Source organism: Streptomyces sp. NPDC111520 (genome assembly GCF_055635295.1).
This window is the reverse complement of record NZ_JBVKBW010000009.1, coordinates 1-115343: the sequence shown is the minus strand read 5'-3', so window position 1 is coordinate 115343 and position 115343 is coordinate 1. Positions and strand designations below refer to the sequence as shown.

Here is a 115343-nt window from a genome sequence, read left to right as displayed (position 1 = left end):
GTGGCGTCGAGGAAGGCGAGCCCCTGTCCGGCGCGCTGGTCGGTGACGACGAACCAGTGGCGGACGATGCCGCGCCCGGAGACGGCCTTGAGGCCGCAGGCGAGGGTGCGGAAGTGCTCCTCGCCGGTGGTCTCGTCGCGCCGTCCGAACTCGATCCAGGTGTAGCCGAGCCGCTCGGGGTGCGGGTGCTCGCCGCCGAGCAGCAGGTTCCACTCCATGCGCTTGCCGGGGTCGGCGTCGGGTTCGACGCGGCGGGCGGACAGGTCGCCGTCGAGGAGGAAGGGCAGGGTGAGGGCGAGGACCTTGGACTTGCCGGTGCCGTTGTTGCCGCGCAGCAGCAGGCGGCCGTCCTTGAAGTGGAACTCCTCGGTGTCGTAGAGGAAGAGGTCCACCAGTCCCGTGCGCAGCGGCTGCCAGCGGGACCGGCCGGGGCGGGGCAGACCGGGCCCGGCGCCGACGGCGGCCGGCGACGGATGGCGGGGGGCGGGGAGAGCGGCGGTCATCGCTGCGTGGTCCTTGGCTGGGTGGTTCTGGGCTGGGCGGTCCTTGGCCGGGCGGTCTTTCCGGGTTCGAGCACGACGGTCTCGCCGACGGCGTAGCGCGCGAGGGCGGGGCGGGGCGCGACCCCGTCCGGGGTGCGGACGGCGAGGGAGAGGGCGGTGAGTTTGGTGACGGCCTGCTCGACGAGTTCGCCTTCTGCGCCGGGCTCACGGGCGGTCCTGGCCCAGAACCCGCCGTGCTCGTCGGCGAGTTCGCGCACCTTGCGTTTCAGCTCCTCAGTGGTGACCGGCCCCTGGCGGGCGGCGAGGTGTTCGGCGAGGAGGAGGGTGACGTGGCCGTGTGTGCCCTGTTCGGGCATGCGGACGTCGGTGAGGTCGTCGTCGGGGTCGATCATGGCGATGCCTTCGGCCCGGACTTCGGGGACAAGACCGGTGAGTTCGGTGATGCGGGCGGTGAGGAAGCCGCGCTGGCGGGTGAGGTAGGCGAGTTCGGTGTCGGTGAGGGTGTCGTAGTAGAGGACGGGGTCGTCCAGCAGGCGGCGGGTGAGGGAGCGGCGCAGGGCGCGGAAGCGCAGTTCGTCGCTGTCGAGCGCGGTCTCGGCGGTCAGCGCTGCGAGCCGCTGCTCGAAGCCGCGCTCCTGGATCAGGGACGGGCCGTGCCGGGCGGCGAGCAGTCCGGCCAGCACGCGCCGCTCGACGTCGTAGAGCGCGTCGCCCGCTCCGCTGACGTACGCGTCCTCGTCGCCCGCGACCCGGCGCAGCACGCCGAGGGCGAGGAGCAGCCGGACGACGGCGGCGAGGTCGAGGCGTTCGTCGCGTCGGTCGAGGGTGAACTCGATCCCTGCGGCGACCAGTTGGGCGTCGGCGGCGTCCAGGACGACCTGTTCGGCGAGGCGGCCGAGCGCGATCTGCTTCTCGCCGCGCTCCAGCGCCGCGAGCGCCAGGCACAGCAGGACGTAGCGGCGGCGGGTGAAGGGGGCGCCGGCGCGGCTGGCCTCGCGTGCGGGGTGGGTGGGGTCGGTGAGGGCACCGGGGGCTTTGCGCAGCCGGGCGGCTTCCGCGTCGACGACGAGGGCCCAGCCCGTGTTGCGCTCGAACCAGTCCCGCAGTTCGGACGCGTGCTGCCGGACCAGCCGGAAGGCGTCGGCGTGCGTTCCGTGGGCGAGGAGCAGCGGGTGGGCGAGCAGGGCGCGGGCGGCCTTGCGGAGTTCGGCGGCGCGCTGCCCGTAAAGGACCTCCGCGAGAGGGGTGCTCACAGCGCCTCCTGGGTGAGGTCGACGATGTGGATCAGGTGGTCGGGACCGCGGAACACCCCGCCGGGGGTGCGGATCTCGGCGGTCGTGCCGTCGCCGAGGGCGCTGAGGCGGATCTCCATCGAGCCGTCGTTGCTGGTCGCGGTGGTGCGGGTCATGCCGGGCCGCCAGGTGGCGAGGGCGTCGCCGAGCAGTTGGAGGAAGAGGCCGAAGGCGAGTGGGTCGAGTTCGCCGAGCGCGGAGAGCCGGGTGGTGCCGTTGGTGGTGAGCCGGGCGCGGGCCGCGGCGGTCTCGGCGGTCTGCTTGGCCGCGATCTCCGCCAGGCGGCGCCGGGCCTGCGTACGGTCCTCGACCTTGCGGGGCTTGCCGCGCCGCTCGTAGCTGCCGGTGCGGCGCAGTTGGGGGCTGACCGCAGGGGCTCGGCCTCGGCCCAGGGGTGGCGGCGGGCAGCGGCCGGGCGGTGCGGGCGGCGAGGGTGTCCGCGTCGACGGTGAGGTGGCGGGCGGGGTAGAGGCCGAAGGCGGAGCGCCACAGCCGGTGCCGGGCGTCGTCGTCGGGGGCCTCGGCGAACCAGCGGGCGAGGGTGCGGAAGTCGGCGGAGCGGTCGGATCGTCCGGCGCGCCGTTCGTTCAGTGCGCGGACGACGGCCAGCAGCTGGGGAATCGCCCCGAGTGCCCGCCCGCGCAGCAGCCGGGCCTGCGAGTCGCGTCCGTCGCGGCTGATGAACCACGCCCCGAGCCCGCTCCACCGCGCCTGCCAGCGCTCGTACGCCTCGCGCTGGGCGCTCTCGGCGGCATCCGGGGAGGCGTCGGCGGCCTCGCGGGCGGCGGCGGTGACCAGGAGTGCGTCGATGCGGTCCTCGAGTTCGAGGATGAGCTGGGCGATGCGGCCGCCGAGCGTGATCAGGTCCTGGATGAACCGCTCGAGGTACTGGATGAGCTGGTCCTTGTAGGCGAGGAAGGCCTCTTGTGAGACGTCGTGGAGGTCGATGGTGCGCTGCAGTGAGCCCATGAAGGCGCGGGCGTTGTCGGCGAGGGCGGCGAACCGGCTGGCGAGCCCGTCCAGCGCGAGGTGGGTCTTGGCGGGGTCGGGCGTGTCCTCGGCGGCGAGCACGAGCAGGGCCCGCAGCTGGGTGACGATGTCGTGCAGGGCCACGGCCTGCAGTGAGCCGCGCCGCCCGAGCGCCTGGTCGTACGCGGCCAGGGCCTCTTCCGCGGCTTCGCCGGCCTGGGTGAGCTGGTACACGTAGCGCTTGCGGTAGAAGTCCTCGACCGCGGTGACCCGGGCGGTGTCGGGATCGGCCCGCAGATTGCCCCACGCCGGCTGGCTCAGGCTGTGCAGCGCCTTCGCCACGGTCTCCGCCTCGGCGGGCCGCACGGCGACGGGCAGCGCCGCGTGCACGTCCTCGGGGCGGAGGTGGACCGCGTACCGCTCCTTGGCCTGCAGGAACACCCGCATGATCTCCCGGTAGAGGGCGGCGGTGGGGGTGCTGAGGTGCGCGAAGGGGCCGTAGGCGGGGGCTGGGTGTGGCTGGGGCGGCGGCGAATGGGTCATCGCAGGTCATTGTGGCCGACGAACCTCGGGGAGTGCACACGTTGATCGGGATTGATCAACGTGGGACCGGCGCGGCCCGTGCGGAGCGTCGGTAAGCGCGGGCCCTGCCGCCGTTGCCGCTCGAAGGGCGGCGGCAGTCCGGTCCTCGGAATGGGGTCGGAACCCTGGCCGAAGGGCCGGCCGCTTGCCATGATCCGGTCATGAGCGACAGTGAGGACGCCGTCTACGAAGCACGCCACGGATTCGACCGCCGCACCTCGGGGGTCCTGGCCCTGGCGGTGCTGTTCAGCGCGGTGCTGCTGATGCCCGGGACCGGCACTCCCCTGGTCCTGCGCATCGCCGGCACGGTCCTGTTCTCGGGAGGAGGTCTGGTGATGGCCGCGGGCGCTCTGACGCGCAAAGTGGCGTTCCGCGTCGACGGAACGGGCGTACTTCTCGGTGGATCCCCCCTCCGCTACCGGGCCACCACCGTCCACATCCCGTGGGAGGACATCACGGAGGTGGTCCTGTGGCGGCAGCGCGTGCCGAACGCCTCGATTCCGTGGGTGGGCGTCTACCGCCGGGAGGGCGCACCGCCGCTGCCCGGACCCGGTCAGGGTTCCACCGCCCGGGCCGTGGGCGGAGCGCTGGTGCCTGTGCCGTTCGAGGTCCTGCAGTCGTCCCGTGCGGTCAGCGGCTGGCGGCTTGACAGGCAGCGCCTCGCCAACGCTGTCGCGCACTTCGCGCCGGGCCTGCGGATCGTCGACGGCCATTGAGGCAGGGATCGATCTTGCAGGGGGTTCGACGGCGACGGGGTCGTCGCCGGTGGATCCTTCCGGCGCACGCGCGTGGGTCTTGGCCAGGCGGGACCGTCGTCCAGATCGCGCACTTGGACCCGGATGACGTCGTCACTGCCGTCGCCCAAGGGCACTTCCACGATGCGCACAGGGCGTTCGGTCATGGCGGTCCTCCTTCGCTCCGGGGCGGCGTGCGGCGATCTTAGTCGCCACAAAGGGACTTGCAGCAGGGCGAGTTGACGGTACGTGGGATGCGTGCGGCGGCCGGGCGGGGACAGCCTGCGGACCCCGATATCCCGCCGAGGAGGCACGGCGGAACTTTCTTCACGCCTTTCTTCACGCCTTTTTTCATGTCTTGACAGAACGCGGACAAGGCTGTTTCGATCTGCTCGCGTCCCGAGGAGGGAGAGGGGGCGGATCCGTCCGAGGGATCGGGACCATGTACGACCACCCGCGCATCCCACCAGAAAGGAAGGACACCGTGAGACGTTCCCTCATCGGGGCAGCCGCAGCTCTCACCTTGGTCGTTCTCGCCGGCACGGAGTCAGCGGCCCCGGCCGCCGTACCGCACCACCACGGCTCGTCGGTGGTGGGCACCTACTCCACGGGGGCCGGCCACGCGTGGCAGCCGGCGCCGGCCGTGAGCCCGGACGCCCCCGCCGACACGACCGTCGTCGTCGACCCGAGCAGCCCGCGTCAGAAGTACTCGGGCATCGGGTTCTCCCTGGACGAGACGAGCGTGTCCAACCTCTGGAAGCTCACCCCCGCCAAGCGCGCGGAGGCCGTCCGGCTGCTCGTCGACCCGAAGACCGGGGCGGGCCTGAACCGGTTCCGCCTCACGATCGGCAGCCCCGACCTCATCGAGCACCTGCCCTTCTGGTCGGAGGACGACCTTCCCGCCGGCGTGACCGACGACTTCCAGCTGAAGCACTTCTCCATCCAGCGCGACATCGACCTGCACATCGTCGACACGATCAAGCTGATCCAGCGCTACAACCCGAAGGCCACGTTCTTCGCGTCCGCGTGGAGCGCTCCGGCGTGGATGAAGACCAACAACCGGTTCACGGGCGAGGTCGCGCTCAAGCCCGGAAGCACGACGGAGTACTACCAGGTCGGCAAGCTCCGGGACGACTGCATCGACGTCTTCGCCCGCTACTACGTCAAGTTCGTCCAGGCGTACGCACGGCACGGTATCCGCGTCGACGCGCTGACCCTGCTGAACGAGCCCGGCATGGACGTGGTCTACCCGGCGATGGACATCGATGTCGCGCAGCAGCAGAAGCTCGCCCTCGCGATCAAGAAGGCCCTGCACCAGGCCGACCTCAACACCGGGCTGTACGTGCACGACTTCAACTTCTGGGACTGGCGTGACCCGAACAGCACGGCGACGAAGAACTACCACCGCATCTTCGATGATGCGCCGGACGGCTCCGTGACCGGCCGGCAGGTTCTGAACGCGACGGACGCCGTGGCCTTCCACCCCTACTGGGGCGACCCGAAGGTCATGCGCGACGCGTTCGAGCAGACGGGCAAGCCGGTCCACATGACCGAGACCAGCGACCTATCCGCGGCAACGATCCTGAACTACTTCCGCCTCGACGCGAGCTCCTACGTGCTGTGGGCGCAGGCCACCGACCAGGACGGCGGCACACTGCACTGGACGCCGGCACGGGACAACAACGTCGACTGGGACGAGGTCGCCGCGACCACCAAGTGGCCCGACCGCCTGGTCAAGGTGAACACCGCGACCAGGGACTTCACGGTCCGCGACGAGCTCTACTCCATGGGGCAGTTCGCGAAGTACCTGACGCCCGGCGACGTCCGGCTCGAGTCAAGTGCCACGGCGGACGGTGTGAGCAACGTCGTGTACCGGCACGGCGCGGACAGGTTCGTCGCGGTCCTCGGCAACGCCAACAGCATGGACACCTCGGTGCGGGTCGTGCTCGCCGGCAGGTCGTTCGTGGTGAAGGTCCCGGCGAACTCTTACGCCACGTACCGCTGGCAGCAGCGCATCCCACGGGACACGCACAACAGAGCGCCCATGGTGGCTGCGGTGCCCGACGTGGTGGGGGACCAGTACGGCACGACGCAGGTCCCAATCAAGGCGACCGACCGCGACGGCGACCGGCTCGCGTTCTACGCGACGGACCTCCCGGACGGCGTCACCGTCGATGCCGCCACGGGGGTGGTGACACTCAAGCCGACGGTGGCCGGCGAGCAAGACGTGACGGTGGTCGTCACCGATGGCACGGCCCACGCGCAGGTGACCCTGCACGTGACGGTGCGCCCGCACAGCGCACCGGTCGGGGTGCGGGTGGAGGCGGAGTCGTACGCGGCCCAGCACGGCTGGACGGCGGGCGGAGCCAACTTCATCGAGGCCAACCCCGCAGCGAGCGGCGGCGCGAACGTGGGGTGGACGGCGGCCGGCAACTGGCTCGACTACGCCGTCGACGTCCCGAAGCCCGGGACGTACAACCTGGAGCTGCGCGTGGCCACGGGAGCGGGTGCGGCGGTCCCGGACGCACTGTCCTTCCGTGACGCGAGCGGCACGACGCTGGCCACGGCGTCCGTCCCGAACACGGGCGGCTGGGCCACCTACCAGTCCGTGCACGTACCGGTCCCGCTGGCCGCGGGCGACCAGGTGGTCAGGCTCTTCTGCGAGACCGGCGGCTTCAACATCGACTACCTGCAGTTGTCGTAGCGCTCCCGGCCACGTAGCGCCGGTGGGAGCGTGGCTACACCTGACAGTTGAGGAAAGGCCCAGGTCGGGGGATGGATTCCCGACCTGGGTCTTGTGCCGTCCAGAGCAGTACAGCCGTCCGTATCCGTCCGCAGCGTCCTCGTCGTCCTTCGCGGTCAGCCGGTTACGGCGCTGGGGGCTGCTCGGCCTTCCCGTTCACCGCGTCTGGCGGTGCGGTGAACGGGCCGACCTGCCCGGGCTGGTACTCGCCATCAGGCCATGCAGCGGGCGAACGCCTGCACAGTGCCTGAGGTCTTCGCCTCGTTCTGGAAAGTGATCTGCCACTGCGTGGCGCTCATCGCACGGTTGTCCGTCACGTCGATGCTGGCGGAGGACACCTTCCAGCCACCGCTGATGGCACTCGTGCCCGCAGGGCAGTTGACAGTGACGGTCTTGCTTTGGTTGGCCTCGATCGACCCCACCGGACTGTTCACGGTGTCGGGGGAAGCGGCGGTCACTTCCACAGCCAGCGCAGGGGACGCCAGGCTGAGAGCCAGCGCGGGGGCGGCGGCCAGGGCGAGGAGCTTGGTGCGGATCATGGTTCGACCTCCCTTGAGTGGCTCGCGCATTCGGACGAACCGAACGCACGAGCCCAGACTGGGCGAGGCGGAAGGGACCCGCCATTCGATACACCCATCGGAGTGACGGAATGCGTGCCATTGTTTATTGATCATGGTCGAGTGGGCTTGACGACCGCCGTAGGCCCTGCACATCGGCGCAGGCCGCGAAGCCCGCGGCTTCGGGGCAACGACCCCGGGGTGGGGATCGAAGGGGCCGTCCATGAGGACCCGCGGTTCGACCTCCTGGCGCCCCTCGTGCCGTACAGGATCCACTCGGAGGGATGGAGCCGAGACGTCGCGGCGTACAGCGCCGGACCTACGGTACGAAGTAACCTCAAGGTCGCCAGGGTGGCCGTTGGCTGTGTTCGCTGCGGTTCGCCCAGTTCGAAGGAGGAGCACTGGCGGGCGCTGGATCACGCGTGAGACGGCGTGTACGCAGGGGTGCGCTGCCCGAAATGCGGCTGGGAAGTGGGTGGCGAGATCCCGTGGTCGACGAGCCTTACTGTCAGTCGCCGGAGGGTCACGTTCAGCGCCGAGCCGCTCCCCGATGACGAGGCATTCGCCGTCGACCAGCTCCAGGACGTCGGGGCAGTTGTTGGATGCGGTCGACCCGCGCTCGGTGGGCGTCGATCCGATACGGCACAGGGGACTCCTTGCAGTGACAGGATCGGTGCTATGGGCACCGAGACGGATTGGGTGTACCGGGTCTTCGAGCCGCACGGCTCGGAGGGATGGCGCCCTTATGGCAGGGATTCCGAGCGGTGGCGGGGCACGATCACCGCCGATGACTCGAGCGAGGGCCCCCACTACGCCGTCGCCCTCGTCGTCGCCGACCTGATGACCGAGTGGAAGGTGCGCGGCCTTTCCAGGGCGAGGCACGTGCGCGTCCTCCTCTGGCGTGAGGAGGAGGGCGACCAGGCGGACGCGGACATCATCATGGAGGTCCGGCCGGACATTCACGCCGAGTAACCGGCGTGCCGGATTCACGGCGTCCGGACCGATCAAGGTCCATGGCGAACCTGCCCCCGGGGCCGCGTCAGCGCGGACAGGTCGACCGGCTGGTTCTTGAGGGACATCGCGAGGTCGGAGGGGGAAGGCATCGCCGGCGCCCAGGTAGGCCAGATCTGTCGAGGCGGGTATGCCGAGGCGGACGCAGGTGGTCACGATGCGATGGGTGCGGGCCGCGATCAGATCGTGGGTGCGCCGGGCAGAGCGCGAGAGATCCACACGATCTCCCCTTACGGGTCGGTGATGACCTGGAGATTCACGGCGTGGCGGCGGTGCGTGCCGGAGTAGTCAGCGCGGCCGTCACCGGCCCGGTCGCACTCGGCGAGGGTGCCGTCCACCAGCACATACTCCGCACGGCTGCGGGGAGGGCATGGCCCAGGCCGGGAGCACGGCGGGCACGGAAACTGGTGACGGATCGGACGTAGGCGTGGGCGGTGCCGACGCCGATCCGGAAGCCGGCAGCGATCTGCGCGATGGTTGCGTGCTTGCGCAGGTACACCATCACGACCAGGGCCCGCCGTGAGGGCCGGAGCCTGCAGCGGTGCCGCAAGGCGAGCCGGGTGTCGCAGTCGAAGGTGATCGCGTGGAGCTTCCTGCAGGATTTACCGAAAATCTATTGACACCCCACATAAGTGGTGCATCGTGGTTTATAGGCCATAACACCGAAAGAGTTGCAAAGTCGATGAGGACGTCCAGTCGGCGGAGTGACTTGGACAGGATGTGGTTCAGGCCCCCGGCAAGCCGGCGCGATACCGAGGCGACAGTGACGACTGAAGCTTCAGGACACGCGCAGATCTACCGGGGACTGTTTTGCCCTCGGAGCCTTCGCACGGGCCGAGCGCCAGTGCGAAGGCTCTGGCACGTCCACTCTCCCAGCGGAATCGAAGAGCAGCAGACGTAGCCCGTTCCTGCAGGCGAGACCTGTTTCATTGGAAGTCTGCCTACTCGATCAAGGCGCTCCCGCCACGCACAGCGCGGCGGCGCGCGGCGCGACGCCTCGGGCCGACGCTCCTCATGGGGACGTAAGCGTTGGGGATGGCCGACCCACGGTGAGCCGTATCCGCTCCTGAGGCACCGACCTCTTAAGACAAGGCCGAGCCCGTGTGTCGGTCGTGCCCGGCATTCGCCGGAGACGCGTGGCCTGGCGGGGCCCGGGCCACGCTCCAGCCTTCGTCCCGCTCGCCCGGCCCCTCCGGGCCACGCCGCCAGGAACGTCGAAGTCGTTAGCGTCGTGAACCAGGCCGCTGGGAGGGATCACCTCTCACCGCATCGGGAACCACAGGGTTCCCCCGCAGACCGAGGGCCCCACCGGTCGCCGGGGATCGCGAACGGCTGATCGGATGACGGGCCGCATGAGCCCTTCCATGAGGGAGCCGTGGATCCCTGCAAGGCGGAACCCCGATAGTCAAACTCCGCATCAACGACAACGCCGCCGGCCTGACCCAGCTATTGGATCTGCTGGCCGACCACGGCGACACCCCCGAGTTCCCGATCCCGGTGGCCATCGAGACCTTCCACGGACTGCTGGTCACCTGCCTGTGCACAACCGGCCGACCCGTCTACGCCATCAACCCGCTCACCGCCGCCCGCTACCGCGGCCGATACGCCCTGACCCGAAAGAAGTCCGACCACCTTACGAAGGCAATCGACATGCCGTCCCGGTCGGCACGGGCTGCCGCGTCAGTGGTCGCTGATTCCTTTGCGCGGAGTGACCTGTGACGCCGGAGGAGCGGGCCCGAGTAGCCCGGACCCTGCAACGCCGCTGGGCCTGCCCCAGGGCAACGCCGCTCGATGTCCCGCATGCGTCCGGGTGTTGGCGCGGCGGTGGCCTGGCCGACAGCGTCGAGCTGACCCTCGCCCTCGCCCTCGCCCTCGCCCTCGCCCTCGCCCTCGCCCTCGCCCTCGCCCTCGCCCTCGCCCTCGAGAGGCTCGACGCGGCGCGCCTGAAGGACGTCGCCCCGGCGTACTCAATCAGAAACGCACCCTCTGACGGATGAACCCTCCCCCACGGCCCGGCGCCGGACACCCGCGTCGTCCACGGCCCGACACCGAGCAACCTGCAGCTCGGCACGTGAAGGCGAGCCTCGTGCCGGGCGATCACCCTTGCACCAGATGGGCCGGTCAGGAACTGGGGATGCCCATGCCGTCGAAGCGCTGCATGAGGGAGGGCTTACCGCGGTGCGCGGCCCGCAGCTCCCCGGCCCGCAGGTCAAAGTCGGCGGTGCCACCGGTGCGGGCCTCCAAGGTACGCAGGTCTCCCAGGATCACGACGGCGGCGTCGTAGGCGCCGGCCTTCTTCTGGGCGATCAGGTCGTCGATCTCACGCCACGCCTGTTCGGTGTTCAGGGCGAGCTTGTCGAAGCGCGCCTCCTGTGCCTCGGCGGCGGCGCGTGCGCGGGCCTGCTCGGCAGGGGTCCGGGCGTCCTGCTCTTGCTGCCTGCGGCCGGTGCGACGGCGGTAGGCCGCGTCGAGCAGGTCGGCCGCGGTGCGCCGGCCGGCTTCGTCACGTGGACCGGGGACGGTGGCGGCCGCTCGGTAGCGGGCCATGAGTCGGGGCCCCGGGGACGCCGTGCCCAGCGCGGCCTCGACCAGCAGGGCGTCCTTGTCGGCGGCGGGGAGCCCTGCAATGAATGCCGCCAGCGCTTTGTGGTCCACCGTGTCCGCGGTGGCGGGCCGGCTGCCCTCGGCGGCGGCAGCCAGCAGATCCGCGTCGACCCCCAGGAAGTCCACCAGAGCCCGCTGCGCGCCGGTGAGCGAGGCCAGTCCCGCGGGGACGAGCGGTTCGACCTCGCGGGCGTAGTTCTCCTCGTCGTCCTCCGCGAGCTCCCAGGCGGTGAGCCCGGCAAGCCATGCCAGGTACAGCGGCCGCAGGTCTCCCGCTGCGAGTTCGGCGCGCAGGCCCACGAATGCGGAGAGCGTGTAGGACGTCTCGAATTCCCACTCGCCGCCGTCCTCCGAGGAGACGGAGAAGTCCAGCAGCGTGTGCCCGGACCGGGTCCAGACACTGAGCGCATCGTCCATCGCGTACTTGGTGGCCTCCTTGGCCGTGAGCGACCCTGCGGGCAGGCGCAGGAGGAGGCGGCGGCTTCCCCAGTTCGCGTAGTACAGATGAGCGTCGTAGAGCTCCTCGACCAGTTTCGTCGGATCGCCCTTGAAGTCGCCCCAGTGGTACTCGTTGACGAAACGCGTCGCGGTGATGTCGGCGCGAGTGGACAGCGCCCGTACCTGCCTGACGTCGTCCTCGTCCAACGGCCGGTCAAGCGCGAGGAACTCGTAGTACTGATACTCGCTCACGACCCTGCAGCCTACCGACCGCACTTACAGGGTTCGGGTCAACCACGAAGCCAGTCAAGCAGCCCCCTTCGGCGGTCACGTTCCCGCGGACGACGCCGCTGACGGCATTTTTGCCTAACGAGATCACTAGGCCCATCGGAGGTGGGGCTCCGGAAGGGCGCAGGGGCCCATGGGTGTTCGGGCAACCCCACACCCCTCACCGAGTGAGTGAGCGCCTACGCCACTGCGGCCAGCGCAGGGAACACGACCACCGAGCCGTCCTTGTCGCGGGCAATCTCAATCGCCACGTCTGTCGCGCGGCTGTGGACCATGACGCCGTCGCCAAGCTTGCGAATCCGGCTTGCCGTGCGCATCAGGCGATCGACTTCACCGGTCGTCAGGACGGGCCGGAAACCGTTCGTACGCGCCAACTCCAACGCCGACAGGCGCTCCAGGACACCGGCGATGCTCGACTCCAGTTGGTCGAGGCGCTGATGGTCGGCCTTGATTGCGCGGGCGAAGTTCTCGAACAGGTTGCCGGGGTCGCTCTGGGCGTGATCGACGGCCTGCAGAACGATGACCCGACGTTTGAGCGCGATGGCCAAGTCAGCGAGTTCCAGGTGGGTGCGGAATATGCCACCGTCGTCGTCAACGCCGGGGAACGACTTGGTCACGGTGTCGATTTCGACGGCCTTACCGTCGGGCAGTTCGTCAAGTGTGTTCTTCCACTTGGTGAGGCGCCGGTCGGTGGCGGCCAGCGCCTTGCCGATGGCATGCACTGCCGAGTCCAGTCCCAGCGAGACACCGAGTTTGCCCTGGTCGAGCAGGATCGCGGTGGCCTTGTCGATGGCATCGCGGCAGCCGTCGAGTTCGCTGCGCTCGTCATCGAGCTTCTGGTCGTACAGCTGCTCGAGCAGTTCCGTGATGCGTGCGATGGCCTGCTGGCGCTGGTGGTCGGCGTGCGCGCTCACCCCCACCGCTACGGTCATGAGCACGAGCGGCGCGGCTACGGTCAGTGCCGCGCTGCCAGCGGCCGCGACGCCGGCTGTTGCACCGGCTCCACCGACTGCGCCTGCTGCTACCGCTTTACCGACAGGCACGAAGGTCGCGTTGGCGGCGATGCCCGTTGAGTTCATGAGCGCACCGTGGATGCCACCGGCGGCCGCCTTCGACGGCATCGAGCGAATGATGCCCTGACCGAACTGTGCGGCAACCTTCGCCGGAACCACCATGCGATACAGGCCGTCGCCAGCAGCGGTCGCCGTCGCCGCCGCAGAGGAACTCTTCGCTGATTGCGTGATGAGCTGCGACAGGTGCTGTGCCAAGGGACTGGCGGCGTCGAGCGGTATGCCTCGGCTACGGTCGAGCTTGTCGGGCAGCGGATGCACCTCAAGTGTGGCGATCGGCTTGTCGGCCAGGGCGGCCAGCACACCGCGCAGTTCGGCCAGGCGCTCACCGGTCATCGGCCCGTCTGCGCCCAGTGCGGGTACCCGGACGTCACCGGTCGCCAGCGTCCAGACCGGAACGATCGCCTCGCGGTCGTCAGTCATCGTCTCCCCCTTGTTTCCAGCACCAGCCTGCGGCTGATGTTCGACAAAAACACCATGAACCTTGTGTATTCAACTACGGGCACCGTCCACCGGTGAACTGACCATCGGGCAACGGACGGGGGCCCCTCAGGCGATCTGGGTCGTCCAAATCGGGCACACCGCGAAGCGAGGGAAACCCAGAAACCGACGAGCAGGCCCTCGCCCGCCTGCCCACAGCGCGTGGACCTGCGGCCTTACGTCAGGACGGCAACCACACGAGATGAGCGGCCCCAACGGCGAGCGGCCGTCCTGAGCACCGCCAGCTCGAGCGGGCGGCGGTGATCAGGCGGCTTGAGGCATACGGGCCGCTTTCGCCGATCACGCCCCTCTCCTTTGCCTGCAATCTGCCGGTGTCGTCGAGACCCGGGCCCCCACTCGACCGACACGTGCGCGGCGAGCTGACCGGAGGCATGGCAGGGCAGACGGCTTATCAGCCTGTCGTGGGCGACCACGCGGCCGTCCTGGTCGACCTCGATGGAGCTGCGGCACTTCAAACATGTGCGGATGGGCCTTCCGCCGCCCACAGGCACCCCCCTTGATTCCGCTGATCTCACTGAACCCCCTGCAACAACAGGTGATCTGTGTGGGGTCGGCTCGACTGGTAGGGCAACGCGCTCACCTGCCCAGCAGGCCGGCGCCGCGCACCGTCAGTCGAGGGGCACCGCGCTACCGTCCAAGTGAACGCCGCGTGCCGACTGTAAAGCGGGGCCCTCAGTTCGTCTCCGCCACGTCCGTGACCTTGCCGATGATCCTGACGCCGGAACCCGCGGTGGACAGCGACGAGGGGTAGTACTCCATCGACGTTCCGTCGGTCAAACTGATCGTTTCGATGACCGGCCCGCTCTCGTCACCGTTGACCTGGTAGGTGATCTCGTACGTCTTGTCCGGGTCGATGGGCAAGATGCCCTCGTAGGCCAGGTCCGGTTCGACGGTCACGTTGCACCCGGCCGAGCCGAAGCAGTGCTTCCGCTTGACCTTGATCTTCATCGTGAAGTCGGAGGGCCGGGGGTCGGCGTACACCGGCGCCTCTGTGGTCGGGGTCGACGTCGGCTCCGATGAGGTCGTTGCCGCCGGGGCGGACGGTGACGGTGACGGGGCAGAGACCTGTGGAGCGGCGGTGCAGGCAGTACCGAGGGGGATGACTATCAGGGCCATGGTGGCGAGCAGCCTACGAGTGGTCACGTGCGATCCTCTCTAGGTGCGCGGCGTATGCCGGCGTCTGTTTAGGCAGTGCGGGTTTCCGATGTAGCTCTGACTCGATCCGTGCACCCCCGGGTTCGGCGGGGCGTGAGCGAGACCGGCCCGCGCCCGACCCGGGTTCACCGGCGGTCTGCGGGGGAAACACGGTGGGACGTGCCCTTGGCGATGTTTCGCGCAGCAATGCCTCGGTCATCGCCGCGCGTGTCGTGACGGTGGCCAGTCCGTCGAAGCCCACCCCGTCAGTGCAATGGCTCGGCTTCGCCACGGCGGCGTAACCTGTGCCGAGGAGTCGGCACTCCGGGGCGCCCAAGCAAGGGACGCTCTTCCTGACAAGGGAGCCGGCAGCCTCGTCGGGAGGGGCCGCGCACAGCGTTCCTCGTCCGCTGCTTTGGCAGGTTGGCGTCAAGCGCCTCCGGTCAGGGCGCGGGATCGGCCTTCGCGGTGTCGTTGACATTGGTCAGGCAGGCCTTCATGAAGGCCTCGCGGTGGATGGTGCCGCCGTTGGGCTGCTGCGAAATCCGGGTGTACTGCTGCGAGCATGTGCTGTCGTTCGCGGTGTAGGTGACGTTGCCGTCGTCGGCGTACACGCCCCCTGCTATGACGCCAGACGCGTAGGCGCCAAGGAGCGTTGAGCGACCAAAGACAGGCTTGTCCACGGTCTTGGTGACCGTATGGGTGACGACCTTGGGCGGGCGAGACTCGGCCTGATGGGCGCGGTGGTCGGCAGCAGCCGCCTGGCGACGGGCGGCGGCGAGCGCAGAGTGGGTACGGACGTGGTCCACCGTGGCCGCTGTGACGGACAGAGCGGTCAACCCGCAGGCGGCAATGGCGATGACATGGGCTCGGTTCACGGTTGTCCTTCAGGTAGAGATCGGGGCGTGTTGACCTGCTTGAACAGCCAGTCAGCCGGGTGTCGGTCCGCTGCCGGTGATGAACGAGCCGCCGACACGCCACCGTCACTTCCCTAGGCCGAAGGCAGGGATCTCAGACGGTGCTGGAGCCCAAGGCCGACGAGTCCGCGCCGCGCACAGCTGCGAGCGGGGCCTCGGCGTGTCCGGGCAGAACCGACCAAGGCCCCCGTCTCGGGTCGGCGAGGCCTTGGCCCAAGAGATCAGTAGTTGGCGTTGGCCATGACGTCACCATCCTGGCCGTAGACGGTCACGAGCCCGTTCTTGGACTCGTAGCAGGACGTGAACGCAGATGCGATGAGCTTCGCGTCACCCTGGTTGTCGCTCATGAGCCCGCCAGTGAAGTCGGTGTAGACCTCAGCCGAGTCCAGGATGTCGTTCCGCTTGTCCGCGCCGGTCACCTTCGTCACGTGCCGAACGGCCTTCTTCTCCGTGGCCGTACCGGTCTTGGCGACGCAGGCCTTGAACTGCTCGGCCTGGCTCTTCGTCTTCTGCGGGGGCTTCGCCTCGGCCTTGTCGGACTTCGGCGTGCGGCTGGCAGTGACGGCCTTGTCCTTGGAGCTGGTGTCGGTGGAGTCGCCGTTTCCGCCGCCGGCCGCGGCGGCGATGCCGATCAGAACGAAGAGGGCTACGACGCCGAGGCAGCCGAAGCCGACGATCTTCCCAGCCTTCGACTTCTTCGGCGGCTGCGGCTGGAACGGCGGAGTGCCGTAGCCCTGCTGCCGCGGGCCACCCCAACCGTGCTGGGGCTGCTGCGGGTACTGCTGCTGGCTCATGGTCCCTCCAGGGGATGTAGATGCACCATGCGGGTGCGTGTGACTTTTGAGGCCGGGATGTGCGTCAGGCGGTCTGGAAACGCCGGTAGTCGGCGAGGGCTCCGGTGGCCCACATCGGGACCAGGCGCGGGAGCTCGGTGGGCGGGACGGCGCCGCGTACACAGCGCAGGCCGAGCTTGGCGAGGGAGTCGGCTGCCTCGTTGAGGGGGTGTCCGACGTGGGCCTTCTCGTGGACGAACGTCAGGTGCGGCGTGTACTCGGCGAGCAACTGCAGCTTGAGCAGGCTGGGCTTGCGGCCCTGGGAGCGCAGGTGGGTGTCGTAGCCCTCGGGCATCTCCGTCCCGCCCTGCTGCCAGCTGTGCAGGTGCCGCAGCGCCTGCAGGTTGTCCACGCGGACCTCAAGGGGCCGGCCGGGGTGCGTGTGGAGGACCGCCTTGAGGCCCCAGTACACGGCGCGCAGTTCGGTGACGACCACGCGGGAGCGGGGGCGCACGAGGTACTTCGAGTAGAGGTGGGCGCGCAGACCGGTGTGGCCGGTGGTGGCGAGGTAGCCGGAGGCCACCCGGTCGGGGCCGACCGAGGCGTCGGTGGCCAGCACGATCGGCCCGGCGACGGCTTTGACCTTGTCGTTCACGCACACCTGGCGGCGAGTGGAGGTGATGGGGCGGGGTGCGTGGGCGAGGGGAGAACGACGGCCCATGACAGGAGTACCTCCTTGTTTTGGCATCGGAGTAGCGGGAGAGAGGGCGGGGGCGCATGACGCCCGCCAAGGGTCATGCGGGTCATGCGGGTCAGGCGCCGGCAGCGGTCGGCGGGTGGACCTGGCCGTCGACGGTGAGCAACAGCTCCAGGTCGGCGCGCTCGTCGGGTGTGGCGTGACCGGACGCGAGGCGGGCGCGGGCGTCACGGTGGGCGCGGCGCAGGTAGCCGCTCGTAGGGGGTGGTCTCGTAGGACGTGCCGGTGATGTGGCGGGCCTGGACCAGGAGGGCCCGGAAGTTCTCCCCGGCGTCGCGTTTCAGCAACTGCGCCAGGTGGCGGCGGTACACGGTCAGTTCGGGCTCGCCCGTCTCGGTCAAGCAGGTTTCTCCACTCTTGAGGCGTCGTCTGCTGTCCCAGGGCAGGCCGAAGCGGCCATGAACGGCCCTGGGGTGCTTCCGCCGACCGCGGCCGACCGGAACCGTCTACAGATAAGCATCGCAGTGAAAGCACTGTCAAACCTGATTACAAATTTGGGTGGGGGTATAGGGTGATCGCTGTCCCCGATGAGAGGTGAGAACACGTCATGGCCCAGCCGTCAGCCCAGGTGACAGCCGCGGAGATCTCCCGCATCGCAGGGGTCACGCGCGCCACCGTCAGCAACTGGCGCCGCCGGCACGACGACTTCCCAGCACCAGTCGGCGGCACCGAGACCAGCCCGCCCTAGGTGCTTGTGCGGTCGGCTCGGGGCGCGGTGACGACGTTGCCGTCGCTCCGTTTCCCCGAGCCGCCGGGCCGAGCCGGACATGCATGTCTGGTTGCGTCGTTGGAAGTGGTGTAACAGGTTGGACCTGATGCGGGGGTTTGCTTTGGCGTCCGGGTTGGCGCCCACTTCGGACCCTTGCGGCAGTTCACCCTGGCCAACCCCCACCACCGCAACCGCGCAGTCCAGACCCGGGCCCTGCACGCCTAGCTGCGCTGGCGCAACACCAACGCCCGCCACCCCGACGTCCTGGCCGCCTAACGCCGAGAACGCGCCCGCATCCGAAAAGGCATCCGCTGGGGCGGACGCGCAGGAGCAACCGCAACCTGACGACCACGGCGAACCTATGCGGTCACAGCACTAGGATGGCCCCATGGCTATGGACGGCACGCAGACGACCCCGGACGTGGTGGAGGACGTGTTCGACGGACACGCCACGGGCATCGAGGTCGAGGACCCAGGCGAGGACACCACCCGGATTCAGCGGCCGTGGAATCCGGACCAGATCCGGGTGAACACCAGCCAGTTCTCCCTGCGCAACATCCTCGACCAAATCGACGAAGGCTCCATCGAGCTCGCCCCCGACTTCCAGCGGTTGCAGGTCTGGCGGACCGACCAGAAATCCCTGCTGGTCGAGTCGCTGCTGCTGCAGATTCCGTTGCCAGCCTTCTACTTCGCCGAGGACGCGGACGGATCCTTCCGGGTCGTCGACGGCCTTCAACGGTTGTCCACGCTGCACGCATTCGTCCGGGGAGGAGAGAACGGCTTCGCCCTCGGGAAGCTGGAGCACCTGAACGATCTGAAGGACCTGCGTTTCAGTGATCTCCCCGTGCCGTCCCAGCGGCGGATCAACAACACCCAGCTGATCGTCAACGTGATCGACCCGGCGACACCGCGCGGGGTCACGTACGAGATCTTCAAGCGGATCAACACAGGCGGGACCCCGCTCAACGCCCAAGAGATCCGACACTGCATGAGCAGCCCGCGCAGCCGAGACATCCTGCACCGGATGACTCACACGGACGCCTTCGCCAAGGCCACTGGGGGCCGCCTCACCGACCACATCCGGATGAACGACCGGGAGATGGCCCTGCGGTTCGCCGCGTTCTGGCTGAAGGGGATCGAGGCCTACCAAGAGCGTCCCATCATGGAGCAGTTCCTGATGGACGCCACCGAACTGCTGGACGATCCGAAGCAGGTGCCGGACGAGCGGGTGGCGGCGCTGGAGGCCGTCTTCGAGCGGGCGATGACTCACGCGTACCTCGTCTTCGGCGAGCATGCTTTCCGCAAGTGGCCGGAGGGCGACGACTACCGCCGCCCGATCAACCGCGCCATGTTCGAGAGCTGGTCCATGGCTTTGGCCGACCCCGACTGCACGACCGCCAGCCTACGTAAGCGTCGCACGGCCATTGTGAAGGCGGCCCGTGAGCGGATGACCCTCGACGTCTCCTACCTCAACGCCATCACCTCCTCCACCGCCGACCGGTTCCGGGTGGACTACCGCTTCAAGGCCGCCGTGGCGGACGCGGGAGCCGGCCTGTGATCACTTCCCTGGAGATCCGGGGCTTCAAGCGGTTCGAGTCGGAGTCGTTCGGCCTGCGTCCTTTCACCGTCCTGACCGGAGTCAACGGCGGCGGCAAGAGCACCGTTGTCCAGTCGCTGCTGCTGGCGAGGCTGGCAGGCACGTCGGGCGCAGCGGCAGGCGGCACGGTCCGACTGAACGGCCCGCTCGGGCTGGCCCTCGGTGAGGCCCGGGACGTGCTGAACTGGACGACCGCCGCGCGGGAGATCACCGTACGGCTGGGCGGCCCGGACGGTGAGTCATGGGTGTACGGCTTCGGGCTGCCCGACGCTGAGCTGGCGCTGCACCTCGACGTGCGGCGGCTGCCGGTGGCACACGTGCCCGGCATCGGGTCGCACGTTGTTGACCCCGCTTTCACCTACCTGTGCGCCGAACGCCTTGGCCCCCGCGACACGCTGTCAGTGTCCGCCGAAGAACCCGACCGGATCGGAGTCGGGGTGCGAGGCGAGTTCACCGCACAGGTCCTGGCCCTCCGCGAGTCACGCGTGGTGAGTACTCGCAGGGCGGTCCGGGGTGCGTTGCACCACTCAGAGGCCGCCGGACCGCAGCTGAGGATCCAGACCGAGTCGTGGGCCTCGGAGATCATCCGTCCGCTGCGGATCACCGCACGGGTGGCCGTGGGAATCATGGCCACAACGATCCGGTTCGGCGAGACGAGCCTGAGCGGCGAGGAGATCCGCCCCGCCAACACCGGTTTCGGTATCTCCTACGCCTTGCCGGTCATCGTCGCGGGGTTGCTCACCGAGCCGGGCGACCTGCTGATCGTGGAGAACCCCGAGGCGCATCTACACCCGGCGGGACAGTCGCGGCTGGGCCGGTTCCTTGCGCGAGTGGCGGGCAGCGGGGTGCAGGTCGTGGTGGAGACGCACAGCGACCACGTCCTCAACGGAGCCCGGCTCGCCGTCGCGCAGGATCGCTCTCTCCCGGCAGCGGACATGATCACCCACTACTTCGATCACGACCGGGCCGTGCCCATCGAAATCAACGACAAGGGTGAGCTCAGCCACTGGCCCAGCGGTTTCTTCGACCAGATCGAGACCGACCTCGGGAGGCTGGCCCGTGCCCAACGCGGCAGGTGAGAACGGAAAGGGAAACAAGCAGGACTTATCGAGGGTCTCCGTCGCCCTTGATGCCGACGACGATTACCGCGTCGTCGTTGCTGAGGAGTGCTTCGACTGGAGAGAGCTGACGAGCTCCGGCCTGCGGGACGCCCTCGACACGCTCGCGAACATGCTTCAGCCGTTGGCCGATGGCCGTAAAGCCGCGATCATGGAGCCCGCGTACGACATCGAGTGCCGACCTTCAGTCACGCTGATCGACGCCCTGTACTCTCCGGACGGCGGACTGCCCCGTGACCAGCGAGCTCTTCTACAGCAACTGGTGAGCAAATGCCGGCGAGTGGAACCGGACGAGGCGGATCTGCCCCAGCCGGTCCGCGTGGCCGACGGCCCCTGGCAGGAACCGTCCTGGGGCATAGCTCACGCTCTGGCACGGGCAGCGCTGGGCCGCGCTATGTCCTGTCTTCTGGTGCCGTATGCCACACCAGACTGGTCGTCCGGATGGCTCACCGTCACGCGGACGACGGAGACCGGCCAAGACGAGGTGAAGGTGCACGTCCTACGGCTCCCCGACGATATGCCTGTCTTTTGGCGCGGCCTCCTTACCCATGAGAACGTTCCGGCCGAACGCTTCTTCACCTTCACCCAGGATGCCTTCCCCCAGCTGCTCTTCGCCGACTCCCTGCGCCTGCACCGCTTCAAGGGCGCCTACGCCGAAGTCCTGCCCTGGCTGGTGAAGCTGCTGGGCGCGCTCGACGACCACTTCACCCGAACACTGGCCGAATGCGGCGGCGACCAGACACAGGTTGTCCGTAGGTTCGGTGCGCTGGGCCTGGACATCTCGCCCGAGAGCACAAACACGAAGAAGAACGCGAAAGCGTGGGAACAGCGCAACGTCGGCTACGGCGATGGCACCTACCGATGTGAGTGGCACGGCAAGCGGCTCTGGGACCGTGACAGGGTCCACTTCTCATTGCCGATCGCCGCGTACGACGATCGGATCCTCATCGGGATCTTCGTGGGGCATCTGGCAACCTGAACCAACGGGACCGGGGGTGACGGGCCATGCTTTCTCGCGTGTGAAAGACCAGGTGAGACTGTGATGCGTGAGCGAGGCCTGACTGAGCTCACGGGACCACCGTGGCTGCGACTCCCCCGACCGCGCCAGCGTCGCATCCCGTACGCTGACTGAGCGTACGGCTTCGGCTCGTCGGGGTGAACTTCGGTGATGTGCCTGATGGCCCCGGTGCGGTGGCTGCAACCCGGGGTGTGTGAGATGTGCGGATGCGGGCGGACCGACCGCTGCAGGTCGGCAGCGTCGTGAGTCGGTGCGGATGCAGGCGGCTGAGCTGTTCGAGCAGGGCATGAAGCCGCTGGAGGTGGCACGGCGCCTGCGGGTGAGCCGGAAGTCGGCTTATCAGTGGCACCAGTTGTGGCGGTATGACGGTGAAGGGGCTCTGGTCTCTCGTGGCCCGAGCGGTTCGCGGTGCCGTCTGTCTCCGCGGTCTCTGGAGAAGCTGGTACCTGGAGGAGGGTCCGGCCGCGCATGACTCAGTGGAGGACCAGGTGTGGACGGCGGCGAGGTGGCCACGCTGATCGGCCGGAAGTTCCACGTTTCCTACAGCGTCTCGGGTGCGACGCGGCTGATGCACCGGCTCGGCTTCAGCCCGCAGGTCCCCGCTCGGCGGGTCGCCTAGCGCGACAAGCAGGCTGTCACCGTGTGGAAGGAGGCGACATGGGACGAGGTAATAGAGCCCGGGCGGCCTGCGGGGGCTACATCTGCTTCGAGGATGAGGCAGGCTTCACCCGCCGACCGCCCAGGGGACGCACCTGGGGCCGGCCCGGGCACACCCCGGTCGTGACCGTCAGCGGACGTCGCTCGGGACGGCTGTCGGTGGTCGGGCTGATCGCCGTGCGACCCGGCTCCCGCACCAGACTGTGCCACCGCCTGCCCACCCACCCCGCCGGCCGCGGCAAACGCCGCAGCATGAGCGAATGCGACTTCATCGCGCTGATCGACGGCACCCACCACCTCGTCAAGGCACCCATCGTGCTGGTCTGGGACCGCCTGAACATCCACGTCTCCCACGCCATACGCCAGTTGATCGCCGAGTGCGCCTGGCTGAGGTGTTCCTGCTACCTGCCTACTCGCCCGACCTCAACCCCGTCGAGTGGGTCAGGGCGCACGTCAAACGCAGCCTGGCCAACCTCGCCGTCGTCGCCCTCGACCGACTCGAGACCCTCGTCCGCAACCGCCGCAAACGCCTGCAGTACCGGCCCCACACCCTCGACGGCTCATCGCCGGCACCGGCCTGACCCTCGACGATCCAGCATCACCCCGACAAGCCGAAGTCAGTACCTGTCCGAATCCAGAGGCCGGTCAAAGTCCCCCCGTCACCACCTCCTGCGGCTCGCCGTTGACGGTCACGGCAGGATCGGACTCCACCACGCGCACGGACATATCAATCGGTGCGGGGCGGGCATTGGCCGCCTCGGCTGCCGAGAGGTGTTGGACGCTGGAGGAGGCGTCGGCGAACGGGCGGACAGTGTGGGCCAAAAGGCGGGTCAGCGCATCGTCGAGGCCGTGCTGCAGTGGAGTGCCGTCAGGGCCGAATGAGTCGATCTCGCGCTCGACTAGCACCACGCCGGTCTCCACGTGGGTGGCGGTGAAGCGCAGGATGCCGCTCTCGTTGTAGCGAAACCTGATCTCGATCTTATTCCGGCGGATGTCCTGCTCGCGGGTCGGAAGTGCCACCTCAATGTTGGCCAGAGGGAAGGCACGGCCGCTATCGGCCGGGTAGCCGACCTCGCCCTCGATCACCGGCACGCGCACGAAGGAAGCGCCCGGCGTGTCCGGGTAGAAGCTACTCGAACCCTCTGCGGGGAGCGTGGCATTGCGTTGGATGATGACGCGGAAGCCCTTCTGTTCGCCCGCGCTCACGGCCGTTCCCAGGTCGTAGCTGGTCACGAGTGAAAAGTCGCTGTCGTCGCCGAGCTCGCCGTCGAGGGAGGCTCCGTAGATGGCTGCGCCTCGGGCGACAGCAGTCATGGGCCGGCACAGTCCGCTGTCGACGATGCGGTCGTGGCCTAGGAGCTCGCCCAAAGCCTGACGCACCTGGGGGATCTGCGAGGTGCCGCCGATCATCAGAACCGAGTCGATGTCGTCCGCGGTGAGGGCCAGATCTTCCAGTGCCTCTTGAACCGGCACCATGGCGCGCGTAATGAGCGGGGCAATCGCCTCGGTGTACTCAGCCGCGGTGATCCTGACCTCACGCCTCGAGATCGAGGGGGCGAGGCCGACCGGGAGGTCGAAGTAGAGCGCGCCGTCCATCGGCACGGAGGATAGGGCGATCTTCGTCAACTCAACCGACCGGCGCCACCGGCGTCGTTCGGCCTTTGTGAGCTGGTCCGCGGTCAGGCCGATCCTCTCCTGGATCAGCTGGGCCAGCGCGTTGTCGAACTCCAAGCCTCCCAGGGCGGTGATGCCGCGGGAGGTCTGCTCCTCGAAGAGGCCGTCGTCGTATTCGAGGACGGTAACGTCGATGGTGCCGCCGCCCCAATCGAAGACGAGGAAGCGGCCGGGGATCGGTACGTCGTGGGCGTAGGAGATCGCAGCTGCGGTGGGCTCGTTGAGTAGGGCACGGACCTTCACTCCGCCGAGAGCTGCCGCGGCACGAGTGCGGTAGCGAGCGCCGCCCGTGGCATTCGCGGGGACGGTAACAACTGCGTCGGAGAGGTCGAGCAGCTGGGTTGAGACGCCTTCTTTCATCCGGCTGAACAGGGAGGCGGCCGCGACTGTGCTGTGGAACTTCTCCGAGCCGACCCAGACGTGGTGTTCCTCGAGCTGAGCTGCGACCTCGAGGCCGTCGATGCCGCCGTCCTTCTCAGCACCGGAGCGTGTGCCGAGCATGCGCTTCACGGCGTCGAGCGGCTCGCTGGTACCGGTCTTCGCCTCCCAGCCGAAGCACAGGGTGCGCTGGAGGTCCCGGACGGACAGCACGGAGGGGAAGAGCTGCTCGAACTCCGACATCTGCCACTGGGCGGGCACGTTGTCGCCGTCGACCGGCAGCACTTCGGTGCTGTGCCCGTTCCAATGAGCCACCACGGAGTTGCTGGTGCCGAAGTCGATACCGAAAGTCATCGCGGTTCCCTCCAAGTCATTCCGATTCGCCAGCCGACTGCAGCGCGCAGCGTCTGCCTGTAGGTCAGCGCCGGAGCCGTGCCTTCTGTGCTTGACGAGGCACCGGGATTCTCGGCTTGCTTCGTACCCGGATCGCTGATTCCCGCTGCAGGAACCGGTTGCTCGCCCGTGACCGCCCTCAGCCAGCCGCGTTCGACCAGCTTCCCTGACTCCTTGTCGACATAGGCCGGCACCAGGAGCTCGAAAGTCACCGGGGCCCGCTGCACCGTGCCGGACTGATCTTCCAGGACATTGAACAGAGACAGATCACTCGTGTCGCCGACGATCTGCAGACCTGCCTTCGCCACCTCGTGATCTATGCGGGTCAGCACTGCCTTCATGGTTTTCGCGTCCAACGCCTGTCGGTGCAGGACGGCCATCTGGGCCAGGTGCATCTGACGCGTGCGGATGCTCTCCAGCACACCCTTGCGCACTGCTTCGGTGAACTGGGGAAGCACTCGGCGCATCAGCTCGGCCCGGAAGGCGGTGACGAGCTCGGCCTCGGTCTTCTTGTCGGCCAGAGCTGCCTCCAGTCTCTCCGCCGCCTCCTCCAACTCCTTCTCCACCACCGGCAGGAGCGTCTCGTTGACCGACTTCAGGATCGCGGCGGCGTCCAGGGTCCCCGGGGTGAGCTCGGGCAGGTGACTTTCGGTAAACCGCCAGGGAGCAGCCTCCGCCGCCCTGAGCTCCCCACGATTCCGCACGCTTCCACTGTTCGGCCCGCGTCCCCGGTGCGGCCGGGGTTCGTCACGGGGGCCAGAACCACTGTCGCCTCTACCGGCTCCGTTGCTCACGATGCGCTGCTCTCTGGGTCTTCAAGGGCTGCGGGGTCTTCAGCAGCCGGGGAAAGGTGTTCTGTCGCCCTGGCGATTATTTCTCGGGCCGCCTCGGTACGAGACCACTCGCGGTCGCTGTCCGTGGGCGGCTCAGTGAGTCTCTGCAGAGGCTCGGGCAAGAGTTCCAGCCGGTGGCTCGTACCGGTGGGGTCCTTCCAGCGGTGCGGGGCGATCGGGACAGCGAACCAGGGTACTTCCTGCTGCTCCCGCTCGGCCTTCTCGATCATGTCCTTGGCGCGGTTGATCCGGACGCGGCCGCCGTCATCGAGATCCTTCCTCAGGGCTCGCCAGACCTTCTTCCAGTCGTCCGCCCTGTCGGGAACGCCGAGTACCAGATAGGGGTTGAGCGGCTGATCGCGTTCTCCGAGGGTCCGGTCCTCCAGGAAGCCCCAATTCTTCCGCAGCGTGGCCACGGCACCTCCGCCGAGCTGCTCCCGCACCGGAGGACGGCCTTCGGCGTCCTGCTCCAGGAGTTTGAGGGACTCCGTCATCTCCTGGCCAGCGCGCAGGTAGGCTTGGATGTTCTGGGCCTCCCATCGCACCGGCTGCGAGTGGTGCCGGAGCCTTGCGGCCACGGTCATCGCCGCCTTCCGCCGCTGCTCCACCGTCTCGTCGTCCCCGACGAGGAGGGCACGGTGCATCTGCCGCACAGCCCTGATCAGGGTCCGGACGCCGATCCAGCCGTTGAATTTCCTGTTGCTCGCGCTGAGTACTCGAGGGTGGATCCGCTCAAGGAGAACCCACAGCCGCTCGTCGGCGACGAGGTCGTCCAGGACCTCTCCGGTTCGCCGCACCTCGCGTAGGGCGTCGAGGAGCTTCTGCGTCGGGGGCAGGAGGTCGGTCCACTCCTCGGCGATGACCTTGGCGTCATTGGCCTGCAGTCTCACCAGCAGCCGCCAGTCCTGCGGCCAGTCACGGCCGGGTTCCGTTTCCGGGCCGGCTTCCCGGCGCTCCCGTTCCAGGGGCCAGGCCAACAGGTCCATCTCCTCGTCAGTGAGGGACGCCGGGTCCAGGCGCGCGCGGAAGTAGGCGGCACGGGAGGTGCCGTCCCGCTCGGGAACCGCGCCGATCCATTCCTCGTCGATGTAGTCGTCGAGAAGCGGCCGGGGAAGCTTCGCCAGGAGCGCCCTCTGCCGAGGGGCCGGCAGATTGGTCTCCATCAGGCGACGGTCGTCCTGGTAGATCTGCCACATGCTGCCCGGCTCCCCCAGGAGCGGCAGAGGCTTGTCCTCCAGCAGGGCGTGGGCGCGGTCGTTGAGCCGTCCGTTGAAGACGTCCAGCCCGTGATCCTGTGCCATGACGAGCAGGGAGACGCCATTGACCGGGTCGTCGTGCCGGGACGCTGCATCGGCCGCGGCCAGCGCCAGCATCTGCGCGGAGAGCGTTCCGGTCTCCGCCTCTAGCGCGTCGGGCAGCATGAGTTCGGCGAAGGAGCGGGCGCGCTCCCAGGCTTGCCGGTCGGCGAATCCTTCGGGAATCGGCTGCGGCATGGCCGGTTCCGGCTCAGGCTGCTTCTGCTGCGGAACGACCGGGGCAGGGCTGTCGGCGGCGTCCGCGGCCTGCAACGCTTCCCCAGCGGTCCGGCCCTGGGTGCGGGCCTGGCGGAGGGCGAGGCGGCGGGCGATCTCGCGCTGCCGCAACTCCTCCATGCGGGCCTGCTCGTCCTGGCCCGCCCCCAGTGGGTTTCCTGCCGTCATCAGAGCTCCTCCGCGAAGATGTGCACCTGCTCGATCAGCGCGGCAGGAGTCCGGTCCAGGCTGTAGGAGTCGGCGAAGGCGATCCTGATGGCGAGACCACTGGTGCGGACTTCGTTACGCAAGGCTCGGAGCCGCTCGTTCCCGCACTCCTCGCTGGCGGACTCCAGCGGATGTTTGACGGCGACCGCGACGGGCTCGCCGGTGAAGTCCGATGTGAAGAGCGCCACCGGTCCGGCAGCGGTCTCCTTCAGGCTGACGTTGGGCTCCTCGTCCGCCCAACCCTTCAGCAGGACGGCGTGTTCGTCCGGGTCGATCTGCAGTTTCCGGCCGCGCAGGGCGTCGGTCAGGTCGCGGGCGAGCCGCCAGTCGTACAGCGGGTGGAGGCGCATGTTGGAGTAGTCGCGCAGGCAGGCGTAGCAAGAGCTGCGGCAGTTCTGCGCGTGATGGTCGGTCTCGAGGTCGTGCAGGTACCGGTCGACCGCCTTGAGGAACTCTTCGATGTGTTCCTCCGAACCGAGGTGGGTGCTGAAGCCCGCGCCGTTGTCGAGGCTGTCCGCCAGGTAGGCCATGACGGGAGCAGCCACCGGGGCGTCCGAGCCGTGGATGCCGCTGAGGAGTTCCTCTGGCTGCACGTCCAGGTGCGGGGCGGCGGCACGGCGCAGCAGGGCCGCCAGCGAGTACCAGGCGGCGCGCCGGCCGTGGTAGGCCTCGGGGAAACCGTCGATCTGCTGGGACTTCGAGATGTCGAAGCGGAGGCCCCGGCTCGCGTCGAAGGCGCCCTTGGCGCCGATGAAGAGCATGTCGGTGTGCTGGGTGGCGCCGAGGGCGATCTCCAGGTCGGCTTCCGCCTTGGGGCTGTCCAGAGCAACGTATCCACGCCAGGGGCCGCCATTTTTGACGAACCGGAAGAGCTTTCCGGCGTTGGTGTTGACGATGTAGCGGTCGCCGCTGCCGGTGTGGACGACCATCCAGTCGTCGGCGGCACGGTGGATGCGTGGGGCGGTCTTCTCCAGGTCGGTGGCGGTCCGTGCGCTGGTGGCGTTGGAGCCGAGCTCCCGGTAGCCGTCGTAGTCCCGTGCTTCGTGGGCAGCCCGGAAGCCTGCGGGCTCCCGGAAGGGAACGGCCTTGTAGTACTTGCTCTCCGCACCGCAGGCAGGGCAGGTGCCGGCGCTATCGGTTTCCAGGTCGACAGCGGCCTGCGGGTCCACGTGGGAGCAGATCCGGCACATGGCGACCAGTTGTTCCGGTCCGAACGGGTCCTCAGCGGCCTGCACTCCGCGACCACTCGGGACAAGGGAGACCACTCCCCGGGAGCGGAGCAGACGGCCGTCCTGCGGGGTTTCGCTGCCCGGAGCGAACTTGCTGAGTGCGACCGCCAAATCGCGGTTGACGGAGTCGGCCGGCGGCCAGGGGAAGGTCTTCTGGGGGATGCTCCGGTAGAGGAGGCGGGAGCGGGTCGGGAAGCCGAACATGGGCAGGAGACCCGCCTCTGCCAGACGCTGGCTGAGGTCGGAGTGGCCGACCGTCCGGGCTGCCACCTCGTCGACTTGGCCGAGGAGTTCGTCGGTGGCGGCCACCGGATCGATGGCGGCGATGCTCTCCGGTGTCCCGGCCCGGAGGGCGGCGGCAGCGGCTCTGATGCGGTCCGGGTGCTCGGCGATAAAGCGGCGGACGGCACCGCGATGCGTCGGCCAGTCGGCGGCGAGACCGAACTGTCCGTGGACGTTGGTCGTCATGTCCGGCCCCTTCCGTCGCTCCTCCGGCTGCAGGGGTTCGAATGCCTGGCGCAGGACCTCTCCCAGCAGGACCCGCCGGAAGACGGAGACCATGCCGAGGACCAGGTAGGGCGGCGGAGTCGGGTCGTTGGTGATGGCTTCCGGGCGGGCGAAGTAGTGCTCGTCGTGGCTGCGGCCGCGGCAGACCGTGAGGGCCACGGCGACCGGGCTGTTGCGTCGGCCTGCGCGCCCCACCCGCTGCTGGTAGTTGAAGCGGGTGGGCGGCATGTTGGCCATGATCACGGTGTTGAGGGGGCCGATGTCGACACCGGCCTCCATGGTCGTGGTCACGGAGAGCAGTTCCAGGCCGTCCGCCTGCGGGACGTCGTTGTCGCCGAGGAAGACGTCCTGGAAGAGGCTCTGCCGACGCTGGGCCTCCAACCGGTCCGTCTGGCCGGTCAGCTCTGCGGTGCGCAGGGGGAAGTCACCGGTGCGGTGGGCGGCCTTCCACGCGTAGTAGTCGTCTTCAAGGACTCCGCTGTACTGCTGGGGCACGGCTGGCAGCGGGGTCAGGCATTTGGTGCACACCCCCGCGCCCGGGTGAAGGTGTGGCCGGTGGCAGGACCGGCACGTCCAGGTCTTGTTCTCGCCGGGGCGGAGCGCCACCTTCTCCGGCTTGATGACGTAGTCGACCACGGCGTCCTTCCAGACGCCGAGCACCCGGTCCTCAACCGTCTGCAATTCGGTGCCCTGGCGTTCGGCGACCTGCTTCCAGAAACGCTTCAGAGGCGCAGGCGGCCTCTGCAGAGAGGCACGTATCCGGGTGAAGCGCCGCATCAAGCCGAGAATCCGCAGACTGGCACGGGCCACGGCCTGATCACTGTCCGGACCGATCTCCACAGGCGAGCGGTCGTCGCGCAGGCAGAGCCAGCCGAGTCCGAGCGATTCGAAGTCACGGCCACCGCCGGAGAAGAGGCTTCCGATGGTCTCGAGGCGGAGGCGGGAGCGGATGCGATTGAGCAGTTCCTCCTGTGCCTGGGTCTCCGCCACCGCCTCCTGGTCCCGCTCCCAGTTGTAGAGCGCGGTCCAGGGCTGTCCGGCCGAGGTCTGCTGGAGCGAGGCCGCGGGACCGGCGGGGTTGGTACCGTACTTCAGCAGCATGCCTTCGAGGTCGGAGGCGAGGTCGTCCAGCGAGGGCAGTTCGGAGAACTTCCGCTCCAGGTCGGGCAGGAGTTCCGGTTCGGCGTCGAGGTCGTCGGCAAGGATCGCCTTCAGGCGCCCCCAGTCCGCCGGGTTGCGGTCCCGCAACCGTTCCATGGCGGCACGGGCACCGTTACGGTCGACGGCTTGCCCGGCGTAGTGGCCCTTCACCAACTGAAGGTCTCCGAACGGATCCCCCTGGTTCTCGACGGCCTGGGCGCTGAGCAGGCGGAGGAGGTCTTGGTGGTGGCGGAGGGCAAGGCCGCTGGCGAGCTCGGAGGCGTCGTCACGGCTGTCGGAGAAGGCGATCGCCTTGCGCCGGCCGTCGGGAAGATGGCCGAGGGCTTCGGTCACCAGCACCTGGTTGATCTTGTAGAAGCCGGTGCGCATCCGACGGACCGGCGCGTTGCGTAGCCGGTCAGGAGATTCCAGTGGGATGAAACGGCCGTCCCTGTCGTACTTGATCTCCCAGTCGTCGCCGCAGGCGGGGCAGCGGGTGGGGAATGCCTGCAGCCGGGCCGGGTCGTAGGCCGGCTTCTTGCCCTCCATGTCCAGGGGCACGGAGATGTGGAACGACCATCCGGTGTGCTGGACGTCCCGATTCTCCAGGCGGCCGGTGGCAGGCTGATAGGCGCTGCGGCGGAACTCGAACTCCACCTGTGGCCCGCCGTCGGACAGGCCCGCGTGCCAGCCGGGTTCGTCAAGGCCGAGGCCTTTGGTGCGGGGCCAGTACACGACGTAGTTCGCCGCGGTGGGTGCGCCGCTGGCCTCGTCGGGGAGCAGGTCCAGGTCCGGGAAGTCGGTGTGGAGAGCACCGGTGAACTTACGCCGCTGAGTGTCCTTGGGGCTGGCGTACCCGCCGAGCATGAGGTCGCCGCAGGCCTGGCAGGAGAGAAGCTCCAGTACGCGGGCTCCGCAGGCGCAGCGCGAGGTGGGCTCGGCGAAGAGCCGGCCGACCCGCCGGTCGGGGCCGTGCTCTACGGGGATGTCGGGGCACTGCGGGTCGGAGCAGGCCCAGATGCCCTCGATGTTCCGGAAGAAGAAGTGGGCACGGAGCTGGGGAAGTTCGGGGTGCTGGGCGGAGCCGAGTATGCGCAGAACGCCGTGCAGAGCGTCCTGGCGCTGTTCCTCGGGAACGTCCGGGAAGAGGTTCTTTGCCAATTCGGGGGCGGGTAGAGCACGAGGTTTGCCGCCGGGAGTGAGGGCGCGCTGGAGCGCCGGGCCGAGGCCGGTCTCCCGGGCCAGGGCGACGGCTTGGTCCTGGGCGATGGGGGCCTTCACGGCTTGCACGAGGCGTTCGGTGTGTGCGGCCAGGTCGCCCTCGCCGCGGATCTCCTTCGCCTTTCCAGGAATGATCACGCGCCGGGAGCCGGGCAGGGCAAAGAACCCGTCGAGGAACTCGTCGTCCCGGCCGGCCTCCAGGGAGGCGGAGGCAGCGAGCACACGCAGCTTCTCCGGGTTCTTGTCGAGGCCGAGGCGGTGGCGGAGGTTGCGCAGCAGGTAGGCCACCTCGGTGCCGGCCGTGCCGCGGTACATGTGGAGCTCGTCGAGGATCAGGGTGACGCGGGCGTCCGGGGTCTCCTCCAGCCATTTCCTCGTGGCGCGGAAGATGTGCTCCTCCTGCTTGCGGAGCAGCATGATGTTCAGCATCGAGTAGTTGGTGACCATGATGTCTGGCGGCGCCGCTTGCATGTCCCAGCGGGCGTGCATCTCCGCTCCGCCGAGGCGCGGGATGAAGGGCTGCAGCTCCTCGGTGAGCTTCTCATCGGCCTTGCGCTGCCGCTCCTGGACTTCCCGCAGGTACTGCCGGAGACGGGAGTTCGCAGGCTCGGAATCGCGGCTGCCGGAGACGGGGGTGGCTCCGGTGTAGCGGCCGAAGTAGAAGCGGTGTCCGTTGCGCTTCCGGTCCAGCCATGCGTGGGCCTCGCGGCTGTCCAGCGACTTCCGGAGCCGGACCAGCTGGTCGTCGGCGAGTGCGTTGGTGGGGTAGAGAATGAGCACGCGCATAGCGGCAGGGTGCCCGTGCTCGCTCTGTCGGCTGGGCACGTAGTCGCCGTCTTCCTGCCACCATTCCCGTTGCACCGCGCGGGTCCCTTGCCAGTGGGCGGACTCGGCGACCAGGTCGGCGAGGACCGGCAGCAGGAAGGACTCCGTCTTGCCGGAGCCGGTGCCTGCGGTGACCACGAAGTCCTTGCCCTCGCAGGCTGCGACCAGCGCGTCGTGCTGATGCTGGTAGAGGCTGGTCACGCCGCCAGGGAGCGTGAAGCGGGCGAACTCGGCCGCGTCAGGATGCGCCCCTGCTTCGGCGAAGGACTCCGCGATGCTGACGCCCTGGGAGGCATACTGCGGGCGCAGCTCGATCAGCGGGTCGCGCCAGGCCCCGTTGTCCCGGTCCAGCAGGTTGCGCCGTTCCTCCATGACGGAACGATCATCGACGCTGAACGGGGTGTCGTAATAGCGGAAGAGCGCGCTGCGCAGGTCGTCGAAAGTGCCCATGGCGTCCTGGACGTCGGTGTTCGTAACCGCCGCTGTCTGCTGTTCGACGCTCACTTGATCCTCCTGCCGGTGGCAGCCACCGGTCGCGGCATGGTCTCCAGGTTCTGCTGCAGCGAGGCCGCGATCGCTTCGGCGAGCGCCCTCGGCACGTTGTCATACGCGCGGGTCTGCGCCTGCTTGCCCATCGAGGGCGGGAAGCCGCTGCACAGGGCGGCCGCACGCTCGTGCAGGGCGGGCAGGGGCGCGTACCGATCGACGAAGAGTCGGCCGATGCCGGCGCGGCCCTTGCCGGATTCCGGCCGCCAGCGCATCGCGCCGGTGCGGTTGCGGGCGAGCTCCAGGTAGATGCCCGTCTCGCGTTCCACTGCATGGAAGACGCCGTTGCGGCGGACCCGGGTCAGGCGTGCGTAGTCTGCTCCGCGCCACCGGTACAGGCCGTCCTCGTCGTCCCTTGCCACGGGGACGAACCGCTGGAGGCGCAGTTCGTACTTCTCCAGCGTGTTGGCGGTGCTCCCACCGGGCGGTGCGGACTCGGGGCCCGGCACCGCCTGCGGAAGCAACGCCATCAACTGCAGGGCGGCGCAGGGAACGTAGCGAGCCCCGAGGAGCATTGCGGCTTCCTGCAGGGTCCGCGGGTCCTCGTACTGGCACAGGAGGGTGTCGGGCAGCGGGGCCTCACCGGCCTCCGGCCGGTGAGGGACGGTGATCAGTTCCATCCACTCCTGTGCCGCCTCCTCGACGCGCGTGCTGATCTGCGCGGTGCGCGCACCGGTCAGCAAGGCGAGGCCGTCGGCGTGGGGCAGCCGGGTCAGTACCGGCGGGGCCACCGACCAGCGGTCGGCGCGCAGGTCCACGTCGATGAAGCCGAGGGCGGCGGCCTTGCGCATCCAGTCCCAGTCGGCGTACTCCTTCAGCTCCAGGCCCCATGCGTGAGCCTGGCTGCGGACCCCGTCGCGCAGTGCGGACGCCTTTCCGCTGCGGCTCTCGCTCAGCCAGCGCAGGAGGATCCCACCGACCTCGTTGCTGCTCATCGGTCCCGTCATCGGTCGAGCTCCTTCGCTGCCTGCACGTACGCGGCCCACGAGAGTTCTACGGAGGCCTGCTGGGCGTTGATGACGGCGCGGGCCCAGGCCCGCGGGTTGCCGGCGCTCTTCGGCCTCGGGGTTCCGGGGTTCACCGGGCGGCCCTTCCAGCGTCCGCTCCGGCGCTCCAAGAGCCAGCCGCCGATGCCGTGGAAGTCGGCCTCGAAGCGTAGCGGGGCGGGGGTGTCGGGGAGACGTTCCGTCCACCAGTCCGGTTGCTCCGGGGCCTCCAACGTCCACAGCCGTCCGTCGGCCGCCGCGAACAGCACCTCGTCCGCGTCTCGACGGCACAGCTCCAAGACGGCTGCCGCGTCCTGGGTAGTGGCGCTCGTACAGTCGGCGCCGGTGACGCCGGTCGGCAGGGTCTGCTCGACGAGGAGGGAGGGTGACTCCGAGGCCTTGCCGTCCATGACGGCGAAGCCGCAGACCTTGGTCATCTTCGGTTCGACGACGGCCTGGTCCGCGGTGGCGAAGTCGATCTCCACGCCTGCGTAGCTCGCTGTGTGGCGGCCCGGCTCCAGCCGGAGCACGGCCAGGGGGACGGGGCGGCCCGCGGCGATCGCCTTCCTGAGCTCGGGTCGCTCCTTTCCGTCGATCAGAAGCGTGCCCGTGCCCTCCGTGGCGTCCGGGAGGACCACCTGGGGCTCGCCTCTCCGCAGGTACAACTGGGGATCGAGTGAAGGCGCGAGCTTCAGTCCGCCCTCGAGACGGAGCTTGAACTGGGCCGGGGGCTGCAGGAGGCCGACCGCGCCCTGGACCTCCTGGAGCGCCCGGCGCAGGGTGACCGCGTCGTCGAAGGTGACGGGCTTGTGCAGGGTCCAGCCCTGGGGCACCCAGGCCAGCTTGCTGGTGTCGGCGCTCCGGCCCGTGGTCGCGGCCTTGTCCAGCAGTCGCTGCACGTCCCGCTGCGCGGTCGGGGCGGCGAGCACCACGTGTGCCTCTCCCGGGCGGAAGCCGTCGGTGCCGGCCCAGACGCCGAGCACGTCGTCCCGTGCGAGCACCAGGACGGAGCAGGAGGGGCGGCTGAGCACCAGGTTGTCCCCGTCGCGGCGGATTCCCCTGGCGAGGGTGTCCGCGCTCGGGGCGGGCAGGCCCGTCACTTCGTAGTAGGCGGTGTCGCCAAGCTGCTCAAGGCCGACGCCGCCCTTGAGCTCGATGCGCTTCTTCTGCTCCGCGGACCGCAGGCGCGCCACCCAGCTGAGACGGCCCGCGTCCAGTCGCACCAGGAGTTCGGCTCGGGTGACACCGGTAGGCACCAGCTCGTCCGAACCGTCCCAGGCAGCGGCGTAGTTGGCGATCAGCTTGGCGAGGAGGGGGCGGAACTCCTCCTCGTGCAGAGCGTTGCGGAAGCCCTTGGAGAAGTGCCGCTCCATGCCCCGGATCTCGATCTGGGCCAGCAGCGTCTCCCCCGGCAGCGGCCATGTGGTGCCGTGCTCCCGCAACGACCGGAAGAACTTCGGCATGAAGGACCGGTCCGCGCCGCTGAGGAGCGCCTGGGACTGGGCGAACCCAATCATGCTGCGGTTGGAGGGCAGGTCGGCGGGAGCGGGAATGGTGCAGAGGCCCCGCGCGCCCTTCTGACTGTGCTGCCAGGAGGCCAGCACCTGCCACATGCGGGATAGGGGCTCGTAGTGGTGGCTGCCCAATTGCTTCTCGTCGCCGGTCAGCAGTTCAGAGAAGCGGGCGTGGTAGGCGGTGGCCCGGTGGTTCCGGTCGTTCACCATCCGGGACGCGGCCATCACCGAGCAGGCAAGAAGCGGCAGGAAGGCGGGCACGCCATCCTTGTCCTGCTGCCGCTTGCGCCAGCGGTAGTCCTCCAGCGCGCTGTACGGTTCCGCGGTCCCCAGCCGCAGGAACTTGCCCACGCACTGGGCGAGGGGCTCCGCTATGCCGTATCCGTGCCTGAGCTCCTGTTCCACGTCGTCGTCGACGTAGAACAGCGTCGGGTGGCCGGCGTGCTGCCGTCCGAAGAACTCTTCGGCAAGCACTTCCTGCCACACCTGATAGGAATGATCCACTCTGTCCCCAAAAGAGAGGTTCCGATGCCCCACTTGTGAAGTCCCCCGGGCATGGAACGGTCTTACGCATCACCCGAACCCGCCACAGACAACGAGCCGCTGCCGAAAGCCCCTGGCGCGCCGCCGCCTTCGGCGTGGCAGCCCTCGACCATCATCGCCCCGCCCAACTTAACGCCGCGCGACAAACGAAGGCGTATCCACTCATCCCCCACCACTTTTCACAACCGGCCCATCGCAGTGCCTGCACAGCAGGCCGGAAGCCAGACATCAACTGCAAATCCCCTGCAACCAAAGGCTACCTGTGAAGGTTCTGTGTGCGAACCGGTGGGATTACCAACTGCTCTGCTGTCGGGGCGGTGAGGTCGGGAAGACAAGGCGAACCACTCTGACGCTTGTCGCCCGCTCCTGTGACTGCTGTCCCACCCCTTCCCCCTTCGATCCTCTCGGGAGGCGACGCTTTCTACGCCGCCTCCTTCGACACGGCGGCCCCCGCCTTCCTGCGCGGCTCCCTACCGAAGAAGGCTCGGTACTTCTCCACCGTCCCGATCTCCTTGACGATCTTCTTTGCCCATGCCTGGGTGTAGACGTATTCGTTGAAGGCTTCGTTGTATGTGCAGTACCTGGCATCGGTGGCATACGGGTCGCCGGAACCCTTGACCGGACGCACCTTCAGCCGCTTCCACATCTCCACGTGCTCGGTGTACACGCTGAACCGGAACGGCAACTGCTCCTCGACCCGGGCAGCGACCTGCGCCGGGCGCATCCTGTTCAGGTCCGCCACTTCGACATGACGGTCCCTGGTGATGACGGAACCATCCCGCCCAGCCTCCACCATGGTGCGTCGCTCGTCCTCGCTCAGGTCATCGAGCTTGACGAAGTTGACCGCCAAGTCGGCGTCCGTCTTGGAGCCGGTGATCGGCACCAGCCGTACGCGGAAGTCGTACCTGGGGTCGTCGAGGACAGACGGATCGATGCCCGCCTCGTACCTGGCCACCAGGTCACGGGTCTTCCTGGGCAGCTCCCTGGCGGCCTTCCGCATCTCCTCGTATCCGTCAGCGGTCAGCGCCTGGACGGAGAGCGGAAAGCGAAGCCGGTCGGCGAGGCCATAGCCGGCGCCGAAATGACCTGCCATCTCCTGCTCGTAGTTGATCACGTAGGCGTGCGCCCTGCCGCCCGTGGCGATCCTCAGGTTGTGCTCGTAGCGGTGTTCCACCTTGTTGCGCAGGGCGACGAAGAGCTCCGCGTTGAGGCGCACTATGTCGCTGCTGTTGGGAAACCGCTCCTTCAAGCACTTCTCGAGGTCCCAGGCCTTGGGTTCGCCGTCGATCATCCGGTGGCGGCCGGTCTTGGCGTCCCGGTAGTGGTAGTCGATCTTGGCCTTGTGGAACTCCGCGTGGAGCAGGTAGTGCCAGGCCTTGTGCATGTGGGTGAGGAAGTCGCTGTAGTCGCCGCTGGAACTGTTCCATTCGTCGAGCGCCTTGAGGGCGTGACGCTGGGACTCCATGAGGATGTGGTGCCACCGGGGATGGGCCATGAAGAGCGTCGCTCGCTTTCGTCCGGGGGTGGGGAGATCGGTTCGCAGGGTGGTTCGCTGTCCGCAGACGACGTGACGTGGGCTGCCTCGCGTCTCCTGCAGCTGTCCGCCTCAGACCATGGGCTCAGGCTGCGACCGAGAGGGGACCACCCCCGGAGCCGAGCGAGCGCAGGATCCGCGCCTCCTCCTTCCGCGCGGCGGAGGAAGGGATTCGGCCGTTGGCACGGCGGAGGGCGAGGCCGGCGAAGGCATCGGCGGTTTCGTTGAGGTCGTGTCCGATGTGGCCTTTGAGCCAGCGGACTTGGACGCGGTGGCGGTGGCGCAGCAGGCGGTCCATCAGCTGCCGGCTCTCCGGGAAAAGGAGGGTTCGGTGGGCGGCTGTCGGGTCGGCGGAGTGCAGGGCCGTGTTGACCGCCTCTACTGCCTGGGCGCTATCGCACAGGAGGACCACGGGTGCGTCCTCGTGGTGCTCGATCAGGCTCAGGGCGGCCGCGCAGATACCTATGACTTCGGCTTCGCCGCTGCTCGAGGCGAGGGAGTCGCCGTATCCGGTGGTTCCGTCTTCGGCAGCCCAGCCGTAGCCGCACAGTGCGGACTCGTCACCGACGGCGGCGTCGGCGACGGCCACGACGGCGGTGTCGGGAAGGTCGGCGAGCACCGCGTAGCGGTCCCCGTGAGCCGGCAGCGTTGCCGTCGCCTGTTCGCCGTCGCCGTCCTCGGCCGTGTTGGCAGGATGGGCGCCGGCGAGGAGAGCGGCGAGAGCGCGGTGACAGTGCGGGCAGCCGTCGGCCCGCTCGGGGCAGTGCGCCCGGTGCCCCATGGTCAGCTCACGCACGCTGTGCCACAACTCGGGCTCGGCGTCGGCGAAGCGCGCCAGAGCCGCGGCGCGACACTGCGCGATGAGCTCCGCGAAGGGCCCCCTGGTCACATTGGCCAGCATCCGGTCGTGGAGTTCCGTGGCCCTGAGCAGGGCTTCGCGGGAGCGGGCAGCAAGAACCGCCATGTCCTGGTAGGCATCGTCCAGAGCTTCAAGTCGGGTGTGACGTACGGAGAGAGCGCAGGCGAGTACGTCTCGTTCGGCCAGGGCGATCGCGTAGCGGCCCCAGGCCAGCGCGGCACGCGCATGGCGGCTCCACCGTTCGGCCACCGTGTCGTGCGGGAGGTACGGGTTCTCCTCCTCCCGGGCATCGCGCAGGAGGGCCTGAACGAAGGCGTCGTCGTCACAGTCCCGCAGTTCGCGCACCGGTGCCGGCAGTTCGTCGCCTGCCGTTTTCCGGTCCCAGGCCCAACGGGCAAGGTCGCTCTCGGGTGCCTGCGGCGTGCCGTCCGGCAATCCCCTGTCACGGAGTTCCTGCCGCAGGGCCTCGGCGAAGGCTGCCGGGTTTGCCATCCGTGCCGCCCTCAGCTCCAGCATGTCCACCGGCCGGGAGCGACCGGCGAGGCGGCGGGCACGCTGCTCCTTGCATACGGCCTCCGCCTGCGACCGGGCCCGTCGTACCTTGCGCGCGTGGGCTCGCAGCCGGCGCAGCCGCTCCGGGGGCTGAGCCGAGAGCTCCGCGCGTCGGACGGCCCCGCGTGCGAGGACGTCGGCGTGGGCGAGAGCGACGTTGATGGGACCGGCGAGCGAAGCGTGTTCCAAGGCCGCGGCGATCTCAGGAGCGCAGATCCCGTTCATTCGTGCGAGGACGGCCTCCTGCAGGGTGGTGAAGTCGTCGGCGAAGCGACGGATCAGGTCTGTGCGCTCAGTGATCGTCACGATGGCCTTCCAGGTCGCGGGTGGTGGTGAGCCGGGCCGCACATGGTGTGCGATCGGGTGTGGGTGCGGGCGGACCCGTAGGCGCCGCGTCGGTGTGCACCCGATGACGGCGGAGGCGTGAGCCGCCGCCGTGGGGAGGCAACGAGGGCACCCAGCAGGGTCCCGTCCGCGGTCCCGGCTACCGCACCTGGCCGGTGAAAATGGCCGTGCGATACCAGCCCGAGCCAGAGGTGTCCATCGGCATGATCTCGATCTGGACGCTCTTGGCCGTCTTGGCGAACACGCACGCCTCCTTCCAGGTCTGCGCCTTGCCCGGCAGCAGGTGGGCATCCGGAGTGCCGTTGAAACCCGCATCCGTGTCGACGATCTCGTCGGCGCCGTCGGGGCAGGACAGGCTGACCATGCTCAGGTCGAGCGGGGACTTGGAGCCGTTCCGCACAGTGACGGAGAAGGCCAGGTACGCCTTGCCGGACGGGAAGGCGTACTCGCCGGAGGTGCCCCGGCTGAAGCCGCTCAAGTGCGCCTGGACGCCGTTGTTCCACGTGGCGGTCTTGTCCAGGGCGACGGTGATCGTGTCACCGTCGGAGTCGTCCTGGGCGCTCTGGGTGTCTTGCGAGGCGCTGACGGTGGCCGTCGGCGGCGCGGTGTCGGTCTGGGTGCCGCCGATGGTGGAGCAGGCGCTCATGGAGCAGCCCAAGGCCACCGCGGTCACGGCGAGGACGGTCCTGCGCGCACGGCCCAGGGGCGCCACGATCAGTGCGAGGAGCGTTGAGGCAGCGTGGGTGAGCCGCTCTCCGCGCCACACCGGCCTCCTCCCGGCCGACGTCTGCGCGGAGCCGGGAGACGCCTTCGGCGATGTCCCGGACGTGCCCAAAGTCGGGGTTATATCGGCCGTCTTCGGGTGCTGGGGGCGGCCAATAGATGTGGCGACGACGGCGTACGGGGACGAAGGGAAGGGAGAGGACGGCATGCCGGAGCTGTTCGGGTAGCTCATGAGGCCATTCCTTTGAATAGATGTGGTGGGAAGGGGACTGACGGGTGGCGGGAGGAGAGGGCGCGCGTGCTGACGGGAGCGGAGCCGCCCGGCCCGGAGCGCGGCATCGCAGCCTGGACGTTAGGAATACGCGGGTGCTTGGGCCGTGGGTCTTGCCCGCAGGTGGGCCCTCGTCCGGAGCGGGACGTTCGGCTGAAAAAGTCGCGGCGTCATAGAACCCGCGCCGCAGGCCTGTTCAGCTCCGCACCCCTCGGATCTTCCGACCCAACTCGCTGTTCGGGTCGAGGAGCGCCCCCGCGACTCGGCCGGCGGAGTCCTTCACGCCGCCACTGAAATTGAGCCGGCCGGAGGAGCCGGCGCTGGCGCAGACGCCGTCCCAGTAGACGGGTCCACGCTCCCAGCGGACGGCGGCGAGCAGGTGCTCGACCGTCTCGTAGTTCATGGCGTCGCCGGCAGCGCACCAGGGGGTGGCGCGGTGCAGCAGGACTCCAAGGCCCGCCATCACGGCCGGGGCGGTGATCGCGCTGCGCCGGGCGAAGTCCGGGAAGCGGCCCTCTATCAGCCGGGACACCAGACGGACGACGACCGTCTCCACCTCGTCGGCGTCGGTGTTGGGCGGCAGGTCGTCCGCTTGGACGTTGGCCCCCGAGTACTGCACACCCTTGCTACCGAAGACAGTGGTAACGATCAGCGTCCGCAGCGCGGACAGGGCCACGACCCCCTTGTCGGTCCTGGTGAGCTGCCGCTTGCCGGCGTTGACCAGCTTGCCGAACGGCATCCGCTGACCGTTCGACTCGACCTCGAGCTTCTCACCGACGATGTAGGCGAGGCGGGTGGCGAGGTCGCGCTGGTCCATGGACATCGCCAGGTTCTTGGCGACGTCGATGCCCTTGACGTTGCGGTCGTAGAAGATCTGCCGCGCGTCTGCCGGGAAGATCCCCAGGTAGAGCTCGAAGGGGATACGGACCCGCAGGCTGAGCTCGGTGTAGGTGAGGCCGAAGGATTCCGGGTCCTGGTAGATGTCGTGCCAGGCGGTGGTCTGGGTCTCGCCGTCGATGGCGATCACCATGGCGTCCGGGGCGACGGTCAGCGTCCGCAGGCCCGAGTCGGGGACCAGTTCGTCGCTCATCGCGGCGATCCCGCCCGCGTGCCAGAGCGTGATCGGAGGCGTGGACCAGGCGGATCCGTGCTTGCCGAGAATGCCGGCGGCGATGTACTCGGCGTAGTCCGGGACGTTCTTGCCCTTCTGGGACTTCAGCGTCCGCTGCACGGTCGCGCGTAGCTCGGCGTGCCGCCTGTCGTGCCCGGACGCCGTCTTGAGGGCGCGCGGGTCCTCCTCCTGGCGCGGTGAAGGCACGAGACGTACGAGCGTCGCGAGCGACATGGTTCCGATGACCCCGTCCTCGCGGAACGGCATGACGGTGAGCGGGATTCCTTCCAGGGTGCCGCTCGGCATGGTCAGGCGCATGGGTGTCCCCCCTGGGTGGTGGTCTATCGGCCGTCGCCTGGCTCCGAGGTTCCGCAGGTCCCTCGGCACCCCGCCAGGAGGGCGGGGCGCCGAGGGGCTGATCTCTAGGAAACACGGCGACGGGAGGAACTCACGCCTCGCGCCGGGGAGAACCGCTCACCGCCGGAAGCATTAGAATGGAAGCACAACCATGAAAGCATTGTCCAACAGCTTCATGGAATTGACTCATGCTGTAGGGTGTGGCGACGTCGACCACCGGAGCCAGGACCACATCCATGTCGCAGCCACCCGCACCATCCGCCCAGGTGACAGCCGCCGAGATCTCCCGCATCGCGGGCGTCACGCGCGCCACGGTCAGCAACTGGCGCCGCCGGCACGAGGACTTCCCCGAGCCGTCCGGCGGCACGGAGAGCAGTCCGCTGTACGACCTGGAGTCCGTGCGTGCCTGGCTCGCCTCGCGCGGTCACGCCTCGGCGGCGACCCCGTCGGAGGAGCTGCGGACGACCCTCCGCCTGCACGCGATCGGCGGCAGCGGTACGTCGGATCTTCTGCTCCTCGTTCTCGCGGCGGCGGGTCACTCGTCGAAGGAACTGACAGCCGCCACGCAGTTGCCGGACGCCGACCTCGCCGCACGCGCACAGCGCGACGCGGCGTCCGCAATCGACGCCGTGCCGACCGCGGAGACGGTCCATTTCGATACGGGCGACGCGGCGGTACTGCGCGCGCTGTACGCGTGTGTACGCGACGAGGGCGGTCAGGCCGCGCTGGGCGTGCTGGCGGAACGGGAGCTGGAGGACAGCGCCGCGTCCGGCGCTTACCAGACCCCCGCGCCGCTCGCCGATCTCCTCGCCCGCCTGATCCCCGGATCCCCGGCCCGCGTCCTCGACCCGGCCTGCGGCAGCGGCACACTCCTGGCGGCCGCCGCCCGCCGGGGCGCACGCGGGTTGTACGGTCAGGACACGCTTCCGGTGCAAGCCCGGCGCAGCGCCGTGAGCCTGATGCTGACGGCCCCGGAAGCCACGGTCGCCGTGCACGCCGCCGACAGCCTCCGCGCGGACGCCTTCCCCGACCTGGTCGCCGAAGCGGTGCTGTGCAACCCGCCGTTCGGCGTCCGGGACTGGGGTCACGACGAGCTCGTGTACGACCCGCGCTGGGCGTACGGCGTGCCGCCGCGTGCCGAGTCGGAGCTGGCCTGGGTACAGCACGCGCTCGCCCACCTGACACCCGGCGGCTACGCGGCCCTGCTCCTGCCGCCCGCCACGGCCGGCCGCGCGTCGGGCCGTCGCGTACGGGCGGAGCTGGTACGCGGCGGGGCCCTGCGCGCGGTGATCGCGCTGCCCGTCGGCGCGGCAGTGCCGCTGCACGTCGGTCTGCAGATCTGGGTGCTGCAACGGCCCGAGCCCGGCGGCCCGGAGCGCAAATCGGTGCTCTTCGTGGACACGGCGGCGGACCAGGCGGTGGCCGGGCGCGGTGGATCGGCGGCGACCGCCCGGACGCGGGGTGCGAGCCGGTCCGCCTCCCCGGACTGGGAGGGGATCACGGCGCGCACCCTAGATGCGTGGCAGGCGTTCACGGAGAACCCGGACGCATACGAGGGCGACCCGGGTGTCGCACACGCGGCCGACGTGGTGGACCTGCTGGACGACGTGGTGGATCTGACCCCAGCGCGGCTCGTACGGGCGTCACGGGCCGAGGTCGACCCGGCGGAGCTGTCGGTGGAGGCCGACGCCACACTCCGGAACCTCGCCGAGGCCGCGAAGTCCCTCGCGCGGACGGCGGCTCAGGAAAGCTGGAGTGCGGCGGGCTCCACGGCCCGCGAATGGCGGACGGCTACGGCATCCGACCTGACGCGCGGTGGAGCGCTCACCCTGCTGCGCACGCTGCCCGACAGCGTGCGCAGCAAAGGACATTCCTCACGCGGCGGGGACGGGCAGCCCGAGACGCGGGCGGTGCTCACCGTGTCGGACATCGCGACCGGGTCAGGTCCCACGGGAGAGCCGACAGGGATGTACGACGACACGGCACCCGTGATCGCTGTCGGCGACGTCCTCGTACGAGCCCTAGCAAGCACGGACGGCCCCATGACTCGGGTGGCGGGCGAGCAGGACGCCGGCGCATTGCCCGGCCTTCAGGTCCACCTCTTCCGGCCGGACCCGGCACGTCTGGACGCCTGGTTCCTCGCCGGGTTCCTGGGCGCGGAGGAGAACATCGCGGGCGCGTCGACGGGCAGTACGGCACTGACGGTCAACCCGGGCCGGCTGCGCGTGCCCCTGCTGCCGCTGGGGGAGCAGCAGCAGTACGGGGAGGCGTTCCGGCATGTGCACGCGCTCCGGGCAGAGGCGCAGCGGGCGACGCGGCTGGCGGAGGAGACGGCGCGGCTACTGGCAGGCGGACTCACGGGCGGCCAATTGCTACCGCGCGAGACGTGACAGCACGCTCGTCGCGGGGCAATTCGCACCGTTAGGTAGCAGATCGTAACTTAAAAATGCATTTGAATAGCTAACGGTGCATGACAGGAGCCGAACGCTCACGGGAGGAACTCGAGGAGCCACTTGATGAGCATCGGCCACACGGCACTGGGCGAAGCAGGCACACTCCACGTGCATCGCCCGGGAGACGACAGGCGTCCTGACTGCGGCCGACCCACACCCAAAACCCTCCACATGTTCTCCACCCCAAGAGGTTGACATCTTCATCCAGCAATCCCCGTTCCCGGCCCCGACCGCATCCACTACCGTGTCTTCAGGCGCGCATCGCGGCTGATCAGACGCTCGCCACGACCGAATTTCGAGGACAAACGTGCAGATCACGCCCCTGAGCCCCGAGGACCCGTCTTCGCTGGGCGACTTCGACCTCCTCGGCCGGATCGGCCAGGGAGGCATGGGCCAGGTCTTCCTAGGGGAGTCGCTCGGCGGTGAACCCGCCGCGGTGAAGGTGATCAAACCCTCGATCGTGGACTCACAGTCCCGCCAACGGTTCGCGCAGGAGATCGAGGTACTCAAGACCATCTGGGGTCCGCGCATCGCCGCATTCCTGGGGGCAGACGCGGAGGCGGACCAACCGTGGCTGGCCACCGAGTACGTAGACGGCCCGGACCTCTCCCGGCATGTGGAAACGCACGGACCTCTCCCGTCCGTCCTTACTGCCGCGCTCGGCGCGATCCTCGCCGAGGCACTGTCGGCCGTGCACACGCAGGACCTGCTCCACCGCGACCTCAAGCCGGCCAACGTGCTGCTCGGTCCGAACGGTCCGAAGATCATCGACTTCGGCCTGGCCGCCTTCACCGAGTCGCACGTCTCACTCACTGCCCCCAATCAAGTCGTCGGCACTCCGATCTGTATGGCTCCGGAGCAGGCTGCCGGCTTGAAGCCGCTGACGGGCGCCGTGGACGTGTACGCACTGGGCGCTGTGCTGCTCTTTGCCTCGACAGGCCACTATCCGCACGAGGCGGCGACCCCGTACATGGTGTTCCACCTCGTCACCGACCCCGACACGGCACCGGACCTCTCCGGTGCGCCCGGCGAACTGATGCCGCTCCTGACCGGCATGCTCGCCCAGAACGCCGACGACCGGCCCTCCCTGACCGAGGTGGTACAACAGTGCCGCTCGGTCATCGAGGCCCACGGCATGAAGATCGCCCAGGCGCGTCGCAAGCTCACCGCGCACACTGCGGGAAAACAGCACACGTCGGCGTCAGCCGACGACTCCCCCATCTCCTCCCGGCTCGTCCCCGCAAGCGACGCCCCGAGCACGGAGACCGCCCCGGCCGCCCAGGACACGCCGGTCCAACCCGGCCCTCCGGCCCCCTCGCCCACCGTGGTCGAGGTCTCCCGCCTCGCCGGCCCTGTGGTTCAGGACTCCCCAGGCCCCACGCCTCCCGCCCAGCGGGATCCGTCCGACGGCCTCCAGCGCGAACAGCCGGCGCCAGGCCGCCCACCCAGGGCATCCAGGCGGCCCGGGGAAGCATCGTCGGCTCCGCGGCACTCCCTGCAGGCCCGCAGAACGGCCGAGCGCCTGCGTGCCGCGTACGCGGCAAGGGCCCCTTTCTAAGGCTTGAGCCCACCCCGCCGCGCCGCACGGCATCCCCCTTGACCACGCGTCCCGCCGGTTCGACGGTGGCTCCACCGGCCACCCCGCAACGGGACGCATCCAGCCCACCGACATGAACGCCCAGGAGGCACCCGCGTGACCGCCGACTTGAGCACCGCCCCCACGACCAGCAGCGAGGACGCCCTGTTCCCGCCGGGTGCCCAGATCCTCGTACGGGACGAGGTGTGGCTGGTGCGCAACGCGACCCGGACCGAGCACGACGGCGCCCGGATCGAGGCGGTGGGCGCATCGGACTTCGTGCGCGATCAGGAGGCGGTGTTCTTCACCGGGCTGGACCGGATCGAACTGCTCGACCCGCGGCGGACCCGCCTGGTGCGGGACGACTCGCCGAACTTCCGCCGCTCGCGCCTGTTCCTGGAGGCGGTGCTGCGCAAGACGCCGCTGCCGCAGGCCGAACGCGGCCTGGCGCTCGCGGACTCCTTCCTCCTGGACTCCCTCCCCTACCAGCAGCGCCCCGCGCAACTCGCCCTGTCGGGCCGCAATCTGCGCCCCCGCATGCTCATCGCGGACGTCGTCGGCCTCGGCAAGACCCTGGAGATCGGCCTCACCCTGGCCGAGCTGATCCGCCGCGGCCGGGGTGAGCGCATCCTCGTCGTCACCCCGCAGCACGTCCTCGAGCAGTTCCAGCACGAGCTGTGGACGCGGTTCGCGATCCCGCTCGTGCGCCTGGACTCGGTGGGCATCGAGCGGATCCAGCGGGAGATCCCCGCCGGCCGCAACCCGTTCACGTACTTCAAGCGCGTCATCGTCTCCATCGACACCCTGAAGAACACCGACCAGTACAAGCACCACCTGGAGCGGATCACCTGGGACGCGGTCGTCATCGACGAGTCGCACAACCTCATCAACAAGGGGTCCCTGCGCAACCAGCTGGCTCGCACGCTGGCCCCGCACACGGACGCCCTCCTGCTGGCCTCCGCGACCCCGCACAACGGTGACGCCCGTTCCTTCGCCGAGCTGATCTCCCTGCTCGACCCGGCCGCGATCCGCGACCCGGAGCACTACCGCGCCGAGGACATCAAGCACCTGTTCATCCGGCGCACCAAGGTCAGTCCGGAGGTCCGGGAGCAGATGAAGGGCCAGTGGGCGGATCGCGGCCCCTCCCGTTCGATACGGGTGACGGCCACACCCGCCGAGGAGAAGGTCTTCGAGGAGCTGGCCGCGGTCTGGCTGCCGTCCGACGGCGCCAAGTCGGTCAGCGACGTCCCGCTGTTCCCGTACACGCTGCTGAAGTCCTTCCTCTCCTCCCACGCGGCGCTGAAGGCCACGGTCACCACGCGCATCAAGACGCTGGAGAAGAAGGACACCCCGGAGGCGACGGCCGCCGAACGCGCGGCACTGCACCGGCTGCTGGAGCTGGCGTCGGGCATGGCGGAGACGGATTCGGGCAAGCTCGGGGCCCTGCTGGACCAGCTGCGGGAGATCGGGGTCGGGCCGCAGTCCGACACCCGGGTCGTGGTCTTCTCCGAACGCGTGCAGACCCTGGAGTGGCTGGCGCGGACCGTGCCGCAGGCCCTCGGTTTCAAGGGCAAGGCCGCCCAGGAGGCCGCGCGGGTCATGCACGGCGGCCTGTCCGACGAGCAGCAGATGCAGTGCGTGGAGGACTTCGGCCTCGCGGACACGCCCGTGCGCATCCTGTTCACCGGCGACGTCGCCTCCGAGGGGGTCAACCTGCACCGCCAGTGCCACCAGCTCGTCCACTACGACGTGCCCTGGTCGCTCATCCGTATCGAGCAGCGCAACGGCCGCATCGACCGCTACGGGCAAGCCCACCAGCCGCAGTTCCGGGCGCTGATCCTCACCAGCTCCGTCGACGGCGCCAAGGACGACACACTCGTCGCGGAACGCCTTCTGGAGCGCGAGGCGCAGGCCCACCAGGCGCTGGGCACGGCGGAGGCGGTGTCCGGCCTCTACCGGGCGGAGGCCGAGGAGAAGTCCCTCGTCCAGGACCTGCTGCGGGGCCACACTGTGGACGAGTCCCTGGATGCCGACCGCACCTCCGACACCGGCACCGACGACGGTGTGGACGACTTCCTCGCAGAGTTCTTCGGCGCCGTGAACGACGAACCGGAGGAGGACACCGCCGCCTCCGACGCGGGCGGCGGCGACGGCACCGGGACGGTGCCCCGGGCGCACGTGCCCCGGCTGTTCGCCTCCGCCCGCGAGTTCCTCGACGAGGCGCTGCGCGAGGTCTACCCGGACGCCCACGACCGGCTGGACCTGTCCGCCGACCCGGAGACCGGCCTGCTCTCCTTCGTCCCGCCCTCCGACCTGGTCCATCGCCTCAAGGCGCTGCCGCCGGACTACGTCCGCGAGCAGGGCCTGCGCGACCGCCTGAAGGTCACCTTCAACCGGCGGCTGGCCGACCACAGCCTGACGCGAGCCCGCGCCTCGGCGACGTCCAGCTGGCCCGACATCTCGCTGCTGACCGACTTGCACCCGGTCATGGAGTGGCTCACGGACAAGGTCCTGGTCCGTCTGGACCGCCAGGAGGCGCCGGTGCTGACCGCCGACGTGTCCCGGACCACTTACCTCGTCCAGGGCATCTACTCCAACGCGCTCGGACGCCCCACCGTCGTCAAGTGGATGGCGGTCACCACGAATGGCGAGGTCGACGACGACATGGTGGCGGTGCTGCGCCGCGCACAGGTCGGCCCGACGATGGCGAACCCGGGCCTCGCCCACGACACGGCCGGCCTCGCCGAAGCGATCCCCGGCGTCCTGGACACCGCGGAGGCGTTCCTGGAGCGGCACCGCGAGGCATGGGACGAACCGCTGAGGGCCCCCATCGAGGAGTACAAAGCCCGCCTGGGCACGTGGGAGCAGCCGACACTGATGAGCGGCGCCGCGCCCACCGGCACCCGCGAACGTCTCGCCTCCCTCGCAGACTCCCTCCTCACTACCGGCCGCCCGATGCTGCGCGTACTGGCCGTGCTGGCTCCCGCCGCCGCCCACGCCGCCTGACCGAATCCCGCAGAGGTACACGAAGATGACGTACGACAGCCTGGTCAACCGCGGCGACTACTTCTCCGCGCACTACCTCGCCGAGGTCCTCCCCAAAGACCTCAAGTCCGGTCTGCTCACCGAGTGGAAACAGCGCGAGGAGGACGCCGCCGGCACCGAGCGGCCCGAGGGTGCCCTTCCGGTCACCCCGCGCGCGGGCCTACGGGCACTGCGCCGCCCCTATTTCGCGGCCCGCTCGTACTTCACGATGGACGAGGAGCGGGCGGCGACCGGCGACGACGCCGTGACGTACGACGCCCCCGAGTGGCGCGACCGCGTCCGCGCGCTCAACGCTGAGGTGCTGCACGCCCTCGGCTTCGACTCCAAGCCGGGCATGCTCACCGTCGTCCGCGCCGACCAGTCCCACGAGGTGAGGGTCGCGCACGCGGAGAAGGACCTCGTCGCCCTGGACTGCGGCTGGTCCGCCGAGCCCGACGACGCCCTGGACCCTGAGGGCGCGGGACGTCTGCTGGACGAGCTGCGCCTGGACGGCCAGCACACTGTCACCACGGGTTCCAAGCTCGCCTCCTTCCTGTTCGCCTGCGAGGACGCCCCCCGCTACGTCCTGCTGCTGGTCGGCGGCGTCGTCGTGCTCGCCGACCGGGCCGCGTGGGGCGAGGGCCGCTACCTGGCGGTCTCGCTGGACGCGGCACTGGAACGCAACGACGTCAAAGCGGGCGGCGAACTCGACACGGTGGCCGCCCTGTTCGGCGCCGACTCGCTGCGCACCCCGGAGGAGGGCGGCGAGAACCCCCTCGGCTCCCTGCTCGACAAGTCGACCAAGCACGCGGTGGGCGTCTCCAGCGAACTGCGCGACGGCCTGCGGCTGAGCGTCGAACTGATCGCCAACGAGGTCCTGGACCGGCTGCGCGAGGCCGGCGTCCGCCCCGAGCAGGTCAAGGAACTCCCCGAGCTGGGCCGCCAGCTGACCCGCGAGTCGCTACGCTACCTGTACCGCGTCCTGTTCCTGCTCTACGCGGAGGCCCGCCCCGAACTGGGCATCCTGCCCTCGGACTACCCCGAGTACCAGATGGGCTATGGCCTGGGCCGCCTCGGCGAACTGATCGCCGAGCGCGACCTGGTCGACGAGAAGTCCCGCAGGGGCTTTTACCTCTACGAGTCGCTGGACCTACTCTTCCGCAAGGTCCAGGAGGGCCACCGCCCGCGCCGCACGCACGGCGCCGGCGCGGAGCCGGCCGAGACGGTGACCGCGAAGCCGTCGGAGGACATGGGCCTGCGCTTCGAGCCGCTGCACTCCAAGCTGTTCGAACCGGACGCGATCCGGCTCATCGGCCGGTACACCGTCCCCGACCCGCGCGTCGACACTGAGGCGGACGGCGGCGACGACGGGGAGCGCTTCATCGACACCCGCCTGCGCAACGAGACGCTGTACCGGGTGCTGCGCCTACTCATGCTGACCCGCGGCAAGAGGCGCGAGCGCGGCGGATTCATCTCTTACGCCCAGCTCGGCATCAACCAGCTCGGCGCCGTGTACGAGGGCCTGATGTCCTACTCGGGCTTCGTCGCGGGCGAGGAGCTGTACGAGGTCGCGAAGAACGGCGACCCGAGTGACGGCTCGTGGCTGGTCCCGGCGACGAAATCCGACGAGTACCCCGACGAGGTGTTCGTCCGGCACAAGGACGAGGACACAGGCGTGGAGGAGCGCGTGCGGTACGCGCCGGGCGCGTTCGTGTACCGCCTGTCGGGACGCGACCGCCAGACCTCGGCCTCGTACTACACGCCGGAGTCCCTCACCCGGGTGACGGTCCAGCTCGCGCTGCAGCACCGCCTAGACCAGGACGACACGGTCACCGAGGCGCGCGAACTCCTGGACTGGAAGATCTGCGAGCCGGCGCTCGGCTCGGGCGCATTCCTCAACGAGGCGATCAACCAGGTCGCGGCGGAGTACCTGCGGCGCCGCCAGGACGAGCTGGGCGTCGCCATCGACACGGAGAAGTACGCGGTCGAGCTCCAGAAGGCCAAGGCGTACATCGCCCTGCACAACTCCTACGGCGTGGACCTCAACAACACAGCGGTGGAGCTGGCGGAGGTGTCGCTGTGGCTGAACACCATGCACCCGGGCATGGAGGCCCCGTGGTTCGGCCTGCACCTGCGGCGTGGCAACTCCCTGATCGGCGGCCGTAGGGAGATCTACTCCGCCGAGAGCCTGAAGAAGGGCGGCTGGCTCGGCACGACTCCGGACCGCTTCCCGCTGTCGGAGGCCCTGGCGGGCGCGCCGCTGCCCGAGGGCGCAGTGCACCATTTCCTCCTTCCAGCGAAGGAATGGGGCGCGGTTGCTGCCGAGAAGGAGGCCAGGACGCTGGCTCCGGAAGAGTCGAAGGCACTGACGGCCTGGCGCAAGGCGATCACCAAGTCCCCCAACACCACGCAGACCAAGCGCCTGCAGGGCCTGGCGAGGCGAGCGGAATACCTGTGGGGGCTGGTCGTCCGCCGGCTGGAGATCTCCGAACGGGAGATCTCGCGACGGATCGACGTGTGGGGCGCGGAGGACGGCTGGCTGCGCTCGCCCGAGGTCGCCGTCCCGAGGGAGACGGTCAAGGCCGATCTGGAGGCCGTCGACACGCCGTACTGGCGCCTGAAGACACTGATGGACGCATGGTGCGCGCTGTGGTTCTGGCCCGTGCAGGACGCTGCGCTGCTGGACGGTTCGCACGAGTCGTACGCGCGGGCGGCGGCGGTGGCCTCACAGTCGGCGGGATGGGTCGTATCGGCGACCCCGGTCCCGGCACAGTCGGGCGCGCCCGCGCGGGAGACGTATGAGAAGGAAGACTTCTTCGGCGGGGTCGAGGTGGTCGAGGTCAAGTCGAAGGGCGTGCGGGGCGGTAGCCGCAAGGAACAGATCCGGGGCGAGCGCCGCCCGGTGATCGCGCTGGCCTCGCTGGACGACTGGCTGGACTTCGCCGAGTCGCTGCTGGGCACACAGGACGTGGCTGCGGACTCTCTGGTAGCCCAATTCGACACGCTGGACGAACTGGAGCGTTACGAGAACGAGTTGCCCGAGTGGATGGGCATGGAGCGGTTCACCTCGCTGGAGTCGCGGTATCCGTGGGCGGCGGTCGCCCGGGACGTGGCTGAGCGGCAGGGTTTCTTCCACTGGGAGTTGGAGTACGCGTCCGTCTTTGCGGGGCGGGGTGGGTTCGATCTGCAGGTGGGGAATCCCCCTTGGGTTCGACCTCGGTGGCTAGAGGACCGGGTACTTGCCGAGTATGAGCCGTGGTTCATCCTCACAGAAAGGCCGGGGGTGGCCGATTGGCGGCTGCGGAAATCTGAGCTGCTGGAAGAGGGATCCCTGGCACGACCGTACTTCCTAGACGAACTGGCCAGCAACGCCGGACTCGTCTCGTCACTCGGAAATGCTGCGACGTATCCCCTACTGGTAGGGACCCAGCCGGATCTCTATCGCGCCTTCATGTGTCGCGTCTGGAATTCCGCGGCAGGAGCTGGAATCTCTGGCCTCATCCATCCGGACACACACTTCAGCGGCACCAGGGAAGGCAGTCTGCGAGCCGCCACATATAGACATCTGCGACTTCACGCCCACTTCGCAAACGCTCTAACGCTCTTCGAAATTGCCCATCGCTTCGAATTTGGCGTGCATATTTACGGTCAATCACAACCGGTGAATTTTACACACATCAGCTGGCTCTTTTCTCCCGAAACCCTACCTGCCTCGCTAATCCATGACGGCAACGGCTCCACACCAGGAATGAAGCATAATCAAGCTTGGGACCTTCGCCCGCATCTATCCCGACTCACCCAAGTCGATTCAGTCAGATTGAAGCAGTGGCATCGCCTCGCCGGCGAAGGCGCAGCAGACCAAGAGTCCGCAGCCCTCCTGTATCTTGTCACAAACAACGAACAGGAAGCCATCTCCACACTTTCCAAAATTGACTTTCGCCTGAGCGACCAGAATCCCAGAATTAGCTCTGGATATCACGAGAAGAACGGCAAGGAAGAGGGACAAATTCGGTGGTCGACCAAGATCCCGGACGGCCTGAGCGAACTGGTCATCCAAGGGCCCCACATCGCTCCGGCCACTCCATTCTTCAAGCAACCTAACGAAAACTGTCGCAGCAAGGGGGACTGGTCGGCCTTTGATCTGCGCAAACTCCCAGTCGAGGCCATCCCTCGCACCAACTACGTCCGCGCCTGCTCCGAGGCTGACTACCGTGCAGTGCAGGACGTGTGGGACTCGGCCGGGACACGCCGCTATACGGACTACTTTCGTGTCGCCTGGCGTAAGATGATCCCACTGACCAACGAGCGTAGCCTTTTCGCCGCTCTGATCCCACCGGGCCCTGCGCACATCCACGCCGTGCAATCGATGGCTCTGCCGGACAACCGGCTGACCGCCCTCGCCGCAGGCTTCTGGGCTGCCCTCCCATTGGACTACCTGCTGCGCGTCACAGGCCGTTCAGATCTTCAGGTTGCCGAAGCCCGCAAGATGCCCGCCGCCGACCCCACCCACCCCCTCGCCCCGGCCCTTCTTCTCCGTGCCCTCCGTCTGAACGCTCTCACCCACCACTACTCCCCCCTGTGGGAGGAGCTCTACGACCCCCGCTGGGCCGGGTACGAGGATTGGGGCAACTTCGATTGGCCGCACTTGAAGCCGCTCGCCGCCGGGCTCACCGCGACCTGGGAGTACAACACCCCCCTCCGCACCGAGTATGAGCGTCGCGCCGCGCTCGTCGAGCTCGACGCGCTCGTCTCGGTCTGGCTCGGCATCACTGCCGACCAGCTCGTCGCGATCTACAAGTCCCGCTACCCGGTCCTGTACGACTATGAGGCGCAGACCTACTTCGACGCAGACGGGCGGAAGATTGCGGGGCATCACAACGCCTACGGCTACGGCCAGACCAAGCAGGACTACCTCGACCTTCTTGCTCACCTGGAGAAGCCGGACACCACTCCGTCCCCGGCCGGTTACACCGCCCCCTTTTACAGGGCAGACCGCGAGACCGAGATGCGCGCTGCGCACGCCCACTTCCAAGCCCGCTTGGACAAGGAGATCGCCGCTGGTCGCTGGACTCCGCCCACAAGCCATAAGGCCTGAGTGTCGTTTCTCATAGCGACGGTCGGCGCTTCCTTGGGAGAAGCGCCGACCTCGCGAGCCACCGTGCCCCCCACTCCGGCCATGAGACGAACGACTCACCGCGGCAACAAGCTCACATTGCCTCAGGCAACGCCGCCATGCCGTCGGACCGACCCTCAGGGCCGCCCTGCGCCACGTACTGCGAGTCACGCACATGCAAACCGACGGCCGTGAAGGCGACCTCGCACTCACCGCCTGACCCCCGCGCTGACTACTGGTACGCCAGAGCAGGCTGGTCTCACCGCGCGTCGCATCTTCCGTGTTCATCGCTGCCCAGCATCTTTTCTCGGAGCCCCAAGGATTCGCGTGGGACCACTGGACGCCTCAAGGACGTCAAGGAGGAACTCAACAAGCGGGAGCTCGGCCTGCCGATCTTCTGGAAAAGCGACGGCCCTACGGTCGCCCGTAAGGCGCTGAAGCACCGGCTCGTCCCTTCCCCGCGTGGCAGCAACGGCTCGTACGCGGACTTCTTCGATGACCTCACAGGCTGGACCTGACCGGCAGACCACGCGCTGCAAGACGCGGCGCGGCCGAGACCCGGCCGCATACGTGCCACCACCACGCGACCACCCGCCCCATTCACGCCATTTACCCCTTCCCCGGACGTACGAGATCCGCCTAGGTGGGTACCGTTGTCCGAGGTGAGCGGTATTTTTGATGCCGATCGTCACGGCGCCTATGCCAGCTGCCACGGCGCCACTCACCGGCGGTCGCGGTCACCGACTTGTCTGAAAGGTCCTCGTGAAGCCCACCCTGGCCGCCGCGCAGCTCCGCGGCAGTCTGACGCAGTACCTCACGACGACGTACGCGCTGGCCGACGAGGACACGCGGCTCGCACTAGAGCGGTTCCTCGGGGATCCGGAGACGGGCATATTCAGGGGGCCGTACCTGCGGATCAGAACGCCGTTCCACCCCGCAGGCGACGGGTGGCAGTCGGCGCTGGAGTGGCAGCCGTCGTTCACGCCGTGGCGGCACCAGGCGAAGGCATGGCAACGGCTGAGCACGTACAAGGGGGCGGCCGAGCCGACTCTCGTGACGACCGGCACCGGGTCCGGCAAGACCGAGTCGTTCCTGATCCCCGTGCTCGACCACTGCCGGCGGCAGAAGGCGCTGGGCAGGCGCGGGGTGAAGGCCGTGCTGCTGTACCCGATGAACGCGCTCGCCACGGACCAGGCCGGCCGCATCGGCGACTACCTGGCGCAGCCGGAGCTGGCCCAGGTGACGGCTGGCCTCTACATCGGCGACAAGCCGGACACGGACTTCCGGCGGGTGATGACGCGGCGCGAGGAGATGCGCCAGTCGCCCCCGGACGTGCTGATCACCAACTACAAGATGCTGGACCTACTGCTGCAGCGGGCCGAGGACCGGTCGCTGTGGGAGGGCGCGGACCCGGCGTACATGGTGCTGGACGAGTTCCACACCTACGACGGCGCTCAAGGCACCGACGTGGCGATGCTGCTGCGGCGGCTGGCGGCCGCCGTGGGCGCCTCGAAGCCGGAGCGGCCGCTCGGTTCGATCTGCCCGGTGGCGACCTCGGCGACTCTCGGTGAGGGCGGGGGCGACACCGGCGGCATCCTCACCGTCGCCGAGCAGGTGTTCGGCATTCCGTTCGGGCCCGACTCGGTGATCGGCGAGGAGCGGCTGAGCGCCGACGACTTCGTCGGCGACATCGACTACGAGCTGCCCGATCCTCCCAGCCCCAAGGACGTCATCGATGTCTCGGGCGGGCCGGGCGTGGAGTCCGACCCGGACCGGCTCGACCTGGACGGACTCGCCGAGCGACTGCTGGGGCGGCGCGGCCTGGACGCCTTCCAGATCGGGCGGTTGCTGAGGAAGCACGACTTCACCCACGGTGTGCTGGCTCTGCTGAACGGCGAGCCGCTCGACGAGTGGGGGCTGCGGGACCGCATGGCCCGCTTCGGGTACGCGTGGGCGCGCACCGCGCGGGAGAACCCGCGGCTTGCGCTGGAGGCGCTGTCGCGGTTCGTGGCGCTGCTGTCGTCCGCGCGGGATCCGGAGTCCGACGAGCGCCGGCCGCGTCCGCTGCTGCACATCGAGGCTCACCTGTGGGTCCGGCCGGTGGGACGGGTACTGAGCGGGGTGGGTGCCCGGCCGGAGTTCCGCTGGTACGAGGACGAGCGGGCCGTCGCGCGGCGCGCCGCGCTCACCGCGGCGTCCGCTTCCGAAGACCTGTCCGGCAGCGACGAATGGCCGGCGGCGGACTCGCGGCGGCCGCAGGCGCTGCCGGGTTCGGACACCGTGCAGCGGCCGGCCCAGGCCCACCTGCCGGCGATCTACTGCCGCGTGTGCGGCCGCTCGGGCTGGGCGGCCCTGTCCCCGGAGGCCGATCCACAGAAGCTGGAGACCAGCCCGCTGCGGATCTGGCAGGCCGCCGTCGGACGTGACAAGCGGCGGCTGCGGTACTTCATCTCGGCGACACCGACCGAGGCGCGGGACGCCGTTGCGACGCTCACTGGCACCGCGCCGAGACAGGACGGCGCTGCCGACCCGCTGTCCGTGGTGGTCCTGGACGGGGCGCAGAGCACCTACCGCATGCCCGTCGCCGAGGACGCGGAGGGGCTGCAGGACGCCTGGTTCGCGCGGGCCGTCCTGGACAAGAAGACTGCCGACCAGGCCGCCAAGGACGACACCTGCCCGGCATGCAACACGGACAACGGCATCAGGTTCCTCGGCACCGCGCTCGCCGCGCTGGCTTCCGCCACGGTCACCCAGCTGTTCACCGGCGGCCAGGAGATCGCGCTGGCGCCGGAGGAGCGCAAGACGCTGCTGTTCAACGACTCCACGCAGGACGCGGCGCACCGGGCCGGGTATGTCGCCAACGCCTCGTACAAGTTCTCGCTGCGCTCGCTGCTGGCACACCGACTGGATGACGCCGGCGCACCGCTCCCGCTCAACGATCTCATCGGCGACGTCTTGGACTCCGTGGACGACCCGCAGACGCTCGCCGCGGTCGTCCCGCCGGACCTGCACGACGAACCGGGCGTGGACCGGCTCCTGTCGGGGCGCGGCACCGGGGACGCGCGGACCTGGAAGCTCATCGGGGAACGGCTCGCCTTCGCGACCGTCATGGAGTTCGGGCTGCGTTCGCGGCTCGGGCGCACCCTGGAGCTGACCCGGACCACGGCCGCGGAGGTGGTGGTCGCCGACCCGGACCGGATCGTCGCGCTCGCCCGCGACCTCCACCTCACGCTGCCCGGGCAGTTGGGTCTGGACGGCGGACTGCCTACGCCCGAGCGCTACGCGGCGTTTGTCCGCGGGTTGCTGGAGCGGATGCGGCTGCGCGGCGGCGTGCGGCACCGGTGGCTGGACACCTGGATCAAGGAAGCAGGCGTCAACCAGTACCTCATCTCCGGGCAGCGGCCGGAGGGGATGCCCGCCTTCCCCGAGGGGTACGTGGCGCCTCCCAGGTTCCTGCTCGACGGCCCAAAGGAGAAGACGAAGTTCGACACGATCACCGGTCGTGGCAACTGGTACCAGGACTGGACGCGGCGCTGCCTTGGCCTGGACGCGGCGCAGGCGACCGAGTACCTGCGCAGGCTGCTGCCCGTCCTCGCGGACGAGGGCGTGCTGTCGGCGCGCACCGCCAAGGACCGCATGACCCGCGTCTACGGGCTGCAGCCGGGCCACATCCACGTGCGGCTCCTGGCGGACGACCTGGTCAACAAGGCGTTCGTGTCCTGCGAGGAGTGCGGCTGGCAGCAGGTGGTGCCGTCCGAGCGGCGCACCCGCTGGTACGGGCACCCCTGCCCCCGCTGGCGCTGTACCGGCATCCTCACCCCTCCCCAGTACGGCATGTCGTCGACCGGGGCGGGCAGCGGCGGCTTCGGCGGGAAGCTGGAGCGTGACTACCGGGCCGACTATTACCGCCGTCTGTATCTGACCGGCGGCACCTACCGGGTGGTCACGGCCGAGCACACTGGCATGCTGACCCGGCCGGAACGGGAGCGGGTGGAGCGGACGTTCCGGCAGGGCACCCACTACACCGATCCCAATGTGCTCTCCTGCACACCCACCCTGGAACTGGGCATCGACATCGGCGACCTGTCGGCGGTGCTGCTCGGCTCGCTTCCGGGCGGCCCGGCGAACTACGTGCAGCGTGCGGGACGCGCGGGACGCAGGACCGGCAATGCCCTGGTGGTCGCCTTCGGTGGGCGCCGGGCCCGCGACCGGTACTACCTGGACGACCCGACCGAGATGATCGCCGGTGACATCGTGCCGCCGGGGTGCTACCTGTCCGCCGTCGAGATCCTGCGCCGCCAGTACACGGCGCACCTGCTGGACCGGGCGGCGCGCGGCGAGCTGAACACCGCGGATGGCGAGTTGCTCATGCCGGTGCCGCGCCTGTCGTCGGCGCTGTTCGGCACGACCGGCTGGTGCCAGGACCTGTCGGACGCGGCGCTCACCCACGGGGCGCGGCTGGTGGAGGAGTTCCTGGCGCTGTTCCCGCAGGCCTCCGGCGGCCCGGAGGACGACCGGGGGGTGTCCGCGCACGCAGCGGGCGAGCTGCGCTCCTATGCCACCAATGGCATCGCACGTGCCCTGCAGGAGGCCGAGGAAGAGTGGACGGCGCGGCGCGAGGAGCTGCGCCGCCGTATCGCCGCCATCGACAACGCCGTGGACGGGTTGCTCGCCGAGGATCGTGAACAGGGCGCGGAGCGGCGTGAGCTGCTCGCGGAACGGCGCGCGACGGGCGAGCTGCTGCGCGAGCTGAGTCAGACCAGCGCTCACGGCGCCCTCGTCGAACTGGGCCTGCTGCCCAACTACAGCCTCACCGACACGACGACGTCGCTGGAAGCCACGCTCTACTGGAAGGAGGCGTCCGGGGACGACGAGGCCGCGGAGGCGGCCCCGGAGGGCCACGACGAGCGCCGGGACTGGGTGTACCGCAGCGAGGTGCGCGACTACGAGCGTTCCCGCAAGCTGGCCCTGACCGAACTCGCGCCCGGCAACAGCTTCTACGTCAACGGCTACCGGCACGTCGTGCGCGCCCTGGACATCGGCAGCCCCGAACGGCGCGCCTGGGCAGTGTGGCGCATGTGCCCCGCCTGCGGTTATGCGCGCACCCACGGCGACCCGAAGAACGACACCTCGCCGTGCCCGCGCTGCGGTTCCCGGGAGATCGCCGACGCGGGCTGCGTACACCACGTGCTGGAGCCCCGGCGGGTGATGTCCCGCGACAAGCGGGACGACGCCCGGGTACGGGACGACCGTGACGAACGTGACCGGAGACGGTATGCGGTCCTCACCACCGTCGACATCGACCCGGCGCACCTGGCGACCGGATCGTGGCGGCACGACACCGCAGTCTTCGGCGCCGACTTCACACGCAAGGCCGTCGTCCGCACCCTGAACCTCGGGGTCGACCGGCAGGACGGCAGCAGCACGGTTCCACTGGCCGGTGACGACGTACGCCTGAACCCGTTCTACGTGTGCACCAGTTGCGGCGGGGCGACGGCCGACGGGCAACCGGTCGTCGACCAGTCACAGCACGCGCTCACCGCCTCGCTCGCCCGCTCCACCCGAGCCAGCGCCCACCACCAGCTGTGGTGCCCGCGCCGACGGCTGCGCGGCAGCGGGGAGGAGCAGGGCGCCGGGCTGGACGTGCCGCTGCTGCTTGCGCACGAACTGACGACGGAGGCCGTCCGCATCCTGCTGCCGGCGTCCGTCGCGCGGGCCAAGGAGCGGCTCGCCTCGTTCACCGCAGCCCTGTTCGCGGGCATAGCCGCCCGCTACGGCGGCGACCCCGACCACATCGACATCACTGCCGCCTCCATGCCGGACGGCGAGGACCGCGACTGGCCGCGCCGGTTCCTCGTGGTGTACGACCGGCTGCCCGGCGGCACGGGGTACCTGCACCGCCTGGCGACCTCCGACGGCTTCCGCGAGGTCCTGCTGAAGGCCCGCGAGGTGATCGAGGGCTGCGGCTGTCTGGAGAAGGGACTCGACGGCTGCCACCGCTGCCTACTGCGCCGGGTGCCGCCGGCCGACTACGACAAGGTCAGCCGCAACGAGGTCCGGCAGATGCTGGACGAGCTGCTCGGTGCGGACGGTGAGCGCTGGCGCACCTCGCCCGTCGCCACCACCCAGCACATCCCGATGCACCAGCAGGCCGAGAGCGATCTCGAAGTCCTGTTCATCGACACGCTGCGCGAGTGGGCCGGACTTCCGGAGAGCCGTGCGAGCGGTGACGCCTACATCACGCCGGCCGGCACCCACGCGCTCGACCTGCGACTGACCGCGGCCGACGGCACCACGCTGAGCTGGCGGGTGTCGCAGCAGCGTGTCCTCGACGGCACCCGCCCAGACGTCCTCTTCGAACGGGTCGACGCGCCCGGCCCGCGCGTGGCGGTCTACCTGGACGGCTACGAGTTCCACGCCGGCCGTGAGCACAACCGCGTCGGCGACGACGCCGACAAACGCACACGGCTGCGCGCGGAAGGGCTCAGGGTCTTCCAGCTCACCTACGGCGACGTGAAGGAGTGGCAGCGCCGCGTTCGGGACACCGGTTACGCGGGCGCCGGCCCGGCCGCCCCGGTGTGGGAACCGTACGAGGACAAGGCTCGCGGCAAGGCCCGCGACTACTACGCCAAAGTGTGGGGCGCCCTGCCTGGTGAGCTTGCGGAGACGGTGTGGGTCAACCCGGCCGTCCAGCTCGTGGAGTATCTGCGCCAGCCGCACGCCCAGCGCTGGCAGTGGCGGGCGGAGGCCGCCTTGGCGGGCTTCATGGGCGCCGGGGCTCGTCCCGTCGCGCTGCCGCCGGACGTGCTCGGCGAGCAGATCACGGCGGCGCTGCGCGGCACGACACCCGCAGGGCCGCGCGGCCCGGTGCAGCTGTTCACGGTCACCGACCGGTCGGGGCTGCCGCTGGTTCTCGCCGCGGACGGCCGTGCGAAGCCCCCCGCGTGGACCGGCATCGTCCTCCTCGACGACGCGCCCGGCGTTCACACCCGGGAGGAGGCGCACAAGCGCCGTTGGCGGGCCTGGTTGTACTGGTCCAACCTGCTCCAGTTCCTGGACGCCGGCGGCGGTGACGCCGTCCAGCTCACGACCGGCCAGATCGACGGGTTCGCCGTCGAGACCCTGGCCGTCACGGGCGGCAGCGGTGTCCTGGAGAGTGTCCGTGCCACGCTCGCGACCGCCGACGGCACGCACGCGCCGGCCGGGACCGCCGCGCCTTCGCCGAAGCCCTCGGCCGCCGCGGAGGTGTCCGCAGCGGGCATCGCCCCGCCCGTTCGGAACGAGGCATGGGACCGGGTCGTCGAATACCTCGACCCGGACGAGCCCGGCCTGCTCGCGCTCGCCGAGGCGCTCGCCGCGCGCGGTGTCCCGGTTCCCGAGGACGGCTACGAGCTCGACGAGAACGGTTGGCTGGCCGAGTTGGCCTGGCCTGCCGCACGCGTCGGTGTCGTCCTCGCCCCTCGCCCGCCGGAGGGCGAGGACGAGGACCCGGAAGCCGGCGACCGCGACCGTGCGTTCGCCGCGGCCGGCTGGGAGGTTCGGCCCGCCGCCGACTGGACCGCGGACGACATCGCGGACGGCCTCGACGGCGCACCACCGTCCGGAGACCGGAAGCATCCTGACCAGCCTGACGGCACCACTACGGAGAACGGGGAGAACGAACAGCCGTGACCGGCAAGAACGTGACGCTGCGCCTGCTCGACAAGGCGGACCGGGAGATCCTCAAGCTCCCCCGGCCGGTCAAGGGCGCGATCTACGACTTCCAGCACAAGTTCAAGACCAACCCCGACTCCGCGGGTCTGCGTCTCAAGCAGCTGCAGGGGCACGACAAGCTGTACTCGGCACGTGTCAACGACGAATACCGTGCGCTGCTGCTGCGCCTGGCCGACGACGACTGGTTGATCGTCTCGGTCAAGCACCGCAAGGACGTGTACGCGCATCTGGACCGGCTCACGTACTCGGTCAACCGCGTCACCGGCGGCATCGAGTACGTGGACCTGCAGGTCGTGCAGGAGGAGGTGCTCAGTCCCGCGGCCCTGCAGACCACCACACCCAGCGAGCCAGCCGCTCCGGCCGCTCCTGAGCCGCTGTTCGCGAAGTGGTCGGAACGGCAGCTCACCGACCTCGGTGTGGCCCCGTCCCTGATCCCGGTCGTCGCCGCGCTGACCACCGTTGACCAGCTCCTCGGACTCGTCGAGTACGCGCCCCAGCTCACCGGCGAGGTGCTGCTGGCGCTGTACGACGGCAAGGCGTACGACGACGTCCTGGAGCAGGTCACCGCCCCTGTCGCGGCGCCGGAACCTGTCGACCCCGAGGACTTCCGGGCTGCCATCGAGCGTCCCGCCACTATCGTCACCACGACCGACGACGCGCTGCGCGAGGCGCTGGAGGGCGAGGACTTCGGGCGCTGGAAGGTGTTCCTGCACCCCACCCAGGCCAAGCTCGTCTCGCGGGACTACAGCGGTCCGGCGCGCGTGGGCGGCGGGCCCGGCACCGGCAAGACGATCGTGGCACTGCACCGGGTCAAGCACCTGGTCGCCCACCTCCCGGCCGGCCGGACCAAGCCGGTCCTGCTGACCACGTACAACAAGAACCTCGCGGCGGACCTGCGGTCCCGGTTGCTGGCGCTCGGCGGCGAGGCGCTGCTGTCGCGCGTCGAAATCAGTCACGTCGACCAGCTTGCGCTGCGGACCGTCCGGGAGGCGGAACCGGGCAATCGCAAGCGGATCATCGACGAGGCGCAGGCGGTCGGCGAATGGCGCTCGCTCCTGGACGAGCTCGGCGAGGACGGCTGGGACGCCGAGTTCCTGAACGACGAATGGACGCAGGTCATCCTCGGTCAGGCCGTCACCTCCCGCACGGACTACTTCCGGGCGCGCCGCGCCGGACGCGGAGGCACGGTCACCCGTACCGAACGCGCCGAGATCTGGCAGCTTGTCGAGCGCTTCACCCAGCGCCTGGACCGACTCGGAGTCCAGACATGGGACCAGGTCGCGGAGCGTGCGGCTCAGCTGGAGGCGGAACGTGCCCGCCGTATCCAGGCCATCGACCGTCAGCGGGAAGAAGCGGGCGGCCTGGACAACGTCCACATGGCCGACGGTTCGGGAGGCTGGCTGCGCTACCGGTACCGGCACATCGTGGTCGATGAGGCTCAGGATCTGCGGCCCGCGCACTGGAAGATGCTGCGTGCGATGACCGCTCCGGACCGCAACGACCTCTTCCTTGTCGGTGACACCCACCAGCGCATCTACAAGAACCAGGTGACCCTCGGCAGCCTCGGCATCAACATCCGGGGACGGTCGTCGAAGCTGTCGCTGAGCTACCGCACCACCCGGCAGATCCTGCGCTCCGCGCTGAACGTGCTCGGCGACGAGACGTACGATGACCTCGACGGCAGTACAGAGACGCTGGCCGGGTACCGGTCCGTGCTCAGCGGTGCTCTCCCGGATCTGCACGGGCTGAACGACTGGCAGGAAGAGCGTGAGGCGATCGCCGCGCTGATCGAGTCTTGGGGACAGGTGCCCCGCGAGCAGATCGCCATAGCCGTGCCGACCAACCAGATGGCGAGCGAAGCCGCGTACACGTTGGCTCAGCACGGCATCCCGGCGCTGGAGATCGGCCCGGACGGACCCCGTGGCGACAGCGGCGTCCACATCGGCACGATGTTCCGGTTCAAGGGGCTCGAGTACCAGCGCATGATCATCGCCGGGGTGACCGACGGGTTGGTGCCCCGTGCGAGCGTCCAGCAGCGGCGGACCACGGACCCGGCGCGCTACCGGACGGAGATGCAGCGCGCCCGGTCTCTGCTGTTCGTAGCGGCCACGCGCGCCCGAGACAGCCTGGATGTCTTCTGGCACGGAGAGCCGAGCCCGTTCCTCAAGGAACTGATCGAGGTCCGGCCGCCCGCCGCGGCATGACCGGCCCCAGGATCGTGCCGTAGTGAGCTTCGGCTAACGCGGCACGATCGGTCCTTGGGGCACGAGGAACGGCCGCCGGGGATCCTCCGGCGGCATCCTCCGGACCGCGAGCGCCGGATCAGGGGCCGGCAAGTACGGGGCGAGGGCCGCGTACACCTCCACCGCATCGCCGGGGCGATCCTCGGGACGCTTGGCGAGCAGTGCGTGCACCAGCTCCTGAAGCGCGGCCGGGGCATCGACACCGCAGTCGGCCAACCAGGGAGGAGACGCGGTGAGGTGCTGAGTCACCAACTCGGGGACGCGCTCGCTGGAGAAGAGAGGGCGGCCGGTGAGCATGTGGTGCAGCAGGCACCCCACCGCGTACAAGTCGCTGCGACCATCCAACGACTCCTCGCCGGACAGAAGTTCGGGCGAGGCGTAGTCCACGTTGCCGAGCCTTTCGCCCGTCATGGTGAGCTGCGGGTCGGTGTTCGAGAGAACCTTCACGAGGCCGAAGTCGAGGATCTTCACCAGACCGCTGGTGCGGACCATGACGTTCTGAGGCTTGAGGTCACGGTGCACGAGGCCGGCCGCGTGCGCGGCGGACAGCCCAGCGCACAGTTGTGCGGCCACGGAGACCGCGGCAGGCAGGGTCAGGCGCCCGCCGTCGGCTCCGTCGATCACGTTGTCGAGGGTCGTCCCATCGACGAGCTGCATCACCAGGCAGCAGACGTCCTCGGTGACAGCCGCGTCGTACACCGTGGTGATGTTGGCGTGGTCCAGACGAGCGGCGGCCTTGGCCTCCCTCTCGAAGCGCGCCAGGGCAGTACGGCGCCAGTCAGGCAGGGCCAGAAGGTCTGCGGCGACGGTCTTGACCGCGACAGGGCGCTCCAGATACACGTCCATCCCCTGCCAGACGTGCCCCATCGCTCCTCTGCCCAGAATCCGGTCCAGCCGGTACCTGCTGCGCAGAACCTTGCCCGCGGCGAACTGCTCCACGTTCTCTTCCTTCGGTGAGCCCCAGCGGTATGTCAGTGCACGGACTGCCTGACCGGAGGCCCATCGTCGACAGCTCGCACGGAACAAGTCAACCAACCTCGTACGCACACCGAAAAACCTTCATGGCCAACAAAATCCCGCACGGCCCCCACGCACACGACGCCAGGTAGCCCGAGGTGAGGGGGCAGGCTATCCGCTACCGGATGCTCTGCAAGAGCTGCCCTGCGGCAGGGAGACAAGACCTGCGAGAAGACCGAGAACCGCCTGATCGCGGCCGGGTCACTTTCGGCCGGGCCCGCGCAGCAGCCGCCCGCACCGACGACGCGATCAACGTGGGCACCATGTACACCTTCGACTGGCTCGAGTGCAGTGCTTCGCCGTGGTCGGCGTCAACGACCGACCCTGCGGCAAGGAGAACTGCCGACTCCAACACGAGGACGACCTCGCCCGGGAACGTTGCCTGCTGTTCGTCGCCTACAGCCCGGCCCCAGGACGGACTCTACGTCCCGCGGACCAGGCAGACGAGTCGACGCCTGGTGAAGGCCGGCGGCGGGGTGGGGTAGCCGGCACAGTCCGCTCACGGGTCCAGAGTCGAGCGAGCACACGCCAACTGCCGGAGTTTGACAGCGCTTTCACTCTCATGTGAAAGTATGACCGCTTCAGCTCGTGAAGGCGGCGCGGCAAAGGACGTCGTGGCGCGTAGGGGTGGACGGGCGGTAGCGAGGGGGATGCGGCTTCGGCCGCCCGCATGCTAGCCGGGGACTGCCGGCGACCGGATTCCTTCTCCTGCCCGCAGCAGTGCGGGATGCCCCTCGGTGGGGCGCTCGCGGAAGGGGCGTGTGATGGCCGACAAGGAGACTCCCGACGAGGGAGCGGTCGAGAAGACCGGTCAGTGGGTCGCTGATCTTGCGGAGAAGGTCATGGTGAACGGTGTAGGGCCGATGAGGGGATCGGTGGCCTGGGCCGAGGACCGTCTTTCGCGTCGCCAGGGTGCCGATTACCGGGCACCCGGTGACGATGAGCGCCGTTCTCCTGAGGACATGAAGGATGACGTCGATGCGGTCATAGCCCGCCTCATCAAGGAATCCGTGGCGGCGGCCGGAACTCAGGGATTCGTCACGGGGCTGGGAGGTCTTCTCACCGCAGGCTTGACGATCCCTGCGAACGTGGCCGCATCCTTCGCTGTCAACATGCGGATGGCCGGCGCTATCGCGCACCTTCGGGGATGGGACATCCGCGACCCGCACGCGCGAACGGTCGCGATGATGCTCGCGATCGGGATGAGTGCGCAGAACGTCATGGCGGCCTTCGGGGTGAAAATCGGTCAGAAGCTCGGCGAGCACTTGATCAAGAAGATCCCGATCGCGATGCTCAGGGCGATCAACAAGAAGGCCGGATTCTTCCTCTTCGCGAAGTTTGGAACCAATCGGGCTGCGATCACGCTCGCCAAAGGGATCCCGATCCTGGGAGGCCTTGTCGGAGGGACTGTCGACGCAACAGCGACTGCTCTCATCGGACGGGCTACGGACAAAGTCTTGCGCGGCGACACCCCGCGGGCCGAGGAACCGGAGTAGCCAAGACGCGAACCAGGTATGGCGAGCGCTCACGCCAACCGACCCAGCGCAAGGGCCGCCACATCACCGACGTCCACCGGCCAAATCCTCCGGCCAGCCGGGGCTGGCGCCAGAATCCGCCCGCCCCGAGCTGCCCGCTCCAGCCTGGACGGCAGACACCGGACATGATCCCCCGGCCCAGGATCGCCACCGACGCCAGAAACCTCGCCCGCTCACCGATTGCCTGTCCGCCGCCCGCTTCCTGACCTTGTTTCAGTAGTGATCACCCCCAAGTCGTTGAGGGCGAGGCCGGTGCGGGCAATGGCGCCGAGCCGGCTGGGGCCGAGGGTGACGCGCTGCAGGGTGCGCCAGCGGTGTTTGAGTTCGGCGGCGGCGCGCCCGGACGCCGCCGATGGGGCTGTTCGTGGGCGTCGTCGCCAACAACGTCCACTTCCTTTACAGATCTTCAAGGCCAGCAGCTAGGGCCGTTGACCGTACAGACCCACCGCTGCCGGAGCACTGACTAGGGGTTTCCGTCGGGGTGGTCGTTGATCCATTCCAGGCCGCCGAGGTCGAGGCGGTGGCGTGCTCGGGTGACAGCGACGTAGGCGAGGCGGGCGTCGGCATCGTCGATCGGACCGGGCAGCGGGTTCCCATGCTCGTCTTGTTGGTCGCTGTCTTTGGGTGGGTGGAAGTCGTCGGCGATCTCGACCTGGGGCCATTCGCGGCCCTTGGCCTTGTGCGCAGTGGACACCGTGACCTGCGCATCCTGCTCGCGGACCAGGCGATTGACCGCGGCCAGGACGGCGTCCGTGCCGTGAAAGTCGACGAGGTCGACCAGGGGCTGCAGGTCACTGCCGGCGGGATCGTGTTCGGCGTAGTCCTGCAACTGAGCCCAGGAGCTAAACAGCACCAGCTCCGGGTGCGAGGTCCGGCGTCCGTCCTGCAAGTCCCGGGCAGCCAGCGCCAGAGCACGCAGGGCCGCTCCTCCCCCGACCAGCGCGACCCTGCGGCCGAGAGCGAGGAAACGGAAAATCTGGGCCATGGCGCCGATGTTGCTGCGGCACAGCACCGCGTCCGGCTGCGTCACCTTACCGACCTCGGTGGTGATCGACCGGCTGCCTTCCAGGCGGATCGGAGCATCGGCGATCGCCAGCCACCGGTTAGCCTCCAAAGCCAGCAGGGGGCCGAACCGGAAGGACCGGGTCAGGGACAGGACGGTGCCGTCGAAGCCGGTCATCACGTCCTTGGCACCACGCCAGCCATAGATGGCCTGCGCCGAGTCCCCAACCATGACCAGCTGGGCGTGGCCGCGCTGGGCGAGCAGGACCTGTTCCAGGACGGGGTTGGTGTCCTGGGCCTCGTCCAGGAGCACGAAGTCGGTGCGCAGTTTCGGATCGGACAGAGCCCACAGTTTCAGGTAGTGGTCGTGCTCGAAGCGGACCGCGCCAGTGTCGGGGTGCTGCAGGTCGGCCCAGGCGGCGCGGGCGTAGGGCAGAATGCGCCGGGCGAGTTCCCCGTGCAGGCTTGCGGCCAGGCCACGGAGCGGGGGCACATGGTGCTGCTCGATAACGGGGTCGGCGGACTGGCAGAACCGGGTGACGGTGCGCTGCGCCGTGGAGGCTAGCGTCGCGGGCCATACGACGTAGTTGCCGATGCGCATGGGCTTGGTGATGCCGAGCGCGTCCGCGGTGTGGCGGCCGGGAAGGCGGGGTCCGTTCAGGCGGGCCTGGTAGCGGTGGCCGATGGCGGCATATGCCAGGGAGTGGGCGGTCTTGCACAGCACCGTGCCGGGGAAGCGGCCGGCGGCATCCTGGGCAATGGCCCGGTTGAACGCCACATACAGGCCGCGGCGTGAGGTGCCGGCAGCGAGCTGGGTAAGGGTCGTGGTCTTGCCGGTGCCGGCGCCGGCCTGGATGACCAGGTGGTCCCCGGTGGCGAAAGCGTCGGCGGCCAGGACTTGTTCGTCGGTGGGCTGCAGCATCGTTGAGCATCGTCGTTCTGTGAGAGCGCGGTTGTGGCGCGCAGGAGTGGTCAGGTGGTGTCGTCGTCGATGAGGAAGCCGCGCATCGGCACCGGCGGCAGGCCCTCGGGATGAGCGATCGTCTGGCGGCGTAGCGCGGCCAGGTCCCGGGCGATCGCCGCGTAGTGCACTACCACCGGCTCCGCCGGTACCGCAGCACGGACAAGCTCGGTGACCAGGTCCTTGGCCTGCTCGAGGATGGCGGCCGTGCTCGTTCGCTGCCGCCGTGCGAGTTCGGCCGTGACGGCCGCCGCAGTGCAGGGCTCCTTGTGGTGATGGATGACCGCCGCAGCGAGGAAGACCTCCCGGCAGGCCGGGCTGCTGTAGTACGTCGGGTGCAGGACCGCCATCAAGTACGGGACCAGCTGCGGGTGACGGAGCAATGCTGCCAGGACCACGCGCTCGGCATGCTCATCGGACAGGGCAGGCCCAGGCGGGGACTGGTCAGGGTCGGGAGTACCGATCAAGGTCTTGGACACCAGGGGCCTCCGAAACGGCCAGGACAGGGGCAGCGAAACCGCCGCAGCGAGAGCTGGGTGAGGGGCGTGGTCGTGGTGGCCGCCGGGCCCACGCGGGCGGGGCAGCCGAGCGGAACGGCCACTCGAGGGCAGCGGGCTCACCCCAAACCACGGCCCGGGTCGGACCCCCGCAGCGACGGGCCGGGAAGCCGGTCGCAGATGTACAGGCGGTGGCGAACCGGGGCAAAGGTATCCCAGGCAACCAGAGCGCTGTCCGCAGCACCGCGGACAGCGACGTGAGCGGTACAGCGCTGGGCGCGCCAGCGCATTTGTTCGGCGTACGGCAATCCCGTGAGGTCGTACAGGGTCATCACGTCCGGGTCGGCCGGCAGGTGCCCGTCGCCGGGGCGAAGGAGTGGATCGACGAGCTCGAGCCGCCACGTGCCGGGCAGGGCCTCGGTGTCCAGGACAGGTAGGGAGCAGCGACGGCGGGCGCGGGTCCGGGCCACACACTGGAGGCCCTCGAGAGGACCGGGGGCGAGATAGCGCGCGCCGATGATGCGCACGACCGGCCGGACAGGCACATCCGGCGCGGCCTGGACTGGCTGCTCGGGCCGGGGTGTGAAGAGGCCGGCCTCTTGTAGGCGTCGGGAGTTCAGCGCGAGGGCTCGGCACATCTCCTCCAGAAGCGGGCTGCGGTTGCCCGCCGCACCGGCCGGACACAGGGCGTGGTGCCGGACGCGGCACCACACGCTCCCGTCATGGGAAGCATGCGCGACACCGGAAGAAACGTGCCAGCGCTCCCCCGGTGGCACCGACCCCGCAGGCAGCTCCACCGGATGCAGCGGAACAGCAGTATTGCCCGGGCGCTGGTACCACTCCACGGGATTCCCGCAGACATCACACCGCGCGCCCTGCGCAGTGCGCAGCAGCCGGCTCGGACTGTCTTCGGCGATGCGCAGAGACCGGCGCGGCCGGTAATTCTTGCGGCTGCCGTCCCAGGCGAGACCATCGTCAGCGAAGGAGTTGTTCGTCGAGCGCATGACCGCAGACGATGACCGTCGACACGCAACAACATGGACGACCAAGCCGAGGAAGTCACCCTCCCGACCCCTTCAAGTCGCACGACAGTTCGTTCAATCATTCATGCGTTCTCTCCAGATCCCTCTCTCTCGGACCAGTCGTCGCCAGCGGGTGCTGTGCGCGCCTCCCTTCAACCAGACGCGTGCACGGCCGGCTGCTCATCACGCTCCTGAGGTGGCCCCGTAGGATGCCGTGCATGATTCGCGCAGTAGCGTTCGACGTCGGTGAGACCCTGATCCGAGACGACCGCGGCTGGGCTTCCTGGGCGGACTGGCTGGGAGTACCCCGGCACACCATGTCCGCCCTTGTCGGATCCGTCGTAGCTCAAGGACGCGACAACGCCGACGCTCTGCGACTTGTGCGGCCCGGTCTGGAGGTTTCCGTCGAGTACGCGGCGCGGGAGCGCGCCGGTTACGGGGAACAGCTCGACGAGCATGACCTGTACGAGGATGTCCGGCCAGCCCTGTCCAGGCTTCTGGCGGCCGGGTTCCGAGTCATTGTCGCGGGCAATCAGACCCGCAGAGCAGGCGAGTTGTTGCGCGCGCTCGACCTGCCCGCAGACGTCATCGCGACGAGCGGCGATTGGGGTGTGGCTAAGCCCGAGGCCGCCTTCTTCGAGCGGCTCGTCGAGACGGCCGACTGCACCCCTGAAGAGATCGTGTACGTGGGCGATCACCCCGCCAACGATGTCTTCCCGGTCCTCGCTGCCGGATTGCGGGCAGCACACCTTCGACGCGGCCCATGGGGATATCTGTGGGCCGACAGTCCAGAAGTTGTGGCTGCGGCGGACTGGCGCATCAACTCCCTTACAGAGCTGGTCGATACGCTGACGAGGTAGCGTAAGGTTCCTAACCCTGGGTCAGATACGCGATACCCTCCGTACATTCAGGAGGATCGGAGACCACTGTGCTCGGAGACAGTGCGGGCGATGTAGGCAAGCGCATCGCGACCGTCCGTCGTTCCCGTCGCATGAGGCAAGGCGATCTTGCCCGGGCAGCGTCGCTGTCACCGAGCATGATCCAGAAGGTCGAGCGTGGTGCCCGGCTACCGAGCGAGGACGCGCTGAATGCCATCGCCGCCGCTCTCGCTCTCGACCCATCTCGGCTGTCAGCCGACGGGGGCGGCAGGGCCATTAGTCGTGTGCGGGCGGCGCTCTCGGACATCTCAGCTGTGATCGCCACGTACGACCTCCCCGATGATGGCCCCGTTCGGCCGCTGCGCGAGCTTCAGGCCGTAGTTGACGAAGTGGTCAGCTGGCGGCTCAGCGCGCAGTACGCCCGCATCGCCCGCGACATCCCCCAGTTACTCACCGAGCTCTCTCGGGCCCTGCACAGCACAAGCAGCCAAGAAAGGCTTGCCGTCGCACGCCTCTTGGTGGCGGCATACCGGGCCGCAGACGCCGTGGCCTACAAACACGGCGGGCGCGACCTGTCCGCCCGCCTGGTCGACCTCATGACGTGGGCCGCAGCAGAGGCCGAAGATCCGCTGCTTTGCGCTGCCGCGGCCTACGTCCGCACCGAGACCTTCTTCGCCGCCCGTGCTCATTCCGCCGGCCTGCGTGCCCTGGAGAGGGCGATTGATGCGGCCCCGCCTCCCGAGCAACCTGCAACCGCTGCTGCCCTTGGCGCTCTCCACATGCGTGCAGCCGTCATCGCAGGGCGTGCCAAGAACGCGGCCGCAGCCACGACCCACATCGCCGAGGCGAGGCGTCTCGGTGATGTTGTGCCAGAAGGGATCTATCAGGGAACGGCGTTCGGCCCCTCGTCCGTACGCATTCAGGAGGTCTCGGTCGCCGTCTCGCTGGGCAGCGAGGAGCACCTCAAGCATGCGGTGAATCTGGCCCATGAGTGGGTGCCCTCGGCGGTCGAGGTCCCGGCTGAGCGACGCTCGGGCTTCTATGTCGAAGTCGCGCGGGCTCAGTTGTGGTCCGGGCTCATTGACCAGGCCTTCGAGTCGTTGAAGGTCGCCCGCTCCGTCGCTCCGCAGCATGTGGCCGAACACCGCTGGGCGCGGGAGGACACCGCCAAGATCCTTCGCATCAAGCGAGCAGGCAACGAGAGTCTGCTTGCCTTCGCAGAGTGGATCGGCGCCGTGTAAAGCTCGTCCGCAGGACGAAGCGGGGTAGCACAAGCTGTGCTACTTGTGCCCCTTGACGGCGATCACCATCGGTTGCATGGCCGACACACTCGCCGAGATTCCCACAGCGCCCCCCGACATCGACCCTGCCCGCCTCCGTGGTGAAGCCTGCCTTTGGTGCGGCTCCACCTGCAGTCACCTCGACGGCGCGGGCACGGTGCGCGTCGCCGTCGACGGCGGGTGGCGTGTATGGCCGATCGTCGCCTGCCCTGAACATCTCCCGCGGAGGGCAGCGTGACGACGGCGCCCAGACCCATCGCGCTGATCTACGACCGGCTCACGCGTCCCGGGCCGAGTCTGCTCATCGAGCGCCTGGGCGACTGTGAGCGGTACGCGGTCGAGGTGGGCTGGGAGTACAAGGGCATTTGGATCGAGCACGGGCCTCATGCGCACAGCGCCACTGATCGGCCGCAGCTCGACGCCCCAATTCACCTGGTGCGTGTCTTCTCATCTGCGCGGCCTGTCATCTGCCTGGTCAGCAGCTGGGACCGGCTGGGCGATGAGGCATCCCTGGCGCAGCTTCAGCTACGGGTGCGGGAGGCCGGCGGGTGGTGCGCGACCGTCGACGGCGCCAGCGCCAGGGACGAGGGCGCGGCCGGTCACGCGGTAAGGCACCCGATCAGTGGCACGGAATGCCATCGCTTCCGTGCCACGGCGCCAGTGCCGCCGTCTTACTTCCCGGAGGAGATCTGATGCGCTCCCGTTCGGCCGTGTTACCCCGTGCCCGCTCAAGACATCGTGCGTCCCGTGCTGCCGGGCCGCACCGGTCCGGTGTGCTGGGCCTGGTGTGGCTGCTCGGCAACAGCGCCGCCGTGCCGCTGCTGTGGATGCAAGTCGCCGCCGCCCAGCACGACACCCGGCCTGCGCCCGCGCTGAGTGCGCCTGACGTCGCCACCGAGGTGGTCTGACGCCGGCCCCTTTGGTTCCTCCCTGGTCTTCAGGGAGGACGCCCCCGCTCCCCGACGGGGGCACACGGCCCGTACCAGGCGGACCGCGCGATCCCGCCGCGCGCGCTGGCGAGCCTGCCCGGATTATCACCCAGCCCGCGTGGCGGGCCCCACCGGTTCCACCCACGATCTTGGAAGTCAACGGTGTTCGCTTCTTCCCTTCGGCTTGCGTCCGCACTACCGCTACCACCGGTCCGGCCTGACCTGCCCGCCGCCGTGCGGTGTGCCGAGGACGGCCCTGGGTCCGGTTGCCGGCCCGGCGGCATCCGCGTGCCGCGGCAATGGTCCAGCCCTGTTCCGGACGAGCAGCGGCGCACGCCCTCGAGCACGGGGGCTGGGTGGGGCGCGGGTTTGGGTGGCGCCGCCCTCCACGCCCGGCAACCCGTCGGAGGCCGGCAACCCGGAGCCAGGAAGGGGGCGGGAGCCCATGCGGCGTGACACGAGCCCGGATCCGACGCGCCGGACGTGGACGGTGGAGGTCCGGCCCATAGCTGCAGTGGCGGTCATGACGTGCGAGGAATGCGGCCGGCTCGGTGACCTGCTGGGGGCGGAGCCGGTGCGTGGCGCTGTCCTGGCGCACCTGGTGGCACATGTCCGTGCCGCGCCGCTCGCGTCGCACCTGCGGACGTGCCAGTGCGGCCAAAACGGCTGCCGCTGGCACCCACGGCACCGTGGCTGTGACGGCCTGGTCCAGCTGGTGCTGGTGCGCTGCGCGGGAGGCCGCCGGTGGCGTCTGTCCGACACCTGCCACGCCTGCGCCACGGCCACACCGCAGGCGGCCATCGTGCCCGAGCCACAGGTCACGCCCGTGGGCCACGGCCCAGCCCGGGACGTGGAACCGGCGAGTTACGTGTCCCCGTTCGTCGTGGACTGCAGCGGCGGCCCCGCAGGATTGTGGGGGTGGGATGACGGCGCAACGGCCCGGTGAAGCGGGACACCGGCCGTGGCGGCGGCACCGCGGCCTGAGGCTCCTGGGCGGGCCGCGGCCGCCGACGGCGAGTTCGCCGCCCACATGTTCCTCAGACCCTTGTTCCGATGCTGCGCGCGTTTTCGCCGTCGTATCCGTTGACACCGGTCAGCCGGAGACCTAAGTTGCGCCATACCGACCGGTTGGTACTCCTCTCCCGCCCATGTCTCTGCACCCCTGGAAGGACTGCCACATGAAGGCAGCACGATTCGCGTGGCGGCGACTTGAGCCTCTCCATGGCATGGTCTACTTCGTTCCCGAGGCCAGGAACCGGTACACAGAACTGGGACTCCAGGGCAGGGCAGGATATTTCGCCTCCCGTGGTGCGGCTCTTGGCCGCGCCTCGGCGGAGCTGGTCATCGCAACCTTCTACAACTTCTGCCCGGATGTCGTACGTGGGGCGCTACCGGCCGCCTGGGACGCGGTCACCCCCGAGCAAATGTTGGCCGCCCGGCTCGCCGGCGCGGGCGAGGCCTTGCGCCGGGCCAAGATCCATGAGCTTCCGGGACTGGACGAAATCGTCGGCCTTGCGCGGCGGGCAGCCGAGGCGGCGTGCGAACACCCTCAGGGGCGCCTGCTGTTCGCCGCTCATGCCGCCCTGCCCTGGCCGGACGAGCCGATCCTGCAGTTGTGGCACGCCCAGACGCTGTTGCGGGAGTTCCGTGGCGACGGCCATATAGCGGCGCTACTCACCGAGGGTGTCGGGCCCCTGGAAGCCCTGGTTCTGCACGGTGCCAGCGGCCTGGTTCCCGCCGCCGCGCTCAAGCTCAGCCGCGCCTGGCCGGAGGAGCAGTGGGCCGCCACCGAGGAACGCCTACACGAGCGTGGTCTCCTCGACGGGGATGTCCTCAGCATCGAAGGCAGTGCCCTGCGTCAGCACATCGAGGACCGCACCGATGCCCTGACCCTGCCCGCCTACGGCGTCCTGGGCGAAGAGGGCTGTGAGCGTTTGGCCGAACTCGCCGACACTTTCGGCCGTGCCGTCACCGACGCTGGCCTTCTCGACCGCTCCGGCCTCCTGGCTGCGCTGCGCGCTTCCGCCTGAGCGACCTTACACCGCCGTTCGCCCAAGTCCTCCCTCGCCCAGAAGCTCACGGCACGTGCCCGCACGGCCTGGACTCAGCCGGTCGCCGTGCACGTCCGCCACCGAGGCCAGTCCGCCTATGTAGACGGCAAACTGGCCTACGGCGACAGCGTCGAACTGATGCGCCTGCGCCACAGCCGATCCGCCACCACCTGGGGCTTCGCCCTCTACCTCGCCAACACCGACAAGTACGAGGACACCCTCCTGCCCACCAGCAGCTTCGCCGACACCCCCACAGGTGCCCTGGACTACGCTTGCGGCCTCTACCTCGCCACCCCGGATATCTGACCAAACCCCGGACGCAACACCGGCTTTGGAGTCAACCCCCAAAGGACTTCCGGCGCTGACCACTTCGCGTCCATGTTCAGGCACGACTGGCAACCCGTTGTGCAGACCTCAGCCGAGATTCACTCGCCGCGGTCTATGCCGATCTCGTACGCGATCTCCCAGCGGATGTCAGGCACTACGAGGTCGGCGGTCTCCACAGGCCGACCAGCGCCGTCGTAGCACGTGCGCTCGATCCGCATCAGCAGGTCTCCGGCGCTAATCCCCAGCAGGTTGGCCTCTTCCTGCGTAGCCCGCCCCGGCCCCGACACCTCGACGGCGGTGTCGGCGGCGACGGCGATGGTACGCATCCGCTCCACGATGCCCACGCCGGCGAGCGGGCCCATCTCCGGCAGCACAATGGGCGTGCCGTCCTTGAGAGCCATCGGCTCCCACGACGTCGACAGTTGCACCGGCTGGCCGTCAGCCATGAACTCGTACGTCGTGCGCACGCAGTGATCCCCAGGCTGAATGGCAAGGCGCTGCGCGACGTCCTCTGTGGCGGCCGCACCAGCCACAGCAGGTTTCTCCTCAGCACCCCGCCGTCTGGCCACCCTCCGCTGGCATGGCGCCGAAAGGCATACGTAGGTCGTGCCGAAACGGCCTCAACTGGAAACGGTGTCGAGGTGCCCACTGGCCATTTCACGGCTCGAGAGCAGGACGCGAAGGGACTGAAGGTTGTCCTGTCCCCCCGTTCTCCGCGGCCGACGGCCGTCGGCCGCGGAGAAACGGCTCGGTCCGTGGGTGAGTCCTCCTCGGATCAGTCCCGGCTGGCCCCTTCGGGCCACACGATCTGTACGGGGACGCCGACACGGCGCGCGTAGGCGACGACGTCGGCGGTACCGCCGTATCCACGGGCTGGCTGCCCGTCCCACACGGCGATCAGCTGGTCGGCGAGCCCCACGACGATCTCGCTGCCGGCCTGGTGAGCCTGCGAGGTGGACTCGCGCATCCCGGTGTGGTGGACGTCGGCGGCGCGGGCCATCAGCTCGTCGTACACCGGGTAGTGCCAGTCGGGCAGGCTCTCGCGGTACTCGGCGGCAGGGATGACCACTTCGAGGCGGCCGCCGTGCTGGAGAACGGCCTGCGCAAACCAGGCGTCGGGGCCGTCTGCGATGCAGCTCATCCCCACCAGGTCCTCTGCCGCGGTGGCGTCGAGCAGCTTGGCGAGTTCGGCACGGACTTGGGCCTCGACCGCCGGCGACAGCCCTCGGTGGCCCGTGATGCCCAGGCGCATGCTGGCTTCCCCCTTACAGGTAGGTGTCGTGCAGCAGGGTGTCGAAGTCGCGCACGATACCGGGCGGTGTCTGCGAGGTGTACGAGCGGCGGAAGGCACGGGCGCGCTCGACGACGCGCCCGGACTTGAGCCGCACTCCGTCGTGGACGGCCCGGGTCGCCAGCGCGAACGCGGAGTCGACGCGGCCGGTGCTGAGGTGGCCGGTGGCGACGTCGAGGGTCAGAAGTGCGCGCTGCTTCTCGTGGCCGGACGACAGGGCGGTGCTGATCTCCTGCGAGGACAGGACCCAGCGGGACCGGCCGAGGCGCGCCCCGCACACGACGCGGCAGGAAGCCACCTTCCGCTCATCGAAGGAGAACACCCACGGCCACGGCGGCGGGTCCTCGCGCGGCACGCGCGCGGTGTGCTGCTCACAGGAGCGCAGGGCGCGCTCGGTGGCGCGATCGTCGCCGGCGGTGGCGTGGGCAACGGCCTCAATGGAGGCGAGCCAGGCAGCAGCGATGGCCGGAAGGTCGGGGCCGAGCTGGCGGCGCGCTCGGGCGATCAGGCGCAAGCCCTCGGCGGTGTTGCCCGCTTCCACCTCGAATTGGGCGAGGCTGCCGGTCTGGTAGGCGCCGAGCAGGGAGTCCCCGGCGGTGCGGGCGGCCTTGATGGCCGAGCCGTACCAGGTGCGGGCGGAGCCGTGGTCGGCCATGTCCCAGGCGAGCCAGCCGACCAGGGAGGCGGCTTCGGAGCCGACGGCGGCCATGCGGGCCTTGTGGGAGGCGTCCGGGGCCTGGGAGGCGACGCGCTGGATGAGGCGCAGGTGGGCTTGTGCGGTGTCGGCGAGGTCGCGTGAGCCGACGGTGGCGTCCAGGCGGCGGAAGGCGGTTGTGGCGACGCGTAGGGCGGGTGCCTGGCCGCTGTCCCATTCGGGGCGGGCCGGGATGTGGGCTATGGCTGGCGTCGCTGCAACTGCGGCGACGCCGGCGAGGAATTCTCGGCGTTCCACCGTGCTGTTCCCGTTCCGGTCGTAGTCGGCGAGACCGACCAGGCTCGGAGGGATGCCGAGGTGGCTGGCCGCGCTCGCCAGGAGGCTCATGTTGTAGGTGCCGACGCCGCGGTCTTCGAGGCGTGACATGGCCGACTGAGACAGGCCGCAGGCCTCGCCGAGCTGGCGCTGGGTCAGGCCTAAAGCCTTGCGAGTCAGCCTGATGACGCGGCCGTAGTCGCCGCCTCGTGCGGCGTCCCGGACTTGCTTGTTGCCGGCCCCGTCCATGCGTTCCCCTCCCACGCTACGTACCGTCGCTCAGCATCTACCCGCCTCGTATGCGATGGGTGCATATCCGCATGCACTGCCTGCATCGGAGATGGCGGCGGCCGTGACGGACCGCTTTCCTACAGTCAGTGTCCGACACGACGTCAGGTCGGCGCTGACCTCTCGAAAAACCCGACCGGGGCGATGGCGCCCCTTGAAGGGGGAGCGGAGCCGTGATGACGACGCACGGGACCTCGCAGCGGTGGCAGATGTGGTTCACGCCGTTTCCCAAGACGGTGTACATCGCCCGCAGACAGGTGGGGCGGGTTCTCGCCGGCTGGGATGTCCCCGAGGGTGCGATGGACACCGCGGTGCTGATCACCAGCGAGCTGGTCACCAACGCGATCCGGCACTGCGACACCCGGCACCTGGTGCACGTCCACGTATCGGACGATGGCGCCCAGTTGCTGCTGGAGGTGTCCGACCCTAGCCGCCGGCATCCCCGCCCTGTGATCGCGTCAAGCGATGCCGAGAGCGGGCGGGGGCTGATGCTCGTACGGGCGACCGCAGCCGACTTTGGGGTCCGTGACCGCGATCCGGTCGGCAAGACCGTGTGGGCGACTATCGCCCGGCAGCCCGCCCTGTGAAGCCCCGGCCCGGCGGAGTCCCCCGTCGCACTGCCGGGCCGGTTCCCCTCCCGTTCCTCGCGTCGATGTCGAAGGTGGTTCTCTGCAGTGACCGTTGAGGCTGGCGAGCAGCTCCCGTTCCATGTGGCGTTCGAGCCGGAGCGCGGCCAGTTCGTCGTGATGGTGACGGTCGGCGTCCCGCCGAGGCAGCAGCTGGGACCGTCTCGACGATGAGGCGTCCCGCGTGTCCCTTCAACTGTGGGTGCGAGAGGCCGGCGGGTGGTGCGCGAACGTCGGCGGTGCCACGACAGGCACGACGTCGCGACCGGCACACGGTGCAGCATCCGAGCGGTGAATCGGAGTGCCGCAGCGACCACGCCACGGCGCCGACCCCATGGTTCCTCCCCGTTCGTCGGGGAGGACGCCCCCGCCCCGACGGGGGCGCACGGCTCGTACCAGGCGGGCCGTGATCCCGCCGCGCGCGCTGGCGAGCCTGCCCGGATCATCACCCGGCGCGCGTGGCGGGCCCATCTAATCCACGACCTTGGAAGACACCGTGTTCCTTGATGTTCTTCGGCTTCCGACCGGAGCCCTGCTGCCGTCCGTCCGCCCTGACCTGCGCACCGCCGGTGGGTGTGCCGCGGACGAATCCGGACTCGGTCGCCGATTCGGCGGCATCCGTGTGCTGCGGCGACGGCCCGGGCCGCTGTCACCGAAGCGGCGGCGCGCACGCTGGGGTGCGGGAACGGGGTCCGGGAGGGGCGCGAGATTGCCTGCCGCCGGCCTCCGCGCCCGGAAGCCCGCTGGAGGCCCGCGACCCGGCATCTGGGGAGGGGCGGGAGCTTATGTGGCGTGACACGAGCCCGGGTCCGCTGCGGCAGGCGTGGACAGTGGAGGTCCGGCCCATGGGTGCGGGGGTGGTCATGACATGCGAGGAATGCGGCCGGCTCGGTGACCTGCCGGAGGCGGAGCCGGTGCGTGGCGCGGTCGTGGCACACCTGGTGGCGCACGTCCGTGCGGCGCCGCTCGCGCCGCACCTGCACCTCACCTGGCCCGGAGGAGGCTTAGCGTCCGCGCCCAGGCACGATCGGCAGCCCGTTGTGCAGACCTCAGCCGTCACTCGCCGCGGTCTATGCCGATTTCGTACGCGATCTCCCAGCGGACGTCTGGCACTACGATGTCGGCCGTCTCCACAGGCCGACCGTCGCCGTCGTAGTACGTGCGCTCGATCCGCATCAGCAGGTCTCCGACGCTAATCCCCAGCAGGTTGGCCTCTTCTTGCGTAGCGCGCCCCGGCCGCGGCACCTCGACGGCGGTGGCGACGGCGACGCCGATGGTCCGCATCCGCTCCACGACGCCCGCGCCGGCAAGCGGACCCATCTCCGGCAGCACAATGGGCGTGCCGTCCGTGATGGCCATCGGCTCCCACGACGTCGACAGCTGCACCGGCTGACCGCCAGCCATAAACTCGTACGCCGTGCGCACGCAGTGAGTCCCGGGCTGGATGGCGAGGCGCTGCGCGACGTCCTCAGGAGCGGGAACTCTGGCCTGACTGTGCGACTCCCAAGTGCCGGTCTTACCTTGCTCATTCATGTTCGCGTGGAACGGGCTGCCGCCGCGGTGCTCGCGGTGGCGGGACCGGATCATGCGCATGCGCTCGCGTGGTGGGCGAACAAACCGTCCGGAGCCAGCCCGCCCTTCGAGTAGGCCCTCGATGACGAGCCGGTCCAGGGCGCGTTGCGTCACGTTGCGACCGACGTTGTATTCGGTCGCCAAGGAGGCGCCCGATGGAAGTTTTTCGCCGATCCCCCACTCCCCTGCCTTGATGCGGCGACGCAGATCGTCGGCCACCTCCAGGTAGGGGGCTTCGCGGGGCATGGCACTCTCCGTGCTGCCCCAGCGAGGGGGCGAGTTGAGGCTGGCGTCGTCATTGACAAAGCTACTGCATAAGGGAGAACCTACTTAAGTAGCATTACGCAGTGCGATCAACCAGTGACCAGGGGATACCTGTGCGTCCACGCATCGAAAGCATCGCCGCACGGCTCCTCGCGGCCACCGGCACAGAAGTCGAGCGCCGGGAAGACCAGACAGGCGTGCGCCTGATCGTCGCTCTCCCAGAGGAGCTCGACGAACCGCGACGCGCCTTCCTCCTGGCTGCTCTGGCCGATGCGGACGACTACGGCCATGACCATGCGGGGGACGGCACTCAGCAGGCGTGGGCCTTGATCACCGGAGGTACACAATGAGCGACCGGCACGGCGACGGATACGGCATCACTTCCGCCATGGCCAAGTTGGGGATGCCGCCCCGCCTGGGCGGGGCGCACGAGCCGGTCACTGCCCAGACAGACGGCCCGGGCGAACAGTCGCCCCAGCTGGGGGTACTCGCCGAGATTCCGACAACACCACCTGACATCGATCCAGCCCGCCTCCGTGGTGAAGCCTGCCTTTGGTGCGGTTCCACCTGCGGTGACCTCGACAGCGCGGGCATGGTGCGCGTCGCCGTCGACGGCGGGTGGCGTGTATGGCCGATCGTCGCCTGCCCTGAACATCTCCCGCGGAGGGCAGCGTGACGGCGGCGACCAAACCCATCGCGCTGATCTACGACCGGCTCACGCGTCCGGGGCCGAGTCTGCTCATCGAGCGGCTGAGTGACTGCGGGCGGTACGCGGCCGAGGCGGGCTGGGAGTACAAGGGCATCTGAATCGAGCACGGGCCTCATGCGCACAGCGCCAACCATCGGCCGCAGCTCGACGCCCTGGTGCACCTGGTGCGTGTCTTCTCGTCTGCGCGGCCTGTCATCTGTCTGGTCAGCAGCTGGGACCGGCTGGGCGATGAAACATCCCGGGCGCAGCTTCAGCTGCGGGTGCGGGAGGCCGGCGGGTCGTGCGCGACCGTCGGCGGCGCCAGCGACAGGGACGAGGACGTGGCCGGCGACGCGGTGCGGAACCCGGTCGGTGACGCGGGATGCCACCGCTCGTGTGCAACGACGTCGGCAGCGCCCCGCCTCTTGGAGGAGATCTGATGCGCTCCCGTTCGGCCGTGTTATCCCGTTCCCGCTCGAGACATCGCGCGTCCCGTGCTGCCGGGCCGCACCGGTCCGGCGTGCTGGGCCTGGTGTGGCTGCTCGGCAACAGTGCCGCCGTGCCGCTGCTGTGGTTGCAAGTCACCGCCGCCCAGCACGACACCCGGCCTCCGCCCGCGCTGAGTGCGCCGGACGTCGCCACCGATGTGGTCTGACGCCGGCCCCATGGTTCCTCCCTGTTCTTCGGGGAGGACGCCCCCGCTCCCCGACGGGGGCGCGCACGGCCCGTACCAGGCGGGCCGTGATGCCGCCGCGCGCGCTGGCGAGCCTGCCCGGATCATCACCCAGCGCGCGTGGCGGGCCTACTGATTCCGACCACGATCTTGGAAGACAACCGTGTTCGCTTCTTCCCTCCGGCTTGCGTCCGCAGTATCGCTGCCGCCGGTTCGGCCTGACTGCCCCGCCGCCGCAGCGTGCGCTGCCGAGGGTTCTGGGCCCGGTGACCGGCCCGGCGGCATCCGCGTGCCGCTGCGATGGTCCAGCCCGGTTCCGGACCAGCAGCGACGACGCACACCCACGGGGGTGAGTGCGGTGTCCGGGAGGAGCGCGTCCGCGTGTGGCGCCGTCCACGACGCCCGAAAACCTGCCGGAGGCCAGCGGCCCTGCACCGAGGAGGGGTCGGGAGCTGATGCGGCGTGACACGAGCCCGGATCCGATGCGACGGACGTGGACGGTGGAGGTCCGGCCGATGGGTGCTGGGGCGGCCATCATGTGTGAGGAATGCGGCTGGCTCGGTGACCTGCCGGGGGCGGCACTGGTACGTGGCGCGGTCGTGGCGCACCTGGTGCTCCATGTCCGTGCGGCGCCGCTCGCGCCGCACCTGCAGACGTGCCAGTGCGGCCAGAACGGCTGCCGCTGGCATCCGCGGCACCGTGGCTGTGACGGCCTGGTCCGGCTGGTGCTGGTGCGCTGCGCGCGCGGTCGCCGGTGGCGTCTGGCCGACACCTGCCACGCCTGCGCCACGGCCACACCGCAGGCAGCCATCGTGCCCGAACCACAGGTCATGCCCGCGAGCCACGGCCCAGCCCAGGGCCCGGAACCGGCGAGCTACGTGTCGCCGTTCGTCGTGGACTGCAGCGGCAGCCCCGCAGAAGTGTGGGGGTGGGATGACGGAGCGACGGACCCGTAGGGCCGGCGTCGAGGCGGCCTGCTGTGGGCAGCGGCAGGCGGCCCGAGGCTCCAGGGCTGGAGGTGCCGCCGCCGTCGGGTGCGGTTGTGGCTGTGCCGGGAGATGTCAGGCGGGTTCGGCCGCACGGCACCTGGCGCCTGCAGCGACGTTGGTGGTGGCCATGGACGTTCTACTGGAAGGGAAGACTTCGTGAACGAGCAGGACCTGCGCAGGCACTTGCTGGACCACCTCACGGGCGGCAGTGTGCGCTCGCCGCAATGGCGGCAGGCCGTCGCGGTCACCGGACGGCACGAGTTCCTGCGCGGGGGCTTCTTCCGCCAGGTGGCCGGTTCGGCCCCCACCGCCTGGGAGCCGGTGATGCCCGGCGACGAAGGCTGGCTGTCCGGCTGCTACTCCGACGTCTCGCTGGTCACCCAGATCGCCGGCACCATCGTGCCTGGCGACATCCACGGCCGGATCCTGCGCCAGCCCACCAGTTCCAGCACCCTGCCCAGCCTGGTCGTGCGCATGCTGGAAGACCTCGAGGTCGAAGACGGCATGCGGGTGCTGGAAATCGGCACCGGCACCGGCTACTCCACCGCGCTGCTGTGCCACCGCCTCGGCGACCAGCACGTAACCTCCATCGAAATCGACCCGCAGGTGGCGGTCAGAGCTGCGAATGCGCTCGCCACCCTCGGCCACGCCCCCGACCTGATCACCGGCGACGGCCTGGCCGGACACAAGGACAGCGCCCCCTACGACCGGATCATCGCCACCTGCGGCGTGCTGGCCATCCCAGGACAGTGGATCGCCCAGACTCGCCCCGGCGGCACTATCCTTGCCACCCTGTCCGGCTGGATGCACTCCAGCGAACTGGCGCGCCTGACCGTCCAAGACGACGGCACCGCAACCGGACGGCTCCTGGGCGGGCAGGTCTCCTCCATACTCGCCCGCACTCACCAGCCCCCACCCCTGGGGATGCTCCCCGATCTCGACGCCGGCACCGAACGCGACACCACCATCGACATCGGCATCCTGGACGACTGGGCGGCCCGGTTCGTCGCCCAGACCGCCGCACCCGCAGTCCAGCGCCTCCACCTCGGCGACCGGGGCCAGCTACTCCTCGACACGGGAAGCTGGGCACTGTTCCAACCCGGCCCGCACGGCTATCGGTTCCGCCAAGGCGGCCCCGACCGCATCTGGGAACCCATCGAAGACCACCTCCTACGGTGGCGCCACGACGGATCCCCCGCCCTGGAACAGTTCCGGGTGACCGTGTCCGCGGACGGACGCCATTCCTACACCTGGCCCCACGCCCGGTGACACGGGCGCGAGGGCTGACCCGCGCGCCAGGAAAGAGCACCAGGAGAGCCGGACCGCGGCCGCACGACGTTCATGCCGCGCCGAGCCGCGTCCGCGCCCAGAGCAAGACCCAGCGCTCCGACCCGGGTCAGCCAAGCGGTGAAGAGGAGCCTTGGCCATTGTGGGATGTGGCGCGTGACGGCGTCAGGCGCGTAGGCAGCGATCTCGAAGTTCGGAGATGACGGCCTTCTCGGACGCGTTGACGGCACCGTCCACAGTGGCCACCCGGTCGGCCGCATCGAGGATGTCGCTCAGATCCCCCGACTCGGCGTCTATGCGCCGCCACACCTCGGCGGGGTCCACGTCAACAAGGTGAGCGAGCTGTTCGTCGACCACCTGATGGTGATCCCGCACCACCCTGACCAGGTGCCGGATCAACAGCGCCTCATCGTCGGCGATTTTGTCGTCCGCCATGATGACAAGCCACGCGACCCACAGCATCAACTGCGGGTGCTGGCTCCGCTTGCTCAGACCCTCGGCGAGTTCGATCACCCGCGCCTCGTTCCGGAAGACGGCTTGCGCGTGCCGCCCCGCGAGCAGCGTCGTATAGCGGTTCAGCACCACCGCAAGGGGAACGCCGACCAGGGGAATACCGATCTTGATGACGTTGCGTCGTAGGAGGAACTTCCCGACGACCGGGAGCCCCTTCGCGGCGGCCAGTACCCCCTTGGAGTAGAAGCGCTTGATCAGTGGCCGCACGAGGGCCGGAACCACCTTGATCGCACCTTCCCGGACCGCTTCCCCACTCTTGATCGTGAAGGCCACTCGCATGAGCTTCCACATGTCTTCGGGGTCGGACAGGTCGAGCGGGACCCGGTAGAGGACTGCGATGTCGTAGGCCAGGCGCAACTGGAGCCTGGTAATGAACGCGACATCGACCATCATCGTCGCGACGGCGGCCGGGACGGTCGCCGGCGAGGCACCACCAAGGCTTCCGAGGGTGGCCACGACGGCCGCCGTATAGGCCCCGGCAGACAGCCCGCCTTCAAGCGCGGCATACCGAGCCGCCATCTTCATCCGCTGATCGACGATGGCATCCGCGGGTACGCCCTCATACCGCTCCTGGAAGTACTGCCAGTCGACCTTGTCGGTGTAGGAGCTCAGGGCCTGAGCGCTGAGCTTGGTGAACCAGCTGCCCGACTTGATGTCGTCCGCGCTCAGTCCCTTGACGAACTCCCGTATCTCTTCCCGCTCGTGCTCGACAGCCTCCCGGTCGGCATCGTCGTCCCCATCGGTGTCGATGTCGACAGCGTCAATGCGGGCTTCAGTCATGACCAGTTCCCCCCAGGGTGGTACAGCGTGGAGCCAGGATGCCAGGCACGGGACAACACTGACGTCTCAACCGGTGACTCAATAACCGACACATCTGCTGAACGGATGTGCCGTTGAGTTGAGCCGCACCCTAGCGCGTCACTATGCCGCTGATGCCGACACGTCGATCTCCGTCGTGATCGCCTTCACTGCGGTCAGCTGCGCCAGACACATGCAACCCCCCAAGTCGGTTCCGCACCGTGAACAGCACCGTGCCGGACGCCTTGACTACCTCGTTCGCCGTATGCTTGTCGGCAATGCGACCGGCCGCACCCGTGCACGTCCGGCCGAAGCCCAACCGGACACCTCAAGCAGCCCTACCCGTTCTGAGCGATGATGGGCACCATGGTCGGCCGGTCACACCGGCGGTCACCCCGTGACACGCCTCCACCCTCGACCGCTCTGGAAGGCAACCAGCTGAGCCTTCACCTGCCCGTTCTGGTTGGATGCCGCCATGAGCGCAGGCACTCACCCGGAATCCGGTCTGACGAAAAGCATCTGGAGCGACGCCGACTTCGACGCGATGGGATGGCATGACTGCACCATCCACGGACTCTGCGTGCAGCCGGGTGCCTCCGACGACTCGCTGCCGCGCCTGCTCCTGGACATCGACTACATCGTCCGCTGGGTGCATCCGGTCGCCCCGCAGACGCACTTCAGCTTCTGGATCGCGCCGTCTACGCTCGTGTTCGACGATGTCTGGGGCGTCGAGGGCGACCTCGACTTCAAGCAGATGGCCTTGAGCCTCGACATCGACCATATTCGGCGCTCAACCGCGCAGGACAGTTACGGCGACCCGCAATGGCACATCGAAGGGCACTACTTCGACCTCACGTTCCGGGCCACGGGATTCCACCAGTATCTACGGCAGGCACCCCAACACGCGCGGCGGCTTGACCTCTCACACAGCGAGCGCGGAGGGATCTCGTTCGCGGAGACCGCCTTCGCCTGAAACCAGCACGCACGCCCACCCATCAGGCACTCAGATCTCAACCGCGATCTCAGGGAAGGACAAGCAGCCGCAGGAGCCTGCGACTCGGAAGTCACAGCTGTTGCGGGTCCTGCTTGAGGAGACGCTGCAAGCGCTGCGCGCGACGCTGACCGATGTGCAGCCGCGTCTGCAGTTGCCGCAGCGACACGCCCCTGGATGCGTTACGGCCGTCGTCAGCGCGGACGGCTGCGTCAAGGCGGCGCGCTTCCTCGAGGAGTTCGTCCATGTCCAGGCCGGACCTGCCCCCCATCACACCCGCATCCGCATCCGGGGCGGGTGGCTTGGCGTGCACCTGTGCATCCGGCTGCGCATCCGACCCGTCGTCGTCTGCATCCGGGGACGTATCTGTCCTGTCGGCTGCATCCGGCTGCGCATCCGCTGGAGCCCGCTGGGCCGGGATGCAGGCGTGTACGGCCTCGGTCCAGGGCGAGGCTGCGGCGGCTGAATACGGGCCGGGCATGGACTCCGCGCCAAGGACCAGCTCATGCGCCTGGCCGCTTTCGCTGCCCGGGCTGTCGGCCGATGCCCCACCGGCGGCTGAGAAGGTGAACGCGTGTGCGAACTCGCCCGGCCTGTCCACCGTCGTGGCAGGCCCTTCCGTCTCTTGTGGCTTCCACCCAGGAAAGGCCCGGCGCCGCTCCTCTTTCCAGATCGAGGGCACCTCCATGGTGGCAAGGTCGCCCGCGTGACGTCGGGCAGCAAGCAGATGCAGCAACTTCTCGCACTGCTCGGGATCCTCCCCGACCCCGGCGCGGGCGACGGCGGCGCCAAGCCGCCGGTTCCTGACGTCCTGCAACCAACCCAGCCAGCGTGGAAGTTTCGGCAACGCCGCAAGATGCACCGCCTTGCGGGTGGCCCGGTCACGGGTGATCTGCTCGGCGTCGCGGCCGCTGTCGGTCAGGCCGAGACGCGACAGCAGGCGCTCGCGCAGTTCGCGGACGATGACCGCCGGGATGCTGCCGGATTCGGCCCCGGGTTTGGCGTGCCACAGGTCCAGGCCGAGCGCGAGGTGGCACAGCAAGGCGGCCAGCACCGGCCCGACAAAGGCGCGGACGGTGCCTCCCCAGATGTCCGGGCTCTCGGTGTAGGCGGGGATGACCTGGACCGTAGTGATCAGCCACACCAGCATCCCCGGCGCACCCGGCTTGCTCTTGAAGCGCATGTTGCTGCGCGCCATCAGTGCGCAGCCGAACAGTGCAAGCTCGCCGGCAAAGAACAGAAAGCCACGCTCACGCAGGGAGTGCATCCCCAAGTGCTCCTCGGCGAAGCGCCACGAAGTGTCACCGCTGTAAGCAGTACACGCGGCAGCTGCAAGCGCAGCCACCACCACAGCAGCCGGATGCCGCTTGTCGTCGCCGGTCCCCTGCTCCTCGCCGGTGCCCGGCTGCGCAGCCGCAGCGCGCAACCGGCGGCGCCAGAAGACGGCGGCCAGAATTACGACGGCAAGCTGCACCAGGACGATCATGACGCCGGCTGCATGCAAAGGGTGCTGGCGCACCCAGTCGGGCAAGTCGGGCCCACTGTTCACCGCAGACTCCTCGGCCATGTGTCAGGACGAGTGGCCGAACACACGGCACGGCCGCTACCGGCAAGATCAGCGCCTCGGGTGCGGATCACGGCCTGACGGCAGTAGCCGTCACCAGCCGATACAGAAGTTCTCAAGGTCGTTGTCACTCCGGCAGTCCACCAGCCACACCAGAGGCGATACGCCCACGCGGCAGCCGCATCCCAAGCCCCGCGACGCAAATTTGGAGAACATCCCGCTCGACGGAATCCGACACCCCCGCCTCACGTTGCCGGTGGAGCTGGCGAGAGCGAACACAGGTCACGGGCTGCTGCCGATGAAGCAGGAGGTTCGCGGCCGGCGAGCCCCGCAGCGAACCGGCAGCCCTCACCATGACACTGCAGGCCCTCACGCCTGCGGCCCGATCCCAAAGCCAACATCAGCCTCGACAATCCCGGCCGCCGTCAGCGTGTTGAGCGCCGCAGCCGGGCAGGCAGCATCACCAGCGGGCCCCGATACACCGCGATCCAGTACCCACCAGGTGACCGTGTCCCGCGCCCCCTGCTGGGGCTGCTGCGTACCCTTCCACAGGGAGATACCTCATGGGACACCGTCACCGGCGAGGGGCTGCGGGCAGGAAGGATGCCTACGCCACCGGCCATCGTGCTCCGGATTCTGTCGAAGTGACCGGCCGGCGGCTTGAGACGGAGCATGTCCTTCAGTGGCGACGACGGGCCACCATTACGCCGCCGATGCCGGTCACCATGCCGCGCCTGGCAGTGCCGAGCGGCACGCCGTCGACGGCTTACAGCTTCCTGTTCCTGCCACTCTCAGGGCCCGCCTGCCGCTCTCTGAGGTCTTGACCCTCTCCTGCAGGTGGCGCGGCGCATCCGGCCCGCGAGCGGCGGACCGATGCGGTTCCACGGCGGCCGTCGGACGTGCGGCGCACCACCTCGGCACGCGCACGATAGTAGATCCCAGCGGCCTCGACCCCACCACGTGCCGTCTCGGTATCCGTCACGGGCGCCCAGCGCGGCATGAGACGGCGGTAATCCACGACCGGAAGAGGCAGGTCCCGCGCTCGGGGCGGGGAGACATCGACGCAGTGGGCTTCCATAGCCGCAGTGACCAGCGCCTCGTCCGCCCCTACCGGCACCGGCCGCCCGCGAAAGACCCGTGTGAGATATCGGCGCGCCTCGGCCAGCAGATGACGGCGACGGAATCCGCCGGGGTAGTACTGCGACACCGTGGCGGTGATCTCCAGCGCGCCCACCGTGACGTTTAGGACCGCATGGGCACGTGCCCGAATGCCGCGGGCCGCGGCCCGTGCCAACCGCAGCAGGTTGTCCACGACCGCGCGGCCGACGCGAGCGATGGCGGAGGCACGCCACTTGGCCAGCCACTGCGACAACGGGCGGGCCCTGTCCTTTGCGGGCCGTGTCTCGTCGGCTGCCATGGCCATCAAGCGGCGGCGTACCCTCACCGAGACCGGGCCACCGGTGCGCTGCACCCACAGCTCCTCCAGGGTCCCCAGGCGCTCCATGATGGCCTGATTGCGGGATGCGGCCCAGTTGATCAGCTCCTCCGGTATCCCGGCGATCTCCATCACCGGCCGCTGTCCGGCCGTGGGAAACCGAGGCTCGGTGGCCAGGCCGAGACGCATACAGACTTCCTCCAGGATCCGCTGGTTGTAGCGCTCGGAGCAGGCGACGACGTGCTCGAGCAGCGTGCGGGTGTGCAACGTGCCCCACCCGCCGTCAGTCCGCTTGACCTTCACGGAGATCAGCACGTGATCGTGAAGCAGCGGCCCGTCCTTCCGGGAGGTGTAATGGCGAAAGCGTGCCGCCATCACGCCCGGCCATGCCAGCTGACGAACGCTGTCCTTCCCCACCCGCACGATCAGCAGCTTCTCCTCGACCTCCTGCGTCACCACCTCGCGGAGTACCTGCAAGTGGAGCGTCTCGATGACGCGCCTGGATTGCGGATCCGCCAGCGCCCACAGGATCTGGATGCTTCCGGGAGGGCGGAAGACCAAGTCGATCGCAGTGAACTTCTGCACCCGATAACCCAGCCGCACCGCCCGCTCCGCCTTGGCCGGTGAGTCGCCTTCCGCAAGCCGGTCTGCGATCACCTTCTCGGCGTGAGGGTGACGGCCTTCGCCGAACAGATTCATCATCTCTGATTCGGTGACCGCCTCATCGGCGACCAGTCCGACCCACGGCAGCGCCCGGCCCAACCACTGTCCCTGCGGCACACCCGCCAGATCCTGCGCCGTCTCCAGGGCCACTCCGGGCGGGCGATGCATGTCTCCGACGACGACGTCCTTCAGGTAATACCTGCACGCCGAACCCTTGCTGACCTGTCTGCACGAAATCATGCACCCAGCCCAGCAGGGGTGCGAGCCGCCGGCCCGTGCTCACAGGACCAACTCCCATCGCGCGGGAAAAGCTGACGTCCGTTTCCGGCGCTGTCCCGCACTGCGGGCTGCAGGTCGCTTCCACACGGCGCATCGTCACGGCGGCGTCGTGCGAACACCGGCAGAGCTCCGGTCCCCGGCATGAAGCGCCATACCCCACCCCGGCCAGGCACCAGCGCAGCCAAGGACGAGCCAAAGGCGACGCAAGGGCGCCCGTCCATTCCCGCCGGACGGAACAGCCAGGCAATCAACTGTTTCCCCCCTTGGCACGGCCGACCCCGCTCAGCCCCGTGATCCCCGACGCGGTGCCAGCGTCCTGATCAGGCTCCCGTACCTCGGCAGCCCAGCCCTGTCACCTGCTGCCAGCAGCAAGCGCAAGGGCTTCCCTTCCATGAACCAACGACGCCGACGGCCGCCAGTCGCACCACCGGCGACGTTGCCTCACGCGCCACGGAGGGCGCGCCACTGTTGAAGATCCAGCACACCCCCGTCCACTACCAGGACGCACCGGCAGACGACACCACCGCTACATCCCCCGCCCCCGCGGCTCAGTTGGGTAGTCGCACCGGTCATCTCTTACTCACGCACGCCCTGCAGGAGATACCCACCACGGCCTCCCGCAGCGTGCGGGCACGGGACTTCCTGTCCGCCGCCCAGTGGGCCATTGACGAAAAACGGCACCCCCAGGCGAACGCAACGACCCTACGGGTCGCGCAATCCCTGGCCGGCGACATGAAACCAAACGGGCACGTCCTCTACGGCCGCGACCACCGCGCGCCCCTACTCGGCATCGGCGTCCGCCGCCTCGCAGATCACGTCCGATACCTGCGTGAACTCGGACTCCTGGTATGGGTCGAACACGGCAGCCGCACGAACACGCGACGCAAATCCCGGCGTCCCGGATGGTCCGGCACCGCCACCATCTACGCAGCCACCGCTCCCCCAGCCTGGGACCAGGCAATGGGCCACCGCATCGGCGGGCACGGCTACACCGCCCGCCTGATCGGCTACACCCCCCAGGGCCGCGCCCGCGCCATCACCGAGGCCGGCCGCAAACACACCGCAGCACGCACCACCGATTGCACCCCTTCCCGTAAGCAGTACCCCAAGAGACAGAACGCTCAGGTAGACGAGAAGAACAACTACACCGGCAAGCCGGAACGAAGCGCCCCACGCCCCACGTCGTTCACGCCGTCGCAGACCGCCCACAGCATCGCCATCGCCGCCTGGATCCGGCCCCGCGTCTCCTGGACGCAAGGCGAGCACCTGCGGCGCCTCGCCTTCGCCTTGCGCCCGTTGATCACAGCCGGCCTGACCCGGCACGACATCGCGGCAGAACTGCACTCCTGGTGGCTCACCTGGCGCCCGCACGCCCCCGCCGCCTACATCACCCGCCACCTTCGCGATGCCGCCACACCCCCAGCACCTCACCAGCCGGAACAGCCACAGATCACCAGCCCACCAGGGGTTCCTCCTAACGCGGCATTCCGCGACGCCCTGGCCAAAATCAAGAGCACGACATCACCACAGCGCCGGCCAGGCCCCGACGGCAACGCCAGCGAACCCCTGCCCGAAGAACCCACGCACCGCATCCACGCCAGGATCCTCGCCTCGCTCGCCCAAGCCGACGCCGCCCTGAACCGGCGCACGCCACTGCAGTGCCAGACGCTCGCGCAATGGGAGACCCAGCTCGACACGAGCCTCCGCACCAACTGGCGGGAAACTCACCCATGCCCATGAACGGCACCCCCGCCAGACACAACCACACCGGCACGTCGTACACCCAACCGTCGAGCCTGTGTTGTCCTCAACACGACGGACAGTCGTTCACGGGTCGGCCCGACCGGCGCGAATGCGACGGGAGATCGTTTCCCGTTCGGGAGGTGATCGTTCCCGACCATGGCCTCGGCTGGTGAGCACGCGCTTCCTGGCCGGCATCGCCACGAACGAGTCGAACAGTGCCGCAGGGCCGCTATCGGGCCGAACGGTGACATCACCCCGCGCTTCCTCGGGCCGCGCCTGGACGGCTCCGGGGTGGGCAGCAACACCACGGCGATCCCGGACACCGACGACGGCCACTGAGACGGCGAACGGCAGTTGGACCGGGCCGTCGGGCCGCTCCAGTTCCTGCCGACCACGTTCGCCGCGATCGGACGGAACGGCAACGGAGACGGCCGCGTCGACCCGCACATCTGCTGCAGCAGACCCCCTACGCGCGGGTCTGCAGTGAGCCCGCGCGGCCAATTGCCTACAAGGAGCGCGAGCACACGGTCCGTGCCGTGTTCTCCCTGCACGGTACGGCCGCGTCCCGGCTGCGGGAGGTTCCGCTCGAGGTGGACCCGCTGCAGCCGCTGATCGCCGCCGTCGCCGACCTGTGCGCAGACCTCGGCGACCTCGGCGACCTCGCCGAGGTCTGCCTGGACATCTCCCCCGCTTCCAATTGGCACCTCAAGAGCCGTCGGCAGCAGGTCGTCCACGCTTCACGGCAGCGAGCCCTGCAGGAAGCGCGCCGCGAGGCGCAGTGGATGGCGCAGGACGCCGCGTCGTTGGAGGACTCGTGGGGCTGGCAGCTCACGCAGTTGCTGACGCCGCCGGATCAGCGCACCAGCCGGCGTCGGCTGATGATGTCGCCGCGGCCGCCGCGGATCGACCGGGAGAAGGCTCTGGGCAAGCTGATGGAGGACACCGGCCTGGTCCGGGTGCAGCTGCTGGTGCGGTGCGCCTCGGACCAGATCGGGCGGGCGGAGCGGCGGCTGCGGCACATCGAAGCCGCGCTGGACGTGTACGCGGCGCGCACCCGCTTGTCGTCGGTGGGCTGGTCCTGGGGCCCGCTGCGGTTAGGGCCGGACCGGTGGCCGTGGCGACCGCGGTTCGACGAGCGGTGGGCCAGCGGCCGCATCCACCCGCGCCGGGACTCCTGGGCGCGGATCGAGGAGGTCGCCGGGCTACTCAAGCCCCCGACGATGCACGCCCGGCTGCCGCTGTTGGCGGGCGACATCCCCAGCTTCGAGCCGACGAAGAACCTGCTGCCACAGGGCTGGTACCGCAGTGCGGATGGCACCGAGCGGCTGTTGGCCACGCGGGAGTCGGACACCCTGTTCGAGGTGCAGGTCGGCAAGGCCGGCTGGGGCAAACCCACCCGCGCCCTGGTCCAGGCTGTCGCTGTCGCCCACAACCGGGGCGGGCTGGCGTTCATCGACCCTCACCGCGACTCATGGGCGACCGTCGTCCCCTACCTCGCGCACGACACGATCATGAGCCGGGCGTGGCTGTTCGACCTGACCGTCCGCAAGCCCACCAACCGACTCGCCTGCTGGAACCCGCTGAGTATGACCTCGGGTGCGGCGCCGCACGAGGTGACGGCATCGGTCGTCGATGCGTTCGCGACCTCGCTCGGGTGGGGGGACGCCAACGCGCCGCGCGCCATCACGATCCTCACCAAGGCCGTGGAGGCGCTGGTCGCCGTCAACGAGCAGGCGGTGGCGGCCGGGAAGGCGGACTGCCAGGCCACCGTCTTCCAGATCCGGGCCCTGATCACAGACAAGACGTTCCGGGCCTTTGCGGTCAACCGGCTCAACAAGGAGGCACAGCGGTGGTGGGCCACCTCGTTCCCGGCGATCCCCGCCGATGCCCTGCCCACCGTCCTCAACCCGATCGACCGGCTCGCCGCGTCCCCGGTCATCAAGGCCTTCCTCGGTTCCCCGGTCGGCAGCTACGACATGCGGCACGCCATGGACCACTCCAAGGTCGTGTGGATCTGCCCGGCCGGCACCGGCCCCACCGACCGCCTGCTCACCTCAATGATCGTCCGCGACATGCTCCGCGCCGGGCTGTCCCGCCGTGACGTCCCGGAGAGGGACCGCAAGGCGTTCCGCCTGTATCTGGACGAGCTGATCTCCCTGGACGGGGCCGCCGCAAGTTCGCTGGCTGAGATCACCGAGCAGCTCCGCAAGTTCGGGGTGCGGATGCACGGCATGACGCAGCTACTGCACCGCATCAGCCCGGACGTGCGGACCGCGCTGCTGCAGAACGCGTCGTCGCTGTCGACCACCGCCGGATCGGTCGAGGCCGTCCGGTACATCACCGACGAGTGGGGTGAGCAGGTCAGCCCAGCTGACGCAGCCGAGCTCGGCCGCTACCAGCACTTCGCTTCCTTCACCGTCGGCGGCAAGCGCGTCGGACCGCTGCGGATCCGAGGTCCCGAGCTCAACGACGTGTTCCGGGACCTGTACCGGCCCACCAAGCGCGGCTCACTACTCAATGCCGCCCACGACAACACCGACGCCAAACCGTTGGCGGAACTCACCGCCGTGGCCTCCACCCACGAAATCTCCGTCCTGGACTTCCTCACCGGCCAGCCGACCGGCAAGAGCGCCGGCCAGCCGTCGGCCACTGTCACAGCCGAGCCGCAGCAGTCGTCACAGCCCGCCACTGATGTCACCGAAGAGGAGAAGCAGTACCGATGAACCTCACCGACGACACCACCCAGGACGCACTCACCGACCCGGACCGCGAGGCGAGCACCCAGCCCGCCACCGACGACTCTGCAGCACACCGAGCCCTGGCCCTTCTCGCTCAGCACCGCCTGGCCACCACCCCCCACCTGCAGCAACTGGTCGCCCCCGACGCCACCCGGCAGTTCACCAGCCGCGCCCTCAACATGCTCCGCGAGGCCGAACTGGTCAACTACGCGATGGTGGGCAGCCGCATGCGGGTCTGGTTCCTGACTACTCAAGGCGCCCGGGCCGTCGCCGGGTGGCCAGAGCTGCGCGGACAGCACGCATTCGCGTGTGGCAGCTCCGTGGAAGCCTCGCTGCGGGCTGCCCACACCCTCACAGTGCTGCGCACGCACTTGGCGTTCCTCACCGATGCCCGGAGCCGCGGGGATGAGTACGGGCCGCTGGACTGGGTGCCGGAGGTCGCTCACCGGCTGCCGGACACCGGCGGTGAGGACCGCCTGATCGCTGACGCGGTCCTGCACTACACGGCAACGAGACCGCAGCGCCTGCAGTACCGGGCATTCGTCGAGGTCGACCGCGCCACGATGAGCAGCGAGCGCCTCGCGAGGAAGCTGATCTCGTACGCGCGGTTCCACGAGTACGTGCCACAGCCGCCCGGGCGGCGGGGCACCGTCGCCGACCAGGACGCGATGCTGGCCTGGCAGTGGTTCTACCCGCGCTTCCCCCGGGTGCTGTTAGTCCTAACCGGCGCCGGGCCGGATGCGCTGCAGCGGCGCATCGGCGACCTGCGGGCCATGGTCGCGGGGCACCCGGCGACCGCCCAGCTCGCCGGGCATGTCCAGTTGGGGGCGGCGTGCTGGAGGACCTCGAACAGTACGGGGCGTCCGGCCCGGTCTGGACGCCGCTCGCGAGCGACCGCACGCGGCGTTCCTGGATGGAGTTGTAGGCGCCGATGAAGAAGCTGCGGAGCCGGCCGCCGCGGTTCGTGGCGCTGGACAACAGGGCCGTCGACGATGTGCGGCTCAGCGTCTTGGACGTCGGGCTGCTCGCCGCAGCGTTGCGTTGCAGGGACGGCGCGGACCCGTCCCTCGATGGCATAAAAGCACCGACCTGGTAGGGAAGCTCTGAAAGCGATGGGAGCCTGTTGGCATGAAGCTGTCGAGAAGCCGAATATTCAGGGCTGAGGTAGCAGACATGGCGCCGGAATTTTCCGTGCACCGATTTACGCTACCGCACACTGGACGAGGCTCGGATACAGACACCAGGCCCAAAACGGTTTCTCAGGAGGGCCTAAATTCCCGAGAAATGCTCCATTCCCAAAAAGCCGTCTCGAGGCGAATCTCCTCACGAATGGAATCCAAAAGCGATTGCGCCACAGACGCATCCGGAACGTCAATCGCTACATGGCGATCTCCATTCCACTCACTCAAAAGACCTGCAGACTCCACCGCTCCACGCAGAGAATCTCGACCATCCAACGATGGTCGAGGCGTATCAAATAGCACGCGAAACGCCAGACGCCCCGCCTTTCTCACCAACTGACTGACATTACCAGCGTCGTCAACAGACACCAAATCCCCCAGTGCGAGACCGTAAACGCAAAAGGGAATACAGCAAATCTCATACCCCTCTCCGCCATCGACCTCGCGCAGCCAGAGTTGCTCAAGCATCCCTTCGAAGCCAAATTGCGCAAGATTCACCATGGCCATTCGATGCTGCCCACCCCTCCAGGCAGGCTCATCGTGACTCACGTAAGCAAATCCGTCGATCGCAACCTGCATGCACGCCTCCAACTATGTCAGAAATTGACACATGGCGGGCCACTTTATGGCCCGCCATGTGGATTACGGAATTATCCTTGGATTTGCAACAGTCGCCTGCATAACTCCACCAAAACCCGAATAGAGGAATTTTAGCACACAGAGACCCCGGCAGGACATGCTCGCCGGGGCCGTTCTCGGTATTCACGTATATTAGAGGGCGGGAATCCGGTGCGAGAACCACAGAGCCACAATTACCAAAGTCGGACGACCTCGCGCCCGCCGGAGTCGAGAATGACGTGGTCGGATTCCCCGGGGTACGGAAGCCAAACCGAGAACCCGTTTGACCAATGATGAATTTCGACCGAGGACGCCAGGCTCGAGTCTAGTCGCACCGTGATGAAATCGTCGTCGGCAATTTCGAACACAACCCCAAGTGGCTCGAACGTGACCCGCGCGGGACCATCTGCCGCAGCGAGTTTAATGTCCATCATCGAATGTGCCGCAGCCATCTCAGCTCCAAGCGTCAAATAATTTCTTGCAGGAGTTTCACTCTATTTATGGCCGAGTCTACAGGCGTCCTGGAATTCACCTGCCCACGCCCGGCCGCGCCGCCCCTCGCTGCATTAACCTCGATGTTTCGTGACGGCCTGTCGGTTCTTCTGGCTGGCCGTTTCGGCGTTCGGGCTGGTTGTGGGCAGGCGATGGGCCCGCCTGTCGCGTCGGGTGGGCGCCGGGTTCCACGGTTCCGGTCGGTGGTGCTGTTCGTAGGGGCGGGACTTTGCTGGTCAGCCGGGGTTCGGCAGGGCTGCGAGACGTTGTAGCGCTTCGGCGATGACGCCGGTCCAGGGCCAGTGCTGGGCGAGGCGGAGGATGCGGCGCCGTCCGGTGGTGACGAGTTGTGCGGCAGTGGAGAACAGGCGGAGCCGGAGCCGTCGGGGTTCCCACCTGCGGGCGTCGCCGGTCAGGGCGAGCATCGGCATCCACGCGAGCAGGTCGAGAGCGATCTGGACGATCTCCAGCCAGATCTGGTTCTGTGCGGCGTCGTGGAGGGGAAGGTTGCGCAGGCCGGTGGCCCGTGCGGCGCGGATGCGGTCCTCGGCCCTCGCGCGCTGGCGGTGTCGCAGTTCGAGTGCGGCGATCGGGACGTTCTTGGTGTTAGTGGCGAACGCCGTCAGGCGCAGGCCGTCGGCGTCGGTGATCCGCAACTGGGCTCCGGGGTGTGGCCGTTCTTTCCGGACGATCAGTCGTAGCCCTGTTGGCCAGGCCTTGAGGCAGCCGCCGTCGAGTTCGGCGATCCAGGCGCCGTCGCGGATGTCGCCGTCCGGTTCGACGGCCGGCGTCCAGGCCGATGCCGGGACCTTCAAGACGGCCTGGTGGACGGCATCGGTGATGGTCATGCCGACCGAGTAGAACAGCCATCGGCCGCGTGCGGACAGCCAGTCGAGGAACTCGTGGGTGCCCCCGCCGGAGTCGGTGCGGATCAGTGTCTGCCGTCCGCGGCCACCGGCCCGAACACCGCGGGCTCGGCCCGCAGCATCCCGACGTCAGCCAGGCAGTCCCCACCCAGCGCGACCGCCAGCGCCACATCCAGCAGAATCTTGCCCGGGTCGTGCACCGCCCGCGGCTTGCGCCACGGCGCCAACGCCGCCGATATCGCCTGATCCAGACCGGTCATGCGGATCGTCTCCACCAGCAGCACACCGCCGGCCTGAGCGACCACCCCACGACCGCCGCCTTCGGTACGGACATGCGGGAAGGACCCGATACGCTTCTTCACCTGGAGAGTGCTTCTTTCATGCGACGACCTGGACCCTAGACAAGTCCCATCGTTGCAGGTCAGGAGCACTCTTCGCGTTTCTGATCACCCACCGGACGCCCCACCACGTGAAAGCGCGAGGCTAGAGCCGTACGGTGCGTCGTATGTCGCACCGCGGTACCCGTCGCATGATGCGCCGCTGTCCCGGGAGCACCGTCCCGGTGAGTGCGCCTCAGCGTTGGGCGTCGCCCGAGGTTACGCAGCCGATGTCAGGGGTCGTGAACCCCACCACCACACGAGCCCATTCCGGTGCGGTCGCCGCGACTCCCCGGCATCGCCGCCAACCGGACCGGTCGCCGCACCGCGGATGGTCCGGCAACGCCAGCGCCGACCCGGCTTGATCGCCCTGTCCGTCGCGCTGATCGCCGCCGGGGCCTGTCCGGAGCCGTCCGGTACTCCAACTTCAGTCACCGCACCCCAGCCGTCGTCGTCGACCGTGACGTACCAGTCGGCACCTGCGTCACCGAAGCCGACCTCGCCACAGCGTCGATCGCCCTGGACCCGGCCGTGCAGTCCGTGAAGGCCTCCCGAGCCGACGGGCTGGTCGGGCAACGCCCAGCGACCGACTTGAAGGCGGGATCGCTGCTCGCACCGTCCCAAGTCACCGACCAGTCGCTGATCGGACCCGGCGAGCCGTGGTCGGCGTCAGCGTGGAGCCGTCCCAGCTTCCCGCGACGCCTCTGGTACCCGGACAGAAGGTGCTGATCGCGTCCACCCCGACCCCAACAGCGCACCAGGCCGATACGCAACCAACGGCGACGGCCCCACGGCGGAGAACGGGGTGGAGCCGCGGAGCTGGTGACGCTGTCGGCGAAGGTCGTCGCGGTCGGCCAGCCCGCGGCCGCCAACGTCGCCGCGTGGGCGCTGGCCAGTACCTGGCGCGGCGACCATCTGCCGTACCGGCTGTACGAGACGGCTGTCGTGACCAGCCCGAACCGCTCCGACGACGGATATGGCGCCCTGGACGCGGACCTGCCAGTGCACGTGCAGGGTCCACCACGGTGGGCGGGTGCTCTCACGGCGGCTCACCGACCCGCCCGGAGGAAGCGGAGGCGCGCGCGGAGGTTCTGGCTGAATGCTGCCGTTCACAAACCGACGCCCATCGGCTCACGGCTGGCCGTCATTGCGACCGACTACACAATGCCCACAGCAGCAGGACTATTCGAAATCGCAGACCCGGTTGAACGCAGCATCGGACTGCCGCGCACACTCCCTCCGAGTCAGCTGACCCAGGCGACTCCGAGACTCGCACCTGTAGCATGATCCGTCGGTAAGGTCAGGGCTCATGTTCGCCAGCGGGTGCTGCGGCGAGCGAGAGGCGCCTGGGGAGGCGCCGACACCGGTTGAATGTCCAGCTGCGGCGTAACGACATCGGCTGAGGCGACCTTCTCGGACGTACGACCTCCGGCACTCTCCGGATGTCTCCCTTCCCGCAGAACAGGGTGACGAGTACCGGCGCGGCCCCGCACGCAGAGCGTGAGAACCGCGACGAACCGAGAACAGGATGAAGTATTCGATGCACCGAAGATTGTGGCGGCGTACAGCCGCCATGAGTGCGGCTACTGGTCTGCTTACGGCCGTGGCACTCATGAATTCCAGCCCGGCCACGGCCGAGGACGGTCTGCACGTTACCGTGCGCGACGAGGTGCTGCCACCCAACTCGGTTTCCTTCACCGAGGTGAACTTCACGGGCGCGACGGCGGTCAGAAGTCAAGTGGTGGTGGCTTTCGCTACCCAACCGCTCGACGGCACGGGTGATGGCGCAGGGTGGCCGGCGTCTTTCAAATTGAGCCCCACCGAGTGTGAGGAGGTGCCGGGCTACAAAGCCGTCTTCACCTGCCTACTGTGGCCCAACCAGCAGCGCGGCCCGGAGTTCGTCGTATCTACGGACGCGCCAGAAATGACCACCTTGTACCGGGGGTACGCATACATACCCCCGGGCGGGGACCTGACCGAGGGCATCGAGGCCGCCCGCAGCGCCGGCGTCAGGCCTGCCACAGCGACCTCTGGAATGTCACGGTCCGTGGTCATGTCGCGGGAGCACGCCCTACTCAACACGGTTGCCTACGACCTCCCGGACGTACCTGCCGGTAAAACGGTCCGGCAGGTGCTACACGTCCACGCGAATGACGCCGGACGGCTGTACCTCAACTTCCTACCTGCAGACGGGCAGGTCTCAAGGCCCCGTGAGGACATCCAGATCGGGAACGTCACCACCGGTCCCGGCGCCTCGTGCACCCTGAACTCGCCCAAGGTCGACGCCGGCGTCCTCAACCTGGACTGCCGATTGGAGCCCGGCGACCACACCATCAGTTACGAACTGACCGCAGCCCCGGGCGTACACGCATGGCGCATGCGTGCCTTGACGAGTTACGACATCTACACCAGGAACGGTTTCGACGACACGTACGTGCGTCAGACCGGTACCTTCTCCACCGTAGGTGCGCCCGTCTTGCCCCGGCATGACCTACTAGCTCGCGACACTTCCGGGCAGCTGTTCTGGTACAACAACACCGGCACAGCCGCCACGCCCTTCTCCTCACGTGCGCCGTTCACCACCGGATGGCAGACGTACAACAAGATCACCCGGCTCTCTCCCGTAGTCGAGAAACTCACCTACTCGACGGGCGTTGTCCCGGTCGGCGCAGAACGCGGCCGCGGTGACATCGTTGCCCGGGACAGCGCCGGATACCTCTGGTACTACGACCGGCAGTTCGCGCACGGCTACGCGACCCGCGTGAAGGTCGGCAGCGGCTGGAACATCTACAACCAGCTCGCCGGCGCGGGCGATGTGAACCGCGACAGCCGGATGGACCTAGTCGCCCGCGACGCCTCCGGCGTGCTGTGGCTCTACAAGGGCACCGGCAGCACCAGCAGCGCCCGGTTCGCCACCCGAGTCAAGATCGGTAGCGGCTGGGGAATCTACAACCAGCTCGCCGCCGGCGCCGACCTCAACAACGACGGCAAACCCGACCTGGTCGCGCGCGACGCCTCCGGCGTGCTGTGGCTCTACAGGGGCACCGGCAGCACCACCGCCCCGTACGCAACCCGGCTCAAAATCGGCACGGGCTGGAAGATCTACAACCAGCTCTCCCTCGCTGGCGATCTGACCAACGACGGCAAGACCGACGCCGTTGCCCGCGACGCATCCGGCGTCCTCTGGCTGTACAAGGGCACCGGCACCGCCACCGCACCCTTCGCCAAACGCACCAAGATCGGCGGCGGCTGGAACACCTACAACACCATCCTCTGACCGAGCACCCCCCAGCCGAAGGACTCACCGACCATGCGATCGGTGAGTCCTTCCGCATTCCGCCTACTTCACGCCTCAGTTGGTGCTCCCCGTGGACGCACCGCAGCGTCCGGTCCGGGTCGAATCCACCGTGAGCATCCACAACACAAATTCGCTACGTCGCTCAACAGTGCGCACACCAGTCCCGGCACCGCGCTCAGCCAGCCATCGAAGTCGACGTACCAGCGGGGCGGGCACCCCAGAACCCCTGACACCCAGAGGCACGGCGGCACCGCGTGGTAATACCCCGACACGGCAGGCGTTGAGGTCCACCCCGATGCGCCGGAGTGGTACTGCTCGTAGGAGTCATGCCCGCCGCTATTACGACCTGCGCGTCAGTGTGCCAGCCATGCCCCTCCTCGGCCACCGCGTCGGTCGGCGAGAATGTCGAGCACCACTGCACGGTGATCGATGCGGATGGGGCGAATGTCCTGTCGAGGCGAGTACCGAACGACGAGCCGAACCCGCGACAACGCCACCATGGCGCAGCCCACAACGAACCCAGTGCCCTGCCAACACGCCCCGTGTCGCAGCACCGCCTGCTGCTCGCACCACACAGCAGCATCCCTGAGAGCAACACTCGTTGAACACCTGGCACGGCCAACGGAGCTCTGCCGGTCTGTTCCACGCTCAACAGACAAGGCGGCCGCCCGCCCACATTTCAGTCGGCGGCGAGCCGGGTCTCCTCAGCGGCTATACGGGCGAGGAATTGGGGTCTGTCCATCGAACGGCTCTGTCTCACATTCAGTGGCAACGCAGAGTCATACCGCGGGAGACGACCCTGAAGTGCTCTTTTGCAGACCGAGGGAGACACTACCGGTGTCCTGGGCAACGTCCACCATGAAGCTCCCCCGTGCGGCTCATGGGTCTCTGCTATGGCTCGACCTGCGGCTATTACTTTGCGCATTTGACATCACCAGGCGTCATCACCGGATGTGAGACAGGGCCGTTCTTTGTACAGTCCCGGCGAGGTGGACGGGTGGCTGCCGAGGAGCTCGCGTATGCCGGCGCGGCCGACGACGATGCAGGCATGGCGGTGGCGGGAGAGCAGGACGCAGAGGCGGCCGGTTTCGAGGTGGGACGCGCTGGCGTCAGCGCGGCCGGACAGAGGGTGCCAGACAAGGGTGAAAGTCGAACTCGCGGCCCTGAAGGCGGAGCTCGACTTCGTCGGTGGCGTACAACTCCGTCAGGTGCAAAACACCGGTCTCGTACGTGGCGGCTGCAGCGCCGAGCACCCGGCCTGTCCACCGTCGTGGCAGCCCCTTCCGTCTCTTGTGGCTTCCACCAAGGAAAGGCCGGGCGCCGCTCCTCTTTCCAGATCGAGGGCACCTCCATGGTGGCAAGGTGTTCCCCGGGAACGCCTCGTGCACCTGCTCATGGGCGCAAGGCACGCGACACCGCGGCTTTCACGTCCTCCCAGCGTGTGACTTGTTCGCCGGTGAGGGTGCCGCGGATTTCGGCGAGCTTGAGGAGGTTGGCCTCGGCGGCGCTGGTCAGGGTCTGGGCTTCGGCGCGGTAGTGGTCGTCGACGAGGGCGTCGAGTTCGGCGTCGTTCATGGCGGGGGAGATGCGCTCGGCCAGCTTGTTCATGTTCCGGTAGGAGCCCTGGAGCAGGAAGGGCGGTTCGGTGCGGGAGACGTCGGACTGTGCCGCGGAGGCGATGTAAGCGCTATTCACTGCCAGGACGGTGCGCTGGGCTCGTAGGAGCAGGCGCAGCACGGCGAGGATGCGGTCGAGTTCCGCCGGAGGGAATGCGCGCGTCAGACGATCGCCTCGGGTGGATTCGTCGCCGCGGGCCATGCCCAGGAGGATTTCGAGGTCAGTGGGGTCGGTCGCGGCCAGCGGCGCCAGGACGGGGTTGGAGGTGAGGGCGTTCTCGGTGAAGCTGAGGGCGAAGAGATCGTCCCGGCCGGTCAGGACGTCGCCGAGGTTCCAGACGTCGGCGCGGTTGGCCAGCATGTCGGGGACGCGGAAGCGGGAGCCCGACTCGGTGTAGGGGTTGCCGGACATCACGACGGCGAAGCGTTTGCCGCGCAGGTCGTAAGGGCCGAGGCGACGCTGGGCGTCGGTCAGCGGGATGAACCGCTGTAGCAGTTCCGGTGAGGTGTGCTGGATGTCGTCGAGGTAGAGCAGCACGTTGTTCGCGGCCGCGAGAGCAAAGTGGATCTTGCGGATCTCCGGGTGGTCGTCGTCCAGTGAGGTGACCGAGGAGCCCAACGCGGGGCCGCTGACGGTGACGAGGAGCATGCCGAGGCGCTCGGCGACGTATTCGACGAGGGTGGTCTTGCCGTAGCCCGGGGGCGAGATCAGCAGCAGCAGGCCGGAGCTGTCGGTGTGCCGAGGGCCACCGACGGCGCCGATCTGTTTGGCGAGGTTGTCGCCGATGAGGGGGAGATACACCTCGTCGAGGAGCCGGTTGCGTACGAAGGTGGTCAGCGGCACCGGCCGGTGGTCGTCCAAGCGCAGGCGTGTGCGTTCGCGCGTCAGCAGGTCGGCGCGCAGACGCTGGTAGGCACGGAAGCCGGGTACGCGCTCGGTGCGGTGGGTGGTTGTGCGGGCGAGGAATTCGTCCAGTCGAAGGTGGAGGGTGCTGCGCAGGACCCGGGGGTGCCGGCCGAGCAGGCCGTCGACGGTCGTGCTGAGCGCGGCGGCGCAGTCATGGTGGGGCAGGTGGCCGCACAGCAGCAGGGCAACGGCTTCGGCCAGATCCCCCGGGGTGGACTCGGCGCCGCCGGCGGCGAGGAAGGAGCCGAGCCAGGCCTGGGCGAGTTGGTGGCGCGCGGGGAGTGAGGCGAAGTCGTCGGGCAGGGCGGCCAGGCCGGCTTCCGGTCCCTGTCCGTCCGCGGCGGTGCGGAATTTCTCGATGAGGGTGCGGGCCGTCGCGCCGGAGACGAAGGAGATCTTGCCCTCGGCCCCTGCGGCGAGCTCCTCGAAGAGGTATTCGCCTGCGAGTCCCGTACCGCTCGGGTCGAGTCCGGCAGCGTCGACGAAGGTGGCGATCGACCGGGCCAGCTCCCGGCGCAGGGTGTCCACGGCCGGAGCGAGACCGAACGTGGCGCGGGCCTGTGCCAGGGAGGACGCACGGGCCGACCAGATGTCACGGGAGGTGTTGTCGGTGCCGTACGCCCAGAACAGCTGTGCGGCGGCACGGGCCGAGGCCGGGTAGCGCAGCAGCCCGGCCTCCGCCCGCAGCCGCAGCAGGGCGGAGAGGATCGCGGCGCCGTCGTGGTCGTGGATGCCGCGCTCGTAGCCCTCGTCGTACCGGGATTCGGCGACCTCGCGTACGAGGCCGAGCAGGCGCCCCTCCGTATCGGCCTCGTACAGCACCTCCAGCGGCTCGGCGTCGGCCAGGAGGCGGGCGGCCAGGTGTTCGGCGCGGTAGACCTCGGGTGTCTCGGATGCCAGGTGCTGGTCCCAGTACGCGCGCGTGGCCTCGAACTCCGGGTCGTGGACGGGGGACCGGTAGTCCGTTCCCGTCAGGGCGAAGGCCATCGCACCTTCGTAGGGAACGAGGGTCAGCTCGGTGCCCTGGGTGGTGACGGCGAAACGATGCCGGCCCAGTCGTACGGTCGGACCGCCTTCTCCGTCGTCGTACAGGTCGGCGCGGTCGCGCAGCGCCCGGGCTGCCTGCTGGCGCGCGGCCTTGACGCGGCCCGTGAGTTCCCCGGCGCGGACCGGGTCGCCGAGGTCACGCAGTTCGTCGGCGACGCGGCGGATCTTGCCGACCATCGGGTCCGAGGTGAAATAGGTGTTGATCTCGTCCAGGGAGGCCAGGGACGTCAGGCGGCGGGCGACGCTGTGCAGGATCCGTCCGGCCGAGTCGGCGAGGCGGTCGGCGCGGCGAGCCCGCTCGTCGAGCAGGGCTTGCCTTCGGGCGGAGAAGGCCTCGTGGATCTCGGTCCGCTGGTTGTCCAGCGCCTCTGTGAAGTCCTCGTACTCCCCGAAGCGTGATTCCAGGTTCTCGATCCGCAGAAGCAGCTTGCCGAGCTGCTCCTCGCAGGTCTCGGGGGTGGTCGCGGCGCCCAGGGCGGCGATCACGGCCTGGGTGAGCAAGGCAGCCTCGGCGGCGAACTCCGCGCGACCCTCCTGGCCGAGCAGTTCCCTGCGCCGCGCGTCAAGGGTGGCACGGACCCGGTTGACTTCGGCGAGGACGGCACCGATCCGATCCAGGATCGACGTGCGGATGACCGGGTCGGCGACGTCGAGTCCGGTCACCACCTCGGTGACGGCCTCCAGGCCCTCGGTCTGTTCGGCCAGCCGTTCGGCCAGTGGCGCTGCCTCGGCAGTGGTGGCGATGATCGCGGCCTCGGCCGCGATTGCCGCGACGTCCTTGTGGTGGCCGGCGAAGGCGTCTTCCCCGCCCAGGAAAGCAACCGCCCGGTGGGCCGCCGTGGCCAGGTCGTCGCTGAGCCCGGCGGAGAGTTCGTCGACCCGGTCGTGGTCGATGTACCGCTGCTCACGCAAGGACGTCAGGTGGCCTTGAGCGCGGCGGAGTTCGGTGAGGTGCCGGATCCAGACGTCGGCGCTGTCCAGGGTCTCGCCACGCCCGCGGCGTACGAGCGTGGCGATGCGGGTGGCCGCCTGGTCCAGGTTCCCGGTGGCCTGAGCGGTCAGGGCCGTGATCGCCGCGAACTCTTCCAGGATCTGTTCGGCGGTGCTTCCGACCTCGGCCAGTGGCTCGTGCAGGGACCCGAGGCCGTGCTCGGTGAGCCAGTGGTGGTGATCGGCCGTCCGTACGCAGGCCGCGGCAATGGCCTCGTACACGGCGGCGGTCGGGGTCATCTCCTCCGCCATGCGGGCGACCGAGAGGCAGTCGGCTATGCCGCGCACCAGATCGGCGTTGCCGACGCGGTCCAGCGGTCCGGTACCGCTCGGCCGGCCGAGGGCGTACGTGTCCGTGGTGTAGGGGGTGTCCCATACCTGCACCGGGTGGACGCGGGCCGGTTCGGTGGAGTCGGCGCGCAGCAACACCAGGGTGCCATCGTCGAGGAGCGCGTACCCGTGACAGGACAGCGGGCTGCCGACCTCCTTCCGGATGACGTTGTACGGGAGGAACACGGTGCGGCCCTCGGCGGGAGCGTGGAAGACGTACAGCACGTCCTCGCCGTTCGGTGACCGGACGACCCGATCGAACTCCAGGCCCTCGGTCGGAATGTCGAAGGTCCGCACCGCGCCGGTGGCCATGCAGTAGCCGCCCGGGAAGATCACCCCTTGCTCGTCGGGCAGGGTGAGGCAGGCCTGCCCGAGACCGTCCAGCCGGATCACCTGGTGCGTTCGGGTGTTCGTGACCAGATACCGGGCGGCGTTCTCGTTGTACGGGCGGACTCGCAGCAGGATCAGCGCTCCGGCGCGGGCATGGGCGATGTCGGCGTCGGCCAGAGCCTGCAGCGGCTCGTCGACCGGCTCGGAGTACACCTCCACGCCGGCGACCGTGTCGTTCTGTGTCCTGACCGTGAGTGTGCCGCCCACCGTGGACACGAAGACCTCGCCCTCGATCGACACGTGTGGGTGGCGGCCCAGGACGTGGTCGTCGCGGGTGGTCTCCCGCCACGCGATGTCGTACGCGGGCGGCACGACGTGGTCGCGCTCGCCGCGGGCGTCGAGGTACGAGGCCGTGCCGTCGGCGGCCACCTGCCAGCGCAGGACCCGGATGTCGGTGAGGGCCGGACCGGTCCGGAAAACCGCGAGCAGCCGGGTGCCGAGGATCCGTAGCCGGAGCAAGCGGGCGTCGCGGTAGTAGCGGTACAACTCCGCCAAATCCTGCCGGACACACGGGTCATCCAGCAGCCCGGGAACAGCGTCGGTGCCTACGGCCTCGAAGTCGCCCAGGTCGTGAAGCGAGAACACGTCCCCGACGGAGCCGCCGCTTCCTGGTGCGTCGTGACCGAGCAGCAGTCGTCCGCCCACAGTCGCGATGTCGCGCGGGACACACGCGCCCGCAGTGCGCAGGCGCCCGCTGCGGGCCAGCCGTAGCCCCCCGGATCCGAAGGTCTCCACCCGGCGGGCGTTCAGTGCCTGGGTCCTGTCGGACAGTTGGCGCGCGGCGGCGGTGAGCCGGGTGCGCAGTACCTCGTACGTCCCGGCTTCCAGTCCGCCGTGCTGCTGCTCGGTGGCCATCGTGTACGTGCCCCTCCGTTCTCCTCGGCCGGCTGTCAGGCGCGGGCCGTGCCGTTGAGGCCGGCGACCGGGGTCTGGTCGAGTCCGAGCTCTCGTGCCGTGTCGAGCAGTTGCCGGAACTGCCCGCTCTGGGTGCCTCCCGCGCTGATCAGGCGCATGAGCAGGGCGGAGACCGTCAGGTCGCGGACCCCGGCGGCGTCCACGGAGCCCAGCACGCGCGCCAGGTCGTCGGCGATGTTGGACTCGCCGTCCAGCCAGGGACGGGCCAGCGCCTGGACGGTGTCGGAGTGCCCGACGAAGGCGTCCACGCTCCTGCCGTACGAGACGGACTTCACCAGCCGGTCGAAGAACACGCTGTCCCCGCCGACGATGTCGATCTTGGCCTTCTCCAGTCCTGCGCCGACCAGCGCCGCCTGCGCCTCGGCGATCTGCCGCTGGACGTCCAGTCCCGCCAGGCGGATGTCCTTCTCCGCGGCCAGCCGCAGCCGGTACTCCTCGTGCCCGCGCGAGGCCTCGTCCAGGGCGGCCATCGCGGCCGCCTTCTCGGTGAGGCCGGCGGCCTCCGCCTTCAGCTTCTCCCCGATCTCGGTGGCGGCGGCGTGCGCCTTCTCGACGGCCACGGCGGCCTCGGCCCGTCCGGTCTTCTCGATCGCCTCGGCGTCCTTCTCGCGCACCCGCACCGCCGCCAGGCCCTCCGCGGCGGCCTCCGCCTGCACGCCCTCGGCGAGCCGGACCTTGGCCTGGGCATCCAGTTCGGCCGCCTGCCTGCGGGCCTCGGCCAGCGTCAGCGTCTCGCGGGCCTTGTGGTGGGCCGCCGCCTCGGCCGCCTCCGCCGCCTTGATGTCCTTGACCAGCTTCTCCTGGGCCTCGGCCTCGGCGTGGATGACGACGGACTGGCGGGCGCGCTCGGCCTCCTCGACCGTACGCAGCCGCTTGATGCTCTCCTCCTGCTCGGCGACGGTGCGGTCGACGGCCACGCGCTCGCGGATGACCTCGGCGATCTCCCGCTTCTCGCCCTCGACCTCCTTGTCCTTCGCGATCCGGGTCAGCTCGGTCTGGCGTTCGCGGGCGATGACCTCCAGCAGCCGGTCCTTCTCGATCCGCTCGTTCTCCACGGCGATCACCCGCTCGCGGTTCTTCTGCGCGACGGCGACCTCGCGGGCCTGGTTCTCGCGCTGGATGCCCAGTTGCTCCTCGGTGCGCAGGAAGGCGCCCTGGGCGTTGAGCCGCTGCTCCTCCTGAACCTGCGCGGTGGTCGCCTCCTCCTTGGCGCGCAGGGTCTCCACCTCGCGCCGCTGCCGGATCTCGGCCTCGGCCTGACGGCGCTCCAACTCCAGGATGGTCTCGCGGGCGTCGACGTTCTGGCGCGTGATCTCCTTCTCCTCCGTGCGCTGGAACTCGTTGGTCCGCACGTGCTCGATCGCCGTCAGCTCGGTGATCTTCCGGATGCCCTGGGCATCGAGGATGTTGGCGGCATCCAATTGGGTCATCGGGGTCTGCTCGAGGAAGTCGATGGCCGCGTCGTCGAGGTGGTAGCCGTTGAGGTCGGTGCCGATGACCGAGATGATCCGGTCCCGAAACTCCTCACGCTTGGTGTAGAGGTCGACGAAGTCCAACTGCTTACCGACCGTCTTCAGCGCCTCGGAGAACTTGGCGGCGAAGAACTGCTGGATCGTCTCCTGACTGCTGGCCCGTTCCGTGCCGATGGACTGGGCGACCTTGATGACGTCCTCGACGGTCTTGTTGACCCGCACGAAGAAGTTGATGTGGATGTCAGCGCGGATGTTGTCCCGGCAGATCAGACCCTCGCGGCCGGTACGGCGGATCTCCACGGTCTTCACCGAAATGTCCATGACCTCGGCCTTGTGCAGCACGGGCAGCACCACGGCACCGGTGAAGGTGACGTCGACCTTCTTGGCCTTGGAAATGATCAGGGCCTTACTCTGCTCGACCTTGCGGAAGAGCCGGCTGACGATCAGGAGCATGCCCAGAACGATGAGCAGGACGACGGCGACGAGCACGCCGATCCCGATGGTGATGGCATCCATCAGCGATCCTCGGTGAAGAGATACGGAAAGTGAAAAGACGGGTGGAACGGCGGGCTCAGTGGGCCGGACGGCGATCCGGGTCGAGCGCGGCGTCGTACGGCGCGACCAGGAAGTACTCCCGGACGGCGTCGTAGTCGAAGATCAGGGCGGTGCTGCCACCGATCAGGCCCTCGTCGGGCCCGGCTGTGCGTACCTGGAGGACAGCGGTCGATCCGTCGTCGGCGGTGACCTCGGCCTGCCCGAACCCGGCGGTGACGCGGCCGGTACGGACGACGCAGACCTTGCCGACGAAGTCGGCGCGCGACGGCGCGCGTTCTCGGGGCACCAGTCGGCGCAGCGGCATGAGCAGCGCGCGCGTGCCGGTCCAGGAGCACGCCAGCGCTCCCGCCAGGACGGCGGTGTCAGTCAGCGGCCCGCCGCCGGTCAGGACCCGGCCGGACAGCGCCGTGAACCACGCGATGGTGATCAGCAGCGACAGCGTGACGGTGAGCGGGACCCCGCCGAGCCCAAGGCCTGCGAGGAAGCCGGCGAAGCCCCCCGTGTGCTCGTGTCCGTCGTGCCCGTCGTGGTGGGCGTCGACGCCCTCTCCCCCGTGTCCCCCGTCGAGGGCGTCGACGTCAAAGCCACCGAGCAGGACACTCCCCCAGTACCCGATGACCACCACGAGCGCGAAGCTGAACAGGGCGGTGGGATAACCGAGCGCGGCGTCGGCGAAATCGCGCATCCCCTGCCCCCCACTTCGTGCAGTGGCTCCGTTGTCGGTGCCATGACGATGGTGACAGGGCGGGTGACCGGTACACATTGCCGGTTCCCGGCAATTTTGACGGCTTGTTGATGCCTTCCTGACGGCGAGCCAGACAGACCGGTCCAGCCACGTCGTGCCCGGGTCCTACCTCGTCGTCTCGACGCACATACGACGGAGATGGCGTGCTGAGGGGGCACGCCGCCGTCGCGATCGCCCCTACAGGTGAAGTGGGCCTTCCTAGGCCATCGTTGCGTGGGTGACGCGCGAATGCCCTTGTGGGAGCGGTTCTCGCCTTCCCGCGTCCCGGGCGCATGCCGGGTGTTTCCGATCATGGGAGTGTTCCGTATGTCTCGGTCTCGTACGGTCGATGGGGTGGCCCTGCTGGTTGTCGCCGGTGCGGCGGTCATGGGGACGGCGTCGCTGGCATTGGCGGACAGTGGCGCGCGGTGCCGCGGTGGGGTCGCCCGGGGTGCTGTCGGGCAACGTCATCCAGGTGCCGGTGAACGTCCCGGTCAATCTGTGCGGCAACACCGTCAACGTGGGTGGGCTGTTGAACCCGGCGTTCGGCAACGTCTGCGCGAACGGCGGCGGTCACGGCGCCTGGAAGTGTCCGAGGCCTCATGGACGTTGGACGTCCGGTGCCCGCCGGATGTTCACCGTGGCCCGCGGGTATCGCACGGTTGCGTCTCGGACACGCCCGCGGTGTCCTGCACGGGCATCGCGGGCGTCCACACATGCCCCACCGGTGGCGTCGTATGCGCCGGTGCGGCCCCGATCACTCGTTTGGGTGATGCACCATCTCGGGCCGGGACCGCGACGAATTACCGGTGTGAGGATCTCGAGCACGCAGCAGCTGACACGGGGTACCGGTGGTGCCCCCGGGGGCGGTGATGGTGTTCACGGCGCGGGGCCGCGCCGCGCCCGCAGTGGTGGGGTAGCTGTAGGTGCGGGTGGTGTCGGCGGTGACGGAGCCGGCCGATGCTGATCGTCACCCGGGAGGGTGACCGCAGCTGCAAGCTCCGGCCCTCGCGGAGCCCTGGTCGTGCTGGTGTGCCTGCGTGAGCACGACACCCTCGCGCAGATCGCGGCCGGATTCCGGATCAGCGTGGGCACCGCCCACGCTTACGTGCACGCGGTCATCGAACTCCTAGCCCGCCGCGCGCCGGGCCTGACCCGCGTTCCGCGCGAGGCGGACGCGGAGTATGTACTGGTGGACGGCGCGCTTGCCGAGAGCGACCGGGTCGGCGACAGCCGCTCCGACTATTCCGGCAGGCGCCGCCGCCACGGCGTGAATCTCCAGGCATCACCGACCCGCAGGGCAAAATCGTGTGGATCTCCCGCACTCTTCCGGGCCGCATCCGCGATCTGACCGCGGTCCGCATCCAGCGCATCGCGGCCACCTGCGTCCGCCTCGGCTGGCCGACCTGGCCTACCTCGGTGCCGGCGGTACCTTCGTCACGCCGACCCGACGCCCACCCCGCAAGGAGCTCACCGCCCGGCACAGATCGCTGAACCGAGCGCACGCCCGGCTGCGATCCCGTCAAGCGCGGCATGGCCACCGTCAAGCGCTGGCGCATCTTCCGTCACGCCCGCTGCAGCCCCAACCGCCCGTCGTCACCCTCGCGGACCTTCTGGGTGAGGGCGTCGCCACACGAACGAAACGCATACGGGCCGACGTCCAGCGGCCGGTTTCGGAACGCGGCGACCTGCTCGTCCTGAGGCTGCAGGCCGGTTCGACCAAGGCCCTGATGGAGATCGCTGTGATCTTTCGGTCTGAAGTCCCGTTCCCAGAATCGGCAACGATGTTTGCAGGCATCAGCGAGGGGACCTGAACATGCGGGTCGGAGTACTGCTGCCAGGTTCCCCGCCTGGGGTTCCGGAGTGCCGTTTCGACTCGTTCTGATCTACCGGGAAAGCGGATCCCGGGACTCATTCACTGGAAAGGGAACGCGTGACAGCGTCCATGAAAAAGGTGTTGCGCCGCGCTCAGGCCGGGACCGTGCTGATTGCCTTCGGTACTGGTTTCACTGGACCGTTTCTCTTCGTATATGTCGCTCACGTTCGGCGACTGGGCGATGCGGTAGCTGGGGTGGCGTCCGGTTCCTTCGCCGTGGCCGCGCTCTGCCTTCTGCCGTTGATCGGTAGGCTCATCGACCGCCGAGGACCGGCACGCGTGCTGGCAGCCGGCGCCTTTACGACTGCTGTGGGCGCGTTGTTGTTCGGCCACGTCACTACTGCGGTTGAGGCGATTGCGGCGTCGGCCATGATGGGCGCCGGCGTCTCCGCGATTCAGCCCTCCAACGCGACGTTGGTGATGCTCGCTTCGACGCCACAGACGCGAGCGCGGGCATTCGCGACCCAAGCCTTCATCATCAACCTGGGCCTGGGCGCCGGCGCACTGGTCGGGGGTGCCACAGTCGATTTGGGGCGCCCGGAGACTTTTACGACTCTGTTCACCGTGGAAGCCGTGCTTTATCTGGCTCTGAGCCTGTTGACCGTGACCATCCGCATTGGCACAGTCACCCCTGAATCCTCACTCCGCCGGGAAAATCCGACTCGGGACGGCCTGAGGATTGTTTTCGCGGACCGGGCGATGCTGTGTTTGTGCGTTCTAGGCGGAGTCATATTCTTCGCCGGCTATGGGCAGATCTCGTCAGGTCTTCCTGCTTATGCGACCGAAGCGGCCCACGTTCAGCCGCTGACTCTCGGTATCGCGGAAGCAGCCAATACCGGCGTCATCGTCGTCGCGCAGTTCCTCGTCCTTCGCACGGTGAACCGGATGCCACGAACCCGAGCCATACAGGCAACTGGGATCATCTGGACGGTGGCTTGGCTGACCGCCGGTCTGGCTGGCGTACTGCATGCCAGCGCAGTGACAGCTACCGTCCTCGTCGTCGCGACGTACGGCATCTTCGGGTTCGGTGAGACGCTGCTCTCCCCCACCCTGTCCCCGATCATCGCCGATCTCGCTCCCGAGGATCGGATGGGAATGTACAACTCGGCTTTCGCCCTGGTGAAGCAAGTGGCCCTGGCAAGCGGCCCTGCGATCGCCGGCCTGATAGTCGGCTCCGGCCTCTACAGCTTCTACATCGTGCTCCTTGCGAGTTGTTCCCTCTGGATCGTCTACATAGCGAAGACATTGAAGCGGCGTCTCGCACCCCTTCACGACAATCTTCAAGAAGCACCCGTCAACCTGTGATGGCTTGGCTGATCCCTGCTCGCGCCGGTCAGCGGCACTTCCTGCTTCCTGATCACCTGCTGGACAGCCCGCTCCGCGAAAGCGCGAGGCTAGTAGGGGGTTTCGTTTCGACCGGTCGGTCGCTGTTCCTGATGTGCCGAACGACACGGCAGCGGACAAGCCCGGAATACGCGCGCGCGTGCTGGCGCATGGCGGGGGTCGTCCCAGGCCACGGACCTGACTGCCCTTCCAGTGACCTACCAGGCCCGTCGGTACCCACAGGTCAAGCCGATCTCGCCGTGGCAAGCGGCAGCCCCGGCGGCCGCGTTACCCGGCCTTTCACCCAGAGGCCGGGAAGGCGCCTGCGAGCCGGTTGCCGAGGCACGGTGACGCCAGGACGGCACGCGTGTTCTATGGAGCGGCGACGGGCCCGGGGATAGTGGGAGCGGTGCTGTCGGCCGTGTGGTCGGCGGGCCGGCCATGCCCTGCTCGGGGTCCGGCGCTGCCGTCTCCGGACCGGGCTCACGTCGGGATCGGGGCAGGCGCAGGCGGACAGCGGCCGCGCCGCCCGCGCCCGCCCCGTGGCGGAGCCCCCTCGCCCCTTGATGCTGGAAGGACCCAATGGCAGCCTCTTCTGACGAGTCGTCGGCTGCGGACGCCGTGGCAGGGGCCGTACACCGCCCCGGCCCCACGCCTCTGCCGCGGCGGGTGCGGGGAACCAACGCGATCGCCGACGCCGACACCGGCGGAAGCCGGAATCCCCCTGACTGGACTACGCACCGGACCGCGACCATGCGCGCCAGGCGGGCCGCCGCTCTCCCCGCCGAACCCGAGGACGCGTCCGGGGACTCACCGTCCGGCTATGCGGACGGATTCGCGGCCGGGCTCGCCTTCGCCTCGTACCCCGAGACGCCCGCGACCGAGGACGATCCGGTACCAGGAGCCGAACCGCAGGGGAACGCCGACCGGGAGGGGACCCCGCTTGCCGCTGACCCCGGCCATGGTGACCGCCGCAGGCTTCGTCGAGTGTTGTTGGCGGTCGCCTGCCTGACGGCAGGCCTGCTGCTGGTTCCCTTCCTGATGCGGGGTTCGGACTCCGGCGCCGGCGGTTCGACGGCCGCCCCCGGCTCCGGTTCCACGCCGGGCATCGGGGCTTCCCCTGGCGGCGCGCTGCCTGTGAGCCCCCTCGACGTGACGCGACCGTCTCCGAGCAGGAGCCCGGGACCATCGTCCGCGGGAGCCGCTGAGAGCGTCGCCTCGCCGTCCCCTGGGGATCCCGAGCAGCCCGAGAAGCCCGAGGCCGCCCCCGGAGCGGAGAACGAAGAGGTCCCCGCCTCCGCGGAGCCCGCTTCCACGGCGGTTCCGGGGGTGGCGATCCGCAGTCACGCGTCCCAACGGTGCATCGGCGCGGGCTCCGTGGAGGGCGCGTCGTTGACGCTCCGGGACTGCACGGCCGGTGCGGGGCAGTCATGGCTGATCGTGGCGGAGGACAGGAGCATCCGGATCGCGGGCAGGTGCATGGACGTCGCGGGCGGATCCACGGCCGACGGTGCGGCCGTCCGACTGGTTGCCTGCGACGGCGCCGCGTCGCAGAGGTTCCACCTCAACCCCGCCCACGACCTGGTCAACCTCCAGGCCCACAAGTGCGTTGAGGCCACGGACGCGCAGGTAGGCGACGGCACGACGCTGCGGCTGTGGACCTGTACGGGTGCGGACAACCAGAAGTGGAGTGCCGGCTGACCCTTCGGCACACGCGTCGCGTGGCCGGAGCGATGGCACGGGAGATCCACTGGACTGTCGCCCTCGTTCAATGGTGTCGAGGGGGACATCACTACGGTGAAAGCTGGCACACCATGTGCCGCTCCCACGTGTCCGGCCATCGTTCGGCCGTCGCTCCCCGGCATCCTTCACGGCGTCGAAGCCGCCGTCCGTTTTCCGGGAGACACGTGACATCCCGCACCCGGGCCATCGGATGACGGCCGGGTGTGTCCGTCCCCCGCGCGGCATTTCTGACGTGCTGAAAGCTCGAGGAAAAACAATGTCCGAACCATCCGGAACCTCCGGGCGGCCACCGGTGGTCACCACCACCCGTGTGATCGCCGGTGTCTGCCTCGTCATCCCCTTCGTCGCCATGCTCTGGGTCGGCTCGTACGCGAAGCT

Annotated in this window: 70 protein-coding genes and 12 pseudogenes (1 of these 82 running past the window's edge); 43 read left to right on the top strand and 39 right to left on the bottom strand. The window is 68.9% G+C overall.

What is annotated here, in order from left to right; all coding sequences use genetic code 11:
* The 3 genes and pseudogenes from ACZ7MY_RS22425 to ACZ7MY_RS22415 form a co-directional block, all read right to left on the bottom strand.
* Positions 1–503 carry the 5' end (the start) of a TIGR02680 family protein gene (locus ACZ7MY_RS22425; protein WP_499604023.1) on the bottom strand. The gene continues 3643 nt to the left of window position 1, outside the view, so the window shows 503 of its 4146 coding nt (coding positions 1–503); its start codon is at positions 501–503; its stop codon lies off the left edge, out of view.
* Positions 500–1687: pseudogene (locus ACZ7MY_RS22420) on the bottom strand (TIGR02678 family protein); the annotation flags it as partial. The gene ACZ7MY_RS22425 and the pseudogene ACZ7MY_RS22420, both read right to left, overlap by 4 nt.
* Positions 1688–1752: 65 nt before the next feature.
* A pseudogene (locus ACZ7MY_RS22415) lies at positions 1753–3211 on the bottom strand (TIGR02677 family protein).
* A gap of 296 nt (positions 3212–3507) precedes the next feature.
* On the opposite strand from ACZ7MY_RS22415, the gene ACZ7MY_RS22410 reads away from it, so the two are divergent.
* Together ACZ7MY_RS22410 and ACZ7MY_RS22405 are read left to right on the top strand one after the other, a co-directional pair.
* On the top strand, positions 3508–4062 hold the full coding sequence (locus tag ACZ7MY_RS22410) for a hypothetical protein (RefSeq protein WP_499604021.1): 555 nt from the start codon (positions 3508–3510) through the stop codon (positions 4060–4062).
* A 502-nt stretch (positions 4063–4564) separates the two neighbouring features.
* The gene (locus tag ACZ7MY_RS22405) at positions 4565–6784 is read left to right on the top strand and encodes a carbohydrate-binding protein (RefSeq protein WP_499604020.1); all 2220 of its coding nucleotides are present in this window, start codon (positions 4565–4567) and stop codon (positions 6782–6784) included.
* Positions 6785–7035: 251 nt separating this feature from the next.
* On the opposite strand, the gene ACZ7MY_RS22400 is transcribed toward ACZ7MY_RS22405, so the two are convergent.
* On the bottom strand, positions 7036–7362 hold the full coding sequence (locus ACZ7MY_RS22400) for a hypothetical protein (RefSeq protein ID WP_499604495.1): 327 nt from the start codon (positions 7360–7362) through the stop codon (positions 7036–7038).
* A gap of 696 nt (positions 7363–8058) precedes the next feature.
* Here ACZ7MY_RS22400 and ACZ7MY_RS22395 point away from each other — a divergent pair.
* Positions 8059–8352 carry a hypothetical protein gene (locus ACZ7MY_RS22395; protein ID WP_499604493.1) on the top strand — a complete coding sequence of 98 codons (294 nt, stop codon included), beginning with the start codon at positions 8059–8061 and terminating at the stop codon, positions 8350–8352.
* A 132-nt stretch (positions 8353–8484) separates the two neighbouring features.
* Here ACZ7MY_RS22395 and ACZ7MY_RS22390 read toward each other — a convergent pair.
* Positions 8485–8932 (bottom strand): annotated as a pseudogene (locus tag ACZ7MY_RS22390) (transposase family protein); the annotation flags it as partial.
* Positions 8933–9774: 842 nt separating this feature from the next.
* Here ACZ7MY_RS22390 and ACZ7MY_RS22385 point away from each other — a divergent pair.
* Positions 9775–10020: pseudogene (locus ACZ7MY_RS22385) on the top strand (IS110 family transposase); the annotation flags it as partial.
* Between the two features lie 86 nt (positions 10021–10106).
* Positions 10107–10388 (top strand): hypothetical protein, encoded by a 282-nt coding sequence (locus ACZ7MY_RS22380; RefSeq protein WP_499604019.1) that lies wholly within the window; start codon positions 10107–10109, stop codon positions 10386–10388.
* 124 nt (positions 10389–10512) lie between these two features.
* Here ACZ7MY_RS22380 and ACZ7MY_RS22375 read toward each other — a convergent pair whose 3' ends face one another.
* The 7 genes from ACZ7MY_RS22375 to ACZ7MY_RS22345 all read right to left on the bottom strand — a co-directional run bounded on the left by ACZ7MY_RS22375 (position 10513) and on the right by ACZ7MY_RS22345 (position 17214).
* Complete coding sequence (locus tag ACZ7MY_RS22375; RefSeq protein ID WP_499604017.1) at positions 10513–11685, bottom strand: hypothetical protein; 1173 nt, start codon at positions 11683–11685, stop codon at positions 10513–10515.
* Between the two features lie 215 nt (positions 11686–11900).
* On the bottom strand, positions 11901–13214 hold the full coding sequence (locus ACZ7MY_RS22370) for a hypothetical protein (RefSeq protein WP_499604014.1): 1314 nt from the start codon (positions 13212–13214) through the stop codon (positions 11901–11903).
* 750 nt (positions 13215–13964) lie between these two features.
* A complete protein-coding gene (locus ACZ7MY_RS22365) occupies positions 13965–14435 on the bottom strand; it encodes a hypothetical protein (RefSeq protein ID WP_499604012.1) in 471 nt (156 codons plus the stop codon).
* A 434-nt stretch (positions 14436–14869) separates the two neighbouring features.
* On the bottom strand, positions 14870–15304 hold the full coding sequence (locus ACZ7MY_RS22360) for a hypothetical protein (protein WP_499604010.1): 435 nt from the start codon (positions 15302–15304) through the stop codon (positions 14870–14872).
* Positions 15305–15564: 260 nt separating this feature from the next.
* Complete coding sequence (locus tag ACZ7MY_RS22355; RefSeq protein ID WP_499604008.1) at positions 15565–16137, bottom strand: hypothetical protein; 573 nt, start codon at positions 16135–16137, stop codon at positions 15565–15567.
* Between the two features lie 64 nt (positions 16138–16201).
* Positions 16202–16837: a ribonuclease HI gene (locus ACZ7MY_RS22350; RefSeq protein WP_499604006.1), complete on the bottom strand. Its 636-nt coding sequence runs from the start codon at positions 16835–16837 to the stop codon at positions 16202–16204.
* A gap of 203 nt (positions 16838–17040) precedes the next feature.
* On the bottom strand, positions 17041–17214 hold the full coding sequence (locus tag ACZ7MY_RS22345) for a hypothetical protein (RefSeq protein WP_499604005.1): 174 nt from the start codon (positions 17212–17214) through the stop codon (positions 17041–17043).
* A gap of 206 nt (positions 17215–17420) precedes the next feature.
* Here ACZ7MY_RS22345 and ACZ7MY_RS22340 point away from each other — a divergent pair, with 206 nt between their 5' ends.
* The 6 genes and pseudogenes from ACZ7MY_RS22340 to ACZ7MY_RS22315 all read left to right on the top strand — a co-directional run.
* On the top strand, positions 17421–17561 hold the full coding sequence (locus ACZ7MY_RS22340; RefSeq protein WP_499604491.1) for a hypothetical protein: 141 nt from the start codon (positions 17421–17423) through the stop codon (positions 17559–17561).
* A gap of 153 nt (positions 17562–17714) precedes the next feature.
* Positions 17715–17927, top strand: a pseudogene (locus tag ACZ7MY_RS22335) (IS630 family transposase); the annotation flags it as partial.
* 43 nt (positions 17928–17970) lie between these two features.
* Entirely contained in the window at positions 17971–19140 is a 1170-nt protein-coding gene (locus tag ACZ7MY_RS22330) for a DUF262 domain-containing protein (protein ID WP_499604004.1), read from the top strand.
* Positions 19137–20258 (top strand): AAA family ATPase, encoded by a 1122-nt coding sequence (locus tag ACZ7MY_RS22325; RefSeq protein WP_499604002.1) that lies wholly within the window; start codon positions 19137–19139, stop codon positions 20256–20258. The genes ACZ7MY_RS22330 and ACZ7MY_RS22325 overlap by 4 nt, the downstream gene beginning before the upstream one ends.
* A complete protein-coding gene (locus ACZ7MY_RS22320; RefSeq protein ID WP_499604000.1) occupies positions 20239–21276 on the top strand; it encodes a hypothetical protein in 1038 nt (345 codons plus the stop codon). Before ACZ7MY_RS22325 ends, ACZ7MY_RS22320 begins: the two co-directional genes overlap by 20 nt.
* Before the next feature lie 232 nt (positions 21277–21508).
* Positions 21509–22576, top strand: a pseudogene (locus tag ACZ7MY_RS22315) (IS630 family transposase); the annotation flags it as partial.
* Positions 22577–22617: 41 nt separating this feature from the next.
* On the opposite strand, the gene ACZ7MY_RS22310 reads toward ACZ7MY_RS22315, so the two are convergent.
* The 10 genes from ACZ7MY_RS22310 to ACZ7MY_RS22265 all read right to left on the bottom strand — a co-directional run bounded on the left by ACZ7MY_RS22310 (position 22618) and on the right by ACZ7MY_RS22265 (position 41213).
* The gene (locus ACZ7MY_RS22310; RefSeq protein ID WP_499603998.1) at positions 22618–24378 is read right to left on the bottom strand and encodes an Hsp70 family protein; all 1761 of its coding nucleotides are present in this window, start codon (positions 24376–24378) and stop codon (positions 22618–22620) included.
* Positions 24375–25121: a hypothetical protein gene (locus ACZ7MY_RS22305; RefSeq protein ID WP_499603996.1), complete on the bottom strand. Its 747-nt coding sequence runs from the start codon at positions 25119–25121 to the stop codon at positions 24375–24377. The genes ACZ7MY_RS22310 and ACZ7MY_RS22305 overlap by 4 nt, the downstream gene beginning before the upstream one ends.
* A gap of 86 nt (positions 25122–25207) precedes the next feature.
* A complete protein-coding gene (locus ACZ7MY_RS22300; protein WP_499603995.1) occupies positions 25208–26950 on the bottom strand; it encodes a hypothetical protein in 1743 nt (580 codons plus the stop codon).
* Positions 26950–32415: a DEAD/DEAH box helicase gene (locus ACZ7MY_RS22295; protein ID WP_499603994.1), complete on the bottom strand. Its 5466-nt coding sequence runs from the start codon at positions 32413–32415 to the stop codon at positions 26950–26952. The genes ACZ7MY_RS22300 and ACZ7MY_RS22295 overlap by 1 nt, the downstream gene beginning before the upstream one ends.
* A complete protein-coding gene (locus tag ACZ7MY_RS22290) occupies positions 32412–33404 on the bottom strand; it encodes a hypothetical protein (RefSeq protein ID WP_499603992.1) in 993 nt (330 codons plus the stop codon). Before ACZ7MY_RS22290 ends, ACZ7MY_RS22295 begins: the two co-directional genes overlap by 4 nt.
* Entirely contained in the window at positions 33401–35431 is a 2031-nt protein-coding gene (locus ACZ7MY_RS22285) for a hypothetical protein (protein WP_499603990.1), read from the bottom strand. Before ACZ7MY_RS22285 ends, ACZ7MY_RS22290 begins: the two co-directional genes overlap by 4 nt.
* Positions 35432–35921: 490 nt before the next feature.
* The gene (locus tag ACZ7MY_RS22280) at positions 35922–36965 is read right to left on the bottom strand and encodes a DUF3644 domain-containing protein (protein ID WP_499603988.1); all 1044 of its coding nucleotides are present in this window, start codon (positions 36963–36965) and stop codon (positions 35922–35924) included.
* 154 nt (positions 36966–37119) lie between these two features.
* The gene (locus tag ACZ7MY_RS22275) at positions 37120–38751 is read right to left on the bottom strand and encodes an RNase H family protein (protein ID WP_499603986.1); all 1632 of its coding nucleotides are present in this window, start codon (positions 38749–38751) and stop codon (positions 37120–37122) included.
* A 178-nt stretch (positions 38752–38929) separates the two neighbouring features.
* A complete protein-coding gene (locus tag ACZ7MY_RS22270) occupies positions 38930–39463 on the bottom strand; it encodes a hypothetical protein (protein WP_499603984.1) in 534 nt (177 codons plus the stop codon).
* A gap of 517 nt (positions 39464–39980) precedes the next feature.
* On the bottom strand, positions 39981–41213 hold the full coding sequence (locus tag ACZ7MY_RS22265; protein ID WP_499603982.1) for a ParB N-terminal domain-containing protein: 1233 nt from the start codon (positions 41211–41213) through the stop codon (positions 39981–39983).
* Between the two features lie 275 nt (positions 41214–41488).
* Between ACZ7MY_RS22265 and ACZ7MY_RS22260 the strand changes: the two genes are divergently transcribed.
* From ACZ7MY_RS22260 to ACZ7MY_RS22235, 6 genes are all read left to right on the top strand, one after another.
* The gene (locus ACZ7MY_RS22260) at positions 41489–43642 is read left to right on the top strand and encodes an N-6 DNA methylase (protein WP_499603980.1); all 2154 of its coding nucleotides are present in this window, start codon (positions 41489–41491) and stop codon (positions 43640–43642) included.
* 370 nt (positions 43643–44012) lie between these two features.
* Positions 44013–45263 (top strand): serine/threonine-protein kinase, encoded by a 1251-nt coding sequence (locus ACZ7MY_RS22255; protein WP_499603978.1) that lies wholly within the window; start codon positions 44013–44015, stop codon positions 45261–45263.
* A 135-nt stretch (positions 45264–45398) separates the two neighbouring features.
* Positions 45399–48287 carry a DEAD/DEAH box helicase gene (locus tag ACZ7MY_RS22250; protein WP_499603976.1) on the top strand — a complete coding sequence of 963 codons (2889 nt, stop codon included), beginning with the start codon at positions 45399–45401 and terminating at the stop codon, positions 48285–48287.
* A gap of 25 nt (positions 48288–48312) precedes the next feature.
* Entirely contained in the window at positions 48313–53400 is a 5088-nt protein-coding gene (locus tag ACZ7MY_RS22245; RefSeq protein WP_499603974.1) for a class I SAM-dependent DNA methyltransferase, read from the top strand.
* A gap of 780 nt (positions 53401–54180) precedes the next feature.
* Positions 54181–61089 (top strand): DEAD/DEAH box helicase, encoded by a 6909-nt coding sequence (locus tag ACZ7MY_RS22240; protein WP_499603973.1) that lies wholly within the window; start codon positions 54181–54183, stop codon positions 61087–61089.
* Positions 61086–63335 (top strand): UvrD-helicase domain-containing protein, encoded by a 2250-nt coding sequence (locus ACZ7MY_RS22235; protein WP_499603970.1) that lies wholly within the window; start codon positions 61086–61088, stop codon positions 63333–63335. Before ACZ7MY_RS22240 ends, ACZ7MY_RS22235 begins: the two co-directional genes overlap by 4 nt.
* Positions 63336–63368: 33 nt before the next feature.
* On the opposite strand, the gene ACZ7MY_RS22230 is transcribed toward ACZ7MY_RS22235, so the two are convergent.
* Positions 63369–64313 (bottom strand): serine/threonine-protein kinase, encoded by a 945-nt coding sequence (locus tag ACZ7MY_RS22230; RefSeq protein WP_499603967.1) that lies wholly within the window; start codon positions 64311–64313, stop codon positions 63369–63371.
* A gap of 842 nt (positions 64314–65155) precedes the next feature.
* Here ACZ7MY_RS22230 and ACZ7MY_RS22225 point away from each other — a divergent pair.
* Positions 65156–65887 (top strand): EcsC family protein, encoded by a 732-nt coding sequence (locus ACZ7MY_RS22225; RefSeq protein WP_499603966.1) that lies wholly within the window; start codon positions 65156–65158, stop codon positions 65885–65887.
* A gap of 502 nt (positions 65888–66389) precedes the next feature.
* Here ACZ7MY_RS22225 and ACZ7MY_RS22220 read toward each other — a convergent pair.
* The 3 genes from ACZ7MY_RS22220 to ACZ7MY_RS22210 all read right to left on the bottom strand — a co-directional run bounded on the left by ACZ7MY_RS22220 (position 66390) and on the right by ACZ7MY_RS22210 (position 69390).
* On the bottom strand, positions 66390–67850 hold the full coding sequence (locus ACZ7MY_RS22220) for a UvrD-helicase domain-containing protein (RefSeq protein WP_499603964.1): 1461 nt from the start codon (positions 67848–67850) through the stop codon (positions 66390–66392).
* A 50-nt stretch (positions 67851–67900) separates the two neighbouring features.
* Complete coding sequence (locus ACZ7MY_RS22215) at positions 67901–68368, bottom strand: DnaB-like helicase N-terminal domain-containing protein (RefSeq protein ID WP_499603962.1); 468 nt, start codon at positions 68366–68368, stop codon at positions 67901–67903.
* 137 nt (positions 68369–68505) lie between these two features.
* Positions 68506–69390 (bottom strand): DUF6083 domain-containing protein, encoded by an 885-nt coding sequence (locus ACZ7MY_RS22210; protein WP_499603961.1) that lies wholly within the window; start codon positions 69388–69390, stop codon positions 68506–68508.
* 236 nt (positions 69391–69626) lie between these two features.
* Here ACZ7MY_RS22210 and ACZ7MY_RS22205 point away from each other — a divergent pair, with 236 nt between their 5' ends.
* The 6 genes from ACZ7MY_RS22205 (at position 69627) to ACZ7MY_RS22180 (ending at position 74852) form a co-directional block, all read left to right on the top strand.
* A complete protein-coding gene (locus tag ACZ7MY_RS22205) occupies positions 69627–70268 on the top strand; it encodes an HAD family hydrolase (protein WP_499603959.1) in 642 nt (213 codons plus the stop codon).
* A gap of 68 nt (positions 70269–70336) precedes the next feature.
* Positions 70337–71527 carry a helix-turn-helix domain-containing protein gene (locus ACZ7MY_RS22200; protein ID WP_499603957.1) on the top strand — a complete coding sequence of 397 codons (1191 nt, stop codon included), beginning with the start codon at positions 70337–70339 and terminating at the stop codon, positions 71525–71527.
* 273 nt (positions 71528–71800) lie between these two features.
* Positions 71801–72259 (top strand): recombinase family protein, encoded by a 459-nt coding sequence (locus tag ACZ7MY_RS22195; protein ID WP_499603955.1) that lies wholly within the window; start codon positions 71801–71803, stop codon positions 72257–72259.
* The gene (locus ACZ7MY_RS22190; protein WP_499603954.1) at positions 72259–72474 is read left to right on the top strand and encodes a hypothetical protein; all 216 of its coding nucleotides are present in this window, start codon (positions 72259–72261) and stop codon (positions 72472–72474) included. The genes ACZ7MY_RS22195 and ACZ7MY_RS22190 overlap by 1 nt, the downstream gene beginning before the upstream one ends.
* 1199 nt (positions 72475–73673) lie before the next feature.
* Positions 73674–74525, top strand: coding sequence for an SCO6745 family protein (locus ACZ7MY_RS22185; protein WP_499603952.1), 852 nt, complete (start codon positions 73674–73676; stop codon positions 74523–74525).
* An 87-nt stretch (positions 74526–74612) separates the two neighbouring features.
* Complete coding sequence (locus tag ACZ7MY_RS22180; protein ID WP_499603950.1) at positions 74613–74852, top strand: hypothetical protein; 240 nt, start codon at positions 74613–74615, stop codon at positions 74850–74852.
* Between the two features lie 119 nt (positions 74853–74971).
* On the opposite strand, the pseudogene ACZ7MY_RS22175 reads toward ACZ7MY_RS22180, so the two are convergent.
* The 3 genes and pseudogenes from ACZ7MY_RS22175 to ACZ7MY_RS22165 form a co-directional block, all read right to left on the bottom strand.
* Positions 74972–75394 (bottom strand): annotated as a pseudogene (locus tag ACZ7MY_RS22175) (UTRA domain-containing protein); the annotation flags it as partial.
* Between the two features lie 254 nt (positions 75395–75648).
* Positions 75649–76125 carry a hypothetical protein gene (locus ACZ7MY_RS22170; RefSeq protein WP_499603949.1) on the bottom strand — a complete coding sequence of 159 codons (477 nt, stop codon included), beginning with the start codon at positions 76123–76125 and terminating at the stop codon, positions 75649–75651.
* Positions 76126–76138: 13 nt separating this feature from the next.
* The gene (locus ACZ7MY_RS22165; RefSeq protein ID WP_499603947.1) at positions 76139–77383 is read right to left on the bottom strand and encodes a helix-turn-helix domain-containing protein; all 1245 of its coding nucleotides are present in this window, start codon (positions 77381–77383) and stop codon (positions 76139–76141) included.
* A 215-nt stretch (positions 77384–77598) separates the two neighbouring features.
* On the opposite strand from ACZ7MY_RS22165, the gene ACZ7MY_RS22160 reads away from it, so the two are divergent.
* Together ACZ7MY_RS22160 and ACZ7MY_RS22155 are read left to right on the top strand one after the other, a co-directional pair.
* Complete coding sequence (locus ACZ7MY_RS22160) at positions 77599–78009, top strand: ATP-binding protein (RefSeq protein ID WP_499604470.1); 411 nt, start codon at positions 77599–77601, stop codon at positions 78007–78009.
* An 87-nt stretch (positions 78010–78096) separates the two neighbouring features.
* Positions 78097–78222 (top strand): hypothetical protein, encoded by a 126-nt coding sequence (locus ACZ7MY_RS22155; protein WP_499603945.1) that lies wholly within the window; start codon positions 78097–78099, stop codon positions 78220–78222.
* Between the two features lie 882 nt (positions 78223–79104).
* Here the strand turns inward: ACZ7MY_RS22155 and ACZ7MY_RS22150 are convergent.
* Entirely contained in the window at positions 79105–79866 is a 762-nt protein-coding gene (locus ACZ7MY_RS22150) for a GntR family transcriptional regulator (protein ID WP_499603944.1), read from the bottom strand.
* A 101-nt stretch (positions 79867–79967) separates the two neighbouring features.
* Between ACZ7MY_RS22150 and ACZ7MY_RS22145 the strand changes: the two genes are divergently transcribed.
* From ACZ7MY_RS22145 to tgmC, 5 genes are all read left to right on the top strand, one after another.
* Entirely contained in the window at positions 79968–80234 is a 267-nt protein-coding gene (locus ACZ7MY_RS22145; protein ID WP_499603942.1) for a hypothetical protein, read from the top strand.
* 322 nt (positions 80235–80556) lie between these two features.
* Positions 80557–80691 carry a hypothetical protein gene (locus ACZ7MY_RS22140; protein WP_499603940.1) on the top strand — a complete coding sequence of 45 codons (135 nt, stop codon included), beginning with the start codon at positions 80557–80559 and terminating at the stop codon, positions 80689–80691.
* Between the two features lie 401 nt (positions 80692–81092).
* Entirely contained in the window at positions 81093–81227 is a 135-nt protein-coding gene (locus tag ACZ7MY_RS22135) for a hypothetical protein (RefSeq protein ID WP_499603938.1), read from the top strand.
* A 554-nt stretch (positions 81228–81781) separates the two neighbouring features.
* Positions 81782–82201, top strand: coding sequence for a hypothetical protein (locus ACZ7MY_RS22130; RefSeq protein WP_499603936.1), 420 nt, complete (start codon positions 81782–81784; stop codon positions 82199–82201).
* Positions 82202–82390: 189 nt separating this feature from the next.
* Entirely contained in the window at positions 82391–83503 is a 1113-nt protein-coding gene (gene tgmC, locus ACZ7MY_RS22125) for an ATP-grasp peptide maturase system methyltransferase (RefSeq protein WP_499603934.1), read from the top strand.
* 183 nt (positions 83504–83686) lie between these two features.
* Here the strand turns inward: tgmC and ACZ7MY_RS22120 are convergent, their stop codons facing one another.
* Complete coding sequence (locus ACZ7MY_RS22120) at positions 83687–84814, bottom strand: hypothetical protein (protein WP_499603932.1); 1128 nt, start codon at positions 84812–84814, stop codon at positions 83687–83689.
* Positions 84815–85307: 493 nt separating this feature from the next.
* Here ACZ7MY_RS22120 and ACZ7MY_RS22115 point away from each other — a divergent pair, with 493 nt between their 5' ends.
* Positions 85308–85805 carry a hypothetical protein gene (locus tag ACZ7MY_RS22115; protein ID WP_499603930.1) on the top strand — a complete coding sequence of 166 codons (498 nt, stop codon included), beginning with the start codon at positions 85308–85310 and terminating at the stop codon, positions 85803–85805.
* 91 nt (positions 85806–85896) lie between these two features.
* Here ACZ7MY_RS22115 and ACZ7MY_RS22110 read toward each other — a convergent pair whose 3' ends face one another.
* Together ACZ7MY_RS22110 and mobF are read right to left on the bottom strand one after the other, a co-directional pair.
* Complete coding sequence (locus tag ACZ7MY_RS22110) at positions 85897–87309, bottom strand: hypothetical protein (RefSeq protein WP_499603929.1); 1413 nt, start codon at positions 87307–87309, stop codon at positions 85897–85899.
* Between the two features lie 844 nt (positions 87310–88153).
* Positions 88154–89725, bottom strand: coding sequence for a MobF family relaxase (mobF, locus tag ACZ7MY_RS22105; protein WP_499603927.1), 1572 nt, complete (start codon positions 89723–89725; stop codon positions 88154–88156).
* Positions 89726–90232: 507 nt separating this feature from the next.
* Here mobF and ACZ7MY_RS22100 point away from each other — a divergent pair.
* From ACZ7MY_RS22100 to ACZ7MY_RS22085, 4 genes are all read left to right on the top strand, one after another.
* Complete coding sequence (locus ACZ7MY_RS22100; RefSeq protein ID WP_499603926.1) at positions 90233–91504, top strand: hypothetical protein; 1272 nt, start codon at positions 90233–90235, stop codon at positions 91502–91504.
* 159 nt (positions 91505–91663) lie between these two features.
* A complete protein-coding gene (locus ACZ7MY_RS22095) occupies positions 91664–91846 on the top strand; it encodes a hypothetical protein (RefSeq protein WP_499603925.1) in 183 nt (60 codons plus the stop codon).
* Positions 91847–92043: 197 nt separating this feature from the next.
* Complete coding sequence (locus ACZ7MY_RS22090) at positions 92044–94230, top strand: type IV secretory system conjugative DNA transfer family protein (RefSeq protein ID WP_499603923.1); 2187 nt, start codon at positions 92044–92046, stop codon at positions 94228–94230.
* On the top strand, positions 94227–95180 hold the full coding sequence (locus ACZ7MY_RS22085; protein ID WP_499603921.1) for a replication-relaxation family protein: 954 nt from the start codon (positions 94227–94229) through the stop codon (positions 95178–95180). Before ACZ7MY_RS22090 ends, ACZ7MY_RS22085 begins: the two co-directional genes overlap by 4 nt.
* Positions 95181–95504: 324 nt before the next feature.
* Here ACZ7MY_RS22085 and ACZ7MY_RS22080 read toward each other — a convergent pair whose 3' ends face one another.
* Positions 95505–96005: a DUF4265 domain-containing protein gene (locus tag ACZ7MY_RS22080; RefSeq protein WP_499603920.1), complete on the bottom strand. Its 501-nt coding sequence runs from the start codon at positions 96003–96005 to the stop codon at positions 95505–95507.
* 767 nt (positions 96006–96772) lie between these two features.
* Positions 96773–97764: pseudogene (locus ACZ7MY_RS22075) on the bottom strand (transposase).
* A 288-nt stretch (positions 97765–98052) separates the two neighbouring features.
* Here ACZ7MY_RS22075 and ACZ7MY_RS22070 point away from each other — a divergent pair.
* The gene (locus ACZ7MY_RS22070; protein ID WP_499603918.1) at positions 98053–98508 is read left to right on the top strand and encodes an SAF domain-containing protein; all 456 of its coding nucleotides are present in this window, start codon (positions 98053–98055) and stop codon (positions 98506–98508) included.
* A gap of 883 nt (positions 98509–99391) precedes the next feature.
* Positions 99392–101056 (top strand): FG-GAP repeat domain-containing protein, encoded by a 1665-nt coding sequence (locus tag ACZ7MY_RS22065; protein WP_499604469.1) that lies wholly within the window; start codon positions 99392–99394, stop codon positions 101054–101056.
* A gap of 1003 nt (positions 101057–102059) precedes the next feature.
* Here the strand turns inward: ACZ7MY_RS22065 and ACZ7MY_RS22060 are convergent.
* The 4 genes and pseudogenes from ACZ7MY_RS22060 to ACZ7MY_RS22045 form a co-directional block, all read right to left on the bottom strand.
* A pseudogene (locus ACZ7MY_RS22060) lies at positions 102060–102252 on the bottom strand (helicase); the annotation flags it as partial.
* A 217-nt stretch (positions 102253–102469) separates the two neighbouring features.
* Positions 102470–107212, bottom strand: a complete 4743-nt coding sequence (locus ACZ7MY_RS22055) for a DNA repair ATPase (protein ID WP_499603916.1) — start codon at positions 107210–107212, stop codon at positions 102470–102472.
* A 35-nt stretch (positions 107213–107247) separates the two neighbouring features.
* A complete protein-coding gene (locus ACZ7MY_RS22050; RefSeq protein WP_499603914.1) occupies positions 107248–109260 on the bottom strand; it encodes a flotillin family protein in 2013 nt (670 codons plus the stop codon).
* 55 nt (positions 109261–109315) lie between these two features.
* Positions 109316–109984, bottom strand: coding sequence for a hypothetical protein (locus ACZ7MY_RS22045; RefSeq protein WP_499603912.1), 669 nt, complete (start codon positions 109982–109984; stop codon positions 109316–109318).
* A gap of 366 nt (positions 109985–110350) precedes the next feature.
* On the opposite strand from ACZ7MY_RS22045, the pseudogene ACZ7MY_RS22040 reads away from it, so the two are divergent.
* The 5 genes and pseudogenes from ACZ7MY_RS22040 to ACZ7MY_RS22020 all read left to right on the top strand — a co-directional run.
* Positions 110351–110603, top strand: a pseudogene (locus ACZ7MY_RS22040) (chaplin); the annotation flags it as partial.
* 380 nt (positions 110604–110983) lie between these two features.
* Positions 110984–111613 (top strand): annotated as a pseudogene (locus ACZ7MY_RS22035) (transposase); the annotation flags it as partial.
* Between the two features lie 343 nt (positions 111614–111956).
* A complete protein-coding gene (locus ACZ7MY_RS22030; protein WP_499603910.1) occupies positions 111957–113204 on the top strand; it encodes an MFS transporter in 1248 nt (415 codons plus the stop codon).
* 600 nt (positions 113205–113804) lie between these two features.
* Positions 113805–114923 (top strand): ricin-type beta-trefoil lectin domain protein, encoded by a 1119-nt coding sequence (locus ACZ7MY_RS22025; RefSeq protein WP_499603909.1) that lies wholly within the window; start codon positions 113805–113807, stop codon positions 114921–114923.
* A gap of 298 nt (positions 114924–115221) precedes the next feature.
* Positions 115222–115343, top strand: a pseudogene (locus ACZ7MY_RS22020) (DUF3311 domain-containing protein); the annotation flags it as partial.

Bases quoted from the DNA above. Each gene is read 5' to 3' on its own strand.
- ACZ7MY_RS22410 (WP_499604021.1), top strand. From the start codon at position 3,508: ATGAGCGACAGTGAGGACGCCGTCTACGAAGCACGCCACGGATTCGAC.
- ACZ7MY_RS22400 (WP_499604495.1), bottom strand. From the start codon at position 7,362: ATGATCCGCACCAAGCTCCTCGCCCTGGCCGCCGCCCCCGCGCTGGCT.
- ACZ7MY_RS22395 (WP_499604493.1), top strand. From the start codon at position 8,059: ATGGGCACCGAGACGGATTGGGTGTACCGGGTCTTCGAGCCGCACGGC.
- ACZ7MY_RS22370 (WP_499604014.1), bottom strand. From the start codon at position 13,214: ATGACTGACGACCGCGAGGCGATCGTTCCGGTCTGGACGCTGGCGACC.
- ACZ7MY_RS22355 (WP_499604008.1), bottom strand. From the start codon at position 16,137: ATGAGCCAGCAGCAGTACCCGCAGCAGCCCCAGCACGGTTGGGGTGGC.
- ACZ7MY_RS22350 (WP_499604006.1), bottom strand. From the start codon at position 16,837: ATGGGCCGTCGTTCTCCCCTCGCCCACGCACCCCGCCCCATCACCTCC.
- ACZ7MY_RS22340 (WP_499604491.1), top strand. From the start codon at position 17,421: ATGGCCCAGCCGTCAGCCCAGGTGACAGCCGCGGAGATCTCCCGCATC.
- ACZ7MY_RS22330 (WP_499604004.1), top strand. From the start codon at position 17,971: ATGGCTATGGACGGCACGCAGACGACCCCGGACGTGGTGGAGGACGTG.
- ACZ7MY_RS22310 (WP_499603998.1), bottom strand. From the start codon at position 24,378: ATGACTTTCGGTATCGACTTCGGCACCAGCAACTCCGTGGTGGCTCAT.
- ACZ7MY_RS22300 (WP_499603995.1), bottom strand. From the start codon at position 26,950: ATGACGGCAGGAAACCCACTGGGGGCGGGCCAGGACGAGCAGGCCCGC.
- ACZ7MY_RS22290 (WP_499603992.1), bottom strand. From the start codon at position 33,404: ATGACGGGACCGATGAGCAGCAACGAGGTCGGTGGGATCCTCCTGCGC.
- ACZ7MY_RS22280 (WP_499603988.1), bottom strand. From the start codon at position 36,965: ATGGAGTCCCAGCGTCACGCCCTCAAGGCGCTCGACGAATGGAACAGT.
- ACZ7MY_RS22265 (WP_499603982.1), bottom strand. From the start codon at position 41,213: ATGCGCCTGACCATGCCGAGCGGCACCCTGGAAGGAATCCCGCTCACC.
- ACZ7MY_RS22260 (WP_499603980.1), top strand. From the start codon at position 41,489: ATGTCGCAGCCACCCGCACCATCCGCCCAGGTGACAGCCGCCGAGATC.
- ACZ7MY_RS22245 (WP_499603974.1), top strand. From the start codon at position 48,313: ATGACGTACGACAGCCTGGTCAACCGCGGCGACTACTTCTCCGCGCAC.
- ACZ7MY_RS22225 (WP_499603966.1), top strand. From the start codon at position 65,156: ATGGCCGACAAGGAGACTCCCGACGAGGGAGCGGTCGAGAAGACCGGT.
- ACZ7MY_RS22220 (WP_499603964.1), bottom strand. From the start codon at position 67,850: ATGCTGCAGCCCACCGACGAACAAGTCCTGGCCGCCGACGCTTTCGCC.
- ACZ7MY_RS22210 (WP_499603961.1), bottom strand. From the start codon at position 69,390: ATGCGCTCGACGAACAACTCCTTCGCTGACGATGGTCTCGCCTGGGAC.
- ACZ7MY_RS22205 (WP_499603959.1), top strand. From the start codon at position 69,627: ATGATTCGCGCAGTAGCGTTCGACGTCGGTGAGACCCTGATCCGAGAC.
- ACZ7MY_RS22190 (WP_499603954.1), top strand. From the start codon at position 72,259: ATGCGCTCCCGTTCGGCCGTGTTACCCCGTGCCCGCTCAAGACATCGT.
- ACZ7MY_RS22185 (WP_499603952.1), top strand. From the start codon at position 73,674: ATGAAGGCAGCACGATTCGCGTGGCGGCGACTTGAGCCTCTCCATGGC.
- ACZ7MY_RS22170 (WP_499603949.1), bottom strand. From the start codon at position 76,125: ATGCGCCTGGGCATCACGGGCCACCGAGGGCTGTCGCCGGCGGTCGAG.
- ACZ7MY_RS22165 (WP_499603947.1), bottom strand. From the start codon at position 77,383: ATGGACGGGGCCGGCAACAAGCAAGTCCGGGACGCCGCACGAGGCGGC.
- ACZ7MY_RS22160 (WP_499604470.1), top strand. From the start codon at position 77,599: ATGACGACGCACGGGACCTCGCAGCGGTGGCAGATGTGGTTCACGCCG.
- ACZ7MY_RS22150 (WP_499603944.1), bottom strand. From the start codon at position 79,866: ATGCCCCGCGAAGCCCCCTACCTGGAGGTGGCCGACGATCTGCGTCGC.
- ACZ7MY_RS22130 (WP_499603936.1), top strand. From the start codon at position 81,782: ATGTGTGAGGAATGCGGCTGGCTCGGTGACCTGCCGGGGGCGGCACTG.
- ACZ7MY_RS22120 (WP_499603932.1), bottom strand. From the start codon at position 84,814: ATGACTGAAGCCCGCATTGACGCTGTCGACATCGACACCGATGGGGAC.
- ACZ7MY_RS22115 (WP_499603930.1), top strand. From the start codon at position 85,308: ATGAGCGCAGGCACTCACCCGGAATCCGGTCTGACGAAAAGCATCTGG.
- ACZ7MY_RS22110 (WP_499603929.1), bottom strand. From the start codon at position 87,309: ATGATCGTCCTGGTGCAGCTTGCCGTCGTAATTCTGGCCGCCGTCTTC.
- mobF (WP_499603927.1), bottom strand. From the start codon at position 89,725: ATGATTTCGTGCAGACAGGTCAGCAAGGGTTCGGCGTGCAGGTATTAC.
- ACZ7MY_RS22095 (WP_499603925.1), top strand. From the start codon at position 91,664: ATGGCCTCGGCTGGTGAGCACGCGCTTCCTGGCCGGCATCGCCACGAA.
- ACZ7MY_RS22085 (WP_499603921.1), top strand. From the start codon at position 94,227: ATGAACCTCACCGACGACACCACCCAGGACGCACTCACCGACCCGGAC.
- ACZ7MY_RS22080 (WP_499603920.1), bottom strand. From the start codon at position 96,005: ATGCAGGTTGCGATCGACGGATTTGCTTACGTGAGTCACGATGAGCCT.
- ACZ7MY_RS22065 (WP_499604469.1), top strand. From the start codon at position 99,392: ATGAATTCCAGCCCGGCCACGGCCGAGGACGGTCTGCACGTTACCGTG.
- ACZ7MY_RS22055 (WP_499603916.1), bottom strand. From the start codon at position 107,212: ATGGCCACCGAGCAGCAGCACGGCGGACTGGAAGCCGGGACGTACGAG.
- ACZ7MY_RS22050 (WP_499603914.1), bottom strand. From the start codon at position 109,260: ATGGATGCCATCACCATCGGGATCGGCGTGCTCGTCGCCGTCGTCCTG.
- ACZ7MY_RS22045 (WP_499603912.1), bottom strand. From the start codon at position 109,984: ATGCGCGATTTCGCCGACGCCGCGCTCGGTTATCCCACCGCCCTGTTC.
- ACZ7MY_RS22025 (WP_499603909.1), top strand. From the start codon at position 113,805: ATGGCAGCCTCTTCTGACGAGTCGTCGGCTGCGGACGCCGTGGCAGGG.